100 protein-coding genes and 2 pseudogenes (1 of these 102 only partly in view) are annotated in these 115,343 nt (G+C 34.5%); 58 read left to right on the top strand and 44 right to left on the bottom strand.

Annotation, left to right across the window (positions count from 1 at the left end; all coding sequences use genetic code 11):
• A protein-coding gene (locus tag BM350_RS09120; protein ID WP_090919349.1) for an FtsX-like permease family protein crosses the window boundary here: on the top strand, positions 1-524 show its 3' portion. It extends 1,474 nt beyond the left edge of the window; 524 of the gene's 1,998 nt are visible here — the last part of the coding sequence; its start codon lies beyond the left edge, outside the window; it ends in the stop codon at positions 522-524.
• A gap of 49 nt (positions 525-573) precedes the next feature.
• On the opposite strand, the pseudogene BM350_RS27455 reads toward BM350_RS09120, so the two are convergent.
• The 3 genes and pseudogenes from BM350_RS27455 to BM350_RS09110 form a co-directional block, all read right to left on the bottom strand.
• Positions 574-699 (bottom strand): annotated as a pseudogene (locus BM350_RS27455) (3-ketoacyl-ACP reductase); the annotation flags it as partial.
• Between the two features lie 154 nt (positions 700-853).
• Positions 854-1,258, bottom strand: a complete 405-nt coding sequence (locus BM350_RS09115; protein WP_090919352.1) for a hypothetical protein — start codon at positions 1,256-1,258, stop codon at positions 854-856.
• 576 nt (positions 1,259-1,834) lie between these two features.
• Positions 1,835-3,040 (bottom strand): macrolide family glycosyltransferase, encoded by a 1,206-nt coding sequence (locus BM350_RS09110; protein WP_090917716.1) that lies wholly within the window; start codon positions 3,038-3,040, stop codon positions 1,835-1,837.
• Positions 3,041-3,642: 602 nt separating this feature from the next.
• Here BM350_RS09110 and BM350_RS09105 point away from each other — a divergent pair.
• The 3 genes from BM350_RS09105 (at position 3,643) to BM350_RS09095 (ending at position 6,124) form a co-directional block, all read left to right on the top strand.
• Positions 3,643-3,855, top strand: coding sequence for an alpha/beta-type small acid-soluble spore protein (locus BM350_RS09105; RefSeq protein WP_090917714.1), 213 nt, complete (start codon positions 3,643-3,645; stop codon positions 3,853-3,855).
• 500 nt (positions 3,856-4,355) lie between these two features.
• Positions 4,356-5,069 (top strand): response regulator transcription factor, encoded by a 714-nt coding sequence (locus BM350_RS09100; RefSeq protein WP_090917712.1) that lies wholly within the window; start codon positions 4,356-4,358, stop codon positions 5,067-5,069.
• Complete coding sequence (locus BM350_RS09095; protein ID WP_090917711.1) at positions 5,066-6,124, top strand: sensor histidine kinase; 1,059 nt, start codon at positions 5,066-5,068, stop codon at positions 6,122-6,124. Before BM350_RS09100 ends, BM350_RS09095 begins: the two co-directional genes overlap by 4 nt.
• A gap of 353 nt (positions 6,125-6,477) precedes the next feature.
• Here the strand turns inward: BM350_RS09095 and BM350_RS09090 are convergent, their stop codons facing one another.
• Positions 6,478-7,398: a Nif3-like dinuclear metal center hexameric protein gene (locus tag BM350_RS09090; RefSeq protein WP_090917710.1), complete on the bottom strand. Its 921-nt coding sequence runs from the start codon at positions 7,396-7,398 to the stop codon at positions 6,478-6,480.
• A gap of 402 nt (positions 7,399-7,800) precedes the next feature.
• On the opposite strand from BM350_RS09090, the gene BM350_RS09085 reads away from it, so the two are divergent.
• The 3 genes from BM350_RS09085 to BM350_RS09075 all read left to right on the top strand — a co-directional run bounded on the left by BM350_RS09085 (position 7,801) and on the right by BM350_RS09075 (position 10,900).
• Positions 7,801-8,568, top strand: a complete 768-nt coding sequence (locus tag BM350_RS09085) for a hypothetical protein (RefSeq protein ID WP_090917708.1) — start codon at positions 7,801-7,803, stop codon at positions 8,566-8,568.
• 120 nt (positions 8,569-8,688) lie between these two features.
• Positions 8,689-9,543, top strand: a complete 855-nt coding sequence (locus BM350_RS09080) for a phospholipase C (protein WP_090917705.1) — start codon at positions 8,689-8,691, stop codon at positions 9,541-9,543.
• Positions 9,544-10,078: 535 nt separating this feature from the next.
• Positions 10,079-10,900: a GH25 family lysozyme gene (locus BM350_RS09075; RefSeq protein WP_090917703.1), complete on the top strand. Its 822-nt coding sequence runs from the start codon at positions 10,079-10,081 to the stop codon at positions 10,898-10,900.
• A gap of 165 nt (positions 10,901-11,065) precedes the next feature.
• Here BM350_RS09075 and BM350_RS09070 read toward each other — a convergent pair whose 3' ends face one another.
• The 7 genes and pseudogenes from BM350_RS09070 to BM350_RS09040 form a co-directional block, all read right to left on the bottom strand.
• On the bottom strand, positions 11,066-12,334 hold the full coding sequence (locus BM350_RS09070) for a helix-turn-helix domain-containing protein (RefSeq protein ID WP_090917701.1): 1,269 nt from the start codon (positions 12,332-12,334) through the stop codon (positions 11,066-11,068).
• Between the two features lie 448 nt (positions 12,335-12,782).
• Positions 12,783-13,520 carry an ABC transporter permease gene (locus BM350_RS09065; protein WP_090917699.1) on the bottom strand — a complete coding sequence of 246 codons (738 nt, stop codon included), beginning with the start codon at positions 13,518-13,520 and terminating at the stop codon, positions 12,783-12,785.
• A 15-nt stretch (positions 13,521-13,535) separates the two neighbouring features.
• Positions 13,536-14,279 carry an ABC transporter permease gene (locus tag BM350_RS09060; protein WP_090917698.1) on the bottom strand — a complete coding sequence of 248 codons (744 nt, stop codon included), beginning with the start codon at positions 14,277-14,279 and terminating at the stop codon, positions 13,536-13,538.
• A complete protein-coding gene (locus BM350_RS09055) occupies positions 14,276-15,199 on the bottom strand; it encodes an ABC transporter ATP-binding protein (RefSeq protein WP_090917695.1) in 924 nt (307 codons plus the stop codon). Before BM350_RS09055 ends, BM350_RS09060 begins: the two co-directional genes overlap by 4 nt.
• 275 nt (positions 15,200-15,474) lie before the next feature.
• A pseudogene (locus BM350_RS09050) lies at positions 15,475-15,672 on the bottom strand (hypothetical protein); the annotation flags it as partial.
• A 22-nt stretch (positions 15,673-15,694) separates the two neighbouring features.
• Positions 15,695-16,357 carry a hypothetical protein gene (locus BM350_RS09045; RefSeq protein WP_090917693.1) on the bottom strand — a complete coding sequence of 221 codons (663 nt, stop codon included), beginning with the start codon at positions 16,355-16,357 and terminating at the stop codon, positions 15,695-15,697.
• A 384-nt stretch (positions 16,358-16,741) separates the two neighbouring features.
• Entirely contained in the window at positions 16,742-18,010 is a 1,269-nt protein-coding gene (locus BM350_RS09040; protein ID WP_090917691.1) for a helix-turn-helix domain-containing protein, read from the bottom strand.
• A gap of 1,639 nt (positions 18,011-19,649) precedes the next feature.
• Between BM350_RS09040 and BM350_RS09025 the strand changes: the two genes are divergently transcribed.
• Complete coding sequence (locus tag BM350_RS09025; protein ID WP_090917687.1) at positions 19,650-20,387, top strand: YwaF family protein; 738 nt, start codon at positions 19,650-19,652, stop codon at positions 20,385-20,387.
• A 53-nt stretch (positions 20,388-20,440) separates the two neighbouring features.
• On the opposite strand, the gene BM350_RS09020 is transcribed toward BM350_RS09025, so the two are convergent.
• Entirely contained in the window at positions 20,441-21,253 is an 813-nt protein-coding gene (locus BM350_RS09020; protein ID WP_090917685.1) for an N-acyl homoserine lactonase family protein, read from the bottom strand.
• 105 nt (positions 21,254-21,358) lie between these two features.
• On the opposite strand from BM350_RS09020, the gene BM350_RS09015 reads away from it, so the two are divergent.
• From BM350_RS09015 to BM350_RS09005, 3 genes are all read left to right on the top strand, one after another.
• On the top strand, positions 21,359-21,853 hold the full coding sequence (locus BM350_RS09015) for a DinB family protein (protein WP_090917682.1): 495 nt from the start codon (positions 21,359-21,361) through the stop codon (positions 21,851-21,853).
• 88 nt (positions 21,854-21,941) lie between these two features.
• The gene (locus BM350_RS09010; protein WP_090917680.1) at positions 21,942-22,409 is read left to right on the top strand and encodes a GNAT family N-acetyltransferase; all 468 of its coding nucleotides are present in this window, start codon (positions 21,942-21,944) and stop codon (positions 22,407-22,409) included.
• 26 nt (positions 22,410-22,435) lie between these two features.
• Positions 22,436-22,936 (top strand): shikimate kinase, encoded by a 501-nt coding sequence (locus BM350_RS09005; RefSeq protein ID WP_090917678.1) that lies wholly within the window; start codon positions 22,436-22,438, stop codon positions 22,934-22,936.
• 123 nt (positions 22,937-23,059) lie between these two features.
• Here the strand turns inward: BM350_RS09005 and BM350_RS09000 are convergent, their stop codons facing one another.
• Both BM350_RS09000 and BM350_RS08990 read right to left on the bottom strand, forming a co-directional pair.
• Positions 23,060-23,242: a hypothetical protein gene (locus tag BM350_RS09000; RefSeq protein ID WP_090917676.1), complete on the bottom strand. Its 183-nt coding sequence runs from the start codon at positions 23,240-23,242 to the stop codon at positions 23,060-23,062.
• A 521-nt stretch (positions 23,243-23,763) separates the two neighbouring features.
• Entirely contained in the window at positions 23,764-24,576 is an 813-nt protein-coding gene (locus BM350_RS08990; RefSeq protein WP_090917673.1) for an alpha/beta fold hydrolase, read from the bottom strand.
• A gap of 116 nt (positions 24,577-24,692) precedes the next feature.
• On the opposite strand from BM350_RS08990, the gene BM350_RS08985 reads away from it, so the two are divergent.
• On the top strand, positions 24,693-24,956 hold the full coding sequence (locus BM350_RS08985; RefSeq protein ID WP_139207715.1) for an RNA-binding protein: 264 nt from the start codon (positions 24,693-24,695) through the stop codon (positions 24,954-24,956).
• Positions 24,957-25,026: 70 nt separating this feature from the next.
• On the opposite strand, the gene BM350_RS08980 is transcribed toward BM350_RS08985, so the two are convergent.
• From BM350_RS08980 to BM350_RS08970, 3 genes are all read right to left on the bottom strand, one after another.
• Positions 25,027-26,415, bottom strand: a complete 1,389-nt coding sequence (locus BM350_RS08980) for an MFS transporter (protein ID WP_090917669.1) — start codon at positions 26,413-26,415, stop codon at positions 25,027-25,029.
• A 675-nt stretch (positions 26,416-27,090) separates the two neighbouring features.
• Positions 27,091-27,414 (bottom strand): YfjL-like protein, encoded by a 324-nt coding sequence (locus BM350_RS08975; protein WP_090917667.1) that lies wholly within the window; start codon positions 27,412-27,414, stop codon positions 27,091-27,093.
• Between the two features lie 260 nt (positions 27,415-27,674).
• Positions 27,675-28,079, bottom strand: a complete 405-nt coding sequence (locus BM350_RS08970) for a permease (protein WP_244547959.1) — start codon at positions 28,077-28,079, stop codon at positions 27,675-27,677.
• A 557-nt stretch (positions 28,080-28,636) separates the two neighbouring features.
• On the opposite strand from BM350_RS08970, the gene BM350_RS08960 reads away from it, so the two are divergent.
• Positions 28,637-29,338, top strand: coding sequence for a hypothetical protein (locus BM350_RS08960; RefSeq protein WP_090917663.1), 702 nt, complete (start codon positions 28,637-28,639; stop codon positions 29,336-29,338).
• Positions 29,339-29,767: 429 nt separating this feature from the next.
• Here BM350_RS08960 and BM350_RS08955 read toward each other — a convergent pair whose 3' ends face one another.
• From BM350_RS08955 to dhaS, 3 genes are all read right to left on the bottom strand, one after another.
• The gene (locus BM350_RS08955) at positions 29,768-31,117 is read right to left on the bottom strand and encodes an erythromycin esterase family protein (protein ID WP_090917661.1); all 1,350 of its coding nucleotides are present in this window, start codon (positions 31,115-31,117) and stop codon (positions 29,768-29,770) included.
• A gap of 350 nt (positions 31,118-31,467) precedes the next feature.
• Positions 31,468-32,466: a DhaKLM operon coactivator DhaQ gene (dhaQ, locus tag BM350_RS08950; RefSeq protein ID WP_090917659.1), complete on the bottom strand. Its 999-nt coding sequence runs from the start codon at positions 32,464-32,466 to the stop codon at positions 31,468-31,470.
• Between the two features lie 15 nt (positions 32,467-32,481).
• On the bottom strand, positions 32,482-33,051 hold the full coding sequence (gene dhaS, locus BM350_RS08945; RefSeq protein WP_090917656.1) for a dihydroxyacetone kinase transcriptional activator DhaS: 570 nt from the start codon (positions 33,049-33,051) through the stop codon (positions 32,482-32,484).
• A gap of 277 nt (positions 33,052-33,328) precedes the next feature.
• Between dhaS and dhaK the strand changes: the two genes are divergently transcribed.
• From dhaK to BM350_RS08915, 6 genes are all read left to right on the top strand, one after another.
• Positions 33,329-35,086: a dihydroxyacetone kinase subunit DhaK gene (dhaK, locus tag BM350_RS08940; RefSeq protein ID WP_090917654.1), complete on the top strand. Its 1,758-nt coding sequence runs from the start codon at positions 33,329-33,331 to the stop codon at positions 35,084-35,086.
• Between the two features lie 631 nt (positions 35,087-35,717).
• Entirely contained in the window at positions 35,718-37,370 is a 1,653-nt protein-coding gene (locus tag BM350_RS08935) for a pyridoxal phosphate-dependent decarboxylase family protein (protein WP_090917652.1), read from the top strand.
• Between the two features lie 232 nt (positions 37,371-37,602).
• Positions 37,603-38,250: a hypothetical protein gene (locus tag BM350_RS08930; RefSeq protein ID WP_090917650.1), complete on the top strand. Its 648-nt coding sequence runs from the start codon at positions 37,603-37,605 to the stop codon at positions 38,248-38,250.
• A 362-nt stretch (positions 38,251-38,612) separates the two neighbouring features.
• The gene (locus BM350_RS08925) at positions 38,613-39,374 is read left to right on the top strand and encodes a class I SAM-dependent methyltransferase (RefSeq protein WP_090917647.1); all 762 of its coding nucleotides are present in this window, start codon (positions 38,613-38,615) and stop codon (positions 39,372-39,374) included.
• 28 nt (positions 39,375-39,402) lie between these two features.
• The gene (locus BM350_RS08920; protein WP_090917645.1) at positions 39,403-39,930 is read left to right on the top strand and encodes a DUF6886 family protein; all 528 of its coding nucleotides are present in this window, start codon (positions 39,403-39,405) and stop codon (positions 39,928-39,930) included.
• A gap of 170 nt (positions 39,931-40,100) precedes the next feature.
• Positions 40,101-40,727, top strand: coding sequence for a hypothetical protein (locus BM350_RS08915; RefSeq protein WP_211482625.1), 627 nt, complete (start codon positions 40,101-40,103; stop codon positions 40,725-40,727).
• Positions 40,728-41,311: 584 nt separating this feature from the next.
• Here the strand turns inward: BM350_RS08915 and BM350_RS08910 are convergent.
• Positions 41,312-42,055 carry a GntR family transcriptional regulator gene (locus BM350_RS08910; RefSeq protein WP_090917644.1) on the bottom strand — a complete coding sequence of 248 codons (744 nt, stop codon included), beginning with the start codon at positions 42,053-42,055 and terminating at the stop codon, positions 41,312-41,314.
• A 512-nt stretch (positions 42,056-42,567) separates the two neighbouring features.
• Here BM350_RS08910 and BM350_RS08905 point away from each other — a divergent pair.
• Positions 42,568-43,446: a radical SAM/SPASM domain-containing protein gene (locus BM350_RS08905; protein WP_090917642.1), complete on the top strand. Its 879-nt coding sequence runs from the start codon at positions 42,568-42,570 to the stop codon at positions 43,444-43,446.
• A 71-nt stretch (positions 43,447-43,517) separates the two neighbouring features.
• Here BM350_RS08905 and rluF read toward each other — a convergent pair whose 3' ends face one another.
• Positions 43,518-44,234 (bottom strand): 23S rRNA pseudouridine(2604) synthase RluF, encoded by a 717-nt coding sequence (rluF, locus tag BM350_RS08900; protein ID WP_170857673.1) that lies wholly within the window; start codon positions 44,232-44,234, stop codon positions 43,518-43,520.
• A gap of 321 nt (positions 44,235-44,555) precedes the next feature.
• On the opposite strand from rluF, the gene BM350_RS08895 reads away from it, so the two are divergent.
• From BM350_RS08895 to BM350_RS08870, 6 genes are all read left to right on the top strand, one after another.
• Positions 44,556-46,001: a DEAD/DEAH box helicase gene (locus BM350_RS08895; RefSeq protein WP_090917638.1), complete on the top strand. Its 1,446-nt coding sequence runs from the start codon at positions 44,556-44,558 to the stop codon at positions 45,999-46,001.
• Positions 46,002-46,569: 568 nt separating this feature from the next.
• A complete protein-coding gene (locus tag BM350_RS08890) occupies positions 46,570-47,274 on the top strand; it encodes a lantibiotic protection ABC transporter ATP-binding protein (RefSeq protein WP_090917635.1) in 705 nt (234 codons plus the stop codon).
• A gap of 3 nt (positions 47,275-47,277) precedes the next feature.
• The gene (locus BM350_RS08885) at positions 47,278-48,027 is read left to right on the top strand and encodes a lantibiotic immunity ABC transporter MutE/EpiE family permease subunit (RefSeq protein WP_090917633.1); all 750 of its coding nucleotides are present in this window, start codon (positions 47,278-47,280) and stop codon (positions 48,025-48,027) included.
• A gap of 1 nt (position 48,028) precedes the next feature.
• A complete protein-coding gene (locus BM350_RS08880) occupies positions 48,029-48,787 on the top strand; it encodes a lantibiotic immunity ABC transporter MutG family permease subunit (RefSeq protein WP_090917631.1) in 759 nt (252 codons plus the stop codon).
• A gap of 48 nt (positions 48,788-48,835) precedes the next feature.
• Positions 48,836-49,498, top strand: a complete 663-nt coding sequence (locus BM350_RS08875) for a response regulator transcription factor (protein WP_090917629.1) — start codon at positions 48,836-48,838, stop codon at positions 49,496-49,498.
• Positions 49,486-50,847 (top strand): sensor histidine kinase, encoded by a 1,362-nt coding sequence (locus tag BM350_RS08870; protein ID WP_090917627.1) that lies wholly within the window; start codon positions 49,486-49,488, stop codon positions 50,845-50,847. Before BM350_RS08875 ends, BM350_RS08870 begins: the two co-directional genes overlap by 13 nt.
• A gap of 201 nt (positions 50,848-51,048) precedes the next feature.
• On the opposite strand, the gene BM350_RS08865 is transcribed toward BM350_RS08870, so the two are convergent.
• From BM350_RS08865 to prsA, 4 genes are all read right to left on the bottom strand, one after another.
• Positions 51,049-52,290 carry a DUF5068 domain-containing protein gene (locus tag BM350_RS08865; RefSeq protein WP_090917625.1) on the bottom strand — a complete coding sequence of 414 codons (1,242 nt, stop codon included), beginning with the start codon at positions 52,288-52,290 and terminating at the stop codon, positions 51,049-51,051.
• A gap of 300 nt (positions 52,291-52,590) precedes the next feature.
• Complete coding sequence (locus tag BM350_RS08860; RefSeq protein WP_090917623.1) at positions 52,591-52,788, bottom strand: DUF3955 domain-containing protein; 198 nt, start codon at positions 52,786-52,788, stop codon at positions 52,591-52,593.
• 427 nt (positions 52,789-53,215) lie between these two features.
• Entirely contained in the window at positions 53,216-53,854 is a 639-nt protein-coding gene (locus BM350_RS08855; RefSeq protein ID WP_170857672.1) for a formylglycine-generating enzyme family protein, read from the bottom strand.
• A gap of 196 nt (positions 53,855-54,050) precedes the next feature.
• Entirely contained in the window at positions 54,051-54,896 is an 846-nt protein-coding gene (gene prsA, locus BM350_RS08850; RefSeq protein ID WP_090917619.1) for a peptidylprolyl isomerase PrsA, read from the bottom strand.
• Positions 54,897-55,083: 187 nt separating this feature from the next.
• Here prsA and BM350_RS28000 point away from each other — a divergent pair, with 187 nt between their 5' ends.
• Positions 55,084-55,212: a YjcZ family sporulation protein gene (locus tag BM350_RS28000; protein WP_313897363.1), complete on the top strand. Its 129-nt coding sequence runs from the start codon at positions 55,084-55,086 to the stop codon at positions 55,210-55,212.
• Positions 55,213-55,242: 30 nt separating this feature from the next.
• On the opposite strand, the gene BM350_RS08845 is transcribed toward BM350_RS28000, so the two are convergent.
• Positions 55,243-55,464, bottom strand: a complete 222-nt coding sequence (locus tag BM350_RS08845; protein WP_090917617.1) for a hypothetical protein — start codon at positions 55,462-55,464, stop codon at positions 55,243-55,245.
• A 171-nt stretch (positions 55,465-55,635) separates the two neighbouring features.
• Between BM350_RS08845 and BM350_RS08840 the strand changes: the two genes are divergently transcribed.
• Complete coding sequence (locus BM350_RS08840) at positions 55,636-55,971, top strand: DUF1878 family protein (protein WP_090917615.1); 336 nt, start codon at positions 55,636-55,638, stop codon at positions 55,969-55,971.
• Between the two features lie 4 nt (positions 55,972-55,975).
• On the opposite strand, the gene BM350_RS08835 is transcribed toward BM350_RS08840, so the two are convergent.
• Positions 55,976-56,536, bottom strand: a complete 561-nt coding sequence (locus BM350_RS08835) for an HTH-type transcriptional regulator Hpr (RefSeq protein WP_090917614.1) — start codon at positions 56,534-56,536, stop codon at positions 55,976-55,978.
• A gap of 298 nt (positions 56,537-56,834) precedes the next feature.
• On the bottom strand, positions 56,835-57,197 hold the full coding sequence (locus BM350_RS08830; protein ID WP_139207714.1) for a YtxH domain-containing protein: 363 nt from the start codon (positions 57,195-57,197) through the stop codon (positions 56,835-56,837).
• A 113-nt stretch (positions 57,198-57,310) separates the two neighbouring features.
• Between BM350_RS08830 and BM350_RS08825 the strand changes: the two genes are divergently transcribed.
• Positions 57,311-57,502: a membrane protein YhzF gene (locus tag BM350_RS08825; RefSeq protein ID WP_090917611.1), complete on the top strand. Its 192-nt coding sequence runs from the start codon at positions 57,311-57,313 to the stop codon at positions 57,500-57,502.
• Between the two features lie 46 nt (positions 57,503-57,548).
• On the opposite strand, the gene BM350_RS08820 is transcribed toward BM350_RS08825, so the two are convergent.
• Positions 57,549-57,983, bottom strand: coding sequence for an HIT family protein (locus BM350_RS08820; protein WP_090917609.1), 435 nt, complete (start codon positions 57,981-57,983; stop codon positions 57,549-57,551).
• A 551-nt stretch (positions 57,984-58,534) separates the two neighbouring features.
• Here BM350_RS08820 and BM350_RS08815 point away from each other — a divergent pair.
• From BM350_RS08815 to BM350_RS08805, 3 genes are read left to right on the top strand one after another with little or no spacing between them, the layout of a single operon-like run.
• Complete coding sequence (locus tag BM350_RS08815; protein ID WP_090917607.1) at positions 58,535-59,281, top strand: ABC transporter ATP-binding protein; 747 nt, start codon at positions 58,535-58,537, stop codon at positions 59,279-59,281.
• The gene (locus BM350_RS08810) at positions 59,274-60,494 is read left to right on the top strand and encodes an ABC transporter permease (protein WP_090917605.1); all 1,221 of its coding nucleotides are present in this window, start codon (positions 59,274-59,276) and stop codon (positions 60,492-60,494) included. Before BM350_RS08815 ends, BM350_RS08810 begins: the two co-directional genes overlap by 8 nt.
• Positions 60,495-60,510: 16 nt before the next feature.
• A complete protein-coding gene (locus BM350_RS08805) occupies positions 60,511-61,227 on the top strand; it encodes an EcsC family protein (protein WP_090917603.1) in 717 nt (238 codons plus the stop codon).
• 525 nt (positions 61,228-61,752) lie between these two features.
• Here the strand turns inward: BM350_RS08805 and BM350_RS08800 are convergent.
• The gene (locus tag BM350_RS08800; RefSeq protein WP_090915608.1) at positions 61,753-64,161 is read right to left on the bottom strand and encodes a PAS domain S-box protein; all 2,409 of its coding nucleotides are present in this window, start codon (positions 64,159-64,161) and stop codon (positions 61,753-61,755) included.
• 403 nt (positions 64,162-64,564) lie between these two features.
• On the opposite strand from BM350_RS08800, the gene BM350_RS08795 reads away from it, so the two are divergent.
• The 9 genes from BM350_RS08795 (at position 64,565) to BM350_RS08755 (ending at position 74,183) form a co-directional block, all read left to right on the top strand.
• Complete coding sequence (locus BM350_RS08795; protein ID WP_090915610.1) at positions 64,565-65,041, top strand: PH domain-containing protein; 477 nt, start codon at positions 64,565-64,567, stop codon at positions 65,039-65,041.
• Positions 65,034-66,476: a PH domain-containing protein gene (locus BM350_RS08790; RefSeq protein ID WP_090915611.1), complete on the top strand. Its 1,443-nt coding sequence runs from the start codon at positions 65,034-65,036 to the stop codon at positions 66,474-66,476. The genes BM350_RS08795 and BM350_RS08790 overlap by 8 nt, the downstream gene beginning before the upstream one ends.
• 300 nt (positions 66,477-66,776) lie before the next feature.
• The gene (locus tag BM350_RS08780) at positions 66,777-67,133 is read left to right on the top strand and encodes a hypothetical protein (protein WP_090915613.1); all 357 of its coding nucleotides are present in this window, start codon (positions 66,777-66,779) and stop codon (positions 67,131-67,133) included.
• A gap of 35 nt (positions 67,134-67,168) precedes the next feature.
• The gene (locus BM350_RS27450; protein WP_244547958.1) at positions 67,169-67,624 is read left to right on the top strand and encodes a hypothetical protein; all 456 of its coding nucleotides are present in this window, start codon (positions 67,169-67,171) and stop codon (positions 67,622-67,624) included.
• A gap of 492 nt (positions 67,625-68,116) precedes the next feature.
• On the top strand, positions 68,117-69,187 hold the full coding sequence (locus tag BM350_RS08770) for a Rap family tetratricopeptide repeat protein (protein WP_090915615.1): 1,071 nt from the start codon (positions 68,117-68,119) through the stop codon (positions 69,185-69,187).
• Positions 69,184-69,330, top strand: a complete 147-nt coding sequence (locus tag BM350_RS26115; RefSeq protein WP_139207661.1) for a Phr family secreted Rap phosphatase inhibitor — start codon at positions 69,184-69,186, stop codon at positions 69,328-69,330. Before BM350_RS08770 ends, BM350_RS26115 begins: the two co-directional genes overlap by 4 nt.
• A 332-nt stretch (positions 69,331-69,662) precedes the next feature.
• Positions 69,663-70,148, top strand: a complete 486-nt coding sequence (locus tag BM350_RS08765; protein ID WP_090915617.1) for a GNAT family N-acetyltransferase — start codon at positions 69,663-69,665, stop codon at positions 70,146-70,148.
• Positions 70,149-70,413: 265 nt separating this feature from the next.
• The gene (colA, locus tag BM350_RS08760) at positions 70,414-73,314 is read left to right on the top strand and encodes a collagenase ColA (protein WP_090915619.1); all 2,901 of its coding nucleotides are present in this window, start codon (positions 70,414-70,416) and stop codon (positions 73,312-73,314) included.
• Between the two features lie 323 nt (positions 73,315-73,637).
• The gene (locus tag BM350_RS08755) at positions 73,638-74,183 is read left to right on the top strand and encodes a C40 family peptidase (protein WP_090915621.1); all 546 of its coding nucleotides are present in this window, start codon (positions 73,638-73,640) and stop codon (positions 74,181-74,183) included.
• 49 nt (positions 74,184-74,232) lie between these two features.
• On the opposite strand, the gene BM350_RS08750 is transcribed toward BM350_RS08755, so the two are convergent.
• From BM350_RS08750 to BM350_RS08730, 5 genes are all read right to left on the bottom strand, one after another.
• Positions 74,233-76,344, bottom strand: a complete 2,112-nt coding sequence (locus BM350_RS08750; RefSeq protein ID WP_090915623.1) for a TerD family protein — start codon at positions 76,342-76,344, stop codon at positions 74,233-74,235.
• Between the two features lie 754 nt (positions 76,345-77,098).
• On the bottom strand, positions 77,099-78,307 hold the full coding sequence (locus BM350_RS08745) for a cytochrome P450 (protein WP_090915625.1): 1,209 nt from the start codon (positions 78,305-78,307) through the stop codon (positions 77,099-77,101).
• 432 nt (positions 78,308-78,739) lie between these two features.
• On the bottom strand, positions 78,740-79,681 hold the full coding sequence (locus BM350_RS08740; protein ID WP_090915627.1) for a hypothetical protein: 942 nt from the start codon (positions 79,679-79,681) through the stop codon (positions 78,740-78,742).
• 878 nt (positions 79,682-80,559) lie between these two features.
• Positions 80,560-81,120 (bottom strand): DUF2199 domain-containing protein, encoded by a 561-nt coding sequence (locus BM350_RS08735; RefSeq protein WP_090915629.1) that lies wholly within the window; start codon positions 81,118-81,120, stop codon positions 80,560-80,562.
• A 260-nt stretch (positions 81,121-81,380) separates the two neighbouring features.
• On the bottom strand, positions 81,381-82,292 hold the full coding sequence (locus BM350_RS08730) for a DMT family transporter (protein WP_090915630.1): 912 nt from the start codon (positions 82,290-82,292) through the stop codon (positions 81,381-81,383).
• A 120-nt stretch (positions 82,293-82,412) separates the two neighbouring features.
• Between BM350_RS08730 and BM350_RS08725 the strand changes: the two genes are divergently transcribed.
• The 5 genes from BM350_RS08725 (at position 82,413) to hemY (ending at position 90,110) form a co-directional block, all read left to right on the top strand.
• Entirely contained in the window at positions 82,413-83,819 is a 1,407-nt protein-coding gene (locus tag BM350_RS08725; RefSeq protein ID WP_090915632.1) for a MocR-like pyridoxine biosynthesis transcription factor PdxR, read from the top strand.
• 403 nt (positions 83,820-84,222) lie between these two features.
• The gene (locus BM350_RS08720; RefSeq protein WP_090915633.1) at positions 84,223-86,340 is read left to right on the top strand and encodes a transglycosylase domain-containing protein; all 2,118 of its coding nucleotides are present in this window, start codon (positions 84,223-84,225) and stop codon (positions 86,338-86,340) included.
• Positions 86,341-86,667: 327 nt separating this feature from the next.
• Positions 86,668-87,714, top strand: coding sequence for a uroporphyrinogen decarboxylase (hemE, locus tag BM350_RS08715; protein ID WP_090915635.1), 1,047 nt, complete (start codon positions 86,668-86,670; stop codon positions 87,712-87,714).
• A 13-nt stretch (positions 87,715-87,727) separates the two neighbouring features.
• Positions 87,728-88,663 (top strand): ferrochelatase, encoded by a 936-nt coding sequence (hemH, locus tag BM350_RS08710; RefSeq protein ID WP_090915637.1) that lies wholly within the window; start codon positions 87,728-87,730, stop codon positions 88,661-88,663.
• A 22-nt stretch (positions 88,664-88,685) separates the two neighbouring features.
• The gene (hemY, locus tag BM350_RS08705) at positions 88,686-90,110 is read left to right on the top strand and encodes a protoporphyrinogen oxidase (RefSeq protein ID WP_090915639.1); all 1,425 of its coding nucleotides are present in this window, start codon (positions 88,686-88,688) and stop codon (positions 90,108-90,110) included.
• 73 nt (positions 90,111-90,183) lie between these two features.
• Here the strand turns inward: hemY and BM350_RS08700 are convergent, their stop codons facing one another.
• From BM350_RS08700 to BM350_RS08690, 3 genes are read right to left on the bottom strand one after another with little or no spacing between them, the layout of a single operon-like run.
• The gene (locus tag BM350_RS08700) at positions 90,184-90,819 is read right to left on the bottom strand and encodes an ABC-2 transporter permease (protein ID WP_090915641.1); all 636 of its coding nucleotides are present in this window, start codon (positions 90,817-90,819) and stop codon (positions 90,184-90,186) included.
• A complete protein-coding gene (locus BM350_RS08695) occupies positions 90,809-91,675 on the bottom strand; it encodes an ABC transporter ATP-binding protein (protein ID WP_090915642.1) in 867 nt (288 codons plus the stop codon). The genes BM350_RS08700 and BM350_RS08695 overlap by 11 nt, the downstream gene beginning before the upstream one ends.
• Positions 91,672-92,055: a GntR family transcriptional regulator gene (locus tag BM350_RS08690; protein WP_090915644.1), complete on the bottom strand. Its 384-nt coding sequence runs from the start codon at positions 92,053-92,055 to the stop codon at positions 91,672-91,674. Before BM350_RS08690 ends, BM350_RS08695 begins: the two co-directional genes overlap by 4 nt.
• A gap of 251 nt (positions 92,056-92,306) precedes the next feature.
• Here BM350_RS08690 and BM350_RS08685 point away from each other — a divergent pair, with 251 nt between their 5' ends.
• Entirely contained in the window at positions 92,307-94,673 is a 2,367-nt protein-coding gene (locus tag BM350_RS08685) for a DUF6359 domain-containing protein (RefSeq protein ID WP_139207670.1), read from the top strand.
• Positions 94,674-95,298: 625 nt separating this feature from the next.
• Here BM350_RS08685 and BM350_RS08680 read toward each other — a convergent pair.
• Positions 95,299-95,991: a hypothetical protein gene (locus BM350_RS08680; protein ID WP_090915648.1), complete on the bottom strand. Its 693-nt coding sequence runs from the start codon at positions 95,989-95,991 to the stop codon at positions 95,299-95,301.
• A 528-nt stretch (positions 95,992-96,519) separates the two neighbouring features.
• Entirely contained in the window at positions 96,520-97,920 is a 1,401-nt protein-coding gene (locus BM350_RS08675; RefSeq protein WP_090915649.1) for a zinc dependent phospholipase C family protein, read from the bottom strand.
• Between the two features lie 220 nt (positions 97,921-98,140).
• Between BM350_RS08675 and BM350_RS08670 the strand changes: the two genes are divergently transcribed.
• Together BM350_RS08670 and BM350_RS08665 are read left to right on the top strand one after the other, a co-directional pair.
• On the top strand, positions 98,141-98,713 hold the full coding sequence (locus BM350_RS08670) for a TetR/AcrR family transcriptional regulator (RefSeq protein WP_090915651.1): 573 nt from the start codon (positions 98,141-98,143) through the stop codon (positions 98,711-98,713).
• A gap of 185 nt (positions 98,714-98,898) precedes the next feature.
• A complete protein-coding gene (locus tag BM350_RS08665) occupies positions 98,899-101,469 on the top strand; it encodes a YhgE/Pip domain-containing protein (RefSeq protein ID WP_090948225.1) in 2,571 nt (856 codons plus the stop codon).
• Between the two features lie 373 nt (positions 101,470-101,842).
• Here BM350_RS08665 and BM350_RS08660 read toward each other — a convergent pair whose 3' ends face one another.
• A complete protein-coding gene (locus BM350_RS08660; protein WP_090915655.1) occupies positions 101,843-102,382 on the bottom strand; it encodes a hypothetical protein in 540 nt (179 codons plus the stop codon).
• A gap of 535 nt (positions 102,383-102,917) precedes the next feature.
• On the opposite strand from BM350_RS08660, the gene BM350_RS08655 reads away from it, so the two are divergent.
• Positions 102,918-103,394, top strand: a complete 477-nt coding sequence (locus BM350_RS08655) for a hypothetical protein (protein WP_090915657.1) — start codon at positions 102,918-102,920, stop codon at positions 103,392-103,394.
• A gap of 176 nt (positions 103,395-103,570) precedes the next feature.
• Here BM350_RS08655 and BM350_RS08650 read toward each other — a convergent pair whose 3' ends face one another.
• Positions 103,571-104,275, bottom strand: coding sequence for a hypothetical protein (locus BM350_RS08650; protein ID WP_090915659.1), 705 nt, complete (start codon positions 104,273-104,275; stop codon positions 103,571-103,573).
• A gap of 301 nt (positions 104,276-104,576) precedes the next feature.
• Here BM350_RS08650 and BM350_RS08645 point away from each other — a divergent pair, with 301 nt between their 5' ends.
• Together BM350_RS08645 and BM350_RS08640 are read left to right on the top strand one after the other, a co-directional pair.
• The gene (locus tag BM350_RS08645) at positions 104,577-105,545 is read left to right on the top strand and encodes a carbohydrate kinase family protein (protein WP_090915661.1); all 969 of its coding nucleotides are present in this window, start codon (positions 104,577-104,579) and stop codon (positions 105,543-105,545) included.
• Between the two features lie 1,315 nt (positions 105,546-106,860).
• Positions 106,861-107,874, top strand: a complete 1,014-nt coding sequence (locus BM350_RS08640; protein WP_090915663.1) for a LacI family DNA-binding transcriptional regulator — start codon at positions 106,861-106,863, stop codon at positions 107,872-107,874.
• Between the two features lie 39 nt (positions 107,875-107,913).
• Here BM350_RS08640 and yhfH read toward each other — a convergent pair whose 3' ends face one another.
• Entirely contained in the window at positions 107,914-108,042 is a 129-nt protein-coding gene (yhfH, locus tag BM350_RS08635; RefSeq protein ID WP_090915666.1) for a protein YhfH, read from the bottom strand.
• A 160-nt stretch (positions 108,043-108,202) separates the two neighbouring features.
• On the opposite strand from yhfH, the gene BM350_RS08630 reads away from it, so the two are divergent.
• The 6 genes from BM350_RS08630 to BM350_RS08595 all read left to right on the top strand — a co-directional run bounded on the left by BM350_RS08630 (position 108,203) and on the right by BM350_RS08595 (position 115,338).
• Complete coding sequence (locus tag BM350_RS08630) at positions 108,203-108,937, top strand: MBL fold metallo-hydrolase (protein ID WP_090915668.1); 735 nt, start codon at positions 108,203-108,205, stop codon at positions 108,935-108,937.
• A 9-nt stretch (positions 108,938-108,946) separates the two neighbouring features.
• Positions 108,947-109,936, top strand: coding sequence for a lipoate--protein ligase (locus BM350_RS08625; protein WP_090915670.1), 990 nt, complete (start codon positions 108,947-108,949; stop codon positions 109,934-109,936).
• Between the two features lie 135 nt (positions 109,937-110,071).
• Positions 110,072-111,604 carry a fatty acid--CoA ligase family protein gene (locus tag BM350_RS08620; RefSeq protein ID WP_090915672.1) on the top strand — a complete coding sequence of 511 codons (1,533 nt, stop codon included), beginning with the start codon at positions 110,072-110,074 and terminating at the stop codon, positions 111,602-111,604.
• Positions 111,605-112,275: 671 nt separating this feature from the next.
• Complete coding sequence (locus tag BM350_RS08610) at positions 112,276-112,974, top strand: hypothetical protein (RefSeq protein WP_090915676.1); 699 nt, start codon at positions 112,276-112,278, stop codon at positions 112,972-112,974.
• 297 nt (positions 112,975-113,271) lie between these two features.
• Positions 113,272-113,832 carry a GNAT family N-acetyltransferase gene (locus BM350_RS08605; RefSeq protein WP_090915678.1) on the top strand — a complete coding sequence of 187 codons (561 nt, stop codon included), beginning with the start codon at positions 113,272-113,274 and terminating at the stop codon, positions 113,830-113,832.
• A 465-nt stretch (positions 113,833-114,297) separates the two neighbouring features.
• Positions 114,298-115,338, top strand: a complete 1,041-nt coding sequence (locus BM350_RS08595; RefSeq protein WP_090915681.1) for a sulfate ABC transporter substrate-binding protein — start codon at positions 114,298-114,300, stop codon at positions 115,336-115,338.
• The last annotated feature ends 5 nt before the right edge of the window (positions 115,339-115,343 follow it).

The following is a 115,343-nucleotide window of genomic DNA, read 5'->3' as shown; positions in this document are numbered from 1 at the left end:
TAGATGTTTCAAAAACGCTCTTGAAAATCATAAAACCTAACTCTAATGACGTGAATACACCTTATTCTTTCTCTTCCTTAAGCTTTAATTGGGTTGAGATGAAACAACAAAACGGCCTTCTATCTATAATGACAGTATTAGTAGGCATCGTATTTTTTATCTTTGCGACTAGCTTTTTATACTTCCGCTTATTCACAGATTTTGATCGAGATCACCAACAATACAGTATGATTGGTAAAATAGGATTAAGTAAAAATGAACTAAAGAAAATTGTAACAAAACAAATGATGCTACTCTTTTTCTTACCTACTTTAGTTGCCATGATTCATAGTAGCGTTGCATTTGCTGCAGTACAATATGTAGCAAAATTCTCCAATGGCGCTCAAGATATTTCTGTTGTAAAAAGCTCGATTATTGTATTAACCAGTTTTCTATGTATGCAAATTATATATTTCTTTATTATTCGTTCTAACTATATCGATCAGCTGTATAAAGCAATGTATCAAATAGAAAAAAGTGAATAACGCACGAAAAACACCCTTTTACATAAGAGGGTGTTTTTACATTAAACCTTCAAAACTTCTGTCCATTATCAATTGTAAATATTTGTCCTGTGATGGATTCCTGCGTTAATTGATACAAGACTGCCTGGGCAATTTCATCAGGTGCGGAAATTCTTTTCGGCGGTATGTTCCCTGCACGTTAAGGAGCCGGTTAAAAATGAAAAACAAGTGCTGATCATCAACGGCGGGGATGCCCGGATTTGATATATTTCTTGCACTAGAAGCAATTTTTCGAATAAAAATCCTAAATAGCCTCCTTACTCAAATTAGAAGGAGGCATAAATCATTTTCTATATATCTGTAATTGTAGCAGTTACAAATGATTGTGGGTCAGTAAAAGTACTAACATCGGCTTTAAGGATGTATGAAGCTCCTTTTTCTAACCAGACATTCGTGCTTTCCGTTATAGAGCCATAGCAACCTCCAACATGTAGATTGGTGACAAGCTCAATATTTGTGGGAGAGGCCTTCTTATATAAACTGCAGGAACCATCTGATTCCATTGCTGTAGTCTTACCATAATATGTACATGTCATTTTCATGTACTTTCCTGTCCCAATAAAATTTATACTTTTCGCTGAATTATCCGAGTGTTTAGATGTTACTGATGTAAGAGTAGCAGCACTAGTTGAAGGTATAAATACTGTGAAGAGAATAACTATAGATGCCATTAATAGAGAAACATATTTTTTCATTACTAAAATCCTCCTATGTTATGAGTGGAAATCTATTTGTCTATATAAAATAAACTTATAATGATTGGAATTAATTGTAAAGGGATACAAAAATACAAAATATTACAATGTTAGACATGATACAATTCTAAGCATGTAGACAACCATCGCTATACAAATCCATTTTAATTTTTCGACATCTTTGTCTAGCTCTGCCCCCTAAGCCCTCATGTCTAAGAACCTTCCACACGAGAAGGTAAAAAACACCTTCTGTGTGAAAGAACCTTAGCCAACGGGCCTAAACAGTCGGCTCCGCTTTTCTTTATGATCCAGCTCCAGCGGCTAGAACAGTCGGTGGCTTCGCGTCTTCCGCCGAGGCAAAAAGCGCCTCTATGTCAGAAGCTCCATCCTCCTCTTGTTCTGAGCGAGCCGCTTCCGCTTTTCTTTATAAGTTGCTGCTATGCAGAATACAACATGACCGCTACTATGCATGGCCAGATGCTCTCGCCACCCTAAAAAGAAAGAGGGTTTATATGTCGATTTTTTAATTTTTATTTATATACGTGAGTATTCATTTAGAGATTCATAACAGTGCAACTATCGAGTTGATAAGATCTTATTTTTATAATTAAATATTTCATCTACTGCTTTTTTATATCCTCCAGCTTCTTTAAGGGATTTTCCTATTGCATGACTGTTTTGAGCAAATTCTTTATTATTTAGTACTTGTTCTGTTGCTTCGCGTAGCATTGTAGCAGTAAGCTGTAAACGATCTAATTGAATGCCAGCTCCTACTTCTTCCACTCGTTTTGCAACGAGCGGTTGGTCAGCAGCAACGGGAATAACGACAAGTGGAACACTAAAATATAATCCTTCACTGGAGCTGTTCATTCCGCCATGTGTAATAAATACATCTGTATGTTGTAAAACTTCTAATTGTGGTACGTAATTATATACTAAAAAATTGGAGGGAATGTTTTTAAATTGGTTAATATCCGTTTTTTTTCCGACTGCTAGAACAACAGTAGCTTCCGTATCTTGGAAAGCTTCAAAGCATTTTTCGTAGAATTTTGGTTGCTGATTGAATACGGTACCCAGAGAAATAAAAATTACTCTTTCTGTCTTGAGCTTTTCAATAGGAAAATGACTAACATCTTTTCGTGGACTAATAGAAGGTCCAACAAATATAAACGAGTCATCAAATACTTCTGCACGTGGTTGATATAGCTTTGAAGTAAATACGATTGTAATGTCTCCTGGTTGATTCATGATATCGAATACACTATTACAAACAATATTGTATTGTTTTTCCCATTTCTGCATCGTATCTAAACACGCTTGATACATCGGAGAATCTTTCGTTATTTCATCTAATTTAGGCATAGAACCAAAAGACATATAATGATTAAAAGCAAAAGTAGTACAAGAAGAAATTTTGGGTAATTTTAATATATTAGCAATAATCTTCCCTACTATAAAATGATTATCATAAATGACATAATCATAGTTTTCTTCTTTTATTTCCTTTAAAATTGTAGGGACTATTTTGTCTGTAACGTTTATGATTCGATGGATCATTTCTAAAGGATTGGGCCCTTCATCTATTTTTTTCATCACATCCATTTGTGAAGTAAAATCTTCATAATAACGAAATGATGCTCCTGTTTTTTCAATCTTGTCCCTATATTGTTCAACACAATAATAAACTACCGTTTCTCCTTTACATATCAATTCTTCAACGATTGCTAGGGTTGGATTAACATGTCCCTCACCCGGAAAGCCTATAACAAGAACTTTTGACATGACCATCTCTCCTTACCTATCGATTGTAAATATTTAACATTTTAAAACTAATTATTTTGTAGTCAAGTTAAAGAAATTCCACTGCCCTCAAGTGTAAAAAAAACGAACAATTCTATTGGCATAGTTTGTTCGTTTCGAAAAAGGAGATACAATATAGAACTTCAAACGAAAAAGAGTATATGTGTATTTTACCAAAAAATACAAAAGATTCAATTTTTTGAGGTTGAGAAAGTTAGTTTTCTAGTCATGGCATTTTTTGTCCACAGACATTCGTATCATGAACAAAAGGTTTTTAAATGAATAAAACGGAATACATTATTTGTTTTTCGTAAATTCACAAAATTTTCAAAATTAAAGAATTTAAATGTTAATATTTGTTATATAATAAACTTGTCAAACCATTATGTAAGTAGTTTCCCCTGTTTTGACTGTTAAGATAGTTTACCCTTACTACCATTATCTCAAAAAGGACTTGTAGTTATTGCTACAAGTTCTTTTTGCTTTTCTTGTTACACATGAACTTCCAAATAATTATTTACCATAAAAAGGAATGTTTATTTTCCATGATTCGTAGCAAATTAAAATCGTAGGAGGTGATACATATGGCAAGAAAGAATAACAGAAATAATAATCAAGTATTAATTCAAGGTGCTGAGAATGCAATTGATCAAATGAAGTATGAGATTGCACAAGAATTTGGTGTACAGCTTGGTGCAGATACAACGTCTCGTGCAAACGGTTCTGTTGGTGGTGAAATCACAAAACGTTTAGTAGCTATGGCTCAGCAACAACTAGGCGGTGGATTCACTCATTAATTTCACCCGAAGACATGCCAGGTGGCAGTACGTAGTAATTCGTTTATAAATAAGTTTAAACACTTACACTATAAGCATCCAAATAGGGTGCTTTTTTCTTTGTTATATAAGTTGAAAAAACGACATAACCCCCTCTTTTCCTTTTGGAGGGACGAGAGCACCTGGCCGTGCATAGAAGCGGTCAGGACTTTTTTCTGCCGCATGCGAGGATTAAAACAAAGGGAGAAAGCAAGTGCAGGTCATGTTGTATTTTGTATAGCAGTGATTTATATAGTAACTACACAATAAAAATGATATTTGTGAAAGAGTTTTGTTATATTTGTGAAAGAGAAATGCAAGGTATTTAAACTAAGATAAACTTATGAATACCGATTTTATATTAGTCGTTAGTAAAATAAAAATATCAGCAATTAGAGAAAACATTTTTCAAGATTATATGATAATTGAATCAGAGAAAGATTTCTTTCATCATTGATAAAGGAACAGAGGAGATTTTATGCATGAAAGCAAGAATTGCAATTATAGAAGATGAAGATAATATCCGTGAAATATGCAAACGGTACTTAGAAAGAGAAGGATATGAAGTATACACCGCTGCAGATGGAACAGAAGGTTGGAATGTGTTTCAGCAATATCAACCAGATCTAATTATTTTAGATTTGATGATGCCCAAAAAAGATGGCTGGGAATTATGTGAGGAAATTCGCCGATACTCTAATGTTCCTATTATTATGTTAACCGCTAGGGGAGAAGAAAAAGATCGAATTTTAGGATTAACAATGGGCGCAGATGATTATATGACAAAGCCGTTTTCACCTCGTGAATTAGTCTTAAGGGTGCAAATTATATTAAGAAGAGGAAATCAAGCAACGATTCAAATAAACGAACCTGTATCAGAAATGATAGAGTTTCTAGATTTGAAAATTGATCCAATAAAAAGACGTGTATTTGTTTGTGGATATGAAATTGAGTTAACGGTGAAAGAATTTGAGGTACTTTATATCATGGCAAAACATCCAAAACAAGTATTTTCACGATCTCAACTCCTTGAACAAATTTGGAAATTTGAGTATGAAGGGTGCACCAATACAGTAACCGTGTTAATGAGTCGTCTCCGTGAAAAGTTAGAGAAGCATACAACAAAAAATCGCTGGATTCATACAGTTTGGGGCATAGGTTACCGCTTTGATCCAGATGGAGGAAATGAAATATGAAGTTACGGAATCAATTGTTATTGATGAATTTATTAAGTACGGGGATTATGTTAATTGCTATCTGGTATAGTGAAATGCGAATGTTACTTAGACCGGAACAGACACGATTATTTATGGGAATTGTGATTGTAGCACTGATTATCTCAACGATTATTTACTGGTTAATGACACGTCCTATTATGAGATCTATTCAAAACTTAATTGCATTAACGAAACAATTTAGTGATAGACAATTTGGAACGACGTACATAATAGGGAAAGAACCGGAAGAGTTTAAAGAATTAGCGACAGCTTTTCAAGAAATGGCTAAAAAATTAGAAGAAAGCTTTACTAAGTTAGAAAAAGGAGAAAAAGCCCGTGCTGAGCTGGTTGCGAATATTTCCCATGACTTACGAACTCCTATGGCCAGCATACAATTGATGGTAGAAGCATTACAGGATGGTTTAATTGAAGATCCTGATCTGAAAAAGCAGTATTTAACAACAATCCTAAACGAAATACAACGATTAAGTGGACTAATTAATGATTTGTTTGATCTTTCTAAGTTAGAACTTGGACAAGAAGTTTTTCATCCAAGTTTAACACATGTAGATAGTATTCTATTAAAAGTAATAAATCCACATACTATCTTATTGAAGGAAAAAGAGATTGATTTGCAATTGCGTGTTTCGGATACATTACCACGACTTTGGATGATGCCATGTAAAATAACGCGGGTTATCAATAATTTGTTACATAATGCGATTCGGCATTCTCCTACATGCGGAACAATCGAGTTAATTGTAGAGGAAAATAAGCAAGAGCAGCAAGTCCAATTCACTTTGCGTGATGAAGGAGAAGGGATTGCTTTAAATGATCAACTACGTATATTCGAACGCTTTTTCAGAACAGACCCATCAAGAAGCTCACAATCTGGAGGATCTGGACTTGGACTCGCCATTGCAAAATCACTAGTTGAAATGCATAAAGGAGAAATTGGTGTTCGGGATCGCCCGGATGGGAAACAGGGATGTGAATTTTGGTTTACTCTTCCCGTTATATCAGAAAAGAAATAAGATCATTGAAAGAGTTTTATAATATTTACGAGAGAGAAATAAAAAATTGTTAGATATGTCCAAGTTCAAAAACGACATAACCCCCCCTTTCTTTTAAGGAGAGACGAGAGCAACTGGCCGCGCATAGAAACGGTCAGGGCCTTTTTCTACCACATGCAAGTACAGGTCATGTTGTATTCTGCACGGCGGCGACTTATGTGTTGGAAAAATAAAATGGATTTATATAGATAGTCTAACAATGGCATTGACGTTATTATGAGTAAGCAATGTATTTAGAAATAAGAAACCCTTCAAGTAAATTTACAAAAAAAGAGCTTGGATTCCCAAGCTCTTTTAAATATTATTTAAGAACTTTATAACCACCATTTTTCCTGTGGAATTAAAACTGTTTCAACATTAAAGTTATTCTCAAACCATTCCTTCATCAATGTTTTATGGACAAGATATTCTGATGCCGAATGGGAAACGCCGATTAAGGACATTGAAGTATTTGAAGCGTATTCCATCATTTGGTTGTATTTTTGTTTGCCATAATCATTATCAATATGGCAATGGATTTCGCCAGTGATATAAGCTTGAACTCCTCTTTTTTCAGCTTCTTCCATCCAACTTACTTTATCACCACAACCTGCAACGATAGCTATTTTCTTTATGTTATTTATGCTCTTACCTTCAAAATCAACATATGGAATATCAAATATTTCTTTTAAGTGAAATATTAGTTCACTTGTACTCTTTTCTTCAATATTACAAACTAAAACTAGGTCTTTATTATTTTTAGGACTTGTTAAAAAACCATCAATAACTTCTGTATTTAATTGTTTGGCAATAGCTACACTTGTACCTAAATCAGCATGATAATCCATCGGTACATGACAGGTATAGACAGATAAATCTTTTTCTTTTATTTGTTTGATGTACTTTTCTTTTATTGGAACAAAGCCTTTTCCCCATGTCCCTTTTGGGTCTCCACACTCCATCAATAAGGGATGGTGCATAAAGAGTAAGTCACCGCTATTGCTTTCTTCTATAAAATGTTCCAATACTTTATCTGTAGGAAAAACGGCAAGAAAAATTTTTTCTACATTTGTATCTCCTTTTAACATCAGACCATTAAATAATTCCACAAAGTCTTTTTCGAAAATTGCTTTCCAATCAAATTTTACAGGTTCATAAACCATTGGTATGAATTGACTGAAAGCAGAATCCTTCCCAAATGATTTTATATCAAGTTCAGCATCTAATTTAGACACTATTTCTTTTAGTTCAACCATAAAATTATTCCCCCAAATAATTTGATTTTTATTATTTCATTATAAGATGATCTGACTTAATATTGGGAATATTTTAATATGAAATTTTATTTTTATTCCTTTAAACATTACTCCTGTTGTTTAAAGGAGTAATGTTATTTTTAATATTATTATTATATACAAATATGCAATATTGCATATTTGTATATGTATTATTGAATAGGTGATCTATAAAGCCAATAAACATGCAGGTTTTCGGCTTTATTTGTTTGTTTCATCAGAAAAGAAGTCAGACCTTTGAAAGACTTTTGTAACATTTATGAAAGAAAAATGAAAGATTTGTTAGATAGGATGAGACTGTTCTACTAGTAGATGATGCGCGCAAATGGTAAAAGCATTAATAAAATAAGGAGAAGTTAAGATATGCTTATGAATAGAAAATTACCCATACTTACGTTTTTGTTATTACTATTTAGTTTGATTATAACTGTTTTTCCTACAAATTCTGCTTATGCAGCTGAGGACGATCGTATACTTGATATATACGGCGATCCAATTACCATAAATAAAGATTACATACTAGTAGATAAATATTTATGGGTGACAGGTATTCCTTTTGAAAAACGAGTAGCACCCGTAGGTCAGAATAGACTTGGAGTAACTTATGAGAAATTTGCGGGTTGGCATTATGTAATTCAATATAAAAACTCATCTTATTACGGTGATGCTGAACGGCATAAGGATACAAAAGGTAATGAGTATTATGGTACACCTATCAATTTTGAAGCGCCGTCTGGAGTGGAGAGTGATGGATATATAAGAAATAATACTCCAATTACAATGTCAATGTGGATTGGGGGACCAAATGCTGATGCGGGAGGAACAAAAAAATATGTAAATGCAGGCAATCGAAGCTGGATTTATTTTAGTGACCAATCAAAAAGCACGTTAACAGTTAAGAAAAAAAATTCGAAGGAAATAGATTTAATAACAGGTAAAACAGATTATCTGAGAGATAAACTTGGTAGACCTACTGATTGGTATAATGCAGATCCACAGCAATCTAGTTATGGAGTTATAACAACTTTCCAGCTAGAGACTTCAGAGCAACCATTTGCAAATCAGGATAAATTGTGGGGAATATCTGCCCCTGAAGACTACGTTGGCTATGAATTAGTACCTGTACAATAGGGTATTCGTTACATTCAGTTTTATATAATTTTATTTATTGGTATTTCATGCATCTTTTGGTAAAGTAAGAGAAAATGCTATGAAGGAAAGTTAAATGATACATCAATTGGAGGAATATTTATGAAAAGAAAAATTTTAGCTATAGCTTCTGTCATTGCTTTAACAGCTCCTGTTCAGAGTGTGGCATTCGCACATGAAAATGATGGGCAATTTGATCCACCTATTGCTCAAAAATGGTCAGCAGAATCTATACATAATGAAGGCGTAAGCTCTCATTTATGGATTGTAAACAGAGCCATTGATATTATGTCCCAAAATACGACTGTTGTGAAGCAAAATGAGACAGCTCTATTAAATGAATGGCGTACGAATCTAGAGGAAGGTATTTACTCTGCGGATTATAAAAACCCATACTATGATCATTCCACATTTGCTTCACACTTCTATGATCCAGATTCAGGAAAAACGTATATTCCATTTGCGAAACAAGCAAAGCAAACGGGAGCGAAGTATTTTAAACTAGCTGGTGAAGCTTATCAAAATAAAGATCTGAAAAATGCATTCTTTTATTTAGGATTATCACTTCATTATTTAGGCGATGTCAACCAGCCTATGCATGCAGCAAACTTTACTAACATTTCGCATCCATTTGGCTTCCACTCAAAATATGAAAACTTCGTTGACACAGTGAAAGACAATTATAGAGTAACGGATGGAAATGGCTATTGGAATTGGCAAAGTGCAAATCCAGAAGAGTGGGTTCATGCATCAGCAGCTGCAGCAAAAGCTGATTTTCCATCAATTGTTAATGATCAGACGAAAAATTGGTTCCTAAAGGCTGCTGTATCACAAGATTCTGCTGATAAATGGCGTGCAGAAGTAACACCAGTAACAGGAAAACGTTTAATGGAAGCGCAGCGTATTACAGCTGGATATATCCATTTATGGTTTGAAACGTACGTGAATAACAAATAACAAATCCATTTTACACATGGCAAAAGTTATGTATGTCATAAAGTGAAACGGAAACGATTATTGGATTCAAGGGTTATCCTGAGGGTAAATGCTATATTTTGAGTTTGATAAGTGTATTTTAGAAGTTTCAAAGCTTTTAAAATCAATGAAAGACTATTGTAAAATTTATAAAAATAAATTTTAATCTGAAGTAAAAAGTATAAGCAATCAATGTACAGTATAATTTCATTTTTGTAATCTTATAGAAATGATAAAAGTGAAGTGGGTCATAATGTGGAGGTAAAATCCAGATTATGACCCATTTTTACATGTCTCTCGGCTAAACCCTAATTACATCCGTTAATTCATAATTTGAAAAATACCTCTGATAAAAAACGTTGAATCAATTGATTGCAACGTTTTTTATTATTTTATTTACTTTTCACTTAATAGATCAATGGCAATTAAATCTGAATGATTTTAAGACAATCAATGCTAAATGTACTTGTATAACGGTTATTTATATTACGAAAACGAAAAAAGGAGATGTTGAATAATGACGAAACATATCGTAGACCTCTCAAAATACAATGATAGCATCGATTGGGATATAGCGACGTCGCAACTGGATTTAGCAATCTGTCGCGTTCAATATGGCTCAAGGAAAATAGATCCACTGTACAATGAACATGTCCGAAATTTAGAAGCATATGGAATTCCTCATGCCGCTTATGCTTACGGTTGTTATGTAAGTATTGCAGATGCCATTGTAGAGGCGGAAGATTTTTTAGCACGTGTAAATCCAGATGCAAAATTTCTTGTGTTGGATGTTGAAGATGATACGCTAGCAAGCTGCGGAGCTACTAACCTAGCGGAAGCATCGCAAGCCTTTATTACTACTTGTAAGGATGCTGGTTGGAAAGTTGGCCTATATGTATCACATCATATGTATGGCTCTTATGGATTACAAAATGTACAAGCTGATTTCTTATGGATTCCACGATATGGAGGAAGAAAACCTAAATATGCATGTGATTTATGGCAATATGCAGATGGTGAAACAGGGGGATGGCTTGATGGAATTGGAAAAGTAGATCTAAATGATTTAAACGGAGATAAGACGCTCGAATGGTTCACAAACGCTCAAGAACTTTATCGTATTTTTATAGGAGACTTCAATTCGATTGAATGGATAGAAGGCGTATATCACACAATCAAAGGTATTTTCCCAGACTACGGGATGTGGACGCAACCTCTTGACGATGGAAATCAGCGTATTATCATTGGTGATTTCAACTCCAAAACATGGTGTGATGAAACGTTTGCGAAGTTGAAAGAAATTTTTCCGTCATATAGCATGTGGGTTGAGCAAATTTAGCTATTTTCTATAAAACCTGCATGATGTATATCGTATGGGATGGCACGATAGGAAGATCTTTTTTCTGTGAATTTTGTGTGGTAACTCAATTCTACCAAGAAAAGGTCTTCCTTTTTAGTATCTGTATTCATTTATACAAAATATTTTATACTCTCTTATCATTTTTTAATCTACGGAATTTTCAATGGCTATTTTCAAATACTTTGCTGACATTTTATAAGCACGATTATTATAAAAATAGTTTCCTAGTTCAGTAGCGAGTTCACGAACTAAAGGGTACTGTTTTTTTTCTAGGCCCAGTTCAATTGCTTTTTGCATATTTTTCTCGTATCCATAATAATCTCCTCTTAGTTTAGATACGTTTCCTTTAAGTCCAAAGATGTTAACATACGCATGTGGCATATCAGCAATTGATAAAATTTCTAATGCATCATCCATCAGTTTATTAACAGTTTTCCAGTCTTTAGATTCTATATAAATCTCTATTAAGTTTCTTAATGCGTATATTTTTTGAGCTTGATCTGGATAAAGGTTGCTAGTCTGTAAACTTTTTTTATAATATGTAATGGCATTGGTATAATCTTTTAATCCTTGATATATTTTCCCATAATTATATGCAATCAAAGGTAAATACATAGGATTATTGCTAGCCTCTGCTTTAATTTCTGCTTGTTTTAAGGATTCAAGAGCTTTCTCAGGTAGATTATCTTTTTGATATTGTAGTGCAATGATTATAAGAATGTTTATCACTTGATTTTCTATATTTAATTTTTCATACAATCTGTATGCTTTTTTAGCATACAAGCGACTAATGCTTTGATCTTTATAAAGACTTTGGCTTGTTAGACTTAGGTTATAATATATACCAGCGTGTTGTTTAGTTTCTTCTAGGCCAAGTAAACTCTCTGCCTTCACATAAATTTCATGTGCAGTCATATAGTCTTGTTTATTATAAAAATAATGACCTCGAGCCATTAAATAATATATAAAGTCTTCGGTATATTGAGGATCTACTTGATTTGGAATGACTTGTGAAGCCTGATTTACCATTGGTGCTACATGTAATAAGTTATTATTTCGAGAATGATAGTATATTAAAACACCATAAGCCTTTAATAATAAGAGAATAGAGTCTATATCACGCACATACAGCTCTAAGGAAGATAAGCCTTTTTCACTTATCATATTATCGTTTTTATACCTATTACATATTTCAAGAAGCTTAGGTTCTATATCCTCATAATCTGCATCGACAAGAAAATTGTAATCAACATCTAGCTTTGTAGCAATTTTTTCTAAAAAAGAAGTTGAAGGTTTAATTTGTTCATTTTCAATTCTACTTAAATAAGTTATAGAACAGATCCCAGATACTAGTTCCCTTTGTGTGAATCCTTTATGTATACGTATTTGTCGAATACGTTCACCAATGTTCATATCTTCATTCCTTTCTTTGAATGGCCCGGTTTAGTTATTTTCGTGCAATATAATAAGAATAATGTCTCTATTTTCTTATACGTATCACTCCAAATATGAAGGAAACAATGGGGTACAACACAACTGCAACTAATGGTTTTGAACCGTAATACTTATTTGAATGCATATGAAATTTGTATGCCTTTTTCCTTATATCAGCTGTCTCTTTCTGCTACCGATATTACTATATTATACCAATTCACTTGGGGCCACGCTTAACAAAATTCATCTCCCACCTAAAAGTAGTGTTTTATACCTGCACATTTTTGAAATGAAAGTCTTCTATACGATTAAAATGCTTACGATTTCATGTATTACATTAATCCTCAAATAATTGTCCTTTTTTCACCATAAAAACCCCTCCCAATAAACAGCATAAAAAGAGTCCATCATACCAGATGAACTCTTTTTATACTGTTTTTCTCAATGATTTTAAATAACGTGCTGTAATTAAAATCATACCAATTGTAAATGCAAGTATCGATACTAATAATATACTAATAGACAACGTACTTTGATCAACTAATTCTATCGATTTGATTGGTAGAGACCATATATATCCAAATCCCCACTTTAATTCTGAGAAAAGAAATACACCGATTAAAGATAACATTATATTAACAAATGTAAAAGTGATAAATTCTTTAATAAATAAGAATAATAAGAGTTGTACTATTATAAGAGGTATTGCCGCAACACCAGAAAGTAAAAATACTTTTATCATAAATAATAAAGGAAATGAATCTGTAAAATCAAAATACATTCCTGATACATATAAGCTTATTAAAACGATTAAGTGTAGTGCAGAAAATAATAATACAATGGATATAAATTTAGATAAAGTAATTTTGAGATAATCAACTGGATATAAATACATTAATTTCCAATTTGTTTTGCTTTCAAACTGACACAAGAAAGTTGTTACCAATCCTGAAATGACAGGGAGAAAAAAACCAACGTAGAAAAAAGATATCAACATCCATACCCCCATCCATTCGTTATCCAAGCCATGATTATACTTTTTGACAATGAATTTAGTATACATAATCATTGAATATATAATCGGACAAAGTGCAAGAATAAATAATGTAATTTGTTGAGGGTGTTTTCTTACTTTGATCCAATCAGAATGAATTAAATTTATCATTTGAAATCTCCTTTGTTAGTTTTTATTATTCAATTTACTAAATAAAATATATCCAAGTCCTAGAATCAACAAAGTAATAGGAATTCCTGCTAGTATGTACCATTTATCGTATTCCAATAATGTGTTAAAGGCATCTAGATGATTCACATAATTGATTGGAAAATATAAAATTTGATATGAAATAGGAAACCACCAAATCTTAGTAGAATTGAACATATCACCAAAAAGATATGACCCTAGAGCTAGTACAACAATCAATGATTGATTTGATACATTAATAGATATAATGAACGCCAAAGCGCAGAATGGGACACTAATAATAAATGGGAATAACAGTAAAGTAAAAACATGTTGCATGGAAACTGCATCTAGAGAAATTCCTAAACATGGGATTAGTAATACTGTACAAATCACATGTATGAAGGTTGTCATAGTAAGAGCAATCATAACAACAAAGAACTTATTTAGATAGACACTAAATTTCTGTACTGGATATGTAAATGTTCTTTCCCATGTAGAATTTTTATACTCTACATTGTTCACACTAGCTATAATAAACACGATAAAAAAGTTCAATATATATTTCAGAATTTGTAAATTAATACCGAATATAGTTTCTAATTTAATCGTATGAGAGTTACTATAATAACTCAATCCGACAAATTCAACTAACGCAAGTATAATAGGACCTAAAATAACCAAAAACAGTAAATGACTTTTTCTATATTTTATATACTCAGTAGCTAATACATTTCTCATACACTTACAGCACCTTGTTCAATAATATCTAAATACGCTTCCTCTAAATTCTGCTTTTTAGTTTGGAAAGATTGAATGAAAATCTGATTCGTTACTAATAGTTGTTGAATGTCATTAAGTGAACTTTCATCGTAATATTCAATACTAAATATGTTGTTGTTTACATTAAATGTATAATTAGATTGTCTAAGTAATTGTTCAGTAAAAGTTACATTATTAACACTAAATTCAACAATATGTAATGATTGTTTATTTTTTAAAGAAGATAACAAACCTTGGTATTTTATTTCCCCTTTATGAATAATCCCTATATGATCAGCCATTTGTTCCACTTCGCTTAAAATATGACTGGACAAGATTATGGTAGAATTAAATATACTTGGAGCTTTTTTTATTAATTCTTTCACTTCATAAACTCCTTGTGGATCTAAACCGTTAGTAGGCTCATCCAATATTAGCAATTGAGGGTTATTCATGAAAGCAGCAGCTAATCCTAAACGTTGTTTCATGCCAAGAGAATATTTTTTAAAAGCCCGATTACGATCCTCGTATAATTTAAATACATTCAAAAGTTCTTTTACATGTTCTTTATCATTCATATTTTTCATTTTAGAAACAATTAATAAGTTCTCGTATCCAGATAAGTGATCATAAAAGCTCGGTGCTTCAATTAATGAACCTGTTTTAGATAAAATTTCAATTCTATTTTTCTTTATATCTGACCCTAATACTTCTACAGACCCCTCATCAGCTTCTATCAATCCTAATATAATTTTAAAAAGTGTAGATTTACCAGCTCCGTTTGGACCTAATAATCCAAATATTTCACCCTTATTTATAGTTAAATCAATTCCTTTTAAAACATGCTTCTCTTTATATTTTTTATGCAAACCTTTAATGTTTAAAACTTGATTATTCATAATATCAACCGCCTGACGTTAGAATTTAAAATTCATTATCTGATTGAATTTGTATTTGTAGGAATAAGCATTCGAGATCTATTTCTCAAATGCTTATTAAATTATTTACTATCGCTTTTTCTTTTAGGAATAAAACTAGAAAGGAAAATGGCAACAATTATTGCTAGACTGAAGTTTTCAGTAGTATCAACCTCTAAACCGTTTTTCCATTGATATATAAAGGATATCAATATTAAAAGTATAGCAATTCCACTGGTATATCCTACTACGTTTCGCTCTCTTTTTCTTTTAGGCATAAAACTAGAAATAAAAATGATAACAGCGAATGCTAGACCGAAGTTTTCAGTACTATCAATCACTAAACCGTTTTTCCATTGGTATATAAAGGATATCAATATTAAAAGTATAGCGATTCCAGCCGAATATCTTGCTACTTTTTGCTTAGTTCCCGTTTCGTTTCTTTTCGTATCCATATTTATCCCTCTTTCTTATTTATTAGGTAAAGTATGCTGCATTATTATTCCTTTCATGTAATGCTGTCTGTTTAATCCATTGCAAGACAATTAAAGGCATCCTTATTTTTTTGAAATCAAATGACAGCTGAATTTGTTCTTCTAACTCTCCGTGTAAATACAATTTCTTTTGTAAGGCTAACATACATTCTGTAGTTTGTTCTTTTAACCTTTGATACATAAATTCTTTTGAATGCTGGATACTTTCGTTTTGGTTTATCATATATCCGATAGCTACTGGTCCTTTTTGTTCGCCTATTCTTGCCTTCAATTCTTGAATATTTATATCTTTTAAATGAACAAAATAATCATTATAAAAATCAATTGAATAAGCACCTGATGTCGATATACCAGTTACTATATTTGGTTGAAAAACAAATAAAATAGGCACTAAAGCTGTGAATGTTTGATTGTGAAATGCTTCGTATAGAATTTGAGCTAACGTATTAATATGAATCAATGGTTTAACTAGATTAATCATTTCTTTTTGTGATGCTTGTTTATTCAATGAGTGTTTATAAACATGATATGGCAATACTTCATGTTCATTTGAACAGATTTTTAAATATTGATTATGTTCCTTATTCTGCTTCAAATGATAATTGATATTGTCTATCATATTTGGAGAACTTTTTGTCTCTAGCACCAGAATAATTTCACCTCCTTGCTGTTTGACTTTCTGTACTTAAAATATACGTGTTCATTTATGTTAATCACAATTAGTAAAATTTCATTAAAATTTTGGCGAATAATCACTCGTTTTAAACTTGTTATTTTACTTATTTTAAAATAGTAGGAAACAGTTGATTTCTAATCTATATAAATACAAATTAAAAAATCAACATAAAATCTTCTTTCTTTTTAGGCGGGCGATAGCATCTGGCTATGCATAGAGGCGGTCATGTTGTATTCTACATAGCAGCGCAGCGACTTATATGCCGAAAAAATAGATATATATGGAAGATGATGCCCTTGCAAGGAAGTGTTTTGGCGTGGACGAATACATAAGAAATCCCACCTAAAGCTATGTTTAAGTGGGGGGGAATTGACTCAATATTTTAAGATATTTTGCCGACATTTTATAAGCACGATTACCATAAAAATAGTTTCCTAGTTCAGTAGCGAGTTCACGAACTAAAGGGTATTGTTTTTTTTCTAAACCTATTTCAACAGCTTTTTGCATATATTTTTCATATCCATAATCATCTCCTCTTAATTTGGATATCTTTCCCTTAAATCCATATAGTTGAACATGAGCGGAAGGTACATCAGAAGTTGATAAAAAATGAAATGCCTCATCCATAAGTTTATTAACAGTTTTCCAATCCTTACATTCTATATGAATCTCTATTAAGCCTCGTAATACGTATATCTTTTGAGTTTTGTTTGGGAGAAACTCACTCAGTTGCAAAGTTTCTTCATAATATTTAATAGCATTCGTATAGTCTTTTAAACCTTGATAAATTTTTCCGTAATTATACGAAATTATAGGCAAATGCATAGAATTACCATTAGCTTTCGCTCTAAGTTCTGCCTGCTGTAAGGATTCAAGAGCTTTGTCATATAATTCATCTGAATGATACAGCAGTACGAGCATTAAAAGAGTATTTATTACATCATTCTCTCTATTTAATTTTTCGTACAGTCTGTATGCTTTTTTAGCATACAAGCGACCAATGCTTTTATCTTTATAAAGGTATTTATTTACATGACATAGGTTGTAATATATAGCAGCGTGTTGCTCAGTTTCTTCTAGGCCAAGTAAACTCTCAATCTGCACATAAATTTCATGTGCAGCCATATAGTCTTGTCTATTATAAAGATAATGACCTCGAGCCTTTAAATAATATATAAAATCTTCGGTATATTGGGGATCTACTTGATTTGGAATGACTTGCGAAGCCTGATTCACGATGGGTGCTACATGTAATAAGTTATTATTTCGGGAATGATAGTATATTAAAACACCATAAGCCTTTAATAATAAAAGAATAGAGTCTATATCACGCACATACACTTCTAAGAAAGATAAGTCTTTCTCACTTATCACCTTATCGTTTTTATACCTGTTACATATTTCAAGAATCTTAGGTTCCATATCGTCATTATTTCCATCGACAAGAAAATTGTAATCAACCTCGAGCTTTTCAGCGACCTTTTCTAAAAAAGAAGTTGAAGGTTTAATCTGTCCATTTTCAATTCTACTTAAATAAGTTATAGAACATATCCCGGATACTAGTTCTCCTTGTGTGAATTCTTTATGTATACGCATTTGCCGAATACGTTCACCAATGTTCATATTTGCACTCCTTTCTTTGAATGGCCTGGTTTGATTATTTTAGGACAATATAACAAGAGTGATATCCGTATATTCCTAGTTGTGATATGTGTATAGTTTTACATCCGGATAGGGAAATAACATTGTATATGCCTTTCTACCCATATTACTATATTATACCAATTCACTGATGCTCACGCTTAACAAAATCTATCTCCTATCTAAAATTGATGCTTTACACCTTCAAATTTTTAAGGCGAAAGCCTTCTATCTGAAAATCAATTCCTTTATTATTTGAAGCATTGGCATAATCATTGCTAAATGTACACGTATAAAATAAAAATAAACCCAAGACTAGTGAAAAAAGTGAAAATTATAGAAATAGCTAGATTTAGCGTGATTAACCATTTGGGTTTTTCCTGTTTTTGTAAAGCTATGTATGAATAAATATTTGAGATGCCTAATGGAACTAACAGAGCAAAAAATACATATGTGAGTTCAACTTTATCACTTTTATGGAGGTCATTAGCATCATACATATAAAAGCATTCAAGACAGATAAAAAAATAAGGTTTGCTGTGACTCCGATACAAGCGTGTTTATTCTGTAGTAGTTTCATCGTTTTTCCCCTTATAAACTTTTACTAACAATTTACCAAATAACATTATACATTAATTGATATTTAATGAGTCGAAAAATAAGTGTTTTTCGAATAAGAGGGAGGGGGAAATGAAAACATATATTTGTATAGGAATAATAAGTATCTTTGATGGTGGATTTCAAATTAAAATGTATTTTTATTAAAATAAGGTACTAAGAATCTATATAGAAAAATAGAAAGCGAGCAAAATGATAATACTACCTACTAAAAAAAAGGAAGATATAAAACTCACTTTAATTAATTCTTGTTTCATTAAACATCTTTCATTATTTGTAGTTAAGGTAAAATAAGAACCTAAAAACCAAAATAAACCGGTAACTAATACTAAAAGGCTAGAAATCATTATAAAAAAAGCGAATATTACCAACTCAAACACTTTATTCCCTCCATCCTTATAAACTATAAAATATGTTCGTGTATGTAGTGAGGTATTGTACTGTACCGTTTTATTAACTAAGAATTTTAAGTGGAATAGATAACTCTTTTAATCTAGCTAAATCACTATTATTGATTCTCTGCGGTGCTCCTGTAGTAGCCTGTGCGTATACGTGTAATTTTATATCATCTTTTTGGATGGCAGTTCTACCTAATAGTCTATTTGGAGAAAATAAAAGAAATGCGATATATAAAATGAAAAATATCACAAAGACTTTCGAGCATTTTTTAGTTTGTTCAATTGTTACACTACCAATATGTATTAAGTAAATTATAAAGGGGATAAGGGAATTCATTCCATAAAATATTGCATTGAGGAAATCGGTGTGAAGATAAAAGATCTTGAATCATGGACTTTTTAAGTGTCCACGATTTTGGATTTATAAAAGTGAAACCACATTATCTCTACAGTTTTAGAGGTGATGTGGTTTTTATTCATACAGATAATGATTTTTCAATCGCAAATTCTCTATAAAATTGTGATTGGTTTGGAAAGAAAGTAAATTAGTTGACGAGTCTTTCCTTTTTTACCATAATATTGTATGAAGGAAAGGAGGAGGGAGCATGGAAGCATATTTTCGAGCAGCTCCATTAGAACCGTTTGTCCCATACTCGAAACAACACGTTATTATACTTCTTCTTATCGGTTTAGGGATTTATTTTCTATATCAATATCAGGATTTACTCCGCCAAGAGCAATGGAATATAATGGTTCGATACACAATTGCTTTTTTGTTTATAGGCAGTGAAATTGGATTGGATATATGGCAAGTGAAGGCGGGGATTTTTCGACTCAGTACATCCTTACCATTTGAGTTATGTACGATTAGTTTATTACTGGCATCTATTATGATTATAACGAAAAGTTATAAGCTATATGAAATTGTCTTTTTTACAGGAATTATCGGGGCAGCGCAAGCAATTTTAACTCCAAACTTACAGTATGCATTTCCGCATTTTCGCTTCATAGAATATTTCATCGCACATGCATTACTCGTTTTGTCACCGCTCTTTATGACGTGGGTGGAAGGGTATAGACCAACTTTTCAATCGATTAAACGTACGATGCTATTTTTAAATGCATTGCTACCAATTATTTTATTTGTAAACTATAAAACAGGCGGGAACTATATGTTTTTAGCGCATAAGCCAGAGACGGCTTCATTACTTGATATGTTAGGTCCTTATCCTTACTATATTATTTCATTAGAAGTTGTTGCGTTTATTGCATGTCTAATCTTGTATATACCATTTAACAGAAATAGAAGTCGTATGAATAAAAAATTATTAAGAAACATTTGAGTGAGAAAAGTGAAACCACACCCCGCTACAGATTTAGCGATGGTGTGGTTTTATTATTCAATAACTTGCTCGTTAATACTCGGATCATGATTGGCTATCACTTGTACACAATCTTCTCTTTTCCTAAATTCTCTGACCCAATCTAAAGATTTTTGAGCAGCAGCCTTATCAATAGTTACCCCAGGTAATACATTTTGTTCCCAGGATCTCTCTGAATAGCCAACATCACTAGCTAATAGTACCCAGCCTTTCGTTGTTTGTACCAGTGCAGAGCATAATCCCTTGCTATGGCCAGGTGTATATACCATATAGAGAGAACCATCTTGAAATACATCATAGCCTAACTGATAAGGGCCGTGCGGAATTTCTTGTAACTGAAAAGTATTAATAGGAACACTTTCCCACATTGATCTAATGTACCCAGTGTCTTTTTGGGCGGCATGCCATTCTAGTTCATTCGTTATAATATGTTTCGCATCTGCCACGTGTTTTACTCCGCTTACATGGTCGGAATGAAGATGGGTCAGTAATACGTAATCAATATCCTTGTTCTGAATTCCTTTTGCTTGAAGTCTTTCTGCAACAGACTGTCCTTCCGGTAAAGTACCAGTAAACATAGTAGAAGTAAGCCAACCTAAATGTTTTTTCGGATTTGTTCTCATATCTTCGTGCCATCCTGTATCGATTAAGACTAATCCTTTTGGATGCTCAATTAAGTACGCGGAAACAGGCATCCATCTTTTTTTAGTAGAACTTCTGAACCATCCAGTATAAGGCATCGGATGCCATGTTTTCTCTTGAAATGCCATCGCTTGATCAATGTACACTTGCCCGGTATGCCATACATGTATTTTACTCGTCATCATTTTTCACCTCTGGATAAAAAATAAAATAAATTATAAGATAATTATGTATTTTATGCAAAATATTTGTTTCAATGAAATATTATGTTAAATATGGAGTGAATAGACATGCAATTGGTTTTTCAAATTACATATCATCGTATGTACGACCATTATCTTCTGAAACTACTCCAAGCAATTCATCGTTTAAACACCGAAGAACTGTGGAAGCAGGAGATGAATTCAATTGGTGGAATCGCCTTACATATTTGCGAGCATATAAAAAGAAATACAGCTCGGTACTCGAATCCGGATATAAAGTTTGAAGAAGGGATTGAAGAGTATTTTCCTCATTTAGACATATCATCAACTGCTTTGTGTTCCATGATTGAAGAGGCCTTTACGAATTGGAAAAAAGAGTTTGTGAAAGTGGTAAATAGTAAACAAAATGTAGAAATAGATATACATAGCCTTCTACATCTTGTGGAACATACTGCCTATCATTTAGGGCAAATTGTTGACCGAGTGAAAAGAATAAAGAACACGAAATTTGATTTTTGTCAAAATGGACTAAGCGAAAGAAATTTGAAAGCAATGATTGAAAACAATAGGCTAGATTCATAAGGATTTCTTATATGTATCCTAAAGTTTTGGATTATTTTACCGAAATGAAAGATATTGTACGATTAACTTAAGTATGAGATGAAAGGAAATGATGCCAATGCTTACATTTCGTCGTGTCGATGTAGAAAAAGATAAACAGACTATCATTAGATTTTTCACAGATACAGATGAGGAACTTCAGTTTAATGAGAGTGAATATATAAAGTATGCAAAGCAAAAGCAACTAAATTTTCCGGAAGGATTTGTTCTCTTGGAACATAATCAACAGGTAGTCGGGGAATTAGTGCTTCGATATGACCATTATGAAGGAAGAGAGATTGGTTATGTAAGTTTTGTATATGTAATTCCCGAGGGGCGCGGAAAGGGATATAGTAAAGAGATTTTTCAATATGCTGAGGAGCAGTTTAAAAAGCGTAATTTACTTGAATATCACCTTCGCGTGGCACAGTCCAATTTAAGAGCCATCAAATTTTATGAAAAACAAGGACTTGAAAGATTGGGAGAAGAGCGGAATTCTTACAATCAGCGTTGCTGGAGAATGAGGAAGAAGATGTAGATAAGGTTATATAAATTCAAAAAGCGGTGGTCGTATTGACAAGTAAAATTCATATTATAGGTTCTGTCGGGAGCGGGAAAACAACTTTAGCAAGAATGTTATCTTCACAGTTAAACATTCCATATTATGAGCTCGACAACGTCGTTTGGAAAAGGTCTGAAAAAGGGGATATAAGAAATACGCCTGAAGAAAGAGATAAGCAACTGAACGATATTGTCAGTTCTGATGCTTGGATTGTTGAAGGCGCCCATCATACATGGGTATCTCAAAGTTTTCAACATGCAGATATCATCATCTTTTTAGATGTAGCTCTTTCAAAAAGGATATATAGAATAACGAAGAGATTTATTTTACAACTACTTCAGCTTGAAAAGGCGAACTATAAGCCAAGCTTTCACATGTATTTGAAGATGTTTAAGTGGACGAGGGGTTTTGAAAGGGAGAGTAAAGCAGAGATTTTGTATATGTTTGGGGAGTATGGTGATAAGGTGGTTGTTTTGAAGGATAATAGAGAAGTTGATATATAAGTTGAAAAAACGACATAAAAACCCCCACTGATTAAAGTTTCACTTTATAATTATTGAATCATAATCTTGTTTCTTTTCAGCGCTGATCATGTGCAAAAAGTAAAGTGACCGTCTTACATAAGGTCACTTTACTTTCGGTACTGTTTTAATAAAACGCATTAAAATTACAGTACCTGATATGTTTAAAATAATGCTTGTACTAAGCAAAACTGCCCATAATGCAATAGGCAATGAAAGTGTTATAGATAATAGTAAGAAAAGAATACCTACCGATATAAAAGTTAGCCCCAATGGCATATTATTCATAATATGGAAAACCTCCTTTGCAATGTAATTTTAACCGAAATTTCTTTATAGTTGTATAAATTGTTTTTTATATGTAATTGCCTATTTAGAAATTTCCATTGTAAATTTCTCCACAATAATCATTTAAAACGGGCCAATATGATTCCACCTTAAATGTATACATAATACCAAAAACAAAAAATAGTGAAATAAAAAGAGAATAATATTTTTTTCTTATCTTCACAACGCGTAAAAATTTTCGGTTCGTAAATATGAACGTTGGCAAAAGAATACCACTTATTATGAGAGTAATCATGAGTCCCAAAATGATAGTACCCCATTCTTCCCCAACCATATCTGAACAACTATTAATTAAACAATCAACTCCATAGAAGGTGATTAACAACCAAAACAGAGCATAACCAAAAAGAAAACCAAAGATAAAATTAAGAAGAGAACTTATTGATAAGCATAAATATTTCATCTATTCACCTTTCAAAAACATTGTAATTATTAAGAAGCAATGTCAATCATATTATAAATTATTCATACGTAACTTCATTGTATTTCTTAAACGGTACATTATTAAGAAAATCAAGTACAATTTCATTGAAAATATCCTTTTTCATCACATTTAGAGGATCAAATGCATTCTGAAATAAAGCCAGTTTGCCATTAGCAACATTATTATAAATTGTTCTAGCTGCCTTCCCTTCATCTATACCTGTTACTACCTTCCCTGCTCCTGAAAGAATTAAAGTTTCTGATTGTATTTGATGAAGAAGATGAGTATGTGTAGGAAACGGTGCTTTTTTTATCATGAGAAGCATTTTTTTATCTATCGAAAAAGAATTACGTAAAATTTTTTGTGTATAATCGTCGTTTTTATATACTTTCATCATCATATCGATAATTTTAGTATAAGGTAGCAAGCTAAAAATGAAATTAGAAAGATGTAATATCCATTTGGAAGCTTGGGAAGGGAATTCACTGTAGCTATTAGAAATCACTAATTTTTTTACATAAGACGGATAATGAATCGCTAATAATGTTCCAAGAATTGCTCCCTGTGAGACACCTATTATATGAAGGTTAGAAATATGCAATTCATCTAAAAACGCTACAATGTCCGATACAATTAGTTCGTAGCTGTACTTATTATTAGGAAAAGTTTTAATAGAATCCCCATGTCCCCTATAATCCATAAGGATCATTTTATATTGTTTAGAAAATGATTCAATTTGCGGCTCCCACATTTTCCAACACGCACCGCTTCCGTGAAGAAATAAAATGGGTTCACCTTTTCCAAAACACTTATAGTGAAATTCTCCATTTCGTGTTTTTACTACAGCCATGAGCAAAACTCCCTTTGGTTATATTTTGAAATTCCCCATATTTAAAATATACATTACAAAAAATAAATTTCAATATTTTTTGAAATTTTATGTATTTTATATTTCAAAATTTTAGAGTGAACAAAAACCTGTTCCTTATTTATGGAGAAATTGAAAAGGTAGAAGTGTATGATGCTTATAAGACTGGAAAAGTAAATAAGTTGGGTTTTAAATTTGTATTTTATACAAATACGAATGAAAAAATCGAGGTGAAATGTATAGAGGACAAGTGGTCAGAGGAACAGCGCAAAATGGAGGAAATGGAAGAAGTAATAAAGCGAAAAGGAATTCCGATTACGTACAGTTCAACTTTTAAAATAAAAGGTCAATTTCAATATTAACCGCCGCTTACTAATAAAAAAAGAATCCTAAAGTTTTAACATTAGGATTCTTTTTTTAATGTATATAAACCTATTTTGTCGCTTTTCGTCCTACTAATACCCAGTATAGAGATAAACTGAATAGAGCAATTAGTACGAGAATGAATAGGATGTTACTAAACATGGCAGCATCCGCATTGTTTACCATTCCTAGGAAATTTTTCTTTGTTGCGGAATGGTCCATCATTGCCGCTGTGTAGGCAATTCCGATTGACATCGCAACATTCAGTGTTAAGTTGTAAAAGCCGATTGCTGTTCCTGTTTTTTCTTTATCAATTGTACAAATGCAAGAGTCAAGTAATGGTGCATACATGAATGCAAATGAACTAGAGAATAGAACCATAGATATTACGAATACAACAACGGAAGTTTTTATAAAGAATCCGCCTAATAGTAAGCTTAACATAATGCTGCACATAGCGAGTGTAATACATTGTTTGCTTCCCATAACCTTTGCAACTTTTCCGGAAAGAGCTCCGACGATAGTCGCTGCTATATAGCCTGGAATTAATAATAGTGAAATTGTATCTAACTGCAAGCCATAAATCTTTTCAAGTAAGAATGGAAATAGGAAAATATATGCTAGCTGTACAGAGTAAATGATAAACGCAACGCCAAGTAATGAGATAAACTGCTTATTTTGGAAGAATGAGATTCCGATAAAAGCTTTTGAGTTCTTACTAATATAAGTAAGGAACAAGGCAATTGCAACAATAAACAAGATTAGGTAAAGCCAATTGAAATCTGTAATATATAGTAGTAGGGACGCTGAAATGGCTCCAACTAGAAATAATCCTAATATATCTACATGACTGTTTTCCGTTTCTTCCTTAGGAATATATTTTAAAATGAAAGGAAGAGTGAAAAGTGTTACTAAAGAAATTAAAAATAAAGTTGTCCAATGGAAATATGTTGAAACATAACCTCCAGTTAATGCACCGATAAGCTGTGAAAGAGCAAAACTACTTGTACTTAATCCTAAAAATTTCTTTTGTTCATCTGCAGGTAAATGCTTTGTGACAAAGATTACATATAACGTTTCAGCTGATGCTAAACCGGCAGTTTGAATAATTCGTGAGATAACAACTAGTAAAAACGAGTGTTGAAAAACATATCCCATGATGGAACCAGCACAGATTAAAATAATCCCAGCGCTAAAAAGTTTTCTAAAACTAATAGAATCCGCTAAAGCTGCGTAAACGACTGCGCCAATTCCAATTACAAGACCAGCTAATGTTGCTTGCCAGCTAACTGTTGTCGCTGAAATGTGAAAATCCTTTGCCATATCAACAGAAATAATCTTAAACGAATTATCAATTACCAAACATAATAGAAATAACAGTAAGGTAACAGGTACTGCTTTCTTAGCGCTATACTCCTGAGTTTTCTTCATGCTTACATCTGCATTTATTGTAGACATAGCGATATTCCTCTCCTTTTGTGATTCAGGGAATGGTCTTCCTGAATCATGATTGTCTAACTACCAATTGATCGAATGGCTTCAGTAATTTCTAAGCCATTTGTTTCATATGAGGGATTTCCTTGTGCACAGTTGTACCCATCTTCGTTTTTTCCTTTTTATGACGTTTGAAAAGGAAACGTTTGCATGGATGACGGAAAACATTTTACATTTTGACTCCGCTTTCATGACCATGCATAATAATTTTTTACAATATCGTATAGTTGTCTAAAACTTGTATACATCTAAAAAGTGAAAAGGATACCATACTTTGTTTTTATGATGTTTACAAGGAAGCATTTGTATGAATAACGAAAAATATCTTATTCTTTGATTCCGCTTTCATGATCGTGCATAATAACTCTTTGCGATATACAATATTGTATAGTTGTCTAAAAACTTGTATACATATTAACAATGAAAAGGATACCATACCCTTTCTTTGCTCACAACCCATCTTTCTTTCGGAATTTGTCTGTTTTGTTACAAAAAAAGCGATGTATTTCGTATAAAATACATCGCTTGCAGCTATTGGGATTAAAAATATTGAGAACGAAGATATAGCAGCGTGACCAAAAGAAGTAAAAAAGAGTTAGCATGACGCTAGCTCTTTTTTACTTCTTTGTTTCAGCCTTATTACTTTGTAATTTTAGAGTGTTGACTTAAGTACTCCTGAACTCCTGGAGAAATGTCAAAGCGGTTCGGTCCTTTATATTCGATAATAAAATTCTTACCTTCATTTGTTTCAAATGAGATCTCATAACTATCCATTTTATAATTGTAAGAAGTGCCTTTGACTTTCGCATCTAAATCGAAGTATTTCACAATATACTTTTCTGATTCAGAAATCGCGGTTTGTTTTTTCCATGGAGTACCATTCCATGTGAAGTAAAGAAATAAAGCGGTAACGCCAATGAGAGAAGTTAGTAGAATGGCTACTCTAGTTATGTTTTTATTCATTTGAGTGATTCCTCCGTAAAATAATATGAATTTATTTTAATAGTACGCCAACAGAAGTCCCCTTCCTCGAGTATTTACAGAGCATAGTCCAGGTGGTGGGGAATGAATGTTGGTCGTGTATGGCTGAAATGTCTTATTTTCATGAGCGTATAGGGAATCCTACTTTCAACGGATAGCACGTTACGTCTATCAAGCATTGAGAGGAAAAAAGAAATACAAAAATGATATCGTAAAGTAGCTTGATTAACATAGAGTTCTTTTTAGAAGGGTTTAACTTTTTCATTTCCGGTTATTTTATGAATAATATATTTCACTCCCAAATATATTCCGCCAATTAATATGAAAAGTAGTATCATAACTATAATAGCATCTTCAGAACCTCCACCGGAAAAATCTAAATCCTTCTTTTTACTTATAATATGTCCCAGAATATAGGACAAGATAAAGCTGATTACAAAGGCTAAAGCAAGATACACTGTAAATTCTCGATTCGATATGGCAACCACTATGTAACAACAGACTCCGAAAAATGTAAATAAAAGCACTAAAAAAAATAATGCTTTAAAAAATTTTTTGATATTCACCCAACATTGAGACAAAAATTGTCTAAATGTTCTCCGGTTACGTGGTCTCTTTCTGCGTCGTTTCTTTTTGTGCTCTTTCATTTCAATCATCCATCCATAATCATTGTATTTCTATAATTATATCATTAAACAATAATGAGATATATTCTTAATGTTAGATATAGTAGGGTAGCTTTAAGGTTTGAAGACAAGGGATACCTCGTTTTATGAAGAATTGTACACTAGAGGTTTTTAAATGAGGTGGTAGTTATATGTGAAGTGAATATCATCTCATATTATTACTTACAGTAGCTTGCGAGCTATAATATAAAAGGAGGTTACATAAAGAAAAGTTTATAAGTAGTTTTAGTGGTTATTTTACAAAAGAATATGGGAATGTAGAATGTGATTACGTGGAGCTATTTGATATTGACGATCCAGAATACATTAAAATTGAATTAATAGATAATAAGGTGATTGTTACTGCTTCTTTATTTGCAGGGTTTACTATATGGTCGGATAACAAATCTTTATGAAAGGTAGCAGTTACTATAGAGGAGATTTATTCATACTCATTGATAGGGATAGAAACGTCTTATATATTTTCTTGTTTTTATTATATTTAAATAATACATAAAGATGAAAAAAGGGGTAAAACCATGGATTATAACGTATTTCTTAAGCAAGTAATTAATGGAGATTGGAAGTCAACTCAAAAAGGTTTTATTGTTTATACTCCTGAAAAAACCATTGAATGTTTTGAAGATATATCAAATGAAAAAGATATATTTTTAGCGGATTTTAAGTATGTTGAAGATTTACTTTTTGAAGCATGTTCTAATGTCATAGAAAAATTTTCTCGTTCTGAAAATAATAAAGATGTATTTGTAATTGCATTGTACGTTGATACTGAGGGCGGCTATTGTGGTATATCAATAAATACAGAACCGGAATACCGAAAGATAATTGATAAATGGTATCCTGATGAATCAGAAGAAGAGCTTAATAGTTTATATGGAGTTCGGTACCATGATTCAGCATTTCCGTTTACCTTTTTCAGTGAATTAATCACTCCGCAATTAGAAGAAATCACAAACGCATACTATTGTATAAATACGGAGCATCCAATACTTGATGTTCAAAGAAAGATAGCATTTCATAAATCCTTTTTTGAAGAAAATCTAATATTAATAGGGATCAACGTGGTGAATAGACTTAAAAATATATTTTCATTGTTGGATACAACAGAAGATTTTTTTGCTTATGTAACCTTGCATGATGTCAATGCTGAACTTTCCGAATTGTTGATCAAAAAAACGGTTCCAAATTTATTGTTCGATCAACTATTTTCCAAAAAATAAATGAAATAAATACAAAAGTCATTGAGGGATGTGCATTATAAGAAGGAATAAATCAAATCTTTTTTATAATTATTTTTTGAGATAAAGAGAAAAGGAATAGTTCTAATTAGTTTGTATGATACATAAACCCATATAAGGCGCCTTTCCTTGTTCACATTCAGCAGAATGCGTGCAACCTAATCACTTCATAAAAATATCCTTTATAAAAAATAATATATCTCTTAAGGAACTATAAAACAAAAAGCGCACCATCTATTGTATTGGTGCGCTTTTTGTCCCGCATTAACGGGCAGTAAGACCCCCACCTCAAGATTCAGAGAGAAGCAAAGAAGATAGGTGGGGGATAACTGCCCGTAAAAGCCCGATTGGGCGGGCTTTCCGTCAGTGGGGGATGAAGAAAACCCCCATTGACGGAAGTTTCACTTTATTTTACTTAATTCGTGAAGGGCTAATATGCTCTAGCCATAGAATTCCATCATATTGTTGGTTAGGAATCATGGTTTCATCGTAAGATCCCCAATACTGCCCGATAATAGGCGTATACATCCAAGAAGTTTCAGGACGATTTTCTTCACCTTTTAAATTTACAAATACTTGCGGATGTTGCGCAGCTTTCAAAATTTCTTCGACACTATTTGTTTGATGTTTTTCCTTTACATTTTTAATCTCATCATTATTCGAATCTAAACTGCTACCACTATATGCAAATATACCAACTGTGTACATTTGGTTTTTTAAATATTGTGGTATCATATCCATCATATTTGGAAATGGTAATACGGTTTGAATCATTTTAGAATTTTGTTTTCTAATATGATAATTGTGTCCCCACACAATCATTTTTTTATTCTTAAATTGCATTTCACTTAACCATGCTAAATTCTGTGCCATCTTTTGATCTCGAGTGTAATATGAGAAATCATCTGGATATTTTTCAGGTGGAATCTTAACGTTTTTAGACTCTTTCACTTCATTTGGAATATGTGTTTTAAGCGCAGCGATTCGAATCTGGATTGACTTTTCTAGAAAAGTCACATCATAGGATGCTTTAGGCGCTACTTGTTGCAATTCATTTTTATGTTGTTGGATAAACTCTTTTATGTTTTCGTATTTGTCCAAAAGGGATGCCTGCATTGCTTGAAATTCCTTATAAGAAGAGACAGAACGGTATTTCACGATTTCTCTTTCTGCTTCTACAAGTAATTTTCCTATTTCAGGATTCAATTTTCCAATCCATTCATTTGCAGATGTTGCAAATGTAGCAGTAGCAGCATTCCACGGTATATTGATATCAAATCCCGTTAAAATAAGAGGTGTTCCTTTTTCCTTTTGATCTTTTATGTATTGAAATAATTCTTCTACATCTTCAGTATACCAAACTCCATAAAGAGCTTTCTTCATGGCTTGTTCGGCTGTTAAATCATCTATATTTTGATACACAGCATTCGCTTCCGCAAAGCCTGATTCAAATGCAATTACATCATAACCCATTTCTTCATGCAAATACTTAATGATACGAACCTTAGATTGATTCATTTCTGTTGAACCATGAGTAGACTCACCTAGTGAAACAATACGTTTGCCCTGTAAGGTTTGTTTCAAAAATGATAAATCCTCATTCGAACTAGCAGTTGGTTCTTGTAATTTAACCGCATGTTCACGAACCCAATTCTGCCATTTTTGTTGATCTGCAGGCAGTTCTTCAGCAGATGCTACTGTCGAAAATGTTGTTAGTGCAAATAAAGTAGCTACTAATCCTTTTTTCCATTTTGAAAACACATATACCCCTCCTGATTGTTTATAAACTTTATTACATAAATCTAATTATCTATCATTCATTTGAAAAAATGGGAATAATTAGATTTATATATTTATACTAGAGGATAGGGTTTATAAAAATCAAGAAAAAAGGTGATAATTGCGTTAAGTTATAATATTCTGTGAACTTAAAAGGAACCGTTAGAGTGTAGCTCTAGGAAATATCCTATATAGCTACTACAAGTATATGGAAGTTAGATAGGATTTAAAGAAGGACGGCTACTACTTAATTTGTTGAAGTAATCAATATGTTTACGAAATACACAAAGCCTCAAGTGTGTTCATACATTCACACTTGAGGCTAATTTTAGCTACCAGCTAGCTACTTCAACATGTGCCTTTAACCATTTTTCCCAAAGTGGATCTTCTAGTTTAAGTAAACTTAATGACGTGCCTTGCATGTCTAAAGATGTTAGATGAGTTCCGACTTTGACAAATCGAATATCTAGTCCTTCAAGTTCACATAAACGACGAATGTCATTTGCGAAGATATACTGCTCCATTAATGGAGTAGCACCTAAGCCGTTAATTAGGATTGCAAACTTGTCTCCTTGTTTCCAGCGGTAAATACTTTTGAGTTTATTCATCAGCTCAATAGCCAGTTTTTCAGAAGAACATAATATCTCTTTACGGTACCCTTTTTCTCCGTGGATGCCGACTCCGTAAAACACTTCATTGTCTTGCAAGGTAAAAGAAACTTTGCCTTGGATTGGGTTGGTTGCTGGAGAGAGGGCGACTCCTAATGTATGGAGATTACGAATGACAGATTGACCAATGTCTGTTAATTGTTGTAATGAATAGTTTTCGAGAGCCGCTGCTCCGAGTATTTTATGAACGAAAATCGTCCCGGCCACTCCTCGTCTTCTTTTATTAAAAGAAGCATCATCTTCAATGGAAACATCGTCATTCACAATTACATGATCAACAAGTCTTCCTTCCTTTTTTGCCAAATCTTCAGCAGTTAAAAAGCTTTCTACGTCAGCTTTAAAGTTTTTAATAATTAATAGGACACTTTTATCTTTAGGTACAGAGCGAATTGCCGCTAATATTTGTTCTGGTGTAGGAGGAGTGAAAATTTCTCCATTGACTGCAACTGAAAGCATTCCTTTTCCTACATAACCAATATCAGCTGGTTCATGCCCACTGCCGCCGCCGCTTATGATTACAACATTTTGCTTGGTCTTGGCAAGATCTTTCTGATAAATGATGTTGTGTTTTGCGTTATAACATATTTTATCGTTATGTTCAAAATAAAAACCGTGTAACATATCCTGAACAATATTTTGAACATCATTCATGATTTTTTTCATTGTTTTTCCACCTTATCATTTGTTTGCTGATTGCTTAAGTAAAAGTACTAATTGATTGTTTATCATATTTTTCATCATAGAAGACATGATAGATGGATCGACAGCGCAATGGTTTTCAATCCAGTCTTTTATTGTCCCAACAAATCCATGACTATAAAAAGAGGCCAGTGTATCTTTCTTCATCTCAGAAATAGCTAAGTTACAGCCAATTAATAGCTCATCAATAATTTTGATGTATAAGTTTTTCGTATGCTCGAATAGATAGTAATTAAATGAATTTTGCTCGATTACCTTAAATGCATTTCGGTAGAAGCACTGATTTTGATGAAAGTAATTAAATAATAGGTCAAAAATATTCTCCCATTTTTCATAATCAACAAAGTCTATAATATTTTCTTTCGTTTCTTCTTTATAAATCCAACCCAACAATTCAAATTTATCTTTAAAGTGATAATAAAAAGTTTGTCTGCGCATCTGACAATGTAACATAATATCACTCACAGATATTTTATGAAAAGGTTTCGTTTCCATTAATTGTTTTAGAGAGTTGGCTATAATTTTTTTTGAAATGATAGAAGAGGTCATTTGAATCCTCCCTACAACTTTATTCGTTTTTAATAAGTAACATCCTATCTATAAATGAAGTGGGTGTCTTTAGACAAATCGTGAATTTTGTCCGTTCGCCATTAAGCGCTTACATTTTAATATAGTTAGTAATAGTACGCTTTCAAATATATCATGATTCAGAAGGGAATGTACCGCGGCAGCAATACTCTATGAATAAAGAAAGCTATGAAAGTGTGTATATAAATAAGGTAAACGATTTAAGAAAATAACAAAATGCATAGAGGAGGAGTAATAAGTGAAAAAAATTATAAATAAACCTGAAACTCTCGTTATGGAGATGTGCAATGGAATGGTTATGGCTCATCCGGAACTGGAGCTTTTGAAAAAGTATAAGGTAATGAAGAAAAAAGAAATGAACGAGAATAAGGTAACGTTAATCAGCGGTGGCGGTAGTGGACATGAACCGGCACATGCGGGCTTAGTGGGGAAAGGGATGCTAGATGCTGCGGTGTGCGGGGATGTGTTTGCTTCTCCTTCGCAAATACAGGTATATCAGGCGATTAAAGCAACAGCTAGCAAAAAAGGTACACTGCTTATTATTAAGAATTACAGTGGAGATATCATGAATTTTAAAAACGGAGCTCACTTAGCTACTGAGGATGGCATTCAAGTAGAATATGTCCGCGTTGATGATGACATTGCAGTAGAAGACAGTCTTTATACAGTAGGACGTCGCGGTGTTGCAGGGGTTGTGTTCGTACATAAAATAGCAGGTGCAGCAGCAGAAGAAGGTATGGATTTGATGCAGGTCAAAGCTGTAGCGGAAAAAGCGGCGGCAAATGTTCGAACAATTGGTCTAGCACTAACTTCCTGTACAGTTCCTGCTAGTGGATCGCCTACTTTCAAGTTGGGTGAAGATGAGATGGAATATGGCGTTGGTATTCACGGAGAGCCAGGCAGAAAACGGGAAAAAATTGTGACTGCAGACGAATTGGCTTTGCGCATGACAAATGAACTTGTGAAGGATTTAGCGTTAGATGGTAATGAGGATGCTGAAATTGCTGTTTTAGTAAACGGCTTTGGTGGTACACCGCTACAAGAACTTTATCTATTTAACAATGCGGTTACTAGGGAGTTAAGCGGCAGAAATATACGAATAAATAGAACGTTTGTTGGGAATTACATGACTAGTATTGATATGGCCGGAATTTCTCTAACAGTAATGAAACTCGACGATGAGCTGAAAACATTGCTATCGAAACAGTGTAATACACCTGCATTTAAGGTAGATGGACCAATTGAGAGTGTAGAATACGTTCATATTGAGGGACACGAGGAAGAGAAACCAGTTTTCTTTGAGGCAGAAACAGCGGAAGAACATGCGATCATCAAGAATGAGGTCATCACATTAGATAATATGATTTATCTTGTAGATAAAATGAGCGAAGTCATTATCAAGAACGAAGTGCCTTTCTGCGAATTGGATACCCATGCAGGTGATGGCGATTTCGGAATGAGTGTCGCGAAAGGATTCAAACAATTAAAACGAGAGTGGAGTTCGGTTTTAACTCAAGAACGTTTCAATATAGGAACATTTCTAGATGCGTGTTCTATGGTTATTATGGAACATTGCGGCGGGGCTTCTGGGCCAATTTGGGGCGGCGCTTTCCGAGCTGCAGGTAAGGCTGTAGAAGGAAAAATGGAATTAACAGTCGGAGAGTTTGCTGAAATGTTGCAGGCTTCACTTAAAGGTATACAGTCCATTGGTGAGCGATCTTTCGGAAGAGGAGCAGAAGTAGGTGATAAAACGCTTGTGGATGCGCTTGTACCTTGTGTAAATTCTTGGTCAGAAAGTGCTATAGCTGGCGTGGACTTTAAGACTGCTTTTGAAAAAGGGGCAGCGGCTGCTGTTAAGGGAGCGGAATATACAAAAGAAATCGTTGCTCGAATGGGCCGCGCTGGTACAGTTGGTGAAAGAAGCTTAGGGTATCCGGATGCTGGTGCCTACGCTCTAGGGGTTATATTTACAGAACTCTCCCGTAGTTTAAAATAATAGTACTATGTTAAAAACGTTATCTTTTCTAGATGTGACTAGGAATGATAACGTTTTTCCATTTTAGGAGGTGTTTTATTTTGTTAGCTTAATAGTGATGGGGTACCGCAAAATATATGGATAAGAGGTCGAATAGGAGGCCACCTACATCGCTTGTCACTTCACGATAATCCCTTTATACAATGAACTCCCGCTCCACGACTAACAACCAACAAAGAGAGCTATCTTCGAATTTCTTAACATAAAAAACATATGTGTTTGTTAATTTAGAATTTATCGTTAATTATTTATCAACTTTAATAAATACGGTATAAAATTTTATAAAATCCAATACATTCATATGCTGATAGTGATTTATTAACTGTATCCTTTAAAATTTAAAATACATATTTTTACATAAAATACAAAATTCTACCTTTACTTTAAATTCCATAAAAAATATAATCTTCTATGAAATTACATTTTTGTAGAATTTTATAATGGAAATTGGAAGGGTGATCAAAAAACAGAACGAAGCCGTTGCTTTTTATTCGCTTATTAACTTTGTTAAACTCCTTATTCTCTTGTAAGTAATTTAAGTATTTTTATATGAAGAAATCGAAAATAGTTGTCTACAAGGAGATAAACTGATATGAAAGATATTTTAGAATTATTCCCAAGCGATGATGGTAATAAAAAAACACAAGAGCTATTTTTGGAATCCATAAAAAAAATAGTTAGAAATCTTGGTGATTTAAAAAATGAAAATCAGGCAACCTTAGGAAATATTGAGGAAAAATCAGTAGAATACTACAATGAATTAATTCATAGCAGTTATATACCTAAAACAGGTATTGGTATTCCTAATGTCATTGAAGAACTAAATCAATTTATGAACGGACACCCTTATCCGAATAAATATTATTTATCTAATGCTGTACCTCTTCCGAGCATTCCATCATTACTAGGTTTATTGACCATGTCACTATTAAATGGTAATGGCGTTTGGGATGTATATGGTCCTGCAGCAGCAGAAGCAGAAGTGAAAGTTGTGTCTATGCTCTCGAAATTGATTGGTTATGATCCAAATAATAGTGGCGGTTATACAACATGGGGAGGACAAGGCTGCGTATTTTCAAGCTTACGCTTAGCTATTTCAAAAAGCTTTCCACAAGCAAAAGAACAAGGTGTTCCTCAAAATGTGTATTGTTTTGCTTCTGAAAATGCACATTATAGTTTATTGAAATCGGCTGAGGCAACAGGAATTGGCACAAATAATTTAATTAAAGTAAAAGCTGATCCTTATACAAATTCTATAGATATAGAAGATTTAGAGAAAAAGATCATAGAAGTTATCGAAAAAGGAGGCATCCCTCTTTATATTCTAGCTACTATGGGTACAACAGATACATTTGCGATTGATAATATAAAGAAAATTAAAGAGGTTGCTGAATTCATAGAAGATAAATACAAATCAAACTCTATTTATATTCACGCTGATTCGGCAATGGGCGGTTTCTATAGTTTCTTTAATAATTATGAATTTGAACAGAATCCATTATTGTTTGAACCTTCCGTAAAAGATGCTTTAAAACAAATACAAGAACAAATGCAATACATGTATCTTGCTGATAGTGTATGCTTTGATTTTCATAAATTAGGTCAAACCCCTTATGCTACAAGTATTTGGATTGTTAAAAATCATAATGATTTGCATATTATGGACATAGAACAGAATGATACACCTTATCTTGGTAACAGATCATATGGTAGTTACCATACAGGTTATACACTAGAATGTTCACGGTCTGGCAATGCTATTCCAATGTATGTAAATTTATTAGCATTTGGCATTGAAGGCTATCAAAAATTATTAGCAAATTACGTTCGAGTAAATCTTTTATTTAGAAAAAAATTAAGAGCAGCTTTACCTCAAGTAGCAGTAACGAATGATTACACATATGGTCCCATTACGACATTTCGTTTCTATATGCATGGCGATGGTGAAGAGAATTGGAACGAAGAAAGAACAGGAAAATCAACGCAAGAAAGTATAGAGGAAACAAACAAATTAAATATTGAAATATTTAATCACCTAGGAAAAAATCGAGATCAGATCTTTTTAGGCGATACAACTCGTTCTTGTTTAGTTAACGTTATAAATGGAAGTGAACGTAATCCAATTTCTACTCTTAAGTTTTTTTCTATCTCTCCATATACAACAGTTGAATGTTTAGATGAGGTTGTAGCATTTATTAAAAAGCATGTTCTTACTGTAACGAATGATATCTATGCTTGTATTTAATAAGTTCATATATTATTGATTTAATATTCAGGATGTATATAAATACAAATTAAAAAATCGACATAAAAAACCCTTTCTTTTTAGGCGGGCGAGAGCATCTGGCGATGCATAGAAGCGACTTATATGTCGAAAAATTAAAATAGATTTATATAGTTCATTTTTCATTAAGAAATATTGCTAATATCTTTACAAACATACTTAATTTACTATTTTATGAAAAGAGGAAGAATAGATGAATATAGAAATGCTAGGAACTCAACATATTAAAGATGCAGCTGCGCTAATTGCACAATCTTTTGCAAATAGTGAACCCCTTGTGAGTGGTTTACAAATTCCTTTTGCTTCTTTTAATAAAATGTGTGAAGAAATGGTAAGTCAAGCCGCTTCTCAATCTATGTCATTTGTAGCAATGGAAAATTTCCAAATGATAGGCGTTATCTTGGTAAGAAAAGCCAATCAACCACTCATAGATAAAGAAAAAGCAGCCGAGGTATGTCCTCAAATAGAACCAATTTTTCAATTATTAGATGCATTAGAAGTAAACTCAATAGAATTCTCCCAGCTAGATAAAGAAAATTTAGTTTACCTAGATATGGGAGCTTGTCACCCAGAGTGGATGGGGAACGGTGTAGTCACTACCCTTCTTTCACACGTAGTGCAAGAAATAGTGCTAAAAAGAAATTTTGATATGGTTGCTGCTTGTACAAATAAAATTTCTCAACAAATACTCAAAAAACGATATACACCTTTTCAAATTAATGAAATTGTATATGGTGATTTTCTTTATCAAGGTATGTATCCATTTTCAAACATAACATCTACTTTAAGTGCTCAGTTGTTATATATACCTCAATCGCAAATAGTCATCAAGGCTATTTGAAATATATAGAGATTAACACATACTGAAAGATTCAGGTGCAAATTCAATTGTATCTGAATCTTTAAATCTCATTTCGATATTGTGTCTTAAAGTATGAAATCGTTGAAATATAAGTTTCGTTGTATGAATAAAAGATGTGATTTGAATATGTGGAAATAAGATAATCGTTTTTTTCGGTATTAGAAAAGCCAGACATCCAACTAAGGATATCTGGCTTGTTTTCATATAAAAAAAGACATGACACTATCTACATGATACAAAAAACTGAATTATAAGTCTATATCTTTTTTTATAAAAATGCAAAAATAAGAGTGTGCACAAGAAACGTAACGTTACGAACAATATAGAAAAGAGGGCGTACGATGAGAAGAACAATAACGACTGATGAAGCAATTAAGCGTTGGAACAAACATGCTGAACATTTTACAGCAGGCTATGACGAGCATGGTGGTATTCATAGAGAGGTATTGTTGAATCCTGCGATTTTTTCGTTAATAGAAGATGTTAAAGGAAAAAAACTTTTAGATGCTGGATGTGGAGAAGGCTATTTAAGTAGAATCTTAGCCAAACAAGGGGCTACTGTAACAGCTGTTGATTATGCGGGAAAGATGATTGAAATTGCTAAACAAAGAACGAAAAGTGATGAAGCAATCGAATATAAACAAGGAAATTGTGAGAAGCTCGATTTTTTAGCAGACGCACAGTACGATATGATCGTTTCTAATATGGTCATTCAAGATTTAGAAAATTATGAGGCAGCATTAAGCGAGATGTACAGGCTTTTAAAGCAAGGGGGTACGTTTATTTTCTCTATTCTTCATCCTTGTTTTATCACGCCAAATAGTGGATGGATAGGGCGTGGACAAGTCGATCAACAATATTGGAAGGTTCAGCGTTATTTCTATGAAGGGGTATATGATCAACGGTTTCCGATAGATTCTGATGAAAAAGTTGTATTTTATCATCGTACATTGACGAGCTATTTTAAAGCGATTCACCGAGTAGGATTTACCTTGATAGATGTTATCGAACCGATGCCTTCTGTAGAAATGCTAAAAAAGTATCCGCAATTTGAAGAGGATCTACACTGTGCGGATTTCATCGTATTTAAATTAAGAAAATAAGGACCATGCATGATAAGGAGGGAAACGTGTGCGGATATTCCATGTAAGTGAGGAGAATCATATTCAAGTGTTTTATCCCCGAATACCTACTCGAGAGGACTTAGATCCAACAAAAGGGCTTGTATGGGCAATAAATGATCAATGCTTACCTAACTTTTTAACGCCTAGAAATTGTCCACGTGTTTGCTATCATGTTGGCCCAAATACATCTGAAATCGACAAGCAAACATATATATCATCAAAGTCATGTTCACATGTAGTCGTTATAGAAAACAGATGGTTTGAAACGATGAAAAATACGAAATTATACTTGTATGAATTTGATACAAAGCAGTTCACACTGCAAGATGAGAACGCTGGTTATTATGTAAGTGAAACATCGCAAATTCCAATTGCCAAATTGGAAGTAGTTGATTTATTTGAAGAGCTATTTAAGCGTAATGTTGAATTACGTTTAGTAAATAACTTGTGGGATATTTTTGATGAAATTCAAAAAACAACATTGAATTGGTCAATGTGTAGAATGGGTTTTGCGCAGCCGAGATTTGAGGGATAATTTTTTATCGGGGCCCCCTTTTTTAAAAACTAAATTTAGATTTCGAATAAGAGAATACATTTTGAGTAATCTTTTCAAAATGTATTCTTTTGCTTTGATGTGAGAGTTTGAGAAGTATTTTTCATTATTAAATGAAAGAAGCAGGACCATTGAAAAAAGGGGATTTGTTGATGTTAATAGAAAAGAATGTTGATAAAAGGAAATGGAGGGCATATATGACTAATTATTCATTGCCGAATTTCATTATTAAAGAACGTGGTAAGGTATCGGAATGTTTTATTAAATTAAGGATATATGATTTTTATGCAGCGTTAAAGTTTGTTGGCGAATTGCCCTATGGGAGGAATTCTAATCGGTCCGATTATGAATTAGTAATGAGCGAAGGAAAGGGAACTTGTAGTACGAAACATGCTTTACTTTCTGCGTTATGTAAAGAACAAGGGGTGGAAGAAATAAAATTAATTACAGGAATTTATGAAATGAACGAAAATAACACACCAGGTGTTGGAAATGTTTTGAGAATGCACGGCTTAAACTCTATCCCAGAAGCACATTGTTATTTAAAGTATAAAAATGAAAGATTTGATTTCACTAGAATTAATGTGAATGGGGAGCCTATTGAAGAATTTTTAATAGAAAAACAAATAGAACCTTATCAGATTGGGAATTTCAAAACTGATTTTCACCGTTCTTACATACCAATATGGTTAGAAAAATATAAATTAAATCAAAAATTCGATTTGGATAGTTTATGGAAAGTTAGAGAAGAATGTATCAAAGAGTTGTCAGCAACTTAACAAGTATTTTTTAGTTTCCTTATGTAACTAATAGGGTGTTTTATTCATGTAAACAGTATATATAAATCCATTTTCATTTTTCGCTATCTAAGTCGTTACTATGCAGAATACAACATGACTGCTACTGGCTTTCTCCTTTTGTTTTAAACCTTGCATGTGGTAGGAAAAGGCCCTGAGCGTTTCCATGTGCGGCCAGATGCTCTCGTCCCCCTAAAAAGAAAGGTTTTTTATGTCGGGTTCTTAACTTGTATATATAGAAAATAATTAAATTTTTTTAGAAAAAGTAAATTCATAATTATATATTTAGAGCAAGTTTTGATCAATCTTTTTTCAAAACTTGCTCTTTCAATTTGTTTATTTATTTTTCGGCATCTTTGTCTAGCTCTGCCTCCTAAGCCAGTCGGCTCTGCTTTTCTTTATAAGTCGCTGCTATGGAGAAAAAGTATCCTGCACTCGTTGTCTCCCTTTGTTTTAACCATTGCCCGTGGCAGGAAAAGGCTCCGACCGCTCCTATGCATGGCCAGGTGCTCTTGCCCATCTAAAAAGAAAAGGATTTTTAAGAGCAAATGCGTTTTTTTATCCGGTTACTTAGATGTTTTAATCCTAATCTGGCTAAATTCTACCGGTATATAATATTTATTATAAATCACGGGATATTTATTGCTAATATATATACTTTCTAAAATCAAATCACATTCGTCTCCGTGGAAAAGTTGATATTTTAATGATGATGGAGTATTGACGGAATGAGAACGTTTAATTTCAATGGTAGAGGAATTAGCTAGTTCATATATTTTCTCCTCTAACATTTCCAATAGTTGTTTTTCGTTTTGTAAGTCAAGATTTAACTTGGAAACAGCTTCTATTGGCATCATCGTAAAAGCAAAAGCTACGATCTTATCGTTACTTTTATACCAGCGTTCCAATGCAACCACTGCAGTCATTTTTTGATTTAGTACTTGCATAGCATAGTCTGTTACTAGATCAATTCGGAAAGTAAGTTCGATATCATCTATTGTTTCGGTATAGCATTTATATAAGGGATTCCCTAACTTCTCCAAGCCGTCCATACTTTCATTATGGTGAAAGTATGTAATGAAATTTCCTTTTCCATGGATATTTTTCACCAATCCATCTTCCTGCAAAAGTGCTAAAGCATGCCGTAATGTCATTCTGCTTACACCAAATATTTTGGCCAATTCGGGTTCTGTTGGAAGTTGACTGTCCGGTGGGAAGGTTCCATCCATGATTAATTTATACAATTGGTCATACACAGTGACGAATAACGGTTTTTTTTGTTTATTAAGTTCATGAAGCTTATTTTTCATTTTCTTATACCCCTATAGCTTTTCAATTTCATGACTATACATTCCGTTTCTTTATTCTATTGTAACTCACTTTTTTGTGGAAATTAATACGCTTTCAAAAAATCATTATAATTGGCACTATGTGCATTTGTCACTCAAACTGAAGAAGAAGGGTATTGCGCACTGTACAAAAAACAGCATGGTCTTCTAAACAAAGAAAATAGTAACAGTAGTTTCCTTGAATAAGCATATTTTCATTTATGAAAAATTATGCTGTAATAGTGAGAGAACAATCGTTCATTCTGTTCTATATAAATCGATTTTGATTTATCAACATACAAGTCGCTGCTATGCACAACAAAACATGATATGCACTTGCTTTCTCCCTTTGTTTGAAACATTGCATGTGGCAGGAAAAGGCCCTGACCGCTTCTATGCATAGCCAGATGCTCTCGCCCCCCTAAAAAAAGTGGCTTTATGTTGATTTTTTAATTTATATTTATATAAGTAGTCAAAGAAGTGAGGAATCGAGATTGAAAAAGTTTAAGAAGTTTTATTTAGAGATTACGAGTGTATGTAACCTCGCATGCAGCTTTTGTCCGCCAACAGAACGGCAGAAGCAATTTCTTTCTGTGGAGGATTTTGCTAAGAGATTAGATCAAATTAAACCTCACACAGACTACATTTATTTACATGTAAAAGGTGAGCCTTTGCTTCACCCTAAAATAGGTCAATTGTTAGATATCAGTCATGAAAAAGGGTTTAAAGTCAACATTACAACAAACGGAACATTAATTAATAAAAAGAGAGACAAATTATTAAATAAACCTGCACTCAGACAGATGAATTTTTCACTTCATAGCTTTGATGGTCATGAGGGCTCTAAAGATAAGGAAGGATATGTGAGGAGCATACTTTCCTTTATTAAAGAAGCGACAAGTCAGTCGGAAATGATTGTTTCGCTGAGACTATGGAATCTCACGCAAGACAATAAGACGAATGTTGAAATACAACGAAACAGACAGTTATTGGAAATTATTGAGAAAGAATTTGATTTACCATACAAAATTGAAGAGAAGGTCACACCAGGAAGTGGCGTGAAAATTGCTGATCGTATTTTCATCAATCAAGATTACGAATTCCAGTGGCCTGCACTGCATGAAGAAGAGGATGATGGAAAGGGCTTCTGTTATGGCCTTCGAAATCAAGCAGGTATTTTAGCGAACGGAACGGTTATTCCTTGTTGTTTAGATGGTGAGGGCATTATCAATCTTGGAAATATTAACGATGCCTCATTTTCTGATATTATCGAAGGGGAACGAGCGACAAATCTAGTAGATGGATTTTCACGAAGAGAAGCAGTAGAGGAACTATGCAGAAAATGCGGATATCGCAAACGATTTGGGAAATAGATAGGGAAACGTAAAATAGTACAGTAAAAAATGGACCAAAACAGTTTCTTCCTGTTTTGGTCTATCTTTTTTTACCATTCCTTTGGCTCATAGTTCAAGTCTTGGAATAATCGATTACGCTCTTTTTTAGATAAGTCTCTCCATTGTCCAACGGGTAGATTACCTAAATGAATATTCATAATTCGAGTCCGCTGTAGTCTATACACATCGTAGCCAAGCGCTTCACACATGCGACGAATTTGGCGATTTAGTCCTTGTGTTAAAGTGATTTGAAAAACATATTTGGAAAGTTGTTCCACCTTACAAGGCAGCGTTTTCGTACCTAAAATTTTTACACCTTCAGCCATTCGTTTTAAAAATTCAGGAGTAATCGGCTTGTCTACTGTAACAATGTATTCTTTCTCATGCTTATTTTCAGCACGTAAAATTTCATTGACTATATCTCCATCGTTCGTAAGGAGTATTAAGCCATCTGAATCTTTATCTAGTCGCCCAATATTAAAAATTCTTAATGGGTGATTGACTAAATCAACAATGTTACCCTTAACATTTTTTTCTGTTGTACTTGTAATACCAACGGGTTTATTTAAGGCAATATAAACATAATTACTTGCCATTCGTATTTGGTTACCGTTTACACGAACATCATCCCCTGGCTCGACTTGGCTGCCTATTTTCGCAACCTTTCCATTTATCGTGACTCTTCCTTCAGTGACTAATTTATCTGCACCGCGTCTCGATGCTTGTCCAGATTCACTAATGAACTTATTAATACGCATGTTAAACACAACCTTAAGTAGAGAATTAATAGTATAAGAATATTGGATTCGCATTTGATTTTCAAGGGGACAAGCATAATAAATTACAGAATAGCGGAAAAAACAACAAAAAATATATGGAATGTGTTTTTATTGAGAGACAACTTTGTTCAGAAAAAGATGTGTTAGATTTTGTAGGCATATGTGTTGGAAATGACGTATACTTATTAATACTCTACATTGATGTATTTTCTGAAGGCTTGAAAACAGGTTTAGCAGGAATTATGCATATGGTATTCATACAATGGTGAAAAATACATACAAGAATATATAACAAAATGAGGTTAGTACATGAGTCCACAAAGTTTTAACGATTACGCATTGAGTAAAGAAATTGTAAGAGCACTTGCTAGCTTACAATATGAAAAGCCAACAGAAGTGCAAGAGAAAGTCATCCCAATTGCATTAGAAAAGAAAGATCTTGTTGTAAAGTCACAAACAGGAAGCGGTAAGACAGCTTCTTTTGGGATTCCGCTTTGTGAAATGGTTGAATGGGAAGAAAATAAACCGCAGGCGTTAATTCTTACACCAACAAGAGAACTTGCTGCGCAGGTAAAAGAAGATATTACGAATATAGGAAGATTTAAGCGTATTAAAGCAACTGCGGTTTACGGAAAATCCCCATTTGCACGTCAAAAATTAGAACTGAAGCAAAAGACACATATTGTTGTCGGCACTCCAGGTCGTGTATTAGATCATATTGAAAAAGGGACTTTTTCGTTAGAGCGTCTGAAATACTTGGTGATTGATGAGGCAGATGAGATGTTAAATATGGGCTTTATCGATCAAGTAGAAGCCATTATTGACGAACTACCTACAAACCGAATGACGATGCTCTTTTCTGCGACATTACCAGCAGATGTTGAAAATTTATCTCGTACATATATGGAATCACCAATCAACATCGAGATTAAAGCATCTGGCATTACGACAGATAAAATTGAACATAGTCTTTTAGAAGTGAGGGAGGAAGAGAAGTTCTCTCTTCTGAAAGATATAACAACGATTGAAAATCCAGATAGTTGCATTATTTTCTGCCGTACGCAAGAAAATGTAGATGATGTATTTAGACAGTTAAAACGTTCTGGCTATCCTTGTGATAAAATTCATGGCGGTATGGTGCAAGAAGACCGGTTTGCAGTAATGAATGATTTTAAAAGAGGGAAATTCCGTTATTTAGTAGCGACAGACGTAGCAGCAAGAGGAATTGATATTGAGAATATTACCCACGTTATTAATTACGATATTCCATTAGAAAAAGAAAGTTATGTACACCGTACAGGAAGAACGGGACGTGCTGGTAATAGCGGAAAAGCAATTACATTTGTAACCCCGTATGAAGAAAGATTTTTAGCAGAAATCGAAGAATATATTGGCTTTGAAATTCCGCAAATGGATGCTCCATCAAAAGAGGATATTACAAAAGGAAAGATAGCATTTGAGGAAAAAATAAATGCTAAACCAATCATAAAGAAAGATAAAAGTGTGGGATTAAATAAGGGAATCATGAAGCTTTACTTTAATGGCGGGAAGAAAAAGAAAATCCGAGCAGTGGATTTCGTTGGTACAATTGCCAAAATCCCAGGTGTCACAGCGGATGATATAGGGATTATTACGATCCAAGATAATGTTTCCTATGTTGATATATTAAACGGAAAAGGACCACTTGTTTTAAAAGCAATGAAAAACAAAACGATAAAAGGTAAGCAGTTAAAGGTTCATGAAGCTATTAAGTAAAAAACTATCCACTCTAATGGGTGGATAGTTTTTTGTGAAAAATAAGGAAATCATGTATAGAAGCAAAGGTAAATAATGAATTAGAAGACAATGAATTCGAAAAAAGGAAAGAGCCATTGCAACATTTTTTGTTATGACTCCCGATCCTTTCTTAATTTCATTTAGTTGCAATACGGTGGATTTACTTCAGCTTCAGAAATAAAATTATATAGTAATTAATTAAAAGATGAATGGGGACTGTAGCGAAAGACTTGCGACAGTCTCTTTTCTATGTGCGTAAAGCAATAAAGTGAAATTTCCATCAGTGGGGTTTTTCTTCATCCCCCACTGATGGTTAGTTGAACCAATCGGGCTTTTACGGGCAGTTATCCCCCACCTATCTTCTTCGCTTCTCTCTCAACCTTGAGGTGGGGGTTTTACTGCCCACAAATAGCGGGATAAAATCAATATCGCTTTTAGGAGCACTTTTAGACATAGCTATAGATAGCTATGTCTTTTTACTTTCCTTATAGAATCCTTATAATTGTGATTTATTCTAGACTCACCAAATACAAGGAGGAAGTTTAGAATGAGTGAGATGATTTTAGAAACAAAGAATCTCTGCAAAACATTTCAAAAACAAAGGGTGGTACAAGATATTTCACTTTCTGTACCGAAACATTCAATCTATGGATTATTAGGTGCGAATGGGGCGGGGAAATCGACTACTTTGAAAATGATAACGGGCATGCTTACACCTACTTCTGGTGAAATTTATTTTGATGGTCATACATGGACGCGGCATGATTTACATTCTATCGGTGCTTTGATTGAGTCCCCTCCGCTTTATGAAAATTTAACGGCAAAAGAAAATTTGCTGGTTCGTACGACTGCTTTAGGCTTGCCGAAATCAAGGATTGATGAGGTATTGCATGTTGTGGAGTTAGAGAATACAGGTAAGAAAAGGGCAGGGAAATTTTCGATGGGAATGAAGCAGCGGTTGGGAATTGCCATTGCATTGCTTAATCATCCGAAGCTTTTAATATTAGACGAACCAATGAATGGACTTGATCCTTTTGGTATACAGGAATTAAGAGAATTGATCCTTTCTTTCCCTAGCAAAGGAATTACTGTCATTTTATCCAGCCATATTTTAAGCGAAGTAAGCCAGGTTGCAGATCATGTTGGGATTATAGCTAACGGTGTATTAGGATATCAGGGGAAATTGAATAAGAATGATGACTTGGAAAATTTATTTGTACAAGTTTCGAGAAAATATAAAAGGGAGGCATAAGAAATGATTCCATATCTTGCGGCTGAAAAAATAAAAATCAAACATACTTTTTTAAATAAGCTGATATGGCTAGCTCCATTAACTCCAATGTTGATTGCGCTTTTAATCTCGGGGGGGTATTTTCAAATAACTAGTTACAACTGGTGGTACGCCACTATTCTTTCAGGAATGCTTTCTTTAAGTTGTGCACTTCTTGCGGAAAAGGATAAAAAAATGAATAATCGAGCCATCTTATCTTTACCTGTTTCCTTAAAACGAGTATGGGTTTCTAAAGTATTACTGGTTTTAGGAATTTTGATTTGTTCCTGCATGATTTTTTTCTGTGGAATACAGTTATTTAGTTTACTATTAAATAAAGGTGATTTCCAAATAATCTCCGTGAAGAATACATTATTAGGAAGCATTGTTTTGGTTGTTACCTTTATGTGGCAAATTCCTATATGTTTGTTTTTAGGTAACAAGATAGGTATATTTTTGACGGTTCTATTAAACGTGATAGCAAATGGAGTAGGACTTGCATTTGCAACAAAAAGTATTTGGCTGCTCAATCCATATGCATATCCAAGTAGACTCATGATTCCGATTATGGAAATATTACCGAATGGTATGCTTGCAAAACCAGAAAGTGTAACGTTTACACCAGAACTCCTCTCCTATCATGTCCTGCTGCCAGGCATAGTCATTTCGGTAGTGCTGTTTCTTTTGTTTACTTATGTGACGACAAAATGGTTTGAAAAGCAGGAGGCAAAATAAAATGGGAGTTTTACCAAGGGTATTAAGAGCTGATTTTCTAAAGATGAAGGGTACGATTTTTTTCTGGATACATATAGTGATGCCAATCATCGGGATTATTCTTTTTTTAAGTTACTATTCCTTTTCCAAAGTTGATACTATTAGTAAGGTTCCAGTTTATATAGAAGTATTATCTATGACTTTTCCACTGCTTATTAGTGTTGTATGTTCTTCTATTGTGGAACAGGAAGCGTTAGCAGGGAACTTTACAGAACTTTTAGCAACAGAATACGGAAAGCGGAAAGCATTTATTAGTAAAGTATGTTTACTGTTAATATGCGGGTTTTGTTCGACTATATTGGCAGTCTTTGGGTTTGCGGCAGGTTTTCATTTTTTGTTAGGGCAGAATGAATTTCCCCTTTCTTTATATTTTGAGATTTCCTTAATACTTTTTGGATGTCAAATCTTTATGTATCTATTCCATCTGTTCTTGAACTTTCGCTTTAGTAAAGGTGCTTCCATTGGAGTCGGCATTATAGAAAGTTTACTGGCAGCTTTAATGCTTACCGGGCTGGGAGAGGTTATTTGGAAATACATTCCGTGTGCGTGGGGGATGAGATTGTGTAGTAGTTTTTTTGAATACAGATTGAGACCTGATTCGTTTCATGCCTTACAAGGAGATACTCAAATGGGAGTAGTTATATGTATTTGCTCAACGATTATTGCTTTTATTATGTCACTTATATGGTTTTCTTTTTATGAAGGGCGTAAAGAAATGTAAACACATTTTGTAAACACAGCATTATAATGGAAGGAGGAGGGGATCTGTATGGCAAAAATATTAGCAATTGATGATGAAGAAGGCATTCTTTATATTATAAAAAGTGCTTTAGAAAAAGAAGGACATGAGGTAACTGCCGTTCGTAATCCTCTTACGATTTCCAAGAACAAATTTTGTCATTATGATTTAATTTTATTAGATGTCATGATGCCAGAAATAGATGGATTTACACTTTGCAAGGAGATTCGGGACTTGGTGGATAGTCCCATTGTGTTTCTAACTGCGAAAACAATGGAAAAGGATCTGATCACAGGTCTTAGCCTTGGCGGAGATGATTATATTACAAAACCTTTTGGAATCGGCGAACTGCGTGCAAGAGTGTCAGCGCATGTAAGACGTGAACATAGGGAAAAGCAAAATGCCTTTTTTCTGTCAGGTCTTACATTTAATCTATCGTGTAAAGAAATAAGGTATGACGATACAGTTATCGCATTTACGAAAAGCGAGTATGGAATTTGTGAGTATTTAGCTCTCAATCACGGTCAAGTATTTTCAAGAGAAAAGATTTATGAAAATGTTTTTGGATATGATGGCGAAAGTGATGATCTGGTAATTGTGGAACATATTAAAAATATCCGCTATAAATTATCTAAGTATGGCATGAATCCAATAGAAACGGTGTGGGGAATCGGATATAAATGGAAAAAGTGAAAAGACAAATAAATCTCCGCAAAATTTTTATACGGTATATTTTCGCATTTTCAATAGGGACAATTGCTTTAGTTATTTTTCATCTGAGCTTGTTCAGTATTGGAGTTAACAAAGGGGTGATTCTTCCGGCAAATTATTATGAGAAACAGATTGAATCACAAAGAGACGCCATAGTAAAAGCGGAACAGGGCGATGAACGGATTTTAAAACAATATAAATATGTTGTGTATGACTTTTCAGGAAACATCATTCAAGGGAATATTCATAAAAATGATGCGAGGAAAATATGGGATAACGTACAGAACAATGAAATAGGTGACGGAGGATACTACTATGCAGTTATAAAACGAAATAAAGATATTTGTGTCGTTTTATATACTTTGCATACTAGTTATAAAAATCCTGTTTTGCAGAAGTATTTACCAATCCCAGACATTTCTTTGATTATCTCTTTTATCCTATTATTTGTTGCAGAAGTGCTCTTTCTATCTCGTTTTTTTGGCAAATCATTGTCAAAGGAAATGCTAATTTTGAAAAAGGTAACCAATAAAATTCAAAAAGAAGATTTAGATTTTCAAGTAGAACAATCTAGAATCATAGAAGTGAATGAAATATTAGATTCCTTAGTAAAAATGAAAGATGAATTGAACGATTCCTTACGTAAACAGTGGGAGATGGAAACGAATAGAAGAGAACAGATTGCTGCTTTAGCACATGATGTCAAAACGCCATTAACGATACTGAGAGGGAATGCCGAGTTGTTAAATGAATTGATGCTGGATTCGAATCAGGGGAAATGTAATGAGCATATTCTGAAAAGTGTTGCTGAAATGGAAATGTATATGAAATCTTTGCTTGACATTACGAAAAGTGAGGAAGGGACTTCACTTCAATTTAAGCAAATAGAACTTCAAAACTTTATTGATCATATTATAGAGGAAAGTGCAATTTGTGCTTTGGACAAGCAGTTAAATCTAATCAAAGAGGTTAAGGACATACCGAGTTTTATAAATGCTGATGAGGGTGCTTTGAAAAGAGCAATTATGAATGTGATGATGAATGCAATTGAATATTCCCCGGTACATGGTGATTTGATATTTTCAGTTGAAACTAGTAATAGTAAGGTCCGGTTCATTGTCGAGGACTCAGGAAGAGGATTTACAAAAGAAGAAATGAATTCAGCCACAGAGCAATTTTATAGAGGAGATAAAAGTAGAAAGTCAAAAAATCATCATGGAATCGGGCTATATATTGCTAAAAACTTTGCAAAGCAGCATGGTGGAAATGTTTATTTAAATAATTCAGAAAAGCTAGGCGGGGCAAAAGTTGTTTTGGAAATATCGGTGTAGTGGAGAAAACGTTCAAAGTTTTGTTTTCATACAGTCTTTATAGTTTTAACTATACTAATGATAACTTATGTCTTAGTTGACCGGCTGCATTAAGGTAGTTTTCCTTTTTTCTTAAGAAAAAGGGTGTTCCAACAAAATACGGAATAAAAGATTCAAAAGCCTGGGTAAGGAAACAACCTCACCCAGGCTTTTCTTGCTACTTTATTTTGGTAATGTGAATGTCACTTTTTTCCCATTTGAAAGGTCTTTTACCTCTTTATTTCTCATAGGTCCTAATTCGACCTCAAAGCTCTTGTTTTTCCAAATCTTTTCATACTGCTCCTCATCTAAGAGGTAAACTTGTAATAACTCGCCAGATGTTCCGGTTTTGATCACATCATTATAGTTGTAAGTTAGCAACATGCCTTCGCCGAGCGTATACTGCGCGCCATCATTCACTTTTAGTGTAGAACTTATTGAAGACAACGCAATATCTTCAGACCCTTTGTTATTGAGTTTAAATTGAACTGTCAATAAAACAATGCCATTTTTGAAATTTTCAAATCGCGGAGCTTCAACAGAATTTGGCGTGAATTTGGTGAATTGGTATCCATCTAATGTAACATTGACATCACCTAATTGTTCACTTTTATTAATGTTTGCTTTCTCGTTTAGCATTTTCTTCTCGCCCATGTTATCAACGGTTGCTTTATCTTTATAAAAAGTTTTATCTGCTGCAACCTTTTTGCTACCTTGTTTATTTACACTTAACGCAAATGTCCCCGCACTTCCGATTGGAGCGTCAAATTTTCCTTTATTCGCTTGCGCTTCAGAAACTTTAACTGATACCGTTGATAGCCCCAAAATTTTTGTTAAATCATCTTTACCGAATGGATAAGCAACATAACCAGAAACGGTTTTCCCTGCTTCTACTAAATAATTATTTTTTGGAGACAATTTTTCAGATAATTGTTCTTCTTTTGGAATTAAATCTCTATAATTCGTGTAAGCCTTTTTAGCGCCTGTAAATGACATGTCTAAGGTTGGCATATAGTAAACATCTTTATTTGAACTATTCTTTACAGTATAGTGTGCAAGAATAACCCCACCATCTGTTTGATTGTTAAAAGGAATGCTAAAATCGTTATGAAAATCATTCAATTCAACTAATGTATAGTTATCAAGCGATACTGAAACATCTTGTAACTTATGTACTTGCGGTTCCTTGTTTTCATAAAGGACTTTCGTTTTACCGTTTGTTTCTTTCTCCATATATGAAATAAGCTTTGAATAATCGCTTGAATTAGCTTTCGCACCTTCAGATTTTTTTTCTTTTGCTGTATCCGTTTTTTCTGTCTTATTTTCTTTTTGATCTTTACTTGCTTTATCACTTTGACCGCAACCAGTTATCATAAAGGCTGCAACCATCATGATAGAAAATAAAGAAATTATTTTTTTTGACATTTCTCTTCCCCCTATTTTTCTCTCTACTAAACCCCTAATCTAGATAGTCGAATAATCGGTTGTATCGCCCTCCCTATCTTTTCTACGCTTCATTATATAAAAAATATTTTCCATTTACCACCTCTTTCTGGTATCTTGAACCATTTGAGTAGATAAATCTGTATGTCAAAAAACGTAGAAAATCAACGAGGATTCTGTCAATTCAACTTTTACAGAGGGGATTTCTAAGAATGAAGAAGGATATCATTACAAACGTTCAGTAGACTAAAAAAAGAGCTTTAGTAAAGCTTTTTTTTTAGTCTACTTCTTAACCTTTTTCATTTTATTTACAAAAAGACTAACGGTACCGATAGCAATGAATGCATAACCTATTGGTAGTAAATAAAATGGTTCTACAAGTTTACCATCTGGAGCGACTGTAGATCCGACAGTATGAAAGCTAACAAAACATGCGATTCCGAAAATAAATGGTAGTAAAGTTAAAATGTATTTTTTCATATTAAACCTCCATGTGTAGGAATTTTTTTTGAAAATAACTGCTTTATAGTTAATAATTATAGTACTGTCATGTAGTTAGTACTATTTATATAGGTGACAAAAATCTTACAGATCTGTAAGAGGGAAAAGTGTATATGTGTGGGTTTTAAATGAAGGGGAGGGGATTTTTGGATGGATAAGTTGCAACAAGTAATTGAAAAGCATCGGAATTTTTCACAGGAGAATTTAGCATATTTAACCGCTTTTTTCATGAAAGTGCGATAGGGGAAGAAGTATTATCAATTATTATGTCTCATAAAAATAGTTGTAGGCTGAATAGAAGTTTTCTGTACATGAAAGTTTCTTCAGAAGAACCGAAGAAACTTTCCGTTCATATAATCAGTGTTATTGAACTTTAGCTGAGCTGGAAAAGAGCATATTTGTAGAATTAAAAAGACCGGGCAAGACGGAATCCAAGGTCGTCTATGCGAAAGGTTGGATGGCTACGACGACGACACGAAGCCCCGCAACCTCTGGCCTCTTCAGCCCAGCTGCCTCCTCGGAAAATTCTGTAGGAGCCGTATACTTGTTCATCATATAAATCCCAGCACCACTCCCAAACATTCCCTAGCATATCATACAGACCCCATGAATTCGGTTCCTTTCTTCCTACTTCATGGACCCTGCCTTCTGAATTTTCATTATACCAGGCAATCTTATCAAGCTCTCCGTATCTATAACCAGTAGTTCCTGCTTTACATGCATATTGCCACTCTGCGTCTGAAGGAAGTCGATAGCCATCTGCTTCCAAGTCACAAATAATGTTTTCACCATCGTTACTTATAGAATAACATTCTTTCAGTCCAGCTTTCTGTGAAAGCAGATTACAAAAGGAAATCGCATCGTGCCAAGAAATATTTACAACCGGTTTTAGATCTCCGTCAAAAGAAGATTGATTTGTAATAGCATAGTATAGATCTGTAGTTACAGGATACCGGGCAAGAAGAAACGGTTTGATTTCAGCTTTCCATGTGCTTTTTATTCTGTCGTCCCTTAATTCCACTGCGCCCGCTGGAATTTTCACCATTGGATAGTCAATGGAACTTTTTATTTCATTGGACACTCTAACTGCCTCCTAATGAACACTTTTTTACGAATTTTACCTCATTTCGAAGCGTGGAAGCAATACGAAAACGAAAAATTCATAATTAAAAGATAACAAGGTTGTATAGGATACAAACCTAAAACAAAAAAAGCCCGGCATATGCCGAGCTTTTTTATTATTACTTCGATTCTTTTTCAGCCTTTGGAGTTTCGAAAACATCTTTTAAGTCTTTATCTTCGATCTTCACATCTGCTTTTTTCATTTCTTTTGTAACAAGATCGTTCATAAATTTAGGATCTTGCATTTTCTTGTCAACAAGCTCGTTTTTAATACGATCTTTTTCTTGATCAAGTGGTTTTAATTCTTTAATATCAGTAACTTTGATGATGTGGTAACCGAATTGTGATTTTACAGGATCACTCACTTCGTCTTTTTTCAATTTATATGCAGCATCTTCAAATTCTTTTACCATTTTACCTGATGTGAAGTATCCTAAGTCGCCGCCTTTTTCTTTTGAACCTGGATCTTCAGAGTATTGTTTTGCCAACTCTTCAAAAGATTTGCCTTGTGCAAGTTCGTCTTTTACTTTTTTCGCAGTTGCTTCATCTTTTACAAGAATGTGGCTTGCTTTAATTTCAGGTTTGTAATTGTCTTTTATTTCTTTATCTGTGATGCTTTTCTTCACAGCTTCTTTCATTGAAAGCTCAGCGCGAACAGTTTCTTTTAATTGTTTTTCAGTCATGCCGCTTTGTTTTAATGCAGCAGAGAATTGATCGCCGTATTGCTTTTTGTATTCGTCAAATCGTTTATTAACGGCATCATCTTTTACTGGGTAGTTTTTGATAAATACTTTTTCCATTACTAGGTTACGTAAGACGTTTTTACCGCCTTGTTGTTTCATTGCATTGTAGAAATCATCTTTTGTTACGTCCCCAGCTTTTGATGTTACAACTTTGTCAGAAGTGCCACATGCTGACAATGTGAATACACTTGTTACAGCTAGGGCAAGCATTGCTTTCTTCATGAAATAAACACTCCTACTATTATGTATTTTTTAATCCCGCATGAACGGGCAGTAATCCCTCACTAATGGAAGTTTCACTTTATAGTATAAGCAATATGTACAAAATTTAATATAACATATTTCGGTTCGTTTTCCTATTGATAAAGAAAAATTGCCCATTTGTTCGTAAGGATTGTCAGATTCGGTCATGTCACCATTCTGGGCTTACACGCATACAAAGAGAAATGAGGAGGTTGAATTTATAATGAATCAACAATTAATTTTATGGCTTGTGTTGTTTATTTTATTAGTAATAGTAGGTATAATTTGTTTATAGAGGAAAAAAGTGAGGAAGGGGTTTCCTTCCTCACTTTGCATGAAATATAATTTCTATATAACTAGAAATTAATAGAATGGTAATGCATATGTTAACGAACCGAAAGACACTCGTTTGACGTCGATCAGATATTTGTTTTTGTTGACACAGTGTGTGTGTCATAATGTTTGCATAAGCTAGAACGATAAATGCAAAAGCAATAAATGTAATTATAATTGTCACGAGGAGAGTCCTCCTTTGGCGAAAATACATATAATCCTATTGTATCATACGATAATTTGTTCGTGTTATAAAATTCTGAAATAGAGGCACTGAGATTATATAAATACAAATTAAAAAAGACATCCCCTTTTTAGCGTGGGAGAAAGCAGGTCAATTTTTATGTTCAATAGTAGCGATTTATATAGAAAGAGAGGGAAGAAAATGGACGTTGTGAAACGCTTAGAACAAGCAGAATATTATGTATCGCTTCTTTTTAATATGATAGATGAACAAAAGTGTCCATTTTATTCTTTAATTATAAAGAAGAAAGTGATGAAATGTGATGTAGAACATTTGTTAGTTCTTTGTGAACAAATGAATGAGCAATACTTAATGGAAAAGCAAGAAGGTTTGCTTTTATTTGATGAGCTGTTGAATAAATTTGAAAGAGCGCTTCCAGAAAGCCTCGAAGGAAAAGAGACGGCGGAAGCGCTCGAACGTCAAGGTTTGTTTCAACCATTGATGCAAGAGTTTTTACATATGATAGCGAAAAGATAATAATTTAGCATTTTTTAACAAGTTTTTCGTCGTGCTCTATAAAACTATCCTCGATATTATCCAATGATTTCTCGAAAATATCGATAAAGTCTTGCCCATAAACATTTCGTAAAATAGCCATTAATTCGATGTTTTCTGGGAATTTACCGTAGAAATTACGAAGAGCCAAGGCACCGTTAAAGACAGAATTACTTTCAGGATCATATTCCTCCATTAATTGCAATAGCAATTCTTCTCCCTTCTCTGTAATTTCAATATACGTGTTTCGTTTGTCATCTTCTTTTTTTGAAAATATAAGCAGACCGCGTTCTTCTAGTTTTTTAGAGAAGTTAAAAGCCGTGGATACGTGCATGACACCGAATTTTGCAATTTCTGAAATAGAAGCCCCTTTTAAATGATACGCAATCCATAAAATGTGATGTTCATTAATATTTAAATCGTATGGTTTAATCCATTGCTGCCAATCTTTTTCTACGCACTTCCATAATGCTTTTGATAATTGAGCGATACGTTGACTAAAAATCATCGCTTCTTTTATTGAATAACTTTTTTCTCCGTTTTTCATCGATTCACCCACTTTATACAATTCTTATTCATTACTATCTATTATGCCAGTAAAATAAAAATTAATAAAGTGTTTTTGTTAGAATTGTGAAAATTTTTCGTTAAAATGACAAAACTATACAAATTTCGAGTAGTAATAAAAGCGTTTCCTTGTAGGACAGGACAAAGATTGACGGAATTTTATTCTTATTTGGATGTAGAAAGAAAAGGAGTATCATTGTATAAAAAATACGGCACATGTATGTCATGTGCCGTATAAGAGACGATAAGAATCAAAAATATTTGTTATATACGAAAAATTACGCTTTATCAGGAACCGTTTGTTGTAACTTTTCAATTGATTTTTGAATGTTTTCAATTTCTTTTTCAATGTGGCGTTTATTTTGAGAGATATCTTTTCTCCATGTGGAAAGTGTTTCGTGCATATCAACTTTTAATTCTTGAATCACTTCTTTTCCTTCAGAAGCTGTTTCAACGATTTGTCGTCTTAATAGCTTTGTATCTGCTGTAATATCAGCCAGTGTTTTCTTTATATCATTTCCTTTTTCTTTTAACTTACTTCGCATATCTTTTCCAGATGAAGGAGTAGAAAAGAGTACAGCAAGTCCAGCAACAGCTCCGCCGCAAATGACGCCAGTTAGAAAGGATTTAGATTTTGACATGAAAATGGCCTCCTTAATTTGTGTAACTCGCCATCATAGATGGAAGTTTCACAGCATTGTTATACTCATGATGTGTAAAACTGTGCATATGCATAAGACAAGGGGGGAGAAAAGTGAAATTGATTACAAGCATTTGTTTTATTGTCAGTCTTTTCTTTCTTGTACGAGCAATGCAATTATTTTTTATTTTAAAACAGAAAAGATCATACCCGCCAATACTTTCGGTGAAGCAGCAAGCTGTTAGATTCGCGTTCATTGGCGGAGTATGTATGGTATGTACAATCCTATTGTACATACTGCAATAGATAATAAAGATTTGATCTTTTACATTCATCATTTCTGATAAAAGAGTTACTTTACGCTAGTTGCAATTGTGTTTGCAATGTTTTGTAATTCTTCCATTGTGTAATCACTGTGATGAGATTTCCATACAGCACCGAAACCGTCTTTTTCACCGTAGCGTGGAATTAAATGAAAATGGAAGTGAAAGACAGTTTGTCCTGCTTTTTCTCCGTTATTATTTAATAAGTTGAAACCAACTGGATTATATTCAGTTTTAATCGCATTTGAAATTTTTGGAACAACAGAGAAAATGTGCGTGGCAATTTCTGGTGTTAATGCAAATACATCTTGTTTATGTACTTTTGGAATTACGAGTGTATGTCCTTTTGTAACTTGGCTAATATCAAGAAAAGCGAGTACATGTTCATCTTCATATACTTTTGCGCAAGGGATTTGCCCCTCAATAATTTTACAAAAAATACAATTATCCGCTGTATGATTCATATTCCTCATCCTTTCAGTAGTCTTAGCCGTATTTTATCATAATTACACAATAGAAAAAACACGAAAAGCAGGAAGCCGCTGAGCTTCCTGCCTTCTGAAGAAGGTTTGAAAAAGCATTTTCGTTTAATCTACCTTTGGGAGACACCTCATTTATTTAGGAAATGCGCGGTAACTCGACATATATTCTGCCGTCGACACCCCATTTACATTGAAATGATGTTGCAATCCTTTAGAAATGAATTGTTTATTTTATAAAACAGTATCTACTCTCCTCGAGACACCCCGTTTCTAAAATGAAACAAATTATATGACTCCGTGTAAATTACCTTTGTCCATTATAGACACCCCATTTCATGATGAGTTCGCTAGGCTGTATTCATCACTTTTATGGTTGCTTTTTCAATGTGTTCCTTCCTCACTAATTATGATGTCCGCTTTGACGGAAGATATGCAAAGGAATTTTTTTCTTTTTATCGTATGTCTGTACTATGTAGAAGCTTTATTTTTTTGGTAAGATGATACATATACATAAATGAAGAAAGTGGTGTCATATGGAACAATTATTACGCGTGGAAAATGTCACAGGCGGATATACGAAGCGTCCTGTATTACAAAATATTTCATTCTCTGTTAAGAAAGGAGAGCTGGTCGGCTTAATCGGTTTAAACGGTGCGGGAAAAAGTACAACGATCAAACATATTATCGGATTAATGGAGCCGAAACAAGGTCATATTACGATTAACGGTAAGACGTTAAAAGATGATATGACAGCATATCGCTCTAGTTTCTCGTTTATTCCAGAAACACCTGTGCTTTATGAGGAGCTAACGTTAGAAGAGCATTTAAAGCTAACGGCAATGGCGTATGGCGTTGAAGAGAAACAGTACGAAAAACGCGTAGAAAGACTGTTAAAAGAGTTTCGTATGAAAAATCGTTTGAAGTGGTTTCCATCCCATTTTTCAAAAGGGATGAAACAAAAAGTAATGATTATGAGTGCGTTTTTAGTCGAGCCTTCTTTATATATTGTGGATGAACCATTTGTTGGACTAGACCCGCTAGCGATTCAATCATTGCTGCAAATGATGGACCAAGTAAAGAAAAGCGGTGCAGGCATTTTAATGAGTACACATATTTTAGCGACAGCAGAGCGTTATTGCGATTCCTTCATTATTTTGCATCAAGGTGAAATTCGTGCACAAGGCACTCTTGAAGAGCTGCAAAGCGAGTTTAACATGCCGGGAGCAACGCTTGATGATATTTACATTGCACTAACGAAGGAAGAAGATGCTGATGAATAGTAAAGAGTTATGGAAAGAACGGTTTCGACATTTTTTAAAGGAAATTCGTACATACGGTAAATATGTGTTTAATGATCATTTGAAATTTATTTTTGTGTTTATTATCGGAGCGGGTGCGTATTATTATCAGCAATGGCTGCAAACATTAACGCCTGCATTTCCGATCTCATTTGTGATGGCGATTCTGATAGGACTTGTGTTAACGACAGGATCGATTCAAACGTTATTAAAAGAAGCGGATCTTGTGTATTTACTTTCAGTAGAAGAAAAATTAAAAGCATATTTCGTAAAAGCATTTCAATTTACGTTTATGATCCAGCTGTATATTGTGGCGATGGTAAGTGCGGCGCTTGCTCCGCTCTATTTCCAGCAGACGAAACAATCTGGGGAAACATACATCGTAATTGTACTTGCGATCGTGTTAAGTAAAGGCTGGAATTTATTTGTGACGTGGGAAAAGTCGTATATGACGGATAATCGTATTCATCTTACGGACTGGTTTGTTCGTTTTGTACTTAACTTTTTCTTCGTTTATTTCCTCGTCGAGCGCGCTTCTGTTATGTATATGGGAGCAATCGTCATGGCGATGGTGATTTATCTTGTATACTTGCACCAGAAAGTAAAAGGAAAGCCGCTGAACTGGGAATATTTAATTGCTGAAGAAGGAAAGAAAATGATGCTGCTGTACCGCATTGCTAATATGTTTGTGGATGTACCGGCATTAAAAGAACGGGTAGCTCGCCGCAAATGGCTTGATTTTATTCTTCAGATTGTCTCAGACAAACGGCCATATTTATTCTTATTCTTGCGCACGTTTTTACGCTCAGGAAATTATTTTGGATTGTATGTCCGCTTACTGGCAATTGGCGGCTTGATTCTATACTTTGCGCCGTTTCTCTATGTTCGTCTTTTTGTCGGTGTCGTGTTTTTATATTTAATCGGCTATCAGCTGTTAAGTTTATGGAAGCATCATCGTTTGAAATTATGGCTTGAGCTATACCCTGTCCGAGAAGAAGCGAAAATGAAAGATTTTCTGACGTTATTATGTACGTTGCTTTGTGTAGGTGGTGTCATTTTCACTGTACTATTTGCGTTTGCAACGAAGGATATCATGATGACAGGACTTGTTTTTCTTGAAAATATGTTATTTAGTGTCTTGTTTGTCTATCAATACGGGGTGAAGCGTTTAAAAAAATTATCCCGCATCATATAGGGAAAGGGAGAAAAGAATGACTGAATATGAACAAAAGGTCATCTTAGAATTACAACAGTGGAAAAGAAAAATGATAAAAAACTCTTCTGCAATGACACGTTTCTCTAAAGCAGTTCAAACGAAAATGCAGCAGCTCATTCCAGAAAAAGTGCAAAATATACTTACAGAAACCATTAAAAAGATGGTACAAGGCATTAGTATTGGCTCGAATTTTATCAAACCGAGGCTAAAAGAAACAGATTGGTCACTGCAAAAAAGAGATGAAGAAGTGCTAAAGAAGATAGAGGAGTATAAAAAGATTGCAGCCGCAGAAGGAGCCGGGACAGGAGCAGGAGGATTTTTACTCGGGCTTGCTGACTTCCCGCTGCTGCTCAGCATTAAAATTAAATTTTTGTTTGATGCGGCAACATTGTACGGCTATGACACGAGTAAAGAAGAAGAACGATTATTCATTCTTCACGTATTTCAGTTAGCTTTCTCAAGCGATAATCATCGGAAGGAAGTATGGAAGGCCATTGAGACCTGGGATACGAATAAGGAAAATCATATAGACTGGGAGAAATTTCAGCAAGAATACCGCGATTATATTGACCTAGCCAAAATGCTGCAGCTCGTACCTGTCATTGGTGCGCCGGTGGGAGCGTATGCGAACTATCAACTCCTGCAGCGGCTTGGAGAAGTGACGATGAATTGTTACCGGCTGCGGTTTTTGCAGCGAGAAGGTATGATGTAATTATATAAAGGATCTGACACGAAAAAGGACTAATGTCAGGTCCTTTTCGTGTACTTGTAGTGTCGAATATCGCCGAGTAATCTTTAAATTGTGTCGAAGCGCCGATATATTTTAAAAAGCGCTGATATATAAGTGAACATATAAGAAGGAGCCGATTCAAATGACAGCTACATCTCTTTTGAGTCGGCTCTGCTTTTCTTTATAATCCAGCTCCAGCAGCTAGAACAGTCGGTGGCTTCGCGTCTTCCGCCGAGGCAAAAAGCGCCTCTATGTCAGAAGCTCCATCCCCCTCTTGTTCTGAGCGAGCCGCTTCCGCTTTTCTTTATAAGTCACTGCTATGCAGAATACAACATGACCACTACTTGCTTTCTCTTTTTGTTTTAAACCTTGCATGTGGCAGAAAAGGGCCCTGACCGCTCCTATGCACGGCCAGATGCTCTCGCCCTCCCATAAAAAAGAAAGGGGTTTTATGTCGTTTTTTTAACTTATATACATATATTTTAACATGTAACAACTTTTGTTTTATCATTTGCAAATAGGGAGAGTAACATCGATCGTTGTTCCTTTATTCACTTCACTTTCAATCCATATCTTGCCTTGATGCATTTCAATAATTTTGTAACAAATCATTAATCCTAAGCCAATACCTTCTTCTTTAATGCTATAAAAAGGTTCTCCAAGGTATGGTATACGTTCTTGAGGGATCCCGCATCCTTGATCCATAAATCGAATATTGATTTGATTATCATCAGCTCTATCAATTTGAATTGAAATTTCTCCTCCCGTTGGCATCGATTCAATGGCATTTTTTAAGATATTAATGAATACTTGTTTTAATTGATTTCCTTCACAATCTATCATTGAAATATTAGACATAACTTCTGTCTTCATTTGTATATTATTCATGAGTGCTTGGGGCTCTAGCAGCATGACAACTTGATTCATTAACATGCTTATATCATTAGGCTGAATTTTTACTGCCTGTGGTTTGGCGATTGCCATAAATTCATTCGTAATGCTTTCAATTCGATCAATTTCTGATGATACGATATTTATATAGTGATGATTACTTTCATTTTCCACCGTTTTTAATAATTGCATAAATCCTTTCATGGCAGTTAAAGGGTTTTTAATTTCATGAGCGATTGCTGCAGCTAATTGACCTACAACCGCAAGCTTTTCTGATTTTCTTAATAATTCTTCCGTCTTGATCCGTTCGGTAATATCTCGAGAAATACTTAAGAAAACTTCTTTTCCATTCAACTTGAATACGCGAATACTAATTTCTGTCGTTATTTTCTTTCCTGTAGGAAAAACATATTCATCTTGCAAAGTAAAAGAATCTTCTCCTTTTTTAATTTTTTCTATTAATCTTTTTAAAAGGGGAGAATCCTTAGAAGCAAGATCAAAAAATGGCATATTAAGCATTTCATCTCTACTTAAATTAAACCTTTCACACCCAATCGTGTTTACTTCAATGAATCGAGTAGGAATTCGATTTCTATCCAATTCTACTACGTATACCGCATCCGCTGCCTGTTCAAACAGTGCACGATATTTCAATTCACTTTCTTGCAATTGTTGATATAATTGATGTCGTTCTTTTTCTGCTTGTTTTCTTTCAGAAATGTCCCTACATATTGCAGAGAGGGCCATTATCTTCCCTCTTACATCTAGAATCGGTGAAATCGTCATACTTACATCAATTAAATCCCCATTTTTTCGTTGTCTAATGGTCTCTAATCGAGTAATTGCAGATTTTCCAGACAGGATATTTCGAACAATTTTTATCGATTCATCCATTAAGAAATCGGGTACACAAGGAAGTTTTTTACCGATCGCTTCTTGTATGGACCAACCAAATATCGTTTCATAAGCTTTATTCGCTTGTAAAATATGTCCTTCTCGATCAGTGATAACAATCGCATCTATGTTGTTATCTACAAATGACTCTAGTAATTCTTTAGTCGTTTTTAATTCATCTTCCACTTTTTTTCTCTTTGTAATATCAATTGCAGAACCAACAACTTCAATCACTTTTCCATTTCGCTTAAAGGGCCTAAGAGCGATTAGCGCAATGGTTTCATCATCTGGCCAAGGAATTTCAAAGATAACTTCATTCCCTTCCCACGCCTGTACATAATACTTCAGTAATTGAGGAACGAGATGGGAAGGGACAATGGAAGGATCTATCATACGTAAACTTTTTCCTACCACTTGTTCAGAATAAAATCCATTTTGATAATAAAATTGTCCATCACACATCGTATGTATAAAGTGCGTATCTACTTTAATAAATTTAAAAATCCCTCCTTGCAGTTCATGAACAGTATCTTTTAGCTCTTGCTTCGATCTTTCTAATTTTTGATTTATTTTAAATAAATCTTGTGTTAAGGAATATAATTTTTGATAAGCTTCCATCAGAAAAAGTCCGCTTAATAAACCTACACTTGTAAAGAATAAGCTTTGCATGTAAAGAATGTTAGATATTACAGTCGGAATGAAGAGTTCACCTACCAATCGAATCATAGCTACATAACAAATCAGATAAAGAAAGCTAGCTTTAAACGGATGCAAGTTTTTGAAATATGTTTTAAAAATAGTAAATATAATACCTACTCCTAATAAGGCAACGACATATGCTCCACAATATCCATCCATATAAATAATGCGCATTATAAAAATACTAAGTAACGTAATCCAACCGGCAGTACGACCAAAGTAAACAAATGACAAAATGAGAGGAACAGCTCGAAGATCATAGTAAAACCCCATGTATTTAAAAGAGAAGACCATCAAAATAACAGCAATGATTGCCCCATATACTTTTTCAATGAACTGGTTGGATTTAATTACAAACACTTGGATGAATATAGTTGAACTAACTAGGAAAGCAAAAATAAAAAGGTTAATAAAAAAGTCTTTGATAAACATATAGTGCTCCTCCTTATATCAAACAAATTCGACAAAAAAGGAGGAAATCCTACAAGAATTATTATAGAAATAGAGGGACAGCCCGTTTCTTGTTGCAACTTAATATATTGTTATAAAGTAAATGATATAAATTTACTCTTAGAATTTAAGACCTTATTAAAAGGGAAACATTACCTTAAAATAACTTGTTTTCCAATTGTGTTTTTTATATGATGGATACAGCATGTTAAATAACATGATAGAGTCATAGAAAGAAATGTACTAGATAAATCCATTTTGATTTTTCAATATATTAGTTGTTGGTATGCAAAACAAAACATGACATGCTCTCGTCCACCTAAAAAGAGGGAGATATCGACTTTTTAATTTGGGTTTATATAGATTATGAAGTAGAGGTGAAAGAATGCAACCATTACAGAATGAAATTAATCCAAAGATGGTAAGAGTATGGCAAATTAGCTCGCTCATTACATCTGGAATCGGTCTTATTATTACAATAGCTTATTTTATATTTATGATGAAATTCGATTGGACAGGCTGGATATTTGGTGCACTTGTGATAGGGCTTCTTGCGTATGCACCGCTCGGTTATCTTGTATTTCCAAGTTTACGTCAGCGCTATTATAGTTACGAATTAAACGAAGAGGAAATGGAAATTCAAAAAGGAATGTTTACTGTAGAGCGAGTACTTGTCCCGATGATTCGTATTCAGCATATTACAATTGAACAAGGGCCTATTATGCGTAAGTTTGATTTAGCTGAATTGAAAATTTCCACAGCCGCAACAGCACATAGTCTTCCTGGATTGACGATGCGCGAAGCTGAGAGGCTAAAGCGCCAAATTGCAGAACTGGCAAAGGTGAGTGATGAGGATGTATAAGCGGCAGCATCCGATTACGATCTTGTTTGAAATTAAATTGAGAGACCTTGCACCGATTGCAATATTTTTGATTAGTGCTAAGGGCAAGTTCCCGTTTTGGTATTTAGTTCCGATTGGATTTTTTGCTTTAGCAGTTATTTCTACCTTTATTTCTTGGTATTACAAAACATATTGGGTTGAAAATAATATATTACATATTAAACAAGGGATGTTTACAAAGAAAGAAAGCTACTTAAATAAAGATCGCGTGCAAACCATTAATACGAGCTCAAATATTTTATATCAAATATTAGGTCTCACAAAGCTAAAAATTGAAACAGCTGGCGGAGCTGACGAAGCAGAAGTACAGTTAGTAGGGATTACTCAAGAAGAAGCAGCAAGCTTAATTGCCATGTTAAATACAAATAGCGATGTGAAGGATGCGCCTGAATTAGAGGTTACTACGATTGAAAAGAAAGAACATAACACAGTCGCATATACATTAACGTGGAAAGAAATTTTGCTAGCAAGTATTACGTCCGGGAAATTTGGCCTTTTATTTTCAATTCTTTTCATTTTAGCAGATAAAATTCGGGAAATTATGCCGAATGATATTGTGAAGAAAATTGAGCATTATGTCGAAACATATGTATCAGAAAGTGACATAGCTGGCTGGGTATATATGCTCGTCGCTTTATTTCTATTATCGTGGATTGTTTCAACGATTCAATATGCGTTGCAACATGCGAATTTTACCATTTCACGTAAAGGAAATGAAATTCGCATTTCGCAAGGTTTGCTAGAAAGAAAAGAGCTTGTCTTGAAAACGCATCGTATTCACGGTATTAAAATAAAAGAAGGTATTCTTCGCAAGCCTTTTGGATATTGCTCTGTTCATGTAGAAGCCATTCAAAAATTTGAAGAAGGACAAACAGACGTAACGATACATCCGCTTATGAAAAAGAAAAAAGTGCTAGAGATGCTGCAATATTTACAATTGCCATATGATATAAAAAGTGAGATGACAAGGTTGCCGAAAACGGCAATGAGACGTCACATGTTAGATAATTTTGTGTTCGCTTGTATTGTAGCAGTACCAATTATCGGTGCAAGTATTTACTTTCACAAACACTTTCTATTCGCATTGCTATTACCACTTTTCTTAGTGTCTATATGGCTTGGCTATGCGCAGTACAAAGCAGGCGGATATCGTATTGATGACGACCAGTTAACAATATCATATCGCAGAATTGCTAAATATACTGTTTTTGCTAAAAGAAGACATATTCAATCTTTAAAGAAAAGTCAATCATACTTCCAGAAAAAAGATGCACTTTGCACATATCATTTCCATAATGCCTCGGCTGGTCATACGTTAGAACATGTACGGATGGAAGATGCGGAGAAGATGCAGGATTGGTATAAGAAGAGTAATGAAAAAATCACCCTCATGTAAGGGTGGTTTTTTTATGTGTAAATTCGGTAAAAATGTGGTATAAAATTCCAAATAAAAGGAGTATGCCTGTGGAATATGTATTAGAAACATCCCATCTTACAAAAATGTATGATTCAAGAACAGTAGTTGATCATATATCCTTGGATTGTACCACTTATATTTAGTCCTCACCAAGGCATGGGAAAAACATTTATTAGCTATCCGCTCGGAACATTTAGTCTATGTTTTATCTTTATAGTAGGATTATTTTTATCAATCTATGAATATAGAAAAGTTAGATAATAGAATGGAATGAAGGCAATGGCAGAGGGGATAGAATTTGTTGCAATTTTGATTTTAAATATGTTACTAACGTTTATTGTCATCTCGCAAGATTATTATTTAGTTGCCATAAAATCAGCTTATGAGAAGACAATCATTGCAGTTACCTCTATTCTTATACGTTTATTGTTGAGTACATGGATAGTCTATTCTACGACGGCTACACTACTGGGTACATTACAAGCCGTAGTGATTCAATCAATCATATTACTTTTTCTTTGGGTACTTTCAAAGTATGTCCAAAAGTATAAGGAAAGTTGGTTCATTACAATAGTTGCTTTTATCGCCTATGGTATTGGCTCTTACTTTTATATTATGTTTGCTTTTATAGCTTAATGGTTTGTCTATTTAAGCTACAATAGTACAACTATATGAAAGTGAAAAAATCTTGTGTAGACATTATAAAAGGATCTGAATCTGTTAGTATCAAAGTATTGTTTAAAAATATCAATAATTGTATTGTTTCGCAAAAGTTAGACACAACATCTAACTTTGAAGGTGGAACTTATTTATGGCAGAACAGGAAAAAGGATAGTATTAGAAAGGGTGGAATTCTTATAGGAAAAGGTGATGAAATGATAGATAGCGATGAAACAATAATTTGGATATATGGGATTATAATAGGAGTTATTTGTAGTGGAGGTTTCATACTAACAATAGTTAAACATAAAACATATATATTATTTTTATTTTTTATTCCTTTTATAATTCTATATTTACTATACTTCACATCATTATCTTTTATCCCCATATTATTTCGTTTGTTGATATTTGGAGGATCATTTATCTTAGTTTACATTGTAGTATACTGGTTTGCAACACGTTAAGTATATAGAAAAATTACTAAAATAAAGAAATTTAAAACGATAATAAAGTGAAACTTCCGTCAGTGGGGGTTTTCTTCATCCCCCACCTATCTTCTTTGTTTCTCTCTGAATCTTGAGGTGGCCCGTTAATGCGGGATAAATCAAAGTGGTAGCGAGAACACATAGGACAATTTCTTAAAGTGTGCTACGGAAAGGTATTGCAGCAGAGAACCATAATAGTCAAATAGCAAAGGCATTTATAGAAAGGAATCGATACCCATAAATCCAGCTGCTACATTTTCTTTTTTTCAACAAAATGATTGAGGTTTTTCTTTCAGTATATGATTCCTATACATTGTCAATGATGTTATAATTTGTATAAAGACACATCATACACATATATTTGTAATATTCTGTAATATTTTTATCAATCTACATAACAATAAATCTGGAAACTTACACCATAAATTGTGTTAATATTTAGATAATATTTCTTGGAAAAGGGTGATTTAATTGAACACAGGTGTTGTTGCAAAGAGTCATATTACAAATTTACTTAATGATTGGTATCGAGAAATGCTTGTGCAGCATGTGCTGGAAGCAGGCCAGTTAAAGAAAGAAATTGATAGTAAAATTGATAGGGTTGAGGAAGAGCAAGAAATCCTCATGTATTATTCATTATTAGATTTTAGATATAAAATGTTGATCGGCAACTTTGATAAAGATTTAGATGAATATGACTCTATCTCTGAGCAAACAAACGACTTTTTGAAATATTATTATCATTTTTTTAAATTCATTTACGCTATGGAAGTTGGAAACTACAGCGACGCTAAAAAACATTATGAACTAGCGGAGAAATTGCTCGCTGCAGTCCCTGATGAAGCGGAAAAAGCTGAGTTTAATTACCGAGTGGCTTTATTTCACTATTACCTTTCTCAGCCGCTCCGGGCTATTCATTACGCTACAAAGGCTCAGGAGTTTTTCTCTAAAAATAAAGGTTATGAAGTTAAAACTGGAGCTTGTAAAAATACTTTAGGGATGTCTTGTATTTCATTAGGGCAATTTGAACTGGCAGAAGAATACTTAATCTCAGCACTCAATACTTTTACAAAAACCGATGAGCGTGCATCGATTTTAAAAGTACGTCATAACTTAGGTCTACTATATGCCGATCAAGATCTTTCAGAGTCAGCAATTCGACACCTTACAGAAGTTTTCAAAGAAGACCAGCATATAAAAACTAATTATTTATTAGCAAGAGAGCATTTCCGCCTGGGCCATCATGAAGAAGCAAGCCAATATATATCCAAAGGGCTTACATCTTGCGATAAAGAATATCATTACCACTTTTCGATATTAAATGGCTTAAACGAAAATGAACCTGTTGAAAAACTAGATCACCTAGTAGCCGAAGCGATTTCATATTTCAAACATCAAGAATTATGGAAAGATGTACAATTTTATGCCGAAGAATTAGCAGTAAAATGGTATAATGTGGGTAATGAAGGTGAAGTGAGCAAGTATTTTTATATTGGTTATGAAGCGAAAAAAATATTGAAAAAGAGGGGATCGTTAAAATGAAAAAAATTAAATTGTGCATACTTAGTTTGATGACTGTAACTGTCTTATCTTTTGGCTTAAATGGATTGAATTTAAAAGAGAACGCGTCATCGGATACACAACGTGCTATTGATGTTCAGTATGAACATGGCAGAGGTATTTAATAAAAAGAGAGTCTGCTTCAAAACGGGCTCTCTTTTTATTTCTTGGCGTATAGGATAACTGTCGTTAAATACAATTTCTTTCTGTGTTAGCCATATTAAATTAAGTATGCTTGCAAGCCCATTCAACCCATCAGGGTTTATTTGGCATGCGCACTTTTAAAACATCTGCAAAATGTAAGCAAACAATAAAAATTGTTGAATTTATAAAAAGTCGTTTAAAGTATGAGTGCGTTGTATAAAAATGGAATTAGATACTGTGAAAATAGTGTTATTTTTCCAATTAAGATACAATAATAACAATAATTTTTATCAGTCAAGGGTGGGAGAGAAAAATGCATCAACTAATCTTTAAGAAATTTGAAGCAACAGACTTTAACGATTATTTCCAACTAGTGTCGAATGAACAAGTTATGGCACAAATTACGGAACGAGCGATTCCATTAGAAGAGGCTCAAGTAAACTATCAAAAGTTATTAGAGCGTAATGAAAAATATGAGCTATATGGCTCATATAAAGTTTATAATCGTGTGACGGATGAATTTATTGGACTTGGACATGTAACATTAGATGAACATAAAATCCAAGAAGCTGAAATTGGCTATATGATATTACCTAAATATTGGGGCAAAGGATATGGTGGTACAATTGCAAAACAATTAATTGAATTAGCTAAGCAAACAAATTTGAACATATTGAAAGCAATTATTGATCCGGAAAATATTCCTTCTAGAAAAATTCTAATAAAGCAAGGATTTACATCAGAGAAAATTTGTGAAATCGAAGGATTACCTGGAGAAATTTTAAGTAGATTTATATAGAGGGAAAAGTAGAATATATACCGCCATATTAAACAGCTTTAAAGGGTAAATATATATTCGGAAAGATAAAAACTAAAGATTAATTGAATATTGAATTGTGTACACAATTAATGTGCATAATTATAGTTAGAAAACGTTGATATCATTGAATTTTTATAATTTGTTCACAAATATAAAGAAATGATATGCAATATTGCATATTACATTGTTTTATTCGAATGACGTGGTATCCTGTTGGATGGATTATAGAAACGGAGGAAATGGTATGAACAAGAAAGCAAAATTTACCCAAATGATGCTCGGTATTAGTACAGTGGCTTTATCATTTGGAAGTATTCAAACACAAGTATCAGCAGAAGAAAACACACCTTATAATGTGTTACAAAAGAAACCAGTTGGGATCGAAACTTCAACAGATGAAATTGCCCATTCTACAAAAGCAGACGAAACATTGTCTTATGAAGAACGTTTAAAAGTGAACGATTTTTCACAACGTCCAGCTCCGATCGTAAAACGAGCAGCGGCAAAACAATTTCAGCAAAAGTATTCTGTGGCAGAGTTCAATAGAATGAGTGATGACGAATTAATTGATACATTGGCAAATGTTAGTTGGGATCAAATCACAGATTTATCTCAATTTAATGAAGAAACAAAAGTATTTTATCAAAATAAAGAGCGGATGCAGATTATTATTGATGAATTAGGTCGCCGCGGAAGCACATTTACAAAAGATGATACAAAAGGGATTGAGACGTTTGCTGAAGTATTACGTTGCGGTTTTTATTTAGGCTTTAATAATAAAGAGTTAAACTATTTAAATGAGCGAAGCTTCCATGATAAATGCTTACCTGCATTAAAAGAAATTGGAAGAAATCCGAATTTTAAACTTGGTACAGATAAACAGGATAAAGTGGTATCCGCATATGGTAAATTAATTCATAACGCTTCTTGTGATGCTGAAACAGTTCAATATGCAGGGAATATATTAAAACAATATAATGATAATATTTCTACATATGTAAGTGACAAGAATAAAGGGGACGCCGTGTATGAGCTCATGCAAGGGATTGATGATGATATACAGTCTTACTTGTCTGATACACGTAAAAAAGCGGATGAGACAATATGGTATGGGAAAATTGATGGTTTCATAAATGAATTTAGTCGAATGGCTCTTCTGAATGATGGAAAAAAAGAAAATAGCTGGTTAATTAATAATGGCATTTATTATACTGGTCGTTTAGGGAATTTCCACAGTAATCCAAATAACCCTTTAGAAGTGCTTACACAAGCAATGCATATGTACCCTCGGTTAAGTGAGGCTTATTTTACTGCGGCAGAGCAAATTTCAACAAACTATGGTGGAAAAGATTATTACGGAAATACAGTAGATTTAAAGAAAATACGTGAAGAAGGCCAGAAGCAATACTTACCAAAAACGTATACATTCGATGACGGTGCTATTGTATTTAAAACAGGAGATAAAGTAACAGAAGAAAAGGTTAAGAGACTATATTGGGCTGCTAAAGAAGTGAAAGCGCAGTATCATCGTGTAATTGGAAAAGATGGAGCGTTAGAAGCAGGAAAAGCTGATGATGTACTGACAATGGTAATTTATAATAATCCAGATGAATATAAAAAAAATAGCCAACTATATGGATATGATACGAATAATGGCGGACTTTATATTGAAGGAATCGGAACGTTCTTTACATTTGAGCGTACACCAGAGCAAAGTCGTTATAGTTTGGAAGAATTGTTCCGTCATGAATTTACACACTATTTACAGGGAAGATACGAAGTTCCAGGATCATGGGGACAAGGAGAAATGTATCGAAATGAACGTTTAACTTGGTTTGAAGAAGGAAATGCAGAATTTTTTGCGGGATCTACTCGTACGAATAATGTTGTTCCGCGCCAAAGTGTAATTAGCGGATTATCATCTGATCCTGCACAGCGTTATACAGCAGAACGAACATTATTTTCGAAATATGGAGAAGGACCAGATAAATGGGACTTTTATAATTATTCTTTTGCACTACAGTCTTATTTATATACTCATCAATTTGAAACTTTCGATAAGATTCAAGATTTCATTCGTGCAAATGATGTGAATGGTTATGATGCATATCGTGAAGCTTTAAGTAAGGATCCAAATTTAAATAAAGGATACCAAGACTATATGAAGCAGTTAGTTGATAATCAGGGTACATATAATACCCCGCAAGTATCAGATGATTATTTAGCTGACCATGCACCAAAGCCACTAGCGGATGTAAAGAAAGACATTACAGATGTAGCGAAGATAAAAGATGCAACAATTACAAAGCATAAGTCTCAATTTTTTGATACGTTTACATTAGAAGGAACATATACAGGCGGCGTAACAAAAGGAGAATCTGAGGATTGGAAAACGATGAGCAAGAAAATCAATCAATCTTTAGAACAGTTAGCGCAAAAAGAATGGAGCGGCTACAAAACAGTTACAGCGTATTTTGTCAATTATCGTGTGAATGCGAAAAATCAATTTGAATACGATGTTGTATTCCATGGTGTTGCAACGGGAGAAGAAGAAAAACAGACTGTTAAAGTAAATATGAATGGACCGTACAATGAGATAGTAAATGAAAAAGTTGAGTTTCATAGCGATGGTACAGAAAGCACAGGTGGAAAAATTGTTTCTTATCTCTGGGATTTTGGCGATGGTACAACAAGTACAGAAGCAAATCCTACTCATGTATATGGAAAAGAGGGAACATATACTGCAAAGCTAACAGTGAAAGATAATAAAGGAAAAGTGAGCCGAGGACAAACAACGGTTACCGTAAAAAAGGATGAGCCAGTAGGTCATGGATTTGACAGTGCAAAGGCAATTCGTTTTAATAAACTTTTTAAAGGAAATATGGATATGCCTAATATGGCGTATATTTACACGTTCGATGTCACATCTCCAAAAGAAGTAGATATTTCTGTTATAGATGAACAAGGTATTGGAATAAACTGGAGTCTGCTTAACGGATCAGATCTAGCAAATCCTGTCGCTGATGGTCAAGCGGATGGAAATAATATAAAAGGGAAGCTTGAATTGCAACCAGGGAAGTATTACTTGATTCTATCTTATGGAGAAGAAAACAGAACTGGAACATATTCATTATTAGTGAAATAAATCTATTCTAATGTATATGTAAATTTAATTTTTTAGAAGGAGCCTGTCATGATAGGCTCCTTCTGTTCTTTTTAGAGAGTCTGTTTGGAATTTTTCTCTCCCTTGAAATATGGATTCAGCCGCATGCCCACCAACTTAAAATATTTTAACAGCCCCAAATACCAAAAATGTTATTTTTTTTAAATAAACCGCACTTACAGTAACCTAAAAAATTTTCTCAACATGATTCGATATTTTCTCCTAACCTATCTAAAGGATTTTATAAAAAAATGGTCGAAATTTACGTAATTGTAAAATATTTAATAAAAATAGGGGGAAATATTATGAAAAAATTGATAGCCGGAACTTTAGCATTTGGGATGGTTATTGGAGCTGGTAGTAGTTTTGCTTCTGCAGAAGAAACGGATAACATGCCTGTAAATGAAGATGTAACGGTGCAAACTAATTTTGAAGCTATGAATATTGAATCTTTTGAAGTTCAGTCAATAACTGCTTCTCAATTTCAAAAAGTTTATGTGGCAATGAAGAAATATGAAGGAACGCCATATCGATATGGTGGAAATAGCCCAAAAACTGGATTTGATTGTTCAGGATTAATGCAATGGGGTTATGGTACACAAGGAATTAAATTACCGCGTACTGCCCAGCAGCAATATGATGCTACTAAACGTATAAGTAAAAGCAATCTTCAACCGGGTGATTTAGTGTTTTTCAAAGGCACTTACAATTCAGGTACTTATATCACACATGTAGGTATGTACATTGGAAACAATACATTCTATAACGCTAGCAGTTCAAAAGGAGTAAGTGCAGCTAAACTAGATAATTCTTATTGGAGTAAACATATTGCCGGTTATGGAAGAATATAATAATAGGTTTTTAGAGGGTTGTTGAAAAAAAGAAGCTGACTTTAAAAGGTTACCTTTTAAAGTCAGCTATATAATCAGATATGATTGTTTCGATATCGAAAGGAGTAATACCTTTATCCAGAGAGAAAATACTTTCTGCTTCCTCGATGTCTTGGACGAGTTCACCTCTAGCTTCAAGATGTAATCGGAACAAGTCATATAAATTCGGTTTAACCAAGCTAGTTAGAGACTTCCCAACTAGTACCATACCTTTTTGATTAGCCTCGATGGTATTACAATAGGTAAGATCTCTTGTAAGAGATAAATCAGTCCAAATCAGTTTTCGCTCTTTTAAATCTAAGATGACTGGGATAGAGATTTGTGTGTCAGCAGTAATATCCACTTTATCTTGAACAGTAGAAGGTTCAAATATTTCACCTGAACCAGGATATTGACGAACCATCCAACCAGAAAAGCATTCTGGTAAATCCTTATATGGTTGGTTTGTGTAAGAATTTAAAGACATGACTACGTAGCGCCCATCATATTTCAATACGGACGGGATATCAAAATCAATGAATTCGGATGCCCCGTTTGGTGCAGAAGTAATATCTCCGCTATGATACGCCTTAAATTCTTTTGAACGTAAGTTTGTGAAGGAAACATGTTCTTTGTATTGCCAATCTTCGTCATATATCACAGCAGATAAATCAATGTCCACACATCCCGTATGCTGTCCATTGACATAGCCTTCTTTCCACCATAGGAAGAAACGAATCGTATCTCCTTCTGGCAAATCTATTTTGCTTCCTCGAACTAACGTGCGAAGCGATTTGCTGGCTGAACGTTGAGAGAAGGGAACTAAGTAATTTTTTAACTGTTCATCCAAAAACACTTTTCCGAGACTTGGAAGTTCTGCGAAGCGATTTTTTAAAGCATCTTCACATATTTTTACAATCATTAAACAAATATTCTCTGGGATAGGCGGAAGTGTATTTTCAATACCTATAGCTTTTGCTACGTTTCCTTTTGGAAAAAAGGTACGAAGTTCGTTGTTATCATTTCGGTGCTTAAAATGAGCCATGACTTGAAGCAATACAGGAGTAGAAACATCCCCTATTACACTTACAAACCCCTCGAGAATATTGAACACATCTGTTGATTCATCGCTACATAAACGAACTAAATGATCCAAACGTCGGGCAAATTCTCCTGGGCGAGTTGTTAGAAGATTTTTCGCCGCTATTATATCACGATTCAACAGAGCTGCCTCCACTTTTCCATTAAATGTTTCAAACTTAATGTTATTACGAAGAATCTCAAACGCACGGTTAGCTTTTGGAAAACGAGTGCGATATTCTGCTGGGTGAAGAATTTCACCTAAACGAATCCAACGTTTTTTGTATCGAAGCATATCTTCGGCAATGTTTCCACATTGCTCTAACAAGTCTAAAAGGAAACGTCTTTCCGCCCGTTTAAACTTCTTGAAGCGAGAGGAGGATGCTAAACTCACATCTCCTTCAGATAAAGCCACTGCAAGGCGAAGAACATCTGTTGCCGTTTTAAAATATTTTGCAGCATCATCGGCTGATATTTTTTCATTTTTTAATAAGGCCCCAATTATAAAAGACATATTTTCCTTATGAGGAATCACATCAGGTAGAAAAAGAGAAACATCTTCAGCGTGTGTAAGAGCCCATTCTACATCTTTCTTATCAGTTGAGGAAATAGAGCTGTTAGCACCAATCAATTGAGAAATCATTTGATTGAAATCTTCTTCGCTTCCTAAGTCAATAACCTTCAAATCGACTCTATCCAAAAGAGGGAATCGTTCGTTTACTTTTGATACAGGTAGGAGTAACGTCACATAATGAATAATGGCGTTGATGTATAACTCAGCGCAACTCATATCCATCACTTGTTGCGGAAAGTTTGGATACATAGGAGAAAACTGAACATGTGCACCAACCATTTCTTTTAAACTCTTTACTAACTCCTTGTAAAACGATGTGAATGCATCAACCGAAAGTGTTTGCACCGCTTCTATTAACGGTTGGGAAAAAGTAAATCCTAAGCTTTCCATGTTTTTTAAAACAGTGGCTAAATAAACGTCCGGCAGTTTATTTTCTTCACTTTTTACAATAACTTTCAAATTTCTTCGTATGTAAATAGAATTTTTCATGAGAACGCCAGGTAGCGAATCCCCTATAAAAAGGAGTTAATAGCCTGACTGTCCTCCTTTCAGTGGTAGATTTTATTTTTACACGAATAAACACACTAAATATAGAAAACTGCATAGAGGATACATATCTATTTTTTAGTGAAAAAATTAGGAACATAACATTTTTAAACTTTAATAATCTGTTATTTAGTTGTTTAGTGGTAAATTTGTTAATTAGAAAAAGAAAACCTCTACATCAATGATTGATAGACTGAAGTTTATTCAGTCTCAAAGAAGAAAGAGGTTTCATAGTCTAATTATTTTTCATAGGAAATTGACAACTCTAAAACGATTAAAATTCTCTAAGAAAGAAGGAAGAATTGTCATAGCCTATGTGTTTAGCAGGAAAGTAACATCCCTATTTTGCCAAAGAAGTTAGAAGGAAGGAATATCATAGCCTGCTTTGTTAGTATATTCTCTTGAGAAGAGCAATTCAAGTATACTTTCTGTGTTTTTATATTTTTCTTTAAAAGGAATCTCCCGTGCTTATGAATATAGTGTTTTGAAATAGTAGGAAAACTAAAATTGTATCCCTCCACAGTTGTTTATGAGAATTCAGCGCATCTTTTTCGTTCTGGAGGTATCTTTGCTTCTTAGTTTGAACGTAATATGTGGATGGAATATGATAAATAGATAGAGTTCCGGGATACAATTATTTCCACGAGAAGATGAGGAGAATGTATAAATCGTATACTGATTTTTTACTATAGTATCTTTACTTTAAAAGGATCGGCAAATGTTTCAAAGTTTGTTCATTCTCTAATAGACAGTTCTCGAGCTGAAAAGATGGTGACAGTGTTATTTCTTTATGTTGTTTAATAAAGGTTGTTAAAGCGATTGTAGCTTCTAATCGTGCGAGTGGGGCACCTAAGCAAAAGTGCGGGCCTTTTCCGAATGTCATATGTTTGTCATTACCTGGTCGATGTATGTCAAAACAGCTGGCGTTAGGGAACTGTTTCTCATCTAAGTTGGCGGCACTTACCCACGTAACAATCATTTGCCCCTTTTTCATTTGTGGGCCAAATATATTTGTATCCTCCGTTATTGTACGTGCCAGTGTGACTGGAAAACGATAACGTAAAACCTCTTCAACTGCTTGCGGAATATAATCTGGATTTTTACGTAACTCTGTATACGTTCCTGATTTATCGACTAAAAAACAATAAAAACTATTTATAATTAAATTGGTAGTTGTTTCATTGCCAGCTGCCAGTAAGCCGAGTGAAAAATCTACAATCTCTTCATCTGTCAATCTCTCACCTTCATATTCAGCTCTTATTAAATCTGAAATAATGTCGTTTGCTAAGTGGTATCGTTTTTCTTGGACAATGGGAAGAAGATACGTTTTAAATTCTTTCATAGCAATTGCTTTTTGTTTATCTAAATCAGCAAATTTCTCTCGGCTATAGGGCATGAATAAAATATCAGACCATCGTTTCACCTTTTTTAAATCTGTTGCCTCGACACCTAATAAATTAGAAATGACAGTTACAGGGAATGGGGCTGCTAAGTCTTCTACAATATCAATTTCATCACGATTTCTTAGCTTTTCTATCATTTCATTTGCGAGTGCTTGTATATGTGGTTTCCACTCAGTTAAACTGCGCGGTGTAAATGCTTTTGAAACGATAGAGCGAACATTGCGGTGTTCAGGAGGATCAGAAGAATTTAAATTCATTCTTGTTTCTCGCTTCGGAAATGAAAATTGCTGACGATCTCTTCTACTTGAAAACAAACGATAGTCAGATAAAACCCGGTTCACATCATCATACGAAAACACATTCCATACATCTTGCTCTGCATCATAATAGACAGGATGATTCTCTCTCATATACTGATACCAAGAATATGGATTCCAAAGCTCATCTTTTGTTTTTAGTTTGGAAATTTCATGAACTAAAATTACACTTTCAGGTGACTTCATAGATATCTCCTCCTTTTTGCAAAATAAAAGTAGCAATTAGGTTTTTCTAAGTTGTATAGGCTAACATGTTTTATTCTAGCATAAGAGGAATAAATGTTTATTTTTGGGAGGTTGAGAAAAAACTTTGGTGCAATGGGGTGCCTTAAAATATTTGCTTGATTTTGAAGGGGTATTATGTCAAAAAAGATATTTTATATCTATATAAATCCATTTTAATTTTTCGACATATAAGTTGCTGCTATGCAGAACACAACATGACCGTTACTTGCTTTCTCCCTTTGTTTTAAACTTCGCATGTGGCAGAAGAAAGGCTCTGACCGTTTCTATGTATGGTTAGAAGCTCTTGTCTCCCTCGTAAACGAAAGAGGTTTTTATGTCGTTTTTTTAACTTATATATAAGTTAAAAAAGCTAGCAAAATGCTAGCTTTTTCATTATTTTGAAGTAAGTGCAACTAAAACATCTACTGGATAATCAACTGAATTTTTTACTTTATACTCTATTGCATTTCCCTTTCCGAGCATGTTAAATAGCTGATTCCAAGGATCTTGTGCAGTTCGATCAGACATCCATTTTTGTAATCCTGCTCCTGGGATAACTGAATAGTTAGCTACTTGTTGATATAATGCCGTTCTATATTGATCATATGCGTAATCAGGTTTTGGATTAAAATCAAATGTCTTTGTAACTGTACTTTCTTCTGAAATTGTATGCTGATAACCGAAACTCCAAGTTAATGAAGCCGATACTTTAAAAACATCTCCAATGCCTGCTTCCATTCCAATTGTTTGAGATAATCCTACTGAGATATTATGAGAAACGCCACTTGTAACAGATTTACTCCAGTGATAACCTGAATTTTTATCTACTATATTTGAATCAATTAATTTCCAATCTAGCTTTTTTTGTAATTTCGTATCTGCTGCTATTGGATCCGTTTTAGGAATTGCTATTGAATATAGCACATCTCCTTTATTCCCTTTAGGTGCATAATTTTCGTCATCTTTAATCCAAGTGCCATCAGGTTTTACATACTTATAACCTGAAAACTTAAATATACCACTCATTGATGTATTATCTCCTTGAGCAATAACATCTACATATACATAATCAATTAACTTTCCATCTTCTGTAGAAACATGCCATTGACCAGGGAATTCTTCATAAGGACCCGTAGGGATGTAAGGAAGCTGCGTACCATTTTGAGCAACTTGCTCTGCTGACATAGGTGCTTGTCCTTCTTGAGAACTGATTACGACTGGAAGATTTCCTACATTCGTAGTCGTATCTGCTGAAGAAAACCCTGGTGCTACAAATAAAGCCGTACTTAATACAAATGCTGCCGGAATAATTTTTGTAATTTTCTGTCTTTTCATCCTACACACCTCTTCTGTTTTGATTTTAAATGATAAAATGTACATATTGCTGTAAGATCTATTTACCAAACTATAAGTGTAAAAGGAGTGAAACTATGTTTCTATTTGGTTTATCGAGAATAAATGTAGTTGATAAATTGATAAGAATGTAATTTTGGAAATAAAGCCTTTTGAACTTAAAGTTTTAAGTTACGTATAAATGATAGGGTCATCATCCTATCTATACATTATAATCGACTACATATAATGAAGAACCTTTTACTTTTTCTTTTGTTTCTCATAGAAGGTAAAGATCTTATACACTCATTAAAACACTATGTTTTTGCTTAGTAAATCATAAAATTTTGCTCAGTAAAATATATTATTTATATATTAATATTAATTGTTTTAAAAATAACTATCTTACTAAAATCCTTTTTATATAAAATATACTAACTTTCATTTTATATTTCTCTGAAAAATAGAATTATTATAACAGATTGTGGAAAATTAGTGACATAAAAATAATTTTAATATAATAAAATAATATTTCATATACCGTTTTCCTATATCTGACTATGCAAAATTGCATAAAATATAAGCGAGAAATACTTAAAATAAAGGTTTTTTAAACAGGTTAATATGAATGATAGCTCGTAAAATTATTATTCATTGAATAATAAATACATATTCTGTAAAAAATATTATTTAGATGAATATAAGGGCTGAAAGAAGATAAATATGTCGTAACAAGGGAAAGTGCTTTTTGTTAACATAAAACTAACGTGTTGAAAAAATGAAAGTCCCTTCAAAAATTTGAAGGGACTTTCATTTATGTAATCCTTGTTATTATAGGTTATAATTCACCCCGATACTGTAATACATCTCATCACTGAGTGTTACTCAGGATTCGCTTCTTGATTATGTAGAGTAACAATTTCTTTTATTTCTGCAACTCGTTCTAAATTAATTCCTTCTCTCTGTTCAACTGCTAAAGGATGATCAGTTGGTTCTAATTCGATAAATGGCCTGATTCCGATGTCTCTTGTATAAACATGTGTTTTCAAGTTTACTGTATCAGGATAACCTGGGATTGATGTAGAAAGCCATCCGAAGTATGGTTCTTCTGTTTTTCTTCCTTCCGTTTCCCATAATTCCATTGTTTTGCTGAAGCTTTCTTCGCTTAAAGACACCCACACATTCCAAATAAATACTTCGTTGTTATTTATAATGGGAATTTCTATACAGCCTCGAATGAAGTAATATTCTTTATCCATGATACAAATATCAGAGTTTATTTCAAAACGTTGATGTCTTTCATTTTCAGGAATATTGTAATAGTAAATAGGTGCATCACTTCCATAGCCTATTGGTAATTCATGTTCGGAATGAGTGCAACGAAATTTTTCGTAACTAATTTCTTTCTTATTTGTTCTTCCATACGATCTTCTTCTCCGCATTTGAATATATACTCCTTATTTCATTGTTTGTCTTACGTTACATACGAGAATTGATATGTCTATCATACTCTGTTTCATGAATATAGCATGTTGTTATATTTTATATGATATACAGGTTCATCGAATACAACTGCTCTTCATTCTTTTAAGCAGCCACTTTGGGGAACAATTTGATTGTCACAGGCCATTACCCGCAAAAAAATCCGAACTATGTGTGATAAGCGCTAGAGACCCTGAATACCCCAATTGATAAAATATTTTTATTTCTTAACTTTAACACTTGAATAGGAGGTAGATTTTTTAAAATTAACTCTAAAACCTAGGGCTATTAAAGCTCCAATACAAGAAGATAAACATCCGAAAACCAAATACATTGACAAATCTGTTTCTCCAATTATCACAGATGCTATCCCACCAATTGCGGGGAATAAAGCGACCATGTAACCACTCTTTGTTCCTCCTATTTTTTCTACAAGTTTTAAATAAAATAACCAAGCCAAAAAAGACGCAATAAAAGTTAAATACATTAGGGCTGATAAGTATGTAACGGTTGTAGGACAAACAATTGTTTGTCCTTGCGCATATACAATTGAACCAATTAACAAACTGCCTATAGTAAAACCAATAGCATTTGCATAAATTGGGTCTACCTTTTTGCTAGCATTTCTGGCAGAACAAGCATCTCCTACCGCGGTAAGAACTGTACCTAAGAGAGCTATCAAAATTCCTTTCATAGTAGATATTCCTTTGAAGTCACTTAATGTTGGATATATGAGAATACAAACACCTAAGATACCAAAAACTCCTCCAAGAAAAACTCTTGCATGTAGTTTTTCTTTAAGAAATATTCGTAGTGCTATTGGAGTTAAAATAACTTTTAAGGAAAAGATTAGAGTTACGATAGCAGCAGAAGACATGATAGTAGCATGATAGAGACATAGATAACTCAACGCAAAATTGCAAACGCCAAATAAAATGATGAATGGAATATCTTTTTTATTAGGTTTTCCATTAGGTTTCATAAACCATATGAGAACTAGAAATAAAATTGCGGTTAAAGCTAAGCGATATAATAATGATAGCTCTAAACTAACTGGTGTACCTTGAATTTTAACTGCAATAAAATTAAGTCCCCAAACAATTAAACAAAATAAGTACATAATTTTAATCAATGTAGAATCACTCCTGTTACATAAGTACTGTATGAATCCGTATACTTAATATTAATTTTCATTGTCATTTATAAAAGGTACAGTTTACAATAATTTCAAATGACAGTTGAGGTGTATGAAGTGAAAGAACTCGTTTTTAATATAGATCGGAGTAGTAATGTTCCAATGTATCAACAAGTTTATGTTTATATAAGGACACAGATATTAACAGGGAAGATTACGCAGTATACGAAACTACCTTCTATTAGACAATTAGCAATGCTTTTGAATGTAAGTAGAAATACAACACAGGTGGCTTATGAACAACTTCTAGCAGAAGGTTATATACGAAGTGAAAGTAAGAAGGGCTATTTTGTGGAGGTAAATATGGCCGAACAATTATTTACATATGAGCCTACTACAGTAACGCATAAACAGAGAAAAAAAGTTGTAAGTGAAACGATTGATTTTAAGATTGGGACGGTTGACAAGAAGAACTTTCCTATTGCAAAGTGGCGAAACTTAACGAATAAAGTTTTAATGGATCCTATTATGTATTCCTATGGGGACAAGCAAGGGGATATGTTGTTAAGGATGGCTATAGCAGATTACTTGTTTCAGTCGAGAGGTGTTAACGCTTCTAGTGAACAAATATTGATTGGCAGCAGTACACAACACTTGTTATTGATTTTGACACTGCTGTTAAAAGAGGAGTTTCAGCAGATAGCTGTAGAAGATCCTGGTTACAATGGGGCAAGAGAGATTTTTTCCTTACAATCATTATTAATTGAACCTATATCTGTTTCTGAAAATGGGGTTGATGTTCGTCAACTTTGGAAAGTAGATGCAAGATTGATATATGTTACACCAACACATCATTTTCCATTTGGATATACAATGCCTGTTAATGAAAGGTTAAAACTGATTCAATGGGCTGAGCGGATTGAGGGATATATTATTGAGGATGATTACGATAGTGAATTTCGCTACATTCATCACCCTGTTCCTTCTTTACAGAGTCTAGATTCCAATGACAGGGTTGTGTATGTAAGCACATTTTCTAAGGCATTATTACCTTCAATCCGTGTAAGTTACATGGTCTTACCGAAACGATTACTTCCTAGGTATGAGAAAATTTCGTCTTTACTAGAACAAACAGCTTCTTCTTTTCATCAAAGAACACTGGCTCACTTTATTTCAGAGGGATATTGGTATGCACATTTGAGGAAAATGAAATCTCTTTATAAACGTAAAATGAAGGTGTTGTGCGAAGAGATAAAGAATCATTTTGATAACTATATAGAAATCAAAGGAGATTCCTCTGGTATTTATGTAGTTATTGAAGTCAAAACTCAAATGAGTGAGAAAGATTTGATAAATAAAGCATCTAACAATGGAATTATTGTTTATCCATGCTCTCAATATTTTATTAAAAACGCACCTAAATATCCGCATATCCAATTAGGTTTGGGAAATTTAAGTGAACATGAAATTAAGGAAGGTGTCTGTAAATTAGCAAAAATATGGATTGGAAAAAATGAAATCTAAATGAAGTAAATAAATTTAATCTCGTTGATTTTCTTTTCTATAGAATTTACTTTTTTCTTTTAGAAAAAAATCACCTCTTAAGATAACGATATCTTCCGAGATGATTTTCATCAAACTTTATTCAAAAGCTACATTTAGCGTTTGAAAATCAAACTGAACAAATGTTTCTATAAAAGGAATAATAAAAAGGAGCCCTCTTCTAATATAAGAGAGCTCCTTTTTTATTATGCACCGACTGTAAACGTCGTCACAAAAGAAGGTCTTGCAAAAATACTCTTTTGTGGCTCGCCGCTTCCGCTTTTCTTCATTATAGAAATATTTGTAAAAAAGTTCGAAGATTATACATAAAGGGTGTGTTTTTTCAAATAATAAATGTACCATCATTTGGAAAGAAGGATGCGTTATGAAGAATACAAAGATGGTCCTTATTGGTTTTGTTTCCATTTTTATATTTGCGATTGTTCTATATAAACTCATTTTATTTACTGGCAGTTATATGATGGATGAAAAGAGACTTGTATTTCATTCTTCATCAAAAATTGTGGATCAGCGCGGAAAAGAAATTACAAAGCTTTATTTGGAAAATCGGGAATTGGTACGTATTGAAGATATTCCTTCATTTGTACAACAAGCTTTTTTAGCTGTTGAAGATGCGCGCTTTTATGAGCATCATGGCATTGACTTTCCTTCTATTGTAAGGGCACTTTATAAAGATGTTCTCGCTGGAGAGAAAGTAGAAGGCGGGAGTACGATTACACAGCAGCTTGTGAAAAATGTCTTTTTATCCCATGAAAAAACGCTGTTTCGCAAAATGAAGGAAGTTGCGATTGCGTTTCACTTGGAACAGAAGTATACGAAGCAGCAGCTTCTTGAGATGTATTTAAATCATATTTATTTTGGACACGGGGCATATGGCATTCAAGCAGCTGCTAAATTTTATTTTAATAAGGAAGTGCAGCAATTAACAGTTGAGGAAGGGACGATGCTGGCCGCTCTTCCGAAAGCGCCAAGTAATTACTCGCCATTTTTGCATCCTGAAAAAAGTAAAGAGCGCCGTGATTTAATTTTATCGTTAATGCATAAGCAAGGATATTTATCAGCAGAAGAAACGGTGGGATATCAAGGGAAAACAATTGCTCTTTATATGAATCAAAATGAGCAGGAGCTTGCGTATATGCCGTACATTGATATGGTAATTGATGAAGCGGCCCGCACTTATGGGTTATCACATCAAGAAGTGCTGCGCGGTGGATATACGTTTGTTGTGGCGATGGATGACAAGATGCAAAAGACAGCATATGAACAATTGCAAAATGTCCGTAATTTTCCGATGCAAGACGATCATATGCAAGGCGCCGCTCTTTTCATGGATAGTAAGACAGGCGGGATAAGAGCGGCAGTTGGAGGAAGGCATTATATTGCGCGTGGATTAAATCGAATTTACGCAAAGCGGCAGCCGGGCTCTGTATTAAAGCCGCTTCTTGTTTATGCACCAGCACTTGAAACGAAAAAATATACACCATATTCTTTATTAACAAATGAACGAGGTTCGTTTGATGGCTATGAACCGCGCAATTACAACGATCAGTATTCGAAAGAAGTAACGATGTATGATGCCCTGCTGCAATCGGCTAATGTTCCAGCTGTATCCCTGCTGCATGAAATTGGATTAGAAGAGGGGAAGCAATATTTGGAAAAAGGGAATATTCACATTCCTGAACATGGTCTTAGTACTGCACTTGGCGGTTTACAAGAAGGAGTTTCCCCATTTGAACTTGTGAAAATGTATCGTGCGTTTGTAGCGGATGGAAAAATCGTTGAACCGCATGTAATTGAGAAAGTGTTAAATCGACACGGAGAAGTAATTGGGCAAGCAACCGATAAAGAAATTAAAGTTTTTTCTAAGCAAACCGCTTGGTATATGACAAGAATGCTTGAAGGTGTTGTAAAAGAAGGGACTGCACAAGATGGTGTATATAAAGGAGCGCTTGCTGGGAAAACAGGAACAACGTCGCTTCCAAATCAAGAAGACGGAGCAAGAGATATTTGGTTTGTTGGGTATACACCTCATATTGTTGGAGCGGTTTGGATGGGATATGATCGCACGGATGATAAACATTATGTGCGTGGAAGCAGTTCTTATCCAACAAAATTATTTAAAACAATTTTAGCAAAAACAAATGTGAAAGCTGATTATACATTTGCACAGCCACGTGGTGTTGAGAACATTGGAGAGCCGATTCGCTTAAGTAAAGTGGACGATTTAGAAGCGAAGTTGACGTTTACTCCGCTTGGTTTGTTTACCGCAAAATTAACATGGAATCAACTTCCTGATAAGAGAGTGCAATATCGAATTTATAAAATAGACAAAGGGAAAGCGACTCATATTGATACAGTAACCGGAAAAGGGGAGTATGAAGTAAAATTTATGAACGTTTTTAAGGTCCCTCGTTTTTACGTTGTACCATTTAATCCGCAAACAAATCGAGAAGGAGAAAAAACAAAACGGGTTAAACCGTAATTTCAGCTTGTGTTATAATGAGAATGTTCTAAAAAAAGCAGAGTATTACCATATGTTTGTGTCAATTTCATGAACATCGTACATAATGTTGTGCATTTTGTTTTCACTAATTGTATAGTAAGAAAAGGTAAAGTGAAGCTTCCAGCGATAGGGATTACATGCTGATGGGAAGCTATCGCCAATCGGGCGCATGCCAGCAGTTCTCCCCCGCTTATCTTCTTTGGATTCCTTACAATTTTGAGGAGGGAGCGGGGGAGGTATTGGCCGTTAATACGGGATAAAAAGGATAGGGTTCGTTAGCTGTATTAGAAAAAGGGGGACAAGGGTTTGGTACGACAAATCAATGAAACATTTTTAAAAGCATGCAGAGGAGAACGCACGGATTATGTACCAGCATGGTATATGCGCCAAGCAGGTCGTTCTCAGCCAGAATACAGAAAGATTAAAGAAAAGTATTCTTTGTTTGAAATTACACATCAACCAGAGCTTTGTGCCTATGTAACGAAGCTGCCTGTTGATCAATATAATGTTGACGCTGCTATTTTATATAAAGATATTATGTCACCGCTTCCATCGATCGGTGTGGACGTAGAGATTAAATCTGGAATCGGACCTGTAATTGATAATCCGATTCGTTCGCTTCAAGATGTCGAAAAATTAGGGGAAATTCACCCAGAAGAAGACGTTTCATATGTGCTTGATACGATTCGCTTATTAACAACGGAAATGCTTGATGTCCCGTTAATCGGATTTTCAGGAGCGCCGTTTACGTTAGCGAGTTATATGATTGAAGGCGGTCCGTCTCGTAATTATCATAAAACGAAAGCGTTTATGTATGCGGAGCCAAAAGCATGGTTTGCGCTAATGGATAAGCTTGCAGATATGACAATTACGTATTTAAAAGCGCAAATTAACGCCGGCGCAAAAGCAATTCAAATTTTCGATTCCTGGGTTGGCACAGTAAGTGTGACGGATTACCGTTTATATATTAAACCAGCAATGGAGCGCATTTTCACAGAGCTTCGTCCGATGAATGTACCACTTATTATGCACGGCGTTGGAGCGAGTCATTTAGCAAATGAATGGCATGATCTGCCGCTTGATGTTGTCGGTTTGGACTGGCGCCTGCCGATTGAAGAGGCGCGTGCTCGCGGCATTCAAAAGGCTGTGCAAGGAAATTTAGACCCATCTATTTTACTTGCACCGTGGAATGTGATTGAAACGCATGTAAAAGCGATTTTAGATGAGGGAATGAAACAGCCAGGTTACGTATTTAACTTAGGACATGGTGTTTTCCCAGAGGTGAATCCAGAAACGTTAAAACAGATGACTGCATTCATACATGACTATTCAAGAGAACAGTTGGCGAAGTAAAGGAGAAGCCCATATGAAAAAGAAAATCGGTTTACTTGTGATGGCATATGGAACGCCGTATAAAGAAGAGGATATCGAACGTTATTATACACACATTCGCCGCGGCAAAACGCCAAGTGTGGAAATGTTAGAAGACTTAACAGAACGATACAGAGCAATTGGCGGGATTTCGCCTCTTGCGAAGATCACACTTGAACAAGCGGAAAAGTTAGAAGCATATTTAAATGAAATGCAAGATGACGTGGAGTTTAAAATGTATCTCGGCTTAAAACATATTGAGCCATTTATTGAAGATGCTGTGAAGAAGATGCACGAAGATGGAATTGAAGATGCAATTGCGATCGTTCTTGCGCCGCACTATTCTACTTTCAGCGTGAAGTCTTATATCGGACGAGCACAAGAAGAAGCTGATAAACTTGGCGGCTTACAAATTCACGGTATTGATAGTTGGTATAAAGAACCAAAATTTATTGATTATTGGGTGAACCAAGTGAAAGCAATATATGAAAAGATGACAGCTGATGAACGTGAACAAGCGGTCCTTATCGTATCTGCACATAGTTTACCGGAGAAAATCATTACACTTGGAGATCCGTATCCAGAGCAATTAAGTGAAACGGCTGATTATATTGCACGCGGAGCTGGAGTAGAAAACTATGCAATAGGCTGGCAAAGTGCTGGTAATACGCCAGATCCATGGCTTGGGCCGGATGTACAGGATTTAACACGCCAGTTGCATGAGAAATATGGATACACATCCTTTGTATATGCACCCGTTGGCTTTGTTGCTGATCATTTAGAAGTATTATATGACAATGACATTGAATGTAAAATTGTCACAGAAGAAATTCAAGCAAACTATTATCGCCCAGAAATGCCAAATGCAAAGGCCCCATTTATTTCTTGTTTAGCAGATGTTGTCATGAAAAAGTGGAGTGCAGTTTCATAAAGCAGGGAAGGAGGAAGCAGTCGTGAAAAAGAAGATAGTGATTATAGGCGGCGGGATTTCCGGCTTAACAACAGCATATTACTTGCAAAAAGAAATTCGGGAACAAAGTTTGCCGATTGACACAATGCTTATTGAAGCATCAGGAAGGCTTGGCGGGAAAATTAAAACATTTAGAAAAGATGGATATACAATTGAACGTGGCCCGGATTCGTTCTTAGAACGGAAAGAGAGTGCGGCAAGGTTAGCACGTGAATTACAACTTGGTGATCAACTTGTGAATAATGCAACAGGGAAATCGTTTGTACTTGTGAATAATCGATTGCACAGCATTCCAAGTGGTTCGATGATGGGAATTCCAACGCAAATTACACCATTTGTATTTTCCGGGTTGTTTTCTCCTATCGGAAAGCTCCGTGCAGGACTTGACTTTGTACTGCCTCGTTCTAAACCGGTATCAGATCAATCGCTCGGTCAATTTTTCCGTCGCCGTTTAGGAAATGAAGTAGTTGAAAATTTGATTGAGCCATTGTTATCAGGTATTTATGCTGGTGATATTGATCAGATGAGTTTAATGGCAACGTTCCCGCAGTTCTATCAAGTAGAGCAAAAGTATCGCAGCATTTCGCTCGGTATGCGTACATTGGCACCGAAACAGCCAAAGGATGCAAAGGCAAAAACAAAAGGAATCTTTTTAACGTTAAAAACAGGTTTACAATCTATTGTTGATGGGATTGAAGAGCGATTAGAAGATGGAACAGTTATGAAAGGGACGCGTGTTGAAAAAATCATAAAGATCGATGACCGCTATAACATTACGCTTAGCAATGGAAAACAAATAGAAGCAGATGCAGTTGTAATGGCCGCATCTCACAAATGGCTGCCATCGATGTTTTCTCAGTATAAACAGTTCCACTTCTTCCGTAACATTCCATCAACATCAGTTGCGAATGTAGCATTAGCATTTCCAAAAGAAGCGATTCAGCGTGACATTGAAGGAACGGGGTTTCTTGTGTCACGCAATAGTGATTTTACGATTACAGCATGTACGTGGACACATAAAAAATGGCCGCATACAACGCCAGAAGGAAAAGTACTCCTGCGCTGTTACGTTGGGCGTCCCGGTGATGAAGCAATTGTGGAACAAACAGATGAAGAAATGGTTCGCGTCGTGTTAGAAGACTTGCAAAAGACAATGGATATAACAGCTGAGCCAGAATTTGCAGTTGTTAGCCGCTGGAAAGAAGCGATGCCGCAATATACAGTTGGTCATCAACAGCGTATGAAAACGTTAAAGCAGTTCATGAACGAAGAATTACCGGGTATTTACTTAGCAGGAAGCTCGTATGCCGGTGCTGGATTGCCAGATTGTATTGATCAAGGCGAAGCTGCCGTAAAGTATGTATTGTCTTATTTAGAACAAACAAATCAAAAAGAGTTAATGGCGTAATAAGAGGAGCATCCCTTTGGAGAAGGGATGCTTTTTGTAGTTGTATGGTGTCTCTATTATATTTTTTATCTAATTATAAATCCTTTTTTGCGTATATGTTTAGAGATATAATCATTGAAACAACCCCAATGACTAGCGAAATGAAGCAAGGGGCCCATGCTTGAATGATTTGTGGAAATGTAATTGTAAAATGAATATGATTCGATTGTATTCCCTTTATAAGAGTAGGGAGGAGAAATGGCGTTAAAAAGATAACAAAAAAAGAAATGAGTTTTGTTTTGTCATAACCAAATTTAAATTGAACAGGGATTAGTATTCCAAATAGTATACTAAGAATTAAAAACGTTATTCCAAGGGTATGAATGTTTAATGTTTCTATGCCGGATGGAACAATAATAGATGTGATAATATGAATCATGACGATAGAAATGAAAATTACAAAAATAAAGAGATATTTTGCCTTTACAAATGCACTTCTTGTATATGGAGTCGCACAAAGCAAAGCCGCTCCTTTATATTTATCTTCAAATTTAGATACTGTACCAAACAAAATATACTCCACTAGAATTGTTGTTAAGAGGAAGCTGACTAGACCGCCGTCGCCTATTTGTGAAGAAATATAAATAGGAGCAATGGCAGTAAAAATGAATAAGACTAAGCAATACTTTTTAATTAGCATAAAATCTTTTATTACAAGGTTAATTAGCATTGTTATTACCTCCGATATAAGTAAGCATAATGTCTTCTATCGTTGGTCTTTCCATCAATACATCAGGCATAGTGCGCCGTACTTCCTCTTTTTTATTTGTAATCCCTTCAAATCCGTACTTTGATTGATGTAAAGTTAAAAAAAGTTTTTGAGTTTGTTCATTAATGAAGTGATTGTCTCCTTTTACTAGTGCATGTGTATCTATCAACTCATCTTTCCCTTCATTAAGTAAGATTCTACCGTCATCAATTAAGATGATCATGTCGGCGATTTTATCCAAATCAGAGGTGATATGAGTTGAAAAAAACACACTTTTTCCAGGCTTCTTCACAAAGTCGAGGAGAATATCCATCAATTCCCTTCGTACTAATGGATCTAAGCCACTTGTTGGTTCATCCATAATCAATAAATCTGCATGGTGGGAGAGTGCTAAAGCAACTGCATACTTCATTCGCATGCCTTTTGATAAGGTGGAAATTTTCTGATCTAAATTTAAATGAAACTGTTTTATGTAAGCTAAGAAAATTGATTCGTCCCATTCAGTGTAGCTAGGGGCAATCACATTTTTCATTTCTTTCAATGTTAACTCTTCATAGAAATATCCCTCATCTAATACAATACCAATCTTGTTTTTTGCCTTTCTTTCAATATCATCCATATTTTTGCCTAGAAAATTGATTTTTCCAGATTCCTTCAAAATGAGGCCTAAGATTGCTTTAATCGTGGTGGTTTTCCCAGAACCGTTAATACCGATAAAGCCTGTAATACAGTCTTCATGTAGTGAAAACGAAATGTTTTTTAAGGAAAAATGGTCATAAGCTTTATTTAAGTTGTTAACCTCTAAAACAGGGTTCACTTTTCATTCTCCTCCTCTAAAATTAAGTCCAGCATCGAATGAAGATCATCTTTATTTATTCCTAAATTTTGAGCCATTTTACAGACTTCTGTTAGCTTAACTTCCACCATGTGACGCTTAGATTCCATTAACATCTCTAAATTTTCAGGTGCCACATAGGATCCTTTACCAACTCTAGTAATAATAAATCCTTCAGCTTCTAGCTCAGCATAGACCCTTTTCGTAGTGAGGACACTCACATGTAGATCGCTGGCCAATGAACGGATTGAAGGAAGTTGTTCTCCTTCTTTAAGTTCATTATTAAAAATGGAAGTTTTAATCTGATCTTTTATCTGCTGGTATAAAGGCTGATCTGATACATTGTTTAAGATAATTTTCATTAGACACCCTCTTTGTTAATAATTGTTATGGTTAAACATACACATCATACACACCATGCACACTTAATAGTATAAATTACTATGATTGGAATAACAAGAGATTGTAGTGCAAAGGTTACTTGAATACAAAAAATTTAATTGGCTGATAGGAAGTTAATTTTTTGTAAATTTATATATAAATATAATGTCCTTTATAAAGAACTCTGCTATGATAGACATGCTAGGCATTGAGAAAAACATGTAGGGGGAGGATTTCTTTGAAAAAACTAGCAATTATCTTTTTTTCATTTGTATTTGTTTTACTAGCAGTGGATATTGTAGCAAAGGCCGAACAGGAACAAGTGTTAACTGTCGATGAAGCAATTCAGTTGTTTCAGCAGCAAGGTAAGAAACAAGCAGCTGTAGAAGGGTATATTGTTGGATACACACAAAATGCAGGTAAATATACGAAAGAACCAGCGAAATTTGGAGATACAAACGTTGCAATTGCCGCTTCTCCAGATGAAGTGAACGCTGATAAAATTATGCCTGTTCAGCTGCCGATAGGTGAAGTTCGTAAAGCAGTGAATGTAAAAGATCATCCAGAAAATATGGGGAAAAAAGTGCGTCTAACAGGTACGTTAGATAGTTATTTTAGTAGCCCAGGACTAAAGGCGGTTACAGCTTATGCGTTTCAAGATAAAGAAACTCAAAAAGTAAGCGATGTCATTGCTAGTCCAAACGGTGGCGAAGTAGAAAAGGGAACAGCAGTAACATTATCAACTAGAGCAGAAGGTGCTACCATCTATTACACGTTAGATGGGTCAAATCCAACGTCTCAAAGTATTCGCTATAATGAACAAATTATACTGAATGAAAATAGTGTCATTAAAGCAATTGCTGTGAAAGAGGGATTTGAAAATTCTAATATCGCGACATTCTCGTTTACAATGATAAAAAATGAACCAGTTCGTATTCACGATATTCAAGGGAAATCTCATATTTCTTCTTATAATGGAAAAGATGTGAAAGCGGTTACTGGTATTGTGACACAAGTAGATAAATCTGGATTTTATATGCAAGACCCGCAATCTGATGAAGATCCAGCTACGTCAGAAGGGATTTATGTTTATAAAAAAGATAGCGGCGTAAAAGTAGGTGATCTCGTTTCTGTCGATGGACAAGTGGAAGAGTTTATCGGACAAGGATATGCAGATCGTTTTGATACAGATTTATCGATTACAGAAATTAAAGCAAAGTACGTTATCGTGAAAGAGAGTAATCAAAAATTACCTGAAGCAGTTGTATTAGGGGAAAATGGTGTGAAAATACCAGATACAATTATTGATAATGATGGATTTGGCATTTTCGATCCAGCAGAAGATGCAATTGATTTTTATGAAAGTTTAGAAGGCATGCTTGTAACAGTGCCGCAGCCAAAAGTCGTTGGACCGCAAAAAAATGGTAATTTATATGTAACAACTGCGAATGGCAGCCAGAAAGTAACGACAAAATTCGGAACGCCGCTGCTGAAAGCTGACAATGCAAATCCAGAGCGCCTCTCTATTAAAGTTGCACGTAATTATGTAGCAAAATCAGGGGATCAACTTCTTGGAGATGTAACGGGTATCGTTGGTTATGATTACGGAAATTATCGCATTTCCCCAATTGCAGAGCTTCCAGCACTGCAAGACGGCGGATTTAAACAACTTGGTGCAAACATTCAACCGCGCCTTGATAAACTAACAATTGCAACATATAATATTGAGAACTTCTCAGCGAATAAAAAAGAAACGTCCGATGAGAAAGTAAGACGTCTTGCTTACGCTATTAAATACAATTTAAAAATGCCAGATATTATTGGTGTTCAAGAAATGCAAGATAACAATGGAACAATGAATGATGGCACAACAGATGCATCGCTTAGTGCAAAGCGCTTAATTGATGCGATTCAAGAAATTCGCGGACCAAAGTATGAGTATGTAGAAATTGCACCAGAAAATAATAAAGATGGCGGTGCGCCAGGAGCGAATATTCGCGTTGGTTTCTTCTATAATCCATCTCGCGTGAAATTAGCACAAAAACCAGTTTTACTTGAGAAAAACGTTGTACGAATTGGACAAAATAATGCATTATTTGACGACACACGTAAGCCGTTAGCTGCTGAGTTTACATTCCAAGGGCAAAATATCGTTGTTATTTCCAATCATTTAAACTCTAAATTAGGAGATGCATCGCCATTTGGAAAAATCCAGCCGCTTGTATTAAAAAGTGAAGCAAAACGCGTGCAGCTTGCTGAGGAAGTAAATGGTTTCGTAAAAGGCATTCAAGGACGACATGCAAACGCACCGGTTGTTGCCCTTGGCGATATGAACGACTTCGACTTCTCAAAACCAATGCAAGCATTAAAAGGCGACATTATGAAAGAAATGCTTGAAACAGTTCCACAAGAAAATCGTTACACATATATTCATGATGGAAATGCACAAGTATTAGATCACATTTTCGTAACGAATAACATTGCACCGCATACAATTGTTGATCCAGTTCATTTAAATTCAAACGTTATGGAAGAACACGGTCGTATGAGTGACCATGATCCAGTGCTTGCGCAAATTGATTTAAAGAAAGCTTCGTAATAAGCAAAACTGCGTTCAACGGGCTTGCATTGCCTGGTAAGTGAAAATGCACCCTATAAAATGGACAGTTTAATAAAAGGCCTTAGAACTTAAGCGCATAAAAGATGGTTTCGATGTTGTATCGGATCCATCTTTTTTAATTTTTTTGTCTCAATTACTGGCCTTGGTCGCACTGTTTCAATCGATTATGGATCAGATATTGGAGTGGTGGGCACGTTTTCAAATATTTAATATTCACCAAAATAATAAGGTGTTCTAAAATGTGAAGGCAATTTGTTGATTATTGTTTTTTTCTTTGCTCTTACACAAAGTAGTTTAGCTTACAAAAAGCCCAATGCACAATAATATATTTCTATATTAGGGGGTACCGTCCGCATTTTAACGAAAATATACGCTAAGCAAAATTTGGCATGAAAAAGCGTTGATTTTACTAATCTAAGAAAATCAACTAATCTCAAAAATGTCGGTAGTATTTGAGACAAATACACTTTAACGTAAAAAAAGCTAAAAATAGCTTAAATGGCGTCTCAAAACTTATCTTTAAATTAAAATCAAAATCCCAATTGAAATCATGCTATTGGTTTTTGAAAATCTCTTAGCGTATAAAAACATTAAAATGTGCGTGCTACCCCTTTTTAAATTTCTGTTCAATCTTATCATGTATTGATTCGATTTTTTCAGGCAACACAAATAAATATTCGATAAGGACTTCTAATAATTCTGTTACTAAAGTTATTGTTTCATCATCAATTTCCCGTTTCAATTCAAGCATTTCATAAAAAGAACCGTCCGGATGAACGAGGTAGCCAACATCTTGAATCTGTTTCGTTAAATCGATATAGTTTGGCAATTGCTCAAATTGCTGGGAAAGAGACAGCCCATTACTATCCTCTCCAAGAAAATGTTTGAGGACACTTTCAAGAACTCGTTTTGACATTACTGCAGCAGCAGAATTATCTTTTGACTGACTGACATTTAAAGCAGAGCGATATGCCCTGACAAGGTCTATAGGGATATGTTTATTGCGTTCGAGCTGGTCCAAAGGATCTCTTAAATCCGAAGGACTATAAATATAAACTTCTAATTCTCTATTTAATCGATTCGAATTAAACATAAGCACAAATTCTGATGGCTTTTTACATTCAGAACAAATCCCTTCTGCGAATAATCCTCTTTTTGTAACTTGATAATAATTCGTTTTCAACGTAAATTCACTTGATTTACCGCATTTAGGACACTGACTTTTAACATTTTTCGGCACCTTTAAATACCCATACTGGGTATGAGACAAAATGGCCCCTGGCAATATTCTCCTCATTTAAACCTCCTAAAAACTCAACCCTAATACGTAACTTATATAAATATTTCTGGTGACGATTCAGTCACCTCATGAAAATATAAGATAGTTAGAATATGTTTACCTGTTTTATCACAAGATGTAGTGGTATCGCAGAGTAGTTATTATTTCTGTATAGTTTATAATTGGTAATACCAATTTTTAAAGTTATACAAAAAGTATAACTTTAAAAATTATAATTGCAATCTATAATATGTGGAAATAATGGTTTTTTTTAAAAGTAGAGTATCACCATAAATGCCCACACTAAACGTATAAGCTAAGCAATTTCGATATGAAAAAACGTCGATTTTACTATTCTAAGTTTAGTATTGTTTCCAGTATAACGAGGTGGTGGTGGGCAACAACGTACAAAAACCCCGAATCAGGGACATGATTCGGGGTGCAGTTCACATAAGAAGAACGAGTGAGGTTCTTTTTATTTTTCAATATATAATTTGTTATGTTGAATACAAAAATACTCATTCTGCACGAAAAGGTAGCAGCAATTTATCTGCAAGGTACAAACTTCCATGAGCTAGGTTTTTGCGTTTTTTCACCTAGTACAATCCAACTTTTTTCTGCATTTACATTTTCATAATTTAATGGATAACCATCTGTAAAGATATTATATTCTGTAGGGTTATTCGGATTAATTTGAATTTTAAAGTCAGCTAAACTATCAGATTTTTGAGCAAGGTGAACCCAACTAGAATACTTAGACCAATTTAAATATTGATATTCATTATAATTCGAGTTCTTCATGTGAAGATATACGCTCTCACCATGGTGCAATTTTGCGTCATTTTCTTTGTAAAATTCAAATTCTATAGGTGTACCAGATTGTGTATTATTATTTCCATTTGCAAGTAGCACATAATCGTAACGAGTTCCTGCATACCATTTAAATGTTAAACCTTGATAAGGAGATTCACTTGGTACGATATAATAGTTTTTCCCTGCTTCTACGACATTTCCTTCTGCATCATAGATTAATGCCTTCTCTATACTTGGAGCCTGCTCATTTTTAGCAAAAGTTTTAAACCAAAGATTTAAGAAACCTGCTGTATTGCGCTGAGCTGCTGTTAAGCTTCGCTGCACAGCAGGGATAACCATCTCTTGCCACAATTGTTCTTTACCACTATTGTAATACTTCAATGTATTATCATTAGTGATATTCTGGATTTCAGGTTTAGCTATCTTTGCTACATAATCAATCCATTCTTCAGGTTTAGTGAAAGAATCGTTATAATTCCCGCCAGTATTGACTGCAAATTGATCTTGAATGGTTGTCACATAATTTTCAAAGGCACTATGATATTTGATAGCCCTTGTATCAATTGCGGTAAAATTTGCTGCATGCATAGGTTGTGTAGCATCTGTAAGATAATGCGTGGCTACTCCTAAATAATAGAAAGCTTTTTCATAGTCTTTATTTCGAAAATGTTCTCCAGATTCATAAAAGTATTTCTTTCCTTGTGTAAGAGCTGTTGGATCTGTTTCTCCTCTATAATTTTTCTGAGTATCAGGATCATAAAAGTGAGACTTCCATCCACCTTTGAAAATTCCGCCGATTCCTAACCCGCCATCGTTAAATTCAGAATTATAATCTGCATCATATAATCCTTTTGAAAATAAATCTTTATATTGCGGGAAATTTAAGAAGTCTACAGCCTGTTTATTTATTTCCACATTAGATTCTGTTTTCATAATTTCAATAGCTTGTTTTGCAATCCATAAATGTGTACTTTTATCAGAATGATACGGAGCCTCTGCAGACCATTTTTCAGCAATGGGATCATTCTCATTTAAATCAATTTGATCGAGATGAGCATAACTATGTTGAGGGAATGCTCCTAAAATGCTTAAAGTCGTTCCAGCTATACATAGTGTTGATATAATTTTTTTCATTTTATCTTCCTTTCTAACTATAACATTATAATAATCATTATATATAAAATAATAGTTATTTCAATATTTCTATGTACAATTCTTTTGTTTTTTCCTACATTGACACTTTTTTGTTACAATGTAATAAGAAATAAAACTTGAAAAAGTTGGGAAGCTATGGTAATATCATAAACGTACTATATGACCGGAATGTTCAAATGGTCATTTTGGAGGTGAAAACATGGCAATTGATCGAAAACGAGCAATTATTGAAGCAGCAACAAAATCTTTTTCTGCGTTTGGTTATAAAGCAACTACGATGGATCAAGTTGCAAAGCTTGCGAATGTTGGGAAAGGAACAATTTATACGTTTTTCAAAAATAAGGAAGAGCTGTTTGGTGAAATTATTTCCAATTTAATTACAGAAATGAAGCAAGTAGCAGAAATGACAATTGATTCAAATGAACCATTTTTTGAAAACGTACATCGTGCTTTATATAGTATTTTAGAGTTTCGAAAAGACCATCAACTGATGATTAAGCTCATTCAAGAAGAGCGAGATATGGGAACAAAAGAAGTGCAGGATGTGATGAGACAACTGGATTCTACAATTATTACATTTATTAAATCACGCCTTGAAGATGCCATTGCCAAAGGTGAGATTATGGAATGTGATCCAGAAATTACTGCATTTATCATGGTTCGTTTGTATATATCTCTCATTTTTGACTGGGAAAAACATCATGAACCGTTAGAAAAAGAGCATATTGCTGAGCTTTTTGAATTATATTTATTAAAGGGATTGTCAAAATAAGATAATCCTCTTATTATTATAAAATATGACCAATTGAATGATTTGGTCATAAGTTAGTGAAAGGGGGAATTGTAAGAAGATAGCAGCACATACGAGAGGATGATTTGGTCGTTATTTTCTTCTTTTTTTTACAAAAAATGACCAAATGAACAAAATGGTCAACAATTTAAAGGGGGGAGTAAACAATGCGAGGATTGAAACTGCTTGGAAAAGAGTTTGCTACGATCATCAGAAGCAAAAAAATCTTAATTCCAATAATTGCAGTCTTATTTATTCCAGTATTGTACGCTGGTATGTTCTTATGGGCGTTTTGGGATCCATATAAACAATTAGATGATTTACCAGTTGCAGTTGTAAACCTTGATGAAGGTGTAGTGTATAATGGAAAACCGATTGAAGCTGGTAAAGAACTTGTTGATAACTTGAAAGAAAAAGAGGGTTTCAAATGGGAGTTTGTCAGCGAGAAAACAGCAAAAAAAGGAATGGACGATCGTAAATACTACATGACGGTCCGCATCCCAAGTGACTTTTCTAAAAATACAACAACATTGTTGGATGCAAACCCTAAAAAATCAAAACTAGAGTACATTCCAAATGAAAGCTTAAACTTCTTATCCTCACAAATTGGTGGATCAGCCATTGAAAAAATTAAAAGCGAAGTATCAGCTACAGTAACGAAAACATATGCTGAGACAATGTTTGATTCATTAAAAGATGTATCGAAAGGCTTTGCGGATGCAAGTGATGGGGCTGGTCAGATTCATGATGGATCAGGGAAAATTACAGATGGAATAGGCCAGTTATCTGGGAAGGCTAATGATGGATTGAATCAATTATCAGATGGTTCACAGAAAATTACAAATGGCTTAGGTGAGTTGAATAGTAAAGTAAGTGCAATGCCAGGTGGGGTGAACCAGTTATTAGGAGGTTCACAGAAAATTACAAATGGCTTAGGTGAGTTGAATAGTAAAGTAAGTGCAATGCCAGGTGGGGTGAATCAGTTATTAGGCGGTTCACAGAAAATTACAAATGGCTTAGGTGAATTAAATAGTAAAGTAAGCGGCATGCCAGATGGGGTGAATCAGTTATTAGGTGGTTCACAGAAAATTACAAATGGCTTAGGTGAATTAAATAGTAAAGTAAGCGGCATGCCAGATGGAGTGAATCAGTTATTAGGTGGTTCACAACAAATTACAGGTGGCCTAAATGAACTAATTAATCCTGAAGGGAAATTGCAATCAAATTTAGGTCAGTTATTAGGTGGTTCGCAACAAATTACAGATGGATTAAAGGGTGCTCAAAAAGGTGCACAAGATATAAGTTCAGGAGCCTCTGGACTTTCGCAAGGGGTATCTGAATGGAAGAAACAAGCAGATACACTAAGTGGTGTTGCGCAACAGACAGCCGGAGGGGCTCAACAAGTTTCAAAAAACTTAGCGGATTTAAATAAACAAATTGAAAATTTACCAGAAGAATATAGAAAACAATTACAGCCCACTGTTCAAGCAATAATGGCCGGTAGTGAACAAGTTTCTAAAGGTACAGCAGGAGTTGCGCAAGGCGTACAAGGTTTAGCTGGAGAAAAAGGTGCTAAAAAAATTGAAGCCGGAGCAACAAAACTTGCAAGTGGAGCAGATAGATTAGACAAAGAAGGAATAAGTCCATTAGCAGAGGGATCAAGAAAAATCACAGGTGGTCTAGGCCAGTTAGTAGATTCAAAAGGGGAATTCCAAACTGGCTTAAATAAATTGGCAAATGGGTCAGGACAGCTCACAGGTGGTTTAAATACCTTAGCGGATAGTGCGGGTCCATTAGCAAACGGAGTAAATGCTTTATATGCAGGCTCAGGAAAAATCACAGGTGGTTTAAATACCTTAGCAGGTAGTGCAGGCCCACTAGCAAACGGAGTAAATGCTTTATATGACGGCTCAGGAAAAATCACAGGCGGACTAGGACAATTCGTAGATCCAAAAGGAGATTTCCAAAATGGGCTAACTAGTTTAAAAGACGGTTCTGGAAAAATCACAGACGGTTCAAAAGAACTAGCAACAAAACTCGGCGAAGGTGCTGAGAAAACAAGTGAAACAAAAGGCGATGAGAACAAATATGATATGTTCGCTAGTCCGGTGAAAGTGAAAACTGAGAAAATGGCAGAAGTTCCAAACTACGGAACAGGCTTTACACCGTACTTCTTATCTCTTGGTTTATTCGTTGGGGCATTGTTATTATCTATCGTGTTCCCGTTACGCGAAACAGTTGGTATACCGAAATCAGGATTTAGCTGGTTTATTAGTAAGTTTGGGGTACTACTTGCAGTTGGTGTGATTCAAGCGCTTGTGGCGGATGTAGTATTACTGTCTTGGTTAGATATTGAAGTACAAAGTGTTTCGTACTTCGTATTGTTTAGTATTATTACAAGTTTATCGTTTATTGCGTTAGTTCAATTTTTAGTAACGACTTTCGGTGATGCAGGACGCTTTATTGCGATCTTGACATTGATTTTACAGTTAACAACAAGTGCGGGTACATTCCCACTTGAGTTAATTCCGAAACCGCTGCAAGTATTTAACGCATGGTTCCCGATGACATATTCTGTATCAGGACTTAAAGCAGTTATTTCAAGCGGAGACTTCAGCTATATGTGGCAAAACGCAGGTATTTTAATGATCTTCATTGTTCTGTTATCACTTGGAACAATTGGTACATTAACTTGGATGCATAAGCGTCAATATGGGAAATTTTCTGACGCAGAATAATTGATAAATCCTAAAGGCTTGTAGCCTTTAGGATTTTTTATGTTATGGAAAGTGAGTTGTGGTTCACCGTCCACCTGTATAGTTAATAATGTAATTGACTTTGTTTTAGAGCAAAACATACGGAACAACTATATCAATCAATTTTAATTTTTCGACATATAAGTTGCTGTTATGCAGACTGCAGCACGACCTGTACTCGCTTTCTCCCTTTGTTTTAAAAAATCGCATGTGGCAGGAAAAGGCCCTGACCGCTTCTATGCACGGCCAGATGCTCTCGTCCTCCCCCTAAAAAAGAGGTTTTTATGTCGGTTTTTTAATTTGGATATATATATAGAAGTCAATTTAACTAAAGCTAGGTTTTCAGGCACTTACATTATGGACGATAAAATTTTACATGCTTATCATTGCGATCAAACCAACCTTTAAATGCCCAGTTAATCCATCCACCATCTCCTTCATTGGTGAATTCTCCGTCTTCAAACACCCATATGCCGTAAATTGTTCCATTATAATTTGTTGAACCATAAAATTTAACTCCTCTAAATTGTTCAACATACCCTTGATTTAAATTAAAAACCATTACATTATAGCGCTGACCTGCTGAGTAAAAAGTTGATTCCATTACATTTTTTACAAATCCGGAACGGTTAGCGTTAGCATTGACAGCATCTCTAATTCTATCAGCGATACCTAGGACATCAACATTAACATTTAAATTGGCGCTAGCTGCAAGTTTTAAACTAGTATTCGGTTGGTTTTCCATAGATAAATGAAATGTCTCATTAGAAGCAACTTTTTCTTGATTGTAGTTAGCAATAGATTGTTCTTCTGCGCTAACGTGAGGGATAGAAATTGTACTTAATCCGATAGCACCTGCGAATGCGATTCCTGCAAATTTTTTCAGTTTACTCATGTTAAAGACCTCCTGTGTTTTGAAAATGTTATTTCAACTTGATTTTATCTTCCAAAATTTTGTGCTTGAAGTAGTGATATTTAATTCACGTAGTTACATTTTTGAAAGTTTCTTTTATCTCAAGGGCTTTTGATATCGGGTTTTTGTTGATAAAAAAATGACAGATAATTTTGTATATGATTTAGGAGGTGAATGTAAAAAATGTTCTGTTCGAATATAATTTAATCGCTTATCTATGCGTTAAGGAGTTTTTTATTATATGATGCTATTTTTTTCTTTCGCTGTTTTCGTAAGAATTGTTGCGATCTTGACCATACTGATAAAAGGTTGACTTTCAACTATATAAACCCATTTTAATTTTTCGATGACCTGCACTCGCTTTCTCTCTTTGTTTTAAACCTCGCATGTGGCAGGAAAAGGCCCTGACCGCTTCTATGCACGGCCAAATGCTCTCGTCTCCCCCTAAAATGAAAGGGATTTTTATGCCGTTTTTTAACTTGTATATACAGTAAATAGAATTCAAAGGAGGGTTAACATGAAAGATGAATTAAGTATAAATATCTATTTAGATGAAACGGATACTCCGTTTTCAAGATATTATAGCCCAGATGATGTTCACCTAAGCTCTGACCTTGAAGATTTTCTTTTGTCAAAGCTGCACAGTGGCAAAAGAAAAGACATAGAAATATCTTTCTTCGGTCAGAATGATTTTGACGAAAAGTCATTGAAGACTGCCACATTTAATACTTTTTCTAATCTCTTGGAGGAAGAGGAATATACATATGCTAGAAATGTCAAAAAGACTATTGTGTTGTTTGTGATTGGTATTATTGTTGGGGTGATATACTTGAAGCTTTCAAGCAATCATGCCTATATTGGAGGAGTATTAAGCATTGTGTGTTGGGTTTTTATTTGGTCAGGTACAGAGGTTTATTTTTTTGAAAATCAGCAAATCAAACAAACTATCAGGAAATGCAAAAATATTCTAAATGCGAATGTGCGCAAAAAATAAAATTGCAGTCAATATTTACATTCGTGAAGATGATTTCCGGATTCGATCTTGTGCATGTATTTGGATTATTGTTTAAAGTTGGAAATTGTGATGAAGATTAATATCACTATAGTTCATAAATAAATAAGACCTCGATTTGATCGGAGGTCTTATTCTTATCGCCAAAAAACAACAATCTATACGAAAAGCTTTTTCTTTTTACGAGAACGGTGTACGCCGTAACTTACAAGGATAAGTGTGAAAATGAGCCAAGCAAATGGTGCATATTTTTCGGCGAATGTTTTCATTTTCATATTTTTTGTGATTTCTTCTTTTGTTTTACCTATTATAATTTCAGAACCATTATATCCTTCAAGTGTGTTTCCTTTTTTAACGCCAAAAATTAGAGCTTCCGTGTTATTTTCAATCCCGTGATAGCGATATCCTTTACTATGTATCGTTAATTGTGTGTCGTCTTTTTTTAATGTATAGTCTTCAGTCGTAGCAATGTCTTGTGAAGAAAGTGGAATAGGCTCGATTGCCAAGCGAACTTCTTTTTCGTTTAGAGTAGGAAGTGACTCACCATTTACAGAAAGATGCGCAGGAATATGTTTTTCTGTATCCGTAGTTTTCCAACTTGCTTTTTTTCTTCTATATGATTTTTTTTCGAGTAAAGCAAATTCTTTATTTACTTTTGTTTCATCTGTAACGGGTTGTTCAGCCGTTATGTTTCCTTTTAATAGGATCACACCGTCTTTCGCTGTTTGAAAAGAGGATACTTCTTTTGTTTCTTTTAGCTTGTTTACAGCGTCGTTATAATGTTCCTTTCCAAAAAGTGAATTGATGGTTTGTACAGTTAGGATGATGTATAAGATTACTAGTACGATGATGCCCTTTTTCACGATTGTTCCCCCTGAAAAATAGTTTGAATGATCTCTATATCTATTATTTTACAGAAAAACATATATTGGGGACAATTCCGTATTATTACATTAACCTTACAAAATTGTAAGGTTGAGTTTCGTTGTATGGGAATGTAGATGTGTTTTACAATAACTTTTGATATTCAAAGTATATAAATCCATAATGATGGAGAACAGATATTTACCAGTCGTATATTTCCGAGAAACGACAGCAAAGAAATTTATTTTTGTATTATTACAAGCAACAAAATGGGATTATGAATAAGAAGAGGTGGAATGTATGAAGAGCTTATATGCAATTGGAGAAGTTTTAATTGATTTCATTCCTATTCAAAAAGGAAAGGCTCTAAAAGATGTAATAGAATTTCAACGAGTTCCAGGAGGAGCACCTGCGAATGTAGCAGCTGCAGTTGCAAAATACGGTGGAACATCATGCATGCTTACAAAACTAGGTACCGATGCATTTGGTGATTTCCTTTTAGAACAATTACAAGAAGTAGGTGTAAAGACAGACAAGGTTACAAGAACGAATGAAGCAAATACAGGCCTTGCTTTCGTCTCATTACGTGAAGATGGTGAACGTGATTTTTCCTTTTATCGCAATCCTTCTGCAGATTTGTTGTTTCATGAAAATGAAATAGATGATAGATGGTTTGAAAAAGGCGATATTCTTCATTTTTGTTCCGTCGATTTAGTAGAAAGCCCGATGAAATATGCACATGTGAAGGCAATCCACTCTGCGAAAGCAAAAGGAGGGATTATCAGCTTCGATCCTAACGTACGCCTGCCGCTTTGGAAACATGCTGAAGATTGTAGAAAAACGATTTTGGAATTTATTCCGCTTGCACAGATTGTTAAAATTTCAGATGAAGAGCTGCCGTTTATTACTGGTATTTCGGATACAAAAGAGGCTATTGAGTCCTTGTTTGTAGGAGATGTAAAGGTTGTTATTTATACAAAAGGAGCGCAAGGTGCGGAATTATATATGAAGGATAAATGCTATCAATCAAATGGATATCGTGTTGTAGTGCAGGATACAACAGGTGCAGGAGACGCATTTATTGGCGGTTTCCTGTATAAATTGCTAGAGAAAAACGTGAGACAACAAAATGTAGAAGAGGTGCTTCATATGCATTGGCAGGAGATACTAACATTTGCGAATGCAAGCGGTGCCCTTACTACGACAGGAAAAGGAGCAATATCTTCTATTCCCGTAAAAGAAGATATCTATAAGCTGCTTCAAGGGTGACCTATTTATATACAAGTAAAAAAACGATATAAAGCCCTCTTTCTTTTGAGGGGACGAGAGCATCTGGCCGCGCATAGAAACGGTCAGGGCCTTTTCCTACCACATGCAAGGTTTAAAACAAAGGGAGAAAGTGAGTAGCGACCATGTTGTATTCTGCATAGCAGCGACTTACAAAGAAAAGCGGAGCCGACTTCTTAGACATGAGGGTCTAGGAGGCAGAGCTAGACAAAGATGTCGAAAAATTAAAATGGATTTATATAAATAAAGTGAAACTTCCATCAGTGGGGATTTTCTTCATCTCCACTAATAGAAAGTCCGATTAATTGGGCGTTATCCTCCACTATCTTTTTTTTCTTCTTACGAGAACGATGTATGCCCTGCAAGGGTAAGTGTAAAACTTAGCCAAGCAGAGCGTGCATATTTTTCGCAATATTTTCTTTCATTTTTCCTACTATAAATTCAGAACGATTATACCCTTCAAATGTGTTTCCTTTTTTAACTTCAACAATTAATGCTTCCGTTTAGTGAAAAACAAGTAACAAAACAGAAATTGTGAATTATTAGAAAAAAATTAATAAATTGGTATTTTCCCTTTTTTTTCGACATGAACAGACATTATACTTTAGATGAGTTGGATAACTCAGGAAATTATGCGAGGTGAAAAATATGAAAGGTAAAAAAAGCAATGATTACAGGTTCATTAGGGGTAGGTGTGTTGACGATGGAAGGCCATGCAGAGGAAAAAATCAATTACTAGTTCAAATGCAAGAAGATTCATTTCAGACAGGTGAGCTTATCGTATCATCAAACATTCACTGGAAACTGTAGTGAAAGATACTCTCAAGAGGAAGACAAAGCAAGCATTGGCTTAACAACAAGTTATCTGTATGCAAGACGGCGTATGAAAAAACTTTTGTGGCTTATGTATTGACATTACTAATGTTAGAGGGTGTTTTTTTGATAGAGCATAATCGAGTCGTAGTGGTGAATCATAATGAAAAAGGGCAATTGACGTCTGACCTACCATTTGAGCATTAAAACAAAGAAGAAACGATCGTCAGTAAGCATGATTGTTTCTTCTTTATTTTTTTACAGAACTGTCGTTTTTTAAATTTGTATTTTGGAGTATGTTAAAATATTAACTTGATACCCCTCTATAATGACATTTTTTCTAATGTTTATAAGTATACTTTTCTTGTTTTTAACATTTACAATATCAATATAGTAATTTCTTATTAAGGTGTGTTGCAGTTTCCAATTATATACTATATAATTCTAATTAAGAAAACGTTTTCATTTAAAGGGGGAGAATTTCGTGTCGACGATCGAGGACGTAGCGAAATTAGCGGGGTTATCAAGAACAACGGTTTCTCGGGTGATTAATAACCATCCGTATGTATCCGACGAAAAGAAAAAGAGAGTACAATTAGCAATGAAACATCTTGGATTTGTTCCGAATTCTGCGGCGAGAAGACTACGTAAGCAAAAGACGGAAACAATTGCAGTATTGGTTCCGCGTGTGACAAATCCTTTTTTCAGTAAATTTATTGAGGCGATTGAAATTATGGCTTCAGATCATAAATATAAACTGATTATTTGTCAAACAAGATATTTACCAGAGAAAGAGTTGGAGTATTTACAATTGTTATCTACGAAACAAGTAGATGGGATTATTTTATGTTCACTTGAAAATGCTTGGGAAGATGTTGAGCCTTATTTACAGCATGGACCGATTGTTTTATGCAATGAATATATTGAAGAAGCAAACATTCCAACTGTAAACTTTGATCATGCACAGGGAGCGTACATAGCAGCGAAGCATGTATTAGATCAAGGATATCGTCATCTTGTCTTTTGCCGTGGCAGAGAGACAAAGGTGATCAACCAGCAGAGAAAAATGGGCTTTTTGCGTGCTGTAACAGAGGCAAGCAAACAAGTGGAGTCAATTGACTTTGTTGAAAGCGCTTACTCTATTGATGATGGAAAAAATATATTCTATGAGTTTTTGCAAGACAAAAAAAATCCTACCGCTATTTTGGCAGGGGGAGATGAAGTCGCAGCAGGAATTATCGCAGAAGCAAACAAACAGGGCTGGAGCATTCCTGATGATTTAGCTGTAGTTGGTTTTAATAATCAGTTCTTATCACAAATTACAGACTCAGGTATTACGACGATTGATCAGCCAATTGATGAAATGGCGCGTAAAGTTGTGGAACTGATGATGGATAAAATTCATACGAAAAATTATCGAAATAAAGAAGTGTACGAGTTTGAACTGGAGCTCTTGGTGAAAGGGTCGACAGTGAAAAATACAATGATGCTAGCCTAGTAGATGATATCTGCTAGGTTTTTTTATGTTTATAATCTATTATTCTTCATGCGTACAATCTTCGCACTTATTGTGGTACGCTTCGTGCTGCTCATCAATCTCTCTTCCGCAATGGGAACAAGTTTTTGCCGGTAAATTTCTAAAAAACTCCATCGGTTGATCTAACATGTAAATCCCTCCATTTTCATTTGTTAGTATTATTGTATTAGTACAAAAGGTTGAAGTCAATAACTGTTTTATAACAAATTTGAAAATAATGAAAATGTGTAGAAAATCAATTATAGTTAAGAATGTAAAATAGAAAGTGAAACAGAAAGGATGAACGGATATGAAAATGACGGTTGTCGGCTTTTGGGGCGGTTTTCCAGAGGTGGGAGAAGCAACGTCTGGATATTTATTTGAACACGATGGCTTTCGTTTACTTGTCGATTGTGGCAGCGGTGTACTAGCACAGCTTCAAAAATACATAACGCCTTCTGACATAGATGCGGTTCTATTATCGCATTATCATCACGATCATGTTGCTGATATTGGGGTACTTCAGTATGCACGTTTAGTTACAAGCCTGATAAATGGTGCATTACCAGAACTGCCGATTTATGGACATACCTTTGACGAAAATGGGTTTGTCTCGTTAACACATACGCCTTATACGAAGGGGATTGCATATCATCCAGAAGAAACATTGCAAGTTGGTCCGTTTTCTATTTCGTTTTTAAAAACAGTACATCCAGTAACTTGCTTTGCGATGCGTATTACAGCAGGTGGGAAAACTGTTGTATATACAGCGGATTCGAGCTATATTCCAGAGTTTGTTTCATTTGCACAAAATGCAGATATATTTATTTGTGAATGTAACATGTATGCACATCAAGATGGATCAAAAGCTGGGCATATGAATAGTACAGAAGCAGGAGAAATTGCAAAACATGCAAATGTAGGAGAACTGCTTTTAACTCATTTGCCGCATGCAGGAGAGTTATCAGACTTGGTAACGGAGGCAAAACAAATTTTTAACGGCCGCATCGTACTCGCACATAGCGGTTACGTTTGGGAATCTTGAGGTGAAACGATGTTATTTATTGATAATAAAGGAATCACAGATCCAACGATTAACTTAGCGATTGAAGAATATTGTGTAAAAAACTTAAACATTAATGAAACGTATTTACTGTTTTACATTAATGAACCATCTATCATTATCGGGAAGAATCAAAACACAGTGGAAGAAATTAATGCTGATTACGTACGTGAAAAGGGAATTCACGTTGTAAGACGTCTTTCTGGCGGCGGCGCTGTGTATCATGATTTAGGAAACTTAAACTTTAGTTTTATCACGAAGGATGATGGGGATAGTTTTCATAACTTTAAGAAGTTTACAGAGCCGGTGACAGTAGCACTTGGAAAACTAGGAATTAACGCAGAATTAAGTGGCCGCAATGATATTTTAGCGGAAGGAAGAAAAATTTCTGGTAATGCCCAGTTCCTTACAAAAGGACGTATGTTTAGTCACGGTACGTTATTATTTGATTCTGAAATCGACCATGTTGTGTCGGCGTTAAATGTAAAGATGGATAAAATTCAATCAAAAGGAATTAAATCGATTCGCAGCCGCGTTGCAAATATTGCGGAATTTTTAAGTGAGAAAACTACAATTGAAGAATTTAAACAGTTGCTTTTAGAAAATATTTTTGAAGGGGAAAATGAGATTCCAACGTATGAATTAACGGAAGAAGATTGGAAAGAAATCTATAAAATCTCAGAAGAACGTTATCGAAATTGGGAATGGAACTACGGAAAATCTCCAAAATTTAACTTACAGCATTCACACCGTTTCCCAGTTGGACAAGTAGATGTTCGGTTAGAAGTGCAAAAAGGCGTAGTCTCAGAATGCAAGATTTACGGGGACTTTTTCGGTATTGAAGATGTACGTGACATCGAAGAGCGCTTAAGTGGTAAGGTGTTTGATCAGGAAGCATTTGCGGCGGCGCTAGCTGATGTCGAAGTACTACGTTATTTTGGCAATATAACAAAAGAAGATTTCTTATCTTTATTCTTTTAACCATTTAAAAAACAACCATATCTTACGTGTGGTTGTTTTTTTATATATGTTTTATGAAATGTAACTTGCACTGGCAATTTTCTTTTAATATAATGTATTTAGAATTTTTTAAATTTTACATAAGGTGGGGATTTTGTGAATCTCGTTCAAAGATTAGCCGAAACGGTGAAAAAGAAAGGAGACAAGCCGGCTTATATTTTTCAGGATCAGTCGGTATCTTATGACCAATTTAACGGAATGGTCATAAAGTTTTCTAGTAATTTAGCAAAAATGGGCATTGGAAAAGGGGACAATGTCGCATTAATTGTTGGGAATTCGCCGCACTTTTTAATCGGTTTATACGGAGCGATGCGTGCCGGGGCAACAGTTATTCCAGTCAATCCGATTTATACACCAGATGAATTATATTACATTTTACAAAATGGAGACGTTAAAGCAATCATCACACTAGACATCCTTCTACCAGTTATGCAATCACTTACATCTAGACTTCCTTCTATTGAAAATATCATTATTTGTGAAACCTCAGCAGATTCAACTCATCAAGAAACCGAAAATTTGAAAACGTTTACGAATTTAGTGGCGAGCGGGGACCTCGCTTATCAAGGTCCAGATATACAAGAAGAAGACGTTGCCGTTATTTTATATACATCAGGAACGACAGGAAAGCCAAAAGGTGCGATGTTAACGCACAAAAATTTATATAGTAATGCGAACGATGTTGCTTCGTATTTACAGTACTCAGAGCATGACCGTGTAATTGCAGCGCTGCCGATGTTCCATGTATTTTGTTTAACGGTTGCTGTCAATGCGCCAATTGTAAACGGCGCCACGATTTTAATGTTACCGAAGTTTAGCCCGAAAGAAGTATTCCGTATTTGCCGTACATACGAAGCTACGATATTTGCTGGCGTACCAACGATGTACAATTATTTATATTTACATGAGGACGCAAGTGCCGAAGATGTTCAGACACTTCGTTTTTGTATTTCTGGTGGTGCATCTATGCCTGTTGCCCTTCTTAAAAACTTTGAAAAACGATTCCATGCTATTGTTTCAGAAGGGTACGGTTTATCAGAGGCATCACCTGTCACTTGTTTTAATCCGCTTGATCGTCCACGTAAACCAGGATCGATTGGAACAAACATTTTGAATGTGGAAAACAAAGTTGTCAATGAGTTAGGCGATGAAGTACAAGTTGGAGAAGTGGGAGAATTAATCGTTCGCGGCCCGAATGTAATGAAGGGCTATTACAAAGCGCCAGAAGACACAGCCGCAACACTTCGAGATGGTTGGCTTTACACAGGCGACTTAGCAAAAATGGATGAAGAAGGTTATTTTTACATTGTAGACCGGAAAAAAGATATCGTCCTTGTTGGCGGTTATAACGTCTACCCGCGTGAAGTAGAAGAAGTGTTATATATGCACGAAGCGATTGCGGAAGTAGTTGTAATCGGAGTTCCAGATGAAAAATTAGGCGAGGCGGTTAAAGCATACGTCGTACCGAAAACGACAAATGTGACAGTAGAAGAACTAATGGCGTATTGCGCGCTTCACCTTGCGAAATATAAAATACCAAGCAGCATTGAGTTTTTAGAAGAACTTCCGAAAAACACGACAGGAAAGATTTTAAGAAGAGCGTTAAAAGAGAAGGCGCTGCAAGTATAAGGGGAATGAAAAAACAGCAGTTCAATTGTGAACAGCTGTTTTTTATTTGTATGTATTTCTTTTTATAAAAAAAGCGATAGAACAAATAGTTGGAAAAATCATAAATTGTAAATCGAACAATTCATTAATATTTTTGGGAACTCCACCAAGAAAAATTTTAATTAATACCATTACGATACTACCTAATAGAGCATATATAACTACAGCTAGTTTGAAAGATAAAGATTTAGGAACTATATAGTATCTATATAATAATTCACCAATTATACACCCTGTTAATATGATGGGTGCTCCATAAATTATTAGTAGAATGGAAAAACCTAAAAGATCCTGCCATTCTATCTTACTTGGGGACATAATCAGTCCGAACAGATTCATTGAAACAATCAAGCTACTTAAAGAATAAAGAAAAGATACTATAAATTTTTTAATGATTTATCTCTCCAATCATATAATTAAATTTTAAAATTTATTTTATTAAGAATATGGTTTTGTTGCAAAGTACTGTAAATCAAATTGAATTTTGTACAAAATTCTTACCTAAGAAATTACTATTAGTAGTATTTATATGTAATGCCAAAATGCATTTACATTTTACAAAAAATTGAATATATTTTAATTTATAGCAATGAACAAGCTGGCTCTAAATTTGAAAACAGAAAGGAGACCATATGAACAAGTGGGGAGCTACTAGGTTTCGTTTGATTTTCGTCTGTATTACGATCATTGCAGCATGTATGTTATCACAAGGAGCCCTATATTCACGAGAAAAAATGCAGGAAGCGATGAAGAGTAATAGCATTGACATTGTAGAGGGATTTACAGATTGGGTGGATGGTGAAGGGAAACCTTATAAAACTTCTAGTGTGGGTGATGAAACAGATGATCCCAGCAGACATGGTCGCTGGTTTGAAGACAAAGTATATCAAGGGGCAAAAGGTACGCTCATTCCTAACTTACAGCCAGGAAAAACTTCTGACATACGAAATATAATAATCTTTATCTGTATAACGATTATTATATTAATCACTATTTGGCGTATTTATCGATCTAGAAAAAACAAAAAGCAATTGCGACAAGATGCGATAGATGAGAAGAAGCCTTTTACCCAACCAGCTCCACTCCATTCGGCAGAGATAAAAAGTGATTTGTTACCTCATCATCCTATACGCGCTGAATTGGTGAAGTGGGAACGACAGCTACCGAGGGCTAAACAAAGACGCTCCTATGAAACGATCCAACAGTGGTTTACACGTATTGGTTGTTCATATGAAATAGTAGGATTGTACGAAAAAATCCGTTATGGAGATTTTGCTTTTACTTCAGATGAACAGCAATTTATTCGTGATTGGGTGAAAAAGCATACGTAGTCCTATTTGTTCACGGATAATAAGGTTGTTTTCATTTCTTTTTTTATGCTAACAGAGCAGCATATATAAGTCCATTTTAATTTCCCGACACATAAATTGCTGCTATGCAGAATACAACATGACCTGTACTTGCTTGCTCCTTTTATTTTAAACCTCGCATGTGGCAGGAAAGAGCCCTGACCGCTTCTATGCACGGCCAGATGCTCTCGTTCGCCCCTAAAAAGAAAGGCGTTTTGAATTTTATGATAAAATTAATATATGTAATGAGATAGATGCTTAGGAGGAAACTGACTTATTATGATTAAAATTGTTGGACAAAAAATTGTATTGAAAGAAGCAACGCACCAAGATCTTGATGAATTATACTATTGGAAATATGAAGAGAAGGAACAAGAAGCGAAGAAATGGAATGGTCCTTATATACCTGAACCTAAATTAACAAAAGAAGAATTTCTAAAAAGTTGGGAGAAAGACCCGCAAATTATTCCTAATGTGCCTAGTACACTAGTTATTTTGGCTGAAGATAAATTAATTGGAACAGTAGGTGCTTATTGGGTAGATAAAAATACGAATTGGTTAGAAACCGGTATCGTTATTTATGATAGAAATTACTGGAATGGTGGATATGGTACTGAGGCTTATAAACTTTGGATTGATTTCCTATTCAAATCTACTGAATTGCATCGATTAGGGATGTCAACTTGGTCAGGAAATGTAAGAATGATGAAAGTTGCAGAAAAATTGGGGATGAAAGAAGAAGCAAGAATAAGAGAAGCAAGAATGGTAGATGGTAAATATTTTGATGCGATTAAAATGGGGATTTTACGAACAGAGTGGGAACAATCTTTAATTGGTTAGTTTTACTTTGGTCTCCCTTTCGTGTGAAAATTGTTTAATTTCTTAGTTGACATATCGGAATTGTGTATTTAGAATAAAGAGAAATAATTGAAAAATGGAATAATAAAAGCTAATCAGAGAAACTGAAGGCGCACAACATTCACTTTGTGAAAGGTTTGTGTGCCTTTTTCTATTGTATAAAGTGAAACTTCCATCAGTGGGGAGCTTCATCCCCCACTGATGGTTAGCCCGTCGAATCGGGCTTTTACGGACAGTTATTCCCCACCTATCTTCTTTAGAAAAGCGGAAGTGGCTCGTCCGGAATGCGAGGGGGATGGAGCTTCTGACGTAGAGGTGTTTTTTACCTCGTAGGAAGGAGCGAAGCCACCGAACATTCTAGCCACTGGAACTGGCCAACGATTCTCTCAATCTTGAGGTGGGGTCTTACTGTCCACGAATAGTGGGATAAAACAAGGGGGGATATAGATGAAGTTGCGGGGGAAAACATCAATTAGAGCTGGCGTGCTGTTGTCGACGTTGCTTCTGTTTTCAGGGTGTGCATCGACGACATCTACTAGTAAGTCGGAATCAGGGAAGTCTATTGAACTTTTAAATGTATCGTATGATCCAACCCGGGAATTGTATCAAGATTTCAACAAGGATTTCGCTACATATTGGAAAGAAAAAAGTGGTCAAACGGTTACTGTGAAGCAATCTCACGGAGGATCAGGCAGTCAGGCGCGCTCGGTCATTGATGGACTAGAAGCAGATGTTGTGACCCTTGCATTAGCATATGATATTGACGCCATTAGTAAGAAGAAACTGTTACCGGAAGAGTGGCAGAAACGTTTGTCTAACAACTCGACTCCTTACACATCGACGATTGTATTTCTTGTGCGAAAAGGGAATCCGAAAAAAATTAAAGATTGGGATGATTTAACGAGAAAAGGGGTCTCTGTTATTACTCCAAATCCGAAAACATCGGGAGGAGCTCGCTGGAACTATTTAGGTGCATGGGGATACGCTTTGAAAAAAAATAATAATAGTGAAGAAAAGGCAAAAGAATTTGTAAGTCGGCTATATAAAAATGTAGAAGTGCTAGACTCAGGAGCACGCGGGGCAATGACGACTTTTGTAGAGAAAGGGATTGGTGATGTTCTCATTGCTTGGGAAAATGAGGCATTATTATCACAAAAAGAGCTGGGGAAAGACAAGTTTGAAATTGTTACACCATCGATCAGTATTCTTGCTGAACCTCCAGTAGCTGTCGTGGATAAAGTTGTCGATAAAAAGGGAACGCGTAAAATAGCTGAGGCATATCTCGAGTATTTATATACAGAGAAAGGGCAGGAGATTGCTGCGAAAAACTTTTACCGTCCTCGCGATCAAAAGGTAGCTGAAAAATATGCCCAGCAGTTCCCAAAAGTACAATTGTTTACAGTTGATGAAGTGTTTGGAGGGTGGAAAAAAGCGCAAGATACGCATTTCAATGATGGCGGTGTCTTTGATAAAATCTACCAAAAATAAAGTGA

The sequence above is a fragment of the Bacillus sp. 103mf genome, assembly GCF_900116295.1.
GTDB classification, from domain to species: domain Bacteria; phylum Bacillota; class Bacilli; order Bacillales; family Bacillaceae_G; genus Bacillus_A; species Bacillus_A bruguierae.
This window is presented reverse-complemented; position numbering and strand designations above follow the sequence as displayed.

Coding starts and splice junctions, on each gene's coding strand:
- BM350_RS09010 (WP_090917680.1), top strand. CDS start 21,942: ATGATGCCAATGCTTACATTTCGTCGTGTCGATGTAGAAAAAGATAAA.
- BM350_RS08765 (WP_090915617.1), top strand. CDS start 69,663: ATGCATCAACTAATCTTTAAGAAATTTGAAGCAACAGACTTTAACGAT.
- BM350_RS08895 (WP_090917638.1), top strand. CDS start 44,556: ATGAGTCCACAAAGTTTTAACGATTACGCATTGAGTAAAGAAATTGTA.
- BM350_RS09015 (WP_090917682.1), top strand. CDS start 21,359: ATGCAATTGGTTTTTCAAATTACATATCATCGTATGTACGACCATTAT.
- BM350_RS08750 (WP_090915623.1), bottom strand. CDS start 76,344: ATGAAAAATTCTATTTACATACGAAGAAATTTGAAAGTTATTGTAAAA.
- BM350_RS08815 (WP_090917607.1), top strand. CDS start 58,535: ATGGAACAATTATTACGCGTGGAAAATGTCACAGGCGGATATACGAAG.
- BM350_RS08915 (WP_211482625.1), top strand. CDS start 40,101: ATGTTAATAGAAAAGAATGTTGATAAAAGGAAATGGAGGGCATATATG.
- BM350_RS09000 (WP_090917676.1), bottom strand. CDS start 23,242: ATGAATAATATGCCATTGGGGCTAACTTTTATATCGGTAGGTATTCTT.
- BM350_RS08855 (WP_170857672.1), bottom strand. CDS start 53,854: ATGGTGAAAATTCCAGCGGGCGCAGTGGAATTAAGGGACGACAGAATA.
- BM350_RS08910 (WP_090917644.1), bottom strand. CDS start 42,055: ATGAAAAATAAGCTTCATGAACTTAATAAACAAAAAAAACCGTTATTC.
- BM350_RS08970 (WP_244547959.1), bottom strand. CDS start 28,079: ATGAAAGAGCACAAAAAGAAACGACGCAGAAAGAGACCACGTAACCGG.
- BM350_RS08930 (WP_090917650.1), top strand. CDS start 37,603: ATGAATATAGAAATGCTAGGAACTCAACATATTAAAGATGCAGCTGCG.
- colA (WP_090915619.1), top strand. CDS start 70,414: ATGAACAAGAAAGCAAAATTTACCCAAATGATGCTCGGTATTAGTACA.
- BM350_RS08670 (WP_090915651.1), top strand. CDS start 98,141: ATGGCAATTGATCGAAAACGAGCAATTATTGAAGCAGCAACAAAATCT.
- BM350_RS08960 (WP_090917663.1), top strand. CDS start 28,637: ATGGATTATAACGTATTTCTTAAGCAAGTAATTAATGGAGATTGGAAG.
- BM350_RS08680 (WP_090915648.1), bottom strand. CDS start 95,991: ATGAGGAGAATATTGCCAGGGGCCATTTTGTCTCATACCCAGTATGGG.
- BM350_RS09115 (WP_090919352.1), bottom strand. CDS start 1,258: ATGAAAAAATATGTTTCTCTATTAATGGCATCTATAGTTATTCTCTTC.
- BM350_RS09025 (WP_090917687.1), top strand. CDS start 19,650: ATGGAAGCATATTTTCGAGCAGCTCCATTAGAACCGTTTGTCCCATAC.
- BM350_RS08805 (WP_090917603.1), top strand. CDS start 60,511: ATGACTGAATATGAACAAAAGGTCATCTTAGAATTACAACAGTGGAAA.
- BM350_RS26115 (WP_139207661.1), top strand. CDS start 69,184: ATGAAAAAAATTAAATTGTGCATACTTAGTTTGATGACTGTAACTGTC.
- BM350_RS08720 (WP_090915633.1), top strand. CDS start 84,223: ATGAAGAATACAAAGATGGTCCTTATTGGTTTTGTTTCCATTTTTATA.
- BM350_RS09105 (WP_090917714.1), top strand. CDS start 3,643: ATGGCAAGAAAGAATAACAGAAATAATAATCAAGTATTAATTCAAGGT.
- BM350_RS09095 (WP_090917711.1), top strand. CDS start 5,066: ATGAAGTTACGGAATCAATTGTTATTGATGAATTTATTAAGTACGGGG.
- BM350_RS08660 (WP_090915655.1), bottom strand. CDS start 102,382: ATGAGTAAACTGAAAAAATTTGCAGGAATCGCATTCGCAGGTGCTATC.
- hemH (WP_090915637.1), top strand. CDS start 87,728: ATGAAAAAGAAAATCGGTTTACTTGTGATGGCATATGGAACGCCGTAT.
- BM350_RS08700 (WP_090915641.1), bottom strand. CDS start 90,819: ATGCTAATTAACCTTGTAATAAAAGATTTTATGCTAATTAAAAAGTAT.
- BM350_RS08675 (WP_090915649.1), bottom strand. CDS start 97,920: ATGAAAAAAATTATATCAACACTATGTATAGCTGGAACGACTTTAAGC.
- BM350_RS08735 (WP_090915629.1), bottom strand. CDS start 81,120: ATGCGGAGAAGAAGATCGTATGGAAGAACAAATAAGAAAGAAATTAGT.
- BM350_RS09065 (WP_090917699.1), bottom strand. CDS start 13,520: ATGATAAATTTAATTCATTCTGATTGGATCAAAGTAAGAAAACACCCT.
- BM350_RS08595 (WP_090915681.1), top strand. CDS start 114,298: ATGAAGTTGCGGGGGAAAACATCAATTAGAGCTGGCGTGCTGTTGTCG.
- BM350_RS08880 (WP_090917631.1), top strand. CDS start 48,029: ATGGGAGTTTTACCAAGGGTATTAAGAGCTGATTTTCTAAAGATGAAG.
- BM350_RS09060 (WP_090917698.1), bottom strand. CDS start 14,279: ATGAGAAATGTATTAGCTACTGAGTATATAAAATATAGAAAAAGTCAT.
- BM350_RS08755 (WP_090915621.1), top strand. CDS start 73,638: ATGAAAAAATTGATAGCCGGAACTTTAGCATTTGGGATGGTTATTGGA.
- dhaQ (WP_090917659.1), bottom strand. CDS start 32,466: ATGAAAAAAATCATGAATGATGTTCAAAATATTGTTCAGGATATGTTA.
- BM350_RS08875 (WP_090917629.1), top strand. CDS start 48,836: ATGGCAAAAATATTAGCAATTGATGATGAAGAAGGCATTCTTTATATT.
- BM350_RS08810 (WP_090917605.1), top strand. CDS start 59,274: ATGAATAGTAAAGAGTTATGGAAAGAACGGTTTCGACATTTTTTAAAG.
- BM350_RS08835 (WP_090917614.1), bottom strand. CDS start 56,536: ATGAAAAACGGAGAAAAAAGTTATTCAATAAAAGAAGCGATGATTTTT.
- BM350_RS09080 (WP_090917705.1), top strand. CDS start 8,689: ATGAAAAGAAAAATTTTAGCTATAGCTTCTGTCATTGCTTTAACAGCT.
- yhfH (WP_090915666.1), bottom strand. CDS start 108,042: ATGTTAGATCAACCGATGGAGTTTTTTAGAAATTTACCGGCAAAAACT.
- BM350_RS08605 (WP_090915678.1), top strand. CDS start 113,272: ATGATTAAAATTGTTGGACAAAAAATTGTATTGAAAGAAGCAACGCAC.
- BM350_RS08845 (WP_090917617.1), bottom strand. CDS start 55,464: ATGTATTTTCGCCAAAGGAGGACTCTCCTCGTGACAATTATAATTACA.
- BM350_RS08690 (WP_090915644.1), bottom strand. CDS start 92,055: ATGAAAATTATCTTAAACAATGTATCAGATCAGCCTTTATACCAGCAG.
- BM350_RS08980 (WP_090917669.1), bottom strand. CDS start 26,415: ATGTCTACAATAAATGCAGATGTAAGCATGAAGAAAACTCAGGAGTAT.
- BM350_RS08665 (WP_090948225.1), top strand. CDS start 98,899: ATGCGAGGATTGAAACTGCTTGGAAAAGAGTTTGCTACGATCATCAGA.
- BM350_RS09070 (WP_090917701.1), bottom strand. CDS start 12,334: ATGAACATTGGTGAACGTATTCGACAAATACGTATACATAAAGGATTC.
- BM350_RS09055 (WP_090917695.1), bottom strand. CDS start 15,199: ATGAATAATCAAGTTTTAAACATTAAAGGTTTGCATAAAAAATATAAA.
- BM350_RS09090 (WP_090917710.1), bottom strand. CDS start 7,398: ATGGTTGAACTAAAAGAAATAGTGTCTAAATTAGATGCTGAACTTGAT.
- BM350_RS08820 (WP_090917609.1), bottom strand. CDS start 57,983: ATGAATCATACAGCGGATAATTGTATTTTTTGTAAAATTATTGAGGGG.
- BM350_RS08890 (WP_090917635.1), top strand. CDS start 46,570: ATGAGTGAGATGATTTTAGAAACAAAGAATCTCTGCAAAACATTTCAA.
- BM350_RS08830 (WP_139207714.1), bottom strand. CDS start 57,197: ATGTCAAAATCTAAATCCTTTCTAACTGGCGTCATTTGCGGCGGAGCT.
- BM350_RS08655 (WP_090915657.1), top strand. CDS start 102,918: ATGAAAGATGAATTAAGTATAAATATCTATTTAGATGAAACGGATACT.
- BM350_RS08795 (WP_090915610.1), top strand. CDS start 64,565: ATGCAACCATTACAGAATGAAATTAATCCAAAGATGGTAAGAGTATGG.
- BM350_RS08870 (WP_090917627.1), top strand. CDS start 49,486: ATGGAAAAAGTGAAAAGACAAATAAATCTCCGCAAAATTTTTATACGG.
- BM350_RS08865 (WP_090917625.1), bottom strand. CDS start 52,290: ATGTCAAAAAAAATAATTTCTTTATTTTCTATCATGATGGTTGCAGCC.
- BM350_RS08935 (WP_090917652.1), top strand. CDS start 35,718: ATGAAAGATATTTTAGAATTATTCCCAAGCGATGATGGTAATAAAAAA.
- BM350_RS08790 (WP_090915611.1), top strand. CDS start 65,034: ATGTATAAGCGGCAGCATCCGATTACGATCTTGTTTGAAATTAAATTG.
- BM350_RS09085 (WP_090917708.1), top strand. CDS start 7,801: ATGCTTATGAATAGAAAATTACCCATACTTACGTTTTTGTTATTACTA.
- BM350_RS08740 (WP_090915627.1), bottom strand. CDS start 79,681: ATGAAAAGACAGAAAATTACAAAAATTATTCCGGCAGCATTTGTATTA.
- BM350_RS08860 (WP_090917623.1), bottom strand. CDS start 52,788: ATGAAAAAATACATTTTAACTTTACTACCATTTATTTTCGGAATCGCA.
- BM350_RS08625 (WP_090915670.1), top strand. CDS start 108,947: ATGTTATTTATTGATAATAAAGGAATCACAGATCCAACGATTAACTTA.
- BM350_RS08800 (WP_090915608.1), bottom strand. CDS start 64,161: ATGTTTATCAAAGACTTTTTTATTAACCTTTTTATTTTTGCTTTCCTA.
- BM350_RS08840 (WP_090917615.1), top strand. CDS start 55,636: ATGGACGTTGTGAAACGCTTAGAACAAGCAGAATATTATGTATCGCTT.
- BM350_RS08745 (WP_090915625.1), bottom strand. CDS start 78,307: ATGAAGTCACCTGAAAGTGTAATTTTAGTTCATGAAATTTCCAAACTA.
- BM350_RS27450 (WP_244547958.1), top strand. CDS start 67,169: ATGAAAGTGAAAAAATCTTGTGTAGACATTATAAAAGGATCTGAATCT.
- BM350_RS09075 (WP_090917703.1), top strand. CDS start 10,079: ATGACGAAACATATCGTAGACCTCTCAAAATACAATGATAGCATCGAT.
- BM350_RS08885 (WP_090917633.1), top strand. CDS start 47,278: ATGATTCCATATCTTGCGGCTGAAAAAATAAAAATCAAACATACTTTT.
- BM350_RS08990 (WP_090917673.1), bottom strand. CDS start 24,576: ATGGCTGTAGTAAAAACACGAAATGGAGAATTTCACTATAAGTGTTTT.
- BM350_RS09110 (WP_090917716.1), bottom strand. CDS start 3,040: ATGTCAAAAGTTCTTGTTATAGGCTTTCCGGGTGAGGGACATGTTAAT.
- BM350_RS09100 (WP_090917712.1), top strand. CDS start 4,356: ATGAAAGCAAGAATTGCAATTATAGAAGATGAAGATAATATCCGTGAA.
- BM350_RS08925 (WP_090917647.1), top strand. CDS start 38,613: ATGAGAAGAACAATAACGACTGATGAAGCAATTAAGCGTTGGAACAAA.
- dhaS (WP_090917656.1), bottom strand. CDS start 33,051: ATGACCTCTTCTATCATTTCAAAAAAAATTATAGCCAACTCTCTAAAA.
- prsA (WP_090917619.1), bottom strand. CDS start 54,896: ATGAAGAAAGCAATGCTTGCCCTAGCTGTAACAAGTGTATTCACATTG.
- BM350_RS08630 (WP_090915668.1), top strand. CDS start 108,203: ATGAAAATGACGGTTGTCGGCTTTTGGGGCGGTTTTCCAGAGGTGGGA.
- BM350_RS08610 (WP_090915676.1), top strand. CDS start 112,276: ATGAACAAGTGGGGAGCTACTAGGTTTCGTTTGATTTTCGTCTGTATT.
- BM350_RS28000 (WP_313897363.1), top strand. CDS start 55,084: ATGTCACCATTCTGGGCTTACACGCATACAAAGAGAAATGAGGAGGTT.
- BM350_RS09020 (WP_090917685.1), bottom strand. CDS start 21,253: ATGATGACGAGTAAAATACATGTATGGCATACCGGGCAAGTGTACATT.
- BM350_RS09040 (WP_090917691.1), bottom strand. CDS start 18,010: ATGAACATTGGTGAACGTATTCGGCAAATGCGTATACATAAAGAATTC.
- BM350_RS08975 (WP_090917667.1), bottom strand. CDS start 27,414: ATGAATAAAAACATAACTAGAGTAGCCATTCTACTAACTTCTCTCATT.
- BM350_RS08780 (WP_090915613.1), top strand. CDS start 66,777: ATGGCAGAGGGGATAGAATTTGTTGCAATTTTGATTTTAAATATGTTA.
- BM350_RS08645 (WP_090915661.1), top strand. CDS start 104,577: ATGAAGAGCTTATATGCAATTGGAGAAGTTTTAATTGATTTCATTCCT.